Source organism: Gillisella terrae (assembly GCF_004801395.1).
Classification (GTDB): domain Bacteria; phylum Pseudomonadota; class Alphaproteobacteria; order Rhizobiales; family Rhizobiaceae; genus Allorhizobium; species Allorhizobium terrae.
Window position 1 is genome coordinate 1 of sequence record NZ_SSOA01000014.1, and the last position, 81,884, is coordinate 81,884.

An 81,884-nucleotide genomic window follows, 5' to 3' on the forward strand; every position below is an offset into this window, starting at 1 on the left:
TGGTGGTCATGGCGGGGTGGCTGCACCCGTTCCCATTCCGAACACGGCCGTGAAACGCCCCTGCGCCAATGGTACTTCGTCTTAAGACGCGGGAGAGTAGGTCGCTGCCAGGTCTGCTAAAGGCAATCGTTGATATCAAATCAATCAATCCTTCTCACACAAACATCGGCCCCGCCGAAAACTCAATGGGTCGCTATCGCGGCCCTTTTGCATTCAAGCATAACGCGGGGTGGAGCAGCCCCGTTCTCTCGCAGAACGCAAAGCGTTCGAGAAAGAACAAAACAAAAAACACCGGGCTTCCGCCCAACGTCAGATAACAATAACGCGGGGTGGAGCAGCCCGGTAGCTCGTCAGGCTCATAACCTGAAGGCCGCAGGTTCAAATCCTGCCCCCGCAACCAAATATCAAAAAAACCCCGTAGCAAACCCTGCGGGGTTTTTCCATTCTTGCGCGACGGTACATACAGGCGGGAAGAGGAGCCAGGCTCCCGCGGTCTTGCTCCCCGCTTGATCGGTCGACGCAAATGGCCGAAAGGGTTCTTTTCAAAGACGTTTGATATAAGTCTCTGTTTTTGGAGATTCCTTGGCTATTGCGGGGTTCTATCGGCGTAGGTTTCCTATTATGGTAAGGTCTTGTGAAAACAAAAATTTCCGGTGAACCATCGTAGCTAGATAGATCATGATGAATTTGAATATGACACTTCCTCAACGTCCGTTGACCATCAAGCGAGGCGTTCTCTCCTTACCCTTCGTGTACTATTTCTCACCTCCCATTATTCTCGCGTTGCTGGTCGCGATTTTTTATATGGAAGGGCCAGGAATTGCGCGCGATCTCCAGATCAAGCAGGCTCCGCTGGAGTTGCAAGACGGCGACATCAATGGACGTTGCAGGACCAAGAAGGCAATTTTTACGTCGTGTGAAGCCAAGCTCACCTACACCTATGACGGTGTGAAGCACGTTGCAGAAACCGATTTCATGTTCGTGGATCTTCATACCGGCGACTATGAAGCCAGCATTGTCATCTCGAAAACAGATCCGCAACTTGCAACGCTTTCGCTCGGCCTTTCGATGTTGTGGAATCGCATCATTAGTTTTCTTGCGTTCGGTTTCTTGCTCGCCGCAGGCTTGGTTGTTTTGTTGCTGACACTATTTCGGATACTTCGTTCGCGTGGCACTATCCGGCAGCCCGGACTGTTGAGCTTGATTCCCGTTTCAATCACGGCTTCCAGCGAGAGCAGGGGCGGATTGTCTCTCACCTATGCAGATATGGTCAGAGAGGATAAAACCAAGCGGATGGCATTCACGCAACTTGAGAAAGGTGCTGAACCCATCGTTATTGGCGAATCAAAAGGACACGCTGTCGCGTTAGCGGTGTGGCATGAACACGCTTCCGTACCCGTGCTGCTGGACAGCCGTATGGAGCGTATCAATTTAGAGCGGGAAGAGCGCGCCGATTTGCTCCGTAGCCTCTCCGATCAAGGTGTGATCGGTGAACATAGTGAAATTGATCCACAGGCGAAATCCCAGCCTTTCCTTCAGAGCGTCAAGGTGTTTGTAGCTGCCGTCTTGCTTCTGCTGGTTGCCTTGTTTGGTTATTGGCTTTGGTATGTCTTTGCGGCTCCGTCGCAGTTCACCTCACCGGCAATGGATATCAACAATATCATGCCAGGGCCTCTTAATCGCTGGGCATGTGGACATCTTCAAGCGCGGTTTGGGGACCAAAATGCACCCTTTGGCTGCGTTGCAGACGATTTTAAAAGTTGGAAGTGATCATTTTTTGGCGCTGCACATTTCGCAGGATGTTCAGCGCTGCCGCTGTTCGCTCCTGCAGGTAACGTGATACAAAGGCATAACCTGTGCGTTATGTGAAAGATGGGAGCCAAGATGAGAGCTGTGTTGTTTGAAGCCTTTGGCCAGGATGCCAAGGTCGTGACCGTCGATGATCCGACACCGCCGTCGCACGGCGTTGTTGTGAAAGTTGAGGCGACTGGCGTATGTCGCAGCGATTGGCACGGCTGGATGGGGCACGACCCTGATATTACCTTGCCGCATGTGCCGGGCCACGAGTTGGCCGGTACCGTTGTTGCCTTGGGCAAGGGTGTGATGCGGTGGAAGGTTGGTGACCGAGTGACCGTGCCTTTCGTGGGCGGCTGCGGTTCCTGTGACGAGTGCCATGCAGGACATCAGCAGGTATGTCATAACCAGTTCCAGCCAGGGTTTACCCATTGGGGATCGTTTGCGGAGTATGTCGCGATCCATCAGGCAGATCTCAATTTGGTGGCTCTGCCGGAGACAATGGATTTTGCCACGGCCGCCAGCCTCGGCTGCCGGTTTGCGACATCCTTTCGCGCTGTTGTTGATCAGGGCAAGGCTGGGGCTGGACAATGGGTTGCCGTGCATGGTTGCGGCGGCGTCGGATTGTCGGCTGTGATGATTGCCAACGCTGTCGGTGCAAATGTTGTGGCGATTGATATCGGTGAAGAAAAACTGGCATTGGCGAAGGAGTTGGGCGCTGTTGCAACCGTCAATGCGTTGTCCGTTGGCGACGTCGCTGAGGCGGTGATGGAGATCACCAAGGGTGGGGCGCATGTTTCGCTCGATGCGCTTGGACATCCAACCACATGCTTCAATTCTGTGCAAAACCTGCGCCGACGCGGCAAGCATGTCCAGGTTGGGCTGATGCTTGCCGATCACGCCAAGCCGCAGGTTCCAATGGCCAAGGTGATTGGCTGGGAGCTGGAACTGCTGGGCAGCCATGGCATGCAGGCCCATCGCTATGGCGCGATGCTGGATATGGTACAAAGTGGCAAACTGGACCCATCGCGATTGGTGGGGCGTCAGATCAGCCTTGACGAGGCACCCGATGCGCTGGCCAATATGGATAAGTTCCAGAGCGTTGGGGCGACTGTGATTACCCGCTTCTGACCGTCAAAACCGGGCCAAAATAAAAGCCGCCTTGCATTGTTTTTTGCAAGGCGGCTTTTTTGTTTGGGAGGGATTTAAGGGCTCGCGTCCGCCGCACCTTCCTGCAACATTCCAAACGCATACTCCGCAAAGGAGCGCCAGCATTCCACACGGAAGTCCTGCTCGGTCATGCGGTAGAGCACGATTTCAATCTTGCCAAACACCGTGCGGGTCACAGCGCCAACCGGGAAGGCTTTCAAGGAGAGATCAAGCGGGCAGGCGGTGTTCAGAGCCAGACGGGCACCTGCGCCGGATACCAGAATGGCGGTGTTGCGGTGGGATACGTCAGTTGCGGAATGGATGGTGCCGGAGGTGGCGCAGGCACCCATCAGGTCGGCCTCGCTTTCGTCAATCACCAGCCATTCATCGGGACCGATCCAGAATGCGAGACGGGCACCGGACTGGGCGGATGTTTTCGGCGCTGTTGGCAAGGCAAGGCCCAAGGCGGTGGAGAGCCCAGCCACCGCATCGGTGCCTGCTCGCAAGGAAATGCGCGAGGCAGGCGTGCCGGGTGTCAGTTTGACATGGGCGGAGCCAGCCGTCTTGCCATCCAAAACCGTTTTGCGGGCGGCATTGATCATATCAGCCATGAATCCGGCCTCCTTCCTTGTCAAAGAACACCATATCCGTCACCTCAACCGCAATGGTCTTATCCGGCATCGGCACATAGAGGGTTTCGCCCATCTTGGCGCGGCCTCCCGCCACCATGGCAATGGCAATGGAACGGCCAAGATTTTCTGACCAATAGGATGATGTCACGTGGCCGAGCATGGTCATCGGCTTTGGCTGGTTGGGGTTAGCAACGATCTGTGCGCCTTCTTCCAGCACTTCGTTCGGGTCTTTGGTCAAAAGGCCGACCAATTGCTTGCGGCCGGAGGCCACGAGATCAGGGCGCTTGAGGCCGCGAATACCGACAAAATCCGTCTTCTTTTTAGAGACGGCCCAGCCGTAATTGGCATCGTCTGGTGTCAGCGTGCCATCGGTGTCTTGGCCGACGATGATATAGCCCTTTTCGGCGCGCAGCACGTGCATGGTTTCGGTGCCATAGAGGCAGGCCCCAAAGCTTTCCGCCCGCTTCCACACCGCTTCAAAAACCGATGCGCCGTAATCGGCAGGTACGTTGATTTCAAAGCCCACTTCTCCGGTAAACGACACGCGGAACAGTCGCGTCGGCACGCCGCAGAACTTACCCTCGGCGACGCTCATATGCGGGAAGGCTTCATTGGAAATATCGATGCCTTCCACAAAGGGTTCGATAATCTCTCTGGCTTTTGGACCCTGCACGGCAATCACCGCCCATTGCTCGGAAGCAGAGGTGAGCCAGACGTTCAGATGCGGGAATTCCGTTTGCAGATAGTCTTCCATGTGGTTCAGCACGCGGGCCGCACCGCCGGTGGTGGTGGTGACGTGGAAGCGATCTTCGGCCAGCCGTCCGACCACACCATCGTCATAGATAAAGCCGTCATCACGGGTCATGATGCCGTAGCGGGCTTTGCCCGGCTTCAGGCTGTCCCACGGGTTGGTATACATCAGATTGAGGAATTTGGCCGCATCCGGGCCAACCACCTCGATCTTGCCGAGCGTAGAGGCATTGAACACGCCCGCAACCTCGCGCACAGTCTTGCACTCGCGGTTGACGGCGGCATGCATATCCTCGCCGGGCTTGGGGTAATACCAAGCGCGCTTCCAATTGCCGACATCTTCAAAATCAGCACCAAGGGCTGTTTCCAGATCATGCATTGGGGTTTTGCGGGTCGGATCAAACAGTTCGCCGCGCGAATGGTTGATCAGCGTGCCAAAGGTTACCGGCGTATAGGGCGCGCGGAAGGTGGTGAGACCAACTTGCGGAATATCCTTGCCCAGCATTTCGGCGGCAATGGCCAGCCCGTGCATGTTGGACAGTTTGCCCTGGTCGGACGCCATGCCATTGGTGGTGAAGCGCTTGATATGCTCGATGGAGTGCATGCCCTCGCGCACCGCCAGGCGAATATCCTTGGCGCAAACGTCGTGCTGGAAGTCGATAAAGGCTTTGACCGTGGTGTCGCGGCCAGCGCCTTGGGCAGCACCAATCATGCCGCCTGTCCAGGCATGGGCATTTTTCCCTTCCGTGGCGGTGGAGGCTGTGCCTTCTGCGCCCGCTTCTTTGGCAAATTTTCTACCGGCGGCATGGGCTTCCGCCAGCAATTCACTCAGATCGTCTGTGCCATTGCAGGCACCCACGCAAAGGCTTTCCTGCACGTAAACATCGGGCAGGAAACGATCCTTGGCGGCATCGAACTTCAGCTTGCCGCGTGATTGCGAGAACAGATGCACCGATGGCGTCCAGCCAGCCGAGACCAGCAGGGCATCAACCTCAATCTTGCGGGTGGAACCGCCGGAATTGCGCTGTACGCTGATGCTCTTGACCCGCAGGCGACCAGATGTATCGGTCACACCATGGCCGGTCAGCACCTCAATGCCCAAGCCCCGCGCTTCTGCCAGAACAGCGTCGCCGGGCTTGTCGCGGCAATCCACGATGGCGGCAATGGTAACGCCCGCTTTTTTCAGATCAATCGCCGCCTCATAGGCCGAATCATGAGCGGTGTAGACCGCCACTTTCGCACCCACTGCCACACCAAAATGGTTCAGATAAGTGCGCGCTGCCGATGCCAGCATGATGCCGGGGCGGTCGTTGTTGGCAAATACCATATGCCGCTCAATGGCACCCGTGGCCAGCACCACCTTCTTTGCACGCACCTGCCAAAGCCGTTCGCGCGGCAAGCCCTTGGCAGGCTTGGCGATATGGTCGGTCACACGTTCAGCAAGGCCGAGGAAATTGTGGTTGTAGTAGCCGAAGGCTGTGGTGCGGGTCAGCACCGTCACATTGTCCATGGCTTTTAATTTCGCCACAGTGGCCTGCGCCCAGTCATAGCCGTTTTGACCGTCAATCACCGCACCCGTGTCATAATGGAAGGCGCCGCCCATTTCCGGCTGTTCATCGCAGATGATCACGGACGCGCCGGTTTCCGCTGCTGCCAGTGCTGCCGTCAGGCCCGCCACGCCGCCACCGACCACCATCACATCGCAATGGGCATAACGGTTGGCGTAATGGTCGGTGTCGTCTTCGGTTGGGGCCACGCCAAGGCCCGCGGCCCGGCGAATGATCGGCTCATAAATCTTGTGCCAAAAGCTCTTCGGCCACATGAAGGTTTTATAGTAGAAACCAGCGGCAAAGAACGGCGAGAGCAGGTCGTTGACCGCGCCAATATCCATCGACAGCGACGGCCAGCGGTTTTGCGTCTGCACGCGCATGCCGTCAAACACTTCCTGCACGGGCGCGCGCACGTTTGGCTGACGCCGCGCGCTATCGCGCGAAATGTCGAGCAGGGCGTTTGGCTCTTCTGGACCAGCGGTGAGAATGCCGCGCGGGCGGTGATATTTGAACGAGCGGCCAACCAGATGAATGCCATTGGCCAACAGCGCCGAAGCGACGCTATCCCCTTCAAGGGCGGTGAGAATGCGGCCATCCACAGTGAAACGGGCGGTTCTGGCGGGGGTCAGACGGCCCTTGCCGGGAATACGATTGGCTCCGCTCATTTCGCAGCTCCCTTGTTGTCGATGAGGGTCTGAACTGTGGCGTCATCCGGTTTGGCTTCACCTGCCTTGTAGGTCAGCAGAAATTTGTCGCTGACCGTATCGCGTACCGCATTGAAAAAGCGTCCGCAGCCATGCAAATGCCGCCAGCGCTCAAAAATGATGCCCTTGGGGTTATCGCGCAGAAAGAAATAGGCCTCAAACTCTTCGTCAGAAATCTCGGCAATATTGGCTGGCCGCACAATATGCGCCTCGCCTGCGCCATGAAATTCCAGCTCGGACCGTTCTTCCTGACAATAGGGACATTTGATCAACAGCATCTCGAAATCCCCTTATATTAGTGTGCAACTGCGGCAGCGGCCGCTTCATCAATCAACCGACCGGTGCGGAACCGATCCAGCGTTAGCCCCTTGGCCAGCGCATGCGGCTCACCCTTGGCAATCAGATGGGCAAACAGGTTGGCAGACCCCGGTGTTGCCTTGAAACCACCCGTGCCCCAGCCGCAATTGACAAACAGATTAGGCACCGGCGTCACGCTCTGGATCGGCGAGCGGTCGGATGTGTTATCGGTAATCCCGCCCCATTGGCGCATCATCTTGACGCGGCGGAAAATCGGGAACAGCTCACAGATTGCATCGAGCGTATGAGTGATGATCTGCAAACCGCCGGTTTGCGAGTAAGAGTTATACTGATCGGTGCCAGCGCCAATCACCAGCTCGCCTTTATCCGATTGGGAAATATAGGCATGCACGGTATTGGACATCACCACGCAGGGGAAGATCGGCTTCAATGGTTCTGACACCAGCGCCTGCAAGGGTGTTGAGTGGATCGGCAGGCGTACATCGGCCATGCCCATCACCATGGAATTGTGGCCCGAGGCCGAAACGCCAATCTTCTTGGCACCAATAAAGCCCTTGGAGGTGTCGACGCCAATAACTTCACCGCCGGGTCCACGACGAATGCCGGTCACTTCACAATTTTGAATGATGTGTACGCCGCGATCAGAGGCGGCGCGGGCATAGCCCCAGGCTACGGCATCGTGACGGGCCGTGCCGCCGCGCCTCTGGAGTGCGGCGCCATTGATGGGGTAGCGGGCAGTTTTGGCAATATCGAGCGGCGGGCAGAAGGCTTTGGCCTGTTCCGGCGTCAACCACTCATTGTCAATGCCATAAAGCGTGTTGGCGTGGACGTGGCGCTTGAATGATTGTTTGTCATGCACATTGTGCGACAGCATCATCACGCCGCGAGCCGAGTACATCACATTGTAATTCAGCTCCTGGCTCAAGCCCTCCCAGAGTTTCAAGGAGTGCTCGTAAATGTCCATGCTCTCTTCATAGAGATAATTGGAGCGAATGATTGTGGTGTTACGGCCGGTGTTGCCACCGCCAATCCAGCCTTTTTCAATCACGGCGATATTGGTGATGCCATGCTCCTTGGCCAGATAATAGGCGGCACCCAGACCATGGCCACCGCCGCCAATAATAATGACATCATAGGATTTGCGCGGCTCGGGTGAGGTCCATTGGGCGCTCCAGCCAGTGTGGGCGCGAAGCGCCTCGCGGGCGACGGCAAAAACCGAATATTTGCGCATTCCATCTTCTCCTATAACCACGTCACTTTGGCGTAGAGGCAAAGCTGTGACAGATCAATATACGCCATGCCCCTTCCTTTGCGACACGCATCTGTTCGTCTTTCGACACGCCAGCATTATTCGTGCACAGCCATGACATTTTTGTCTGATTCTTTTATATAACGCACTGGGTGGTTCACTGGATTGGTCGACCGCGAACCTTTGTGCAAAAAGCGCTTCACGCCTCAATATGATTGAGATTGCGGGCTTAGAGTGCATTTGCAGGGTCTTTTTTAAAAGACTGCGCAACTGGATATAGACTCTGGCCTGTCGATCTGTTATTGGCGCTCGAAATTACTGAATTCTCGGGTTCAGTGAACAGTATTTTTTTGGGTCCGTCAGGCGGCATTCGTCTGGCGGCTGTTGACCATAAAACCAAAGGAACGGGATTCGACGTGCAGGTACTTGTCCGCGATAACAACGTTGATCAGGCGCTTCGCGCCTTGAAGAAGAAGATGCAACGCGAAGGCATCTTCCGTGAAATGAAAATGCGTGACTACTATGAAAAGCCTTCGCAGAAGCGTGCTCGCGAAAAGGCTGAAGCCGTTCGTCGCGTTCGCAAGCTTGCGCGCAAGAAGATGCAGCGCGAAGGCCTGATTGCCGCGCCTGCTCCTCGTGTTGCCAGCCGTTAATCGGCCGCAATTCAGTGGTTTAAATTAAAAAAGCGGCGACGGTCTCTACGTGGCCGCTTTTTCTATGTTGAAGATAGTCTATTGTGCAATGATGCGATGATGTGCTTGGCCGGAATCGGTTTAAGATATAATCATATGGCTCATTTCAATGGTTGACGTTTCTTTGCCGTCATTGTGACAGATACGTCGTTAGTTAAGCGGAACGGAAAGCATGGTGCATATGGCCGGGATATCTTCCAACATCAGCGGTAAGGCGCAAATGTCGCGCTGGAATGGACTGGGAGTAAAGGCACTCGGCATCGCCGTCTTTTTCGCCCTGGCTGGTTGCCAGACCAACCCGACCACGGATGTGATCAATATTGACCGCGCCCAAGGCTCCAAAGAAAACATCAGTTCTCTCACCGCCGTCATTGAGGCCAATCCCAAAGATCCAAGCGGTTATAATGTGCGTGGCTCCGCTTATGGCCGTGCAGGCGATTTCAATCGCGCTTTGGCTGATTTCAGCACGGCTTTGCAGATTAATCCGAATTTCTATCAAGCCTATGCAAATCGTGCTCTTGTGTATCGCAACATGGGCAAGCCTGTTGAAGCGGCGCGTGATTACACGGCTGCTTTGAAAATCAATCCGAATTATGATGTTGCCTATATTGGTCGCGGCAATATTTACCGTCAGGCCGGACGCATTGATGAGGCGTTTCAGGATTTCTCCAAGGCGATTTCTCTCGACACCACTGATGGCCGGGCCTATCACAATCGCGGCCTGATTTATCAGCTGCGCGGCCAGCATGATAAGGCAATCGAAGATTTCTCCAAGGCGATTTCGTTGTCTCCGGGTGCGCCTGAGCCATACAATGGCCGTGGTGTGAGCTATCTCGCTTTGAATGACGACGAGAATGCTTTTGCCGATTTCAATCACGCCATCGAGATGAACCCGAAGCTGGCCGAGTCCTGGGCCAATCAGGCGCTGGTCTATGAGCGTCGTGGCGATAAGGTCAAGGCAGCGAAGTCTTACGCTCACGCGGTTGGGCTTGATCCAAACTATCAGCCCGCGCGCGATGGCTTGGCGCGGACGCGCGGCACCAGCTGATCCCATCAAGAATTCAATAAAAAAGCCGGGTGTTCCCCGGCTTTTTTTATGCCTGAATTTTTGATGTGTTTTTAAAGCGCTTCAGCGCATCAAAAAAATACCCGCGGCGCTGAGGATGATGAAGATGGCAAGGCCACCCAAAAAGCCTGCCGCGCCAAAGAAACCTGCTGCCATGGCAATCATCAGGGCGACGATGATGGCTGAGCCGTATTTTGTCAGGCCAATAAAGCGTTCATAGGTTTTTTCGTGTTCGGCATAGTCCATTTTGGCACCAGTCTCGACTGGTCCTGAATGGTGTTCGCTCATGCTCCTGCTCCCCAAAAGCGGTTTCTCCCAAGACATTCTGCGCGGCTGTGTCCCGGATCTGTCGGTCAAACCGGCCCCGTCAAAAACATTCTGCCGCACCTTGCTAAAGTAACTGAACTCAACGGCGCGTGCAACGCGAAGATTGTTGCAAAGAAGGATAGGTTGCAGATCAGGCGAGAAACTCTTGGACTTTAGACCAATAGCACCTTGGTTTTGCCCAAATTTGCTGAATGGCAAAGCGCCGCGGTTGCGCAAGAACGCTGCTTGTTCTAAGCAAATCGTAGATTTGGGAGAGCGTCAATGAACCTTTTGTTGGGATTAAGCCGATCAGTTGATCGCTTAAGCGAATTTTTTGGCCGCATTGCGGAATATCTGGTCTTGCTGTGCTGCCTGATCAGCGCGGGCAATGCCATTATACGCTATATTTTCAACATAAGCTCGAATGGCTGGCTGGAAATTCAGTGGTATCTGTTCGCCTATGTGGTTTTGGTGGGAGCTTCCCACACGCTGCGCAAGAACGGCCATGTGCGGGTCGATCTGGTGTATGGGGCGGTATCAGAGCGCAAGCGCCTTTGGATTGATACCATGGGATTGACTTTCTTTCTGCTGCCAGTGTGCGCTTACATGACCTTCCTGTGCTGGCCGTTCTTCTGGTTGTCTTTTACCCAAAATGAAATGTCCTCCAATGCGGGTGGTTTGTTGCGCTGGCCGGTCAAGTTGATTCTGGTCGCAGGCTTTGCGCTTCTGGTGTTGCAAGGCCTGTCCGAACTGGTCAAACGCATTGCAGCGTTGAATGGCCAGGCGGTTGTCGACACCCGCTACGAAAAGCCGCTGCAATAAGCCACCGCCTTTAGAGACTGTCAGGGTCAGATTGAACCTGACAGTCTCTAAACTTCTTTGTTTGAGTTTGTCTTATCGGGAAAACCGGATTCCACTTTTCCCTGACAAACTCTAGAGGGGACACCACCATGTTCGATTTCGGTATCATTCCGCCCGCCATGTTCCTTGGCATGGTCCTTTTCATGCTGTTTGGCTTTCCGGTGGCGTTTTCGCTGGGTGCGGTCGGCATCTTTTTTGGTCTGATCGGCATTGCCACTGGCCATTTTCAGGAGGTGTTTCTACAAGCGCTGCCCTATCGCTTTTTCGGCATTGTTTCCAATGATCTGCTGTTGGCCATTCCGTTCTTTACCATGATGGGTGCCATTCTGGAGCGCTGCGGCCTGGCTGAAGACCTGCTGGAGGGCACAGGCAAACTGTTTGGTGCTGTGCCCGGCGGTATTGCCTATGCGGTTATTCTGGTTGGCGCGATCATGGGAGCCATCACGGGCACTGTTGCGGCCTCGGTGATCACCATGGGCATGATTTCGCTGCCGGTCATGCTGCGCTACGGCTATAGCCAAAAACTGGCAACCGGGGTTATCGCCGCCTCTGGCACCATGGCGCAGTTGATCCCGCCCTCACTGGTTCTGGTGATTTTGTCCGACCAGCTCGGCAAATCGGTGGGCGATATGTATATGGGTGCCGTTGGCCCGGCCATGATGCAGATCGGCATTTTTATCCTGTTCATTTTGGGCGTTTCCATCTTCCGCCCATCGCTTGTGCCGCCTTTGCCAAAGGAAGTGCGCGGCGATCTGGACTGGAAGCTGATCCGCAAGGTTCTGGCCGGTATGCTGCCATCCATCGTGCTGATCTTTTTGGTGTTGGGCACGATCTTTCTGGGGCTTGCCACGCCAACAGAAGCGGGCGCATTGGGCGTTGTCGGCGCATTGGTGTTGGCGGCGGCCCATCGGCGCCTGACATGGTCCTTGATGCGGCAAGCCATGGAATCCACCATGTCGATCACCTCTATGGTGGTGATGATTCTGGTGGGCTCCACCTGCTTCAGTCTGGTGTTTCAGGGCATGGATGGCTCGCGCTGGATTGAACATATGCTGACCGGCCTGCCGGGTGGACAAACCGGCTTTTTGCTGTTCGTCAACGTCTTCATTTTCTTCCTCGCCTTCTTCCTCGATTTCTTCGAAATCGCCTTTATCGTCGTGCCGATGCTGGCCCCTGTTGCGCAGCATCTCGGCATTGATCTGATCTGGTTCGGGGTGTTGATCTGCGTGAACATGCAGACCAGCTTCATGCATCCACCGTTCGGCTTTGCGCTGTTTTATTTGCGCAGCGTTGCCCCCAAAAGCGTCAAGACCCGCGAGATTTATCTCGGCTCCATTCCATGGGTCTGCATGCAATTGATCATCGTTGGCGTGGTAATTTTTCTGCCGCAATCGGTAACCATGTGGGTGGAAAAACCCAAAGAGCTTAATCTCGACAAGGTGAAAATCGAGGTTCCTGCGCTTGGCGGCGGCCTTGGCCTTCCGCCGATCGGCGGCGATAGCGGCAGCTCTGGGCCGAATTTCAATCTCGGTGCACCCCCGTCCTTTGGCGGCGCAAACACCGCACCGGCTGCGAAGCCCGCAACCGATCTGAGCCAGCCACCCGTGTTTAAGTGATCATAGCCAAAGGCCCCGGAGTTGATCCGGGGCCTTTTGCGTTTTTCGCAAGCTTTGCGACGATTTAAACACCCTCCGGGCGATCCTTGGGATCAAACTGAACGATGGTCTGCCATGTGGCGGTGAGAGCGGGCTTTTGCTCGTTTTCAATCTCCACCGTCACGTCATAAGTGGTCATGGCCATGGCCGCGCCGCGAAAGCGGACATTGGACAAAGTGAAGCGGCCGCGAATGCGCGCGCCACAGCGCACGGGTGACATCAGGCGCAAGGCTTCAAAGCCATAATTGATCCCCATGGTTTGTTCGCGCACCACCGGTACACAATCGTAATTCATGGCAGAGAGAAGTGATACAGTCAGAAACCCATGGGCAATTGTGCCGCCAAACGGGCTTTCCGCCTGGGCGCGTTCCGGGTCGGTGTGAATAAATTGATGATCGTGGGTGGCATTGGCAAAGGCATCAATCATCGTCTGGTCGATGCTGATCCATTGGGACACACCCACTTCCTGACCCACGAGATCAGGCAATTCGGCAAGAGAAATTTCGCGTGGCATATCGCCCTCTTCATTATCAACGCGACACTCTGTTACAGCGCCGTGCGCCAAATATGGCGCACAAAGGTCGCTGTAACACTTTTAATCTGCTGCATAATTTTCACCTTAAATCGATTCCGATTTAAGGAATTATGCAGTAGAGTCTGTCAGGTTCAGACTGAACCAGACAGACTCTAACATTCTTTGTTTTCGTTTGTCTTATCGGGAAAACCGGATTCCACTTTTCCCTGACAAACTCTAAAAGCTGGGGCGCAATTGTTTATAAACAAGCTTATTTCAAGATCCTGATATTTGGTCTTCAATCAGGAATGTCACGGACCGGGCCGGAATTTCCCCGCTGGCGGCGAGCTTTTTCGCCAAAACATTGCGCCATTGTCCAACAGATGCTTCAGGCATGGTCAGCGAAAATGCCTCACCCCGGTTGATCAGAATGGCGAGACGAACCAAAGTTTGGGTGTTGTGATCAAGTGTGTTGAGGATAAGCCCGATAAACGCGCCATGTTGGGCTTCCCAATCCCATACAGACATGGGCTTACCCGATGCCGATAGCCACTCAACCTCGCGATCTTTGAAAAAGGCGGGATCACCGAGAACGGGAAAACGTTTGCGCAACTTAGAAAGCGATGCGGTGAGATCAACGAGGTCGCGATCAAGCTTCGACCAATCCAGCCAGGTGAGGTCATTGTCCTGGCAATAGGCATTGTTATTGCCGTGCTGGCTGCGTCCGCCTTCATCGCCTGCCGTCAGCATGATCCAGCCTTTTGAAGCAAACAGGGTGGAGAGCAGGGCTTTGAGATCGCGTTTGCGGGCTGCCAGAATGGCCGGGTCGGTCGTCTCACCTTCTGCGCCATTATTCCAGGAATGATTGTCGTTGTGGCCGTCGCGATTGTCTTCGCCATTGGCCTCATTGTGCTTGTGGCTATAGGCAACCAGATCATGCAGGGTAAAGCCATCATGGGCGGCGATAAAATTGACGCTGCGGGTGCTGTCTTGAGAGAAAACATCCGATGAGCCAGCCAATGCAGTGGCGATTTGCCCGCTCATATAATCATCACCCCGCCAAAATCTGCGCATCACGTCGCGGGCGCGGTCGTTCCATTCCAGAAACGGCTTTGGAAAATGGCCAAGCTGATAGCCGCCGGGGCCGATATCCCAAGGTTCGGCGATCATGATACGGTCAGACAAAAGATCGTCACTGAGAAGAGCACTCAGCGTTTCGCCCTGCGCGTCAAAGCCATTGGCAGTGCGACCCAGCACCGGGGCGAGATCAAAGCGAAAGCCATCGACACCCGCGTGGGCAACAAAATGGCGCAGGCTATCGACAATCAATTGCCGGACCTGAGGATGGTCGCAGGCCACCGTATTGCCGCAGCCCGTATCATTGACCAAAACACCGGGTTGATCGGGCAGATGGCGGTAGTAGCTGCGATTATCCAGCCCGCGCATTGAGAGCGTTGCCCCATAGCGGTCGCTCTCGCCCGTGTGGTTGAACACCAAATCGAGAATGACACCAATGCCCTCACGGTGCAGGGCGGTCACGGTGTCACGCAATTCGTCCAGACCGCCGGGGCAAAGGCGAGGGTCGAGCGCCATGAACGCCACGGGGTTATAGCCCCAGCTGTTGCGAAGATTAAGGGCTGCGAGGTGACGCTCATCAATCCATGCGGTGATGGGCAAAAGTTCAACCGCATCAACACTCAGATGTTTGAGATGGGCCAGGATGGCGGGGTGGGCGAGGGCTTTGAGCGTGCCGCGCATGGCTTCTGGCACATCCGGGTGCAGCATGGAAAAGCCACGCACGCTGATTTCATAGATAAAGCCATTGGCGGGCAGGAGGGGCGGTGCAATTTTGACGGCAACCGGGGCCGTTAAAATGGCTTTTGGCACCAGCGATGCCGTATCGAAGCCAAACTCTGACAGGCGCTGATCATGCTGGAAAGGCCGATCCAGAATCATCGCATAGGGATCGACCAGCAGCTTGGAGGGATCAAACCATTGCCCCTGATCGGGATCATAAGGACCATGGGCGCGATAGCCATAGCGCGCGCCCGCCTTAAGACCCGGTACCGTGATGCGAAAAAATCCGTCCTCGCCGCCATGCATGGCAAGACAGCGGGTTTGCTGTTCACCGGCGTCGTCGAACAGGCATAATTCGACCCGCTCGGCATGACGAGAGAAGACCGCAAAGTCTGCTCCCGTCGCTGTCACATATGCGCCGCCGCCGGTCATCGGCCCCGATCAGGTGATAACGCTCGGCGCATCGCGCCCGGTGCGGGCCTTGATGTCTGCCAGTTCTTCGGCAGCCACAATCAGATCGGCCAAAGCTTCCTGGGTTTCCATGCTGTGGTTGGACGAATCCGGCTCATAGCGCTCGATATAGACCCGAAGGGTGGCCCCAGACGTGCCGGTGCCAGACAGGCGGAACACGATGCGTGATCCCCCTTCGAACATAATTCGAATGCCCTGCTTTTTGCTCTCGGAATGATCGATCGGATCATGATAGGCAAAATCATCGGCGGCCTCGACAGTGAGATCGCCAATCTTGGTGCCGGGCAGATCAGCAAGCTTTGCACGCAAAGCCTCGATCAACCCATTGGCGGCATCGGAATCGACTTCTTCATAATCGTGACGGCAATAGTAATTGCGGCCATAGCTGGCCCAATGCTGGCGTACGATTTCCTGCACGCTTTCGCCACGGCTGGCCAGCACGTTAAGCCACAGCAGAACAGCCCAAAGGCCGTCCTTTTCGCGCACATGGCTGGAGCCGGTGCCAGCACTTTCCTCACCACAGATGGTCACTTTGCCAGCATCCATCAGATTGCCAAAAAATTTCCAGCCGGTTGGCGTTTCATACATGCCAATCTTCAGCCGCTCTGCCACCTTGTCGGCAGCCGCACTGGTGGGCATGGAGCGGGCGATACCAGCAATACCGCCGGAATAGCCGGGCGCGAGATTGGCATTGGCTGCCAAAATCGCAAGGCTATCGGACGGGGTAACAAACATGCCCTTGCCGATAATCAGATTGCGGTCGCCGTCGCCGTCCGAGGCTGCGCCAAAGTCAGGCGCATCAGGCCCCATCAATTCGTCATAAAGGTCTTTGGCGTGGACCAGATTAGGGTCCGGGTGATGGCCGCCAAAATCGGGCAGGGGGGTGGCGTTGCGCACTGTGCCTTCCGGTGCACCCAGACGGTTTTCCAGAATTTCCTTGGCATAGGGGCCGGTGACGGCGCTCATGGCATCAAACGACATGCGAAAGCCGAGGCTGAACATGTTGCGAATGCCGGGGAAGTCAAACAATTGCTCCATGAGGGCTGCATAATCCGCAACAGGATCAATCACCTCAACCGTCATGGTGCCCAGTTCAAAGCTGTTGATATTGTCGAGATTGATGTCGGCCACATCCAGCGTTTTATAGGAGGTGATGGTCTTGGAATTGGCGTAGATGGCATCGGTGATGCGCTCCGGTGCCGGGCCGCCATTGCCAATATTGTATTTAATGCCGAAGTCTTCGGTGGGGCCGCCGGGATTGTGGCTGGCAGAGAGAATAATACCACCAAAGGCTTTGTACTTGCGAATAATATTGGAGGCCGCAGGCGTCGATAAAATGCCGCCCTGGCCCACCAGCACCCGGCCAAAGCCATTGGCGGCTGCCATTTTGATGGCTTTTTGAATGACTTCACGGTTATAGAACCGTCCATCGCCGCCGATCACCAGCGTCTTGCCTTTGAAATCTTCCAGCGAATCGAAAATCGATTGGATGAAGTTTTCGGCGTAATGTTCCTGCTGGAAATGCGGAACTTTCTTTCTCAGGCCCGATGTGCCGGGCTTCTGGTCAGAATAGGGTTTGGTTGGAACCGTGATAATCATGCGAGTTTCAGCCTTTTCCGAGGAGGCGATGATAAAGATGGACGTAAGCCTGTGCGCTTGCTTCCCATGATACGTCTGCTTTCATGCCCTGCTTCTGGATCTGATTCCATGTTTTTGTGTCGTTGAACAGACGAATTGTGCGACGCACAGCCTGCTTTAATCCGTCCGCAGTCACCGCTGCGAATTGTATGCCCGTTGCCACCTTGGCGGCAAGCGCTGCCGTGTTGGCGTCAATGATCGTGTCGTTCAAACCACCGGTTCGCGCAACAACAGGCACGCAGCCGTAGCGCAAGCCATAAAGCTGGGTCAAGCCGCAAGGTTCAAAACGCGATGGAATGATAATCGCATCACTGCCCGCCTGCATCAGGTGAGACAGCGGCTCATTATAGCCCAATTGCACGCCCACCCGGCCAGGATGGCGATTTGCCGCCGTTTTCAAGGCCCATTCCAGCCCCGGCTCGCCAGAGCCGAGAACCACAAGCTTGCCGCCTTCTGCCACCAGATCGTCAATGATCTCGGCCAGAACATCCATGCCTTTTTGCCAGGTCAGGCGCGAGATCACACAGAAAATCGGCGAATTATCCTGATCGAGGCCAAAATGTTTTGAAAGCGAGTCCCGGTTGAGGCTGCGTTTTTTCAGCGTTGTCACGCCGTAAGATGCGGCGATGAGCGCGTCTTTGGCTGGATTCCATGCTTCAATATCGATTCCATTGACAATCCCGTGCAGGCTGTCGGCGCGGCTGGCCACCACGCCTTCCAATCCCATACCATAGGCTGGTTCGAGAATTTCCTCGGCATAGGATGGGCTGACGGTGCTGATGGCGTGGGCCGTGACAATGGCCCCCTTCAGGTAAGATACCGTGCCATGATATTCGAGCGCTTCCCAATAGGCATGGCCGGGAAGTTGAAGCTCTGGCAAGATATTGGCAGGAAACTGCCCCTGAAAAGCAATGTTGTGAATGGTCAAAAGGCTGGGGATTTCAGGCTTTTCGCTATAGCGCATAAACACCGGCACAAGGGCCGCCTGCCAGTCATGCACATGTACCAGATCCGGTTGCCAATCATTGAGCGCTCCTTGAGCAATCTCAGCACCAGCCATGGATAACACCGCAAACCGTTTCCAATTGTCGGCATAGTCCTGGCCTGTGGGGTCCAGATAGGGGCCACCGGCTCTTTGGTAAAGACTTGGCGCGTCCAGAACCAGAAGATCCAGCCCTTCATAGGTGGCGGCCAGAAGGGTCGCTGCCTCTCCCAAAAGATCTGGAAAATGCATCAGAGGATTGGCAGGCCCGATTTTGTCCATCACTGCCGGATAGCCGGGCAGCAGGGTGCGGGTATTGATGCCCAGCGCATCAAGCGCCAGCGGCAGTGCACCCGCCACATCGGCAAGACCACCGGTTTTAATGAGCGGATAGACTTCCGAGGTGACGGATAAAACATTCATCTGATTACAGATCCAGCTTGTCGATCATCGCCTGGGTGATGAGGCAGATCCCATTTTCAGAACGGCGGAAGCGTTTGGCATCCATTTCAGGGTCTTCACCGACAATCAGCCCCTCAGGGATGACCACGCCATGGTCGATCACCACATTGGTCAGACGGGCATGACGACCCACAGTGACGCGTGGCAAAATCACCGCTCCTTCGAGCCGCGAGTAGGAATTGGCCCGCACACCGGTAAACAACAGGCTTTTATACAGCGCTGAGCCGGAAATGATGCAATCGCCCGACACCAGCGATGAAATTGCCGAACCGCGACGACCCTCATCATCATGGACGAATTTTGCGGGCGGGTTGATCTCAGCGTAAGTCCAGATCGGCCAGGTCTTGTCGTAAATATCCAGCTCCGGCACGATGTCTGTGAGATCGACATTGGCTTGCCAATAGGCATCAATGGTGCCGACATCGCGCCAATAGGGGTTTCGTTCAAAATCGGAGCGCACGCAGGAACTGGCAAACCGATGCGCCACCGCTTTGCCGTGCTCGACGATATAAGGAATGATGTCCTTGCCAAAATCGCGGCTGGAATTGGGGTCGGCGGCATCGCAGCGCAAGGCATCCATCAGGAATTTGGTGTGGAAGACATAAATGCCCATGGAGGCCAGCGCCATGCTTTCATTGCCCGGAATACCCGGCGGATCGGCGGGCTTTTCGACAAAGGCGACGATATTGTCTTTCTCGTCCACATGCATGACGCCAAAGCCGGTCGCTTCAAGCCGTGGAACCTCCATGCAGCCAACGGTGACATCTGCGCCACTGTCGACATGCTGCTGAAGCATCAGCTCATAGTCCATTTTATAGATGTGGTCGCCAGCCAGAATGACCATATATTCCGGCGCGTAGGATTCGATAATATCAATATTCTGAAACACCGCATCGGCTGTGCCTTCATACCATTGTGTTTCTGATACGCGCTGGCTGGCGGGAAGAATATCGAAGCTCTCGTTGCGCTCGGGCCGCAAGAAATCCCAGCCGCGCTGCAAATGGCGGATCAGGGAGTGGGCTTTATACTGGGTGGCAACCCCAATGCGGCGGATGCCCGAATTGATGGCATTGGACAGGGCAAAATCAATGATACGGGCTTTACCGCCAAAATAGACTGCGGGTTTGGCGCGGCGGTCCGTCAGTTCTTTCAGGCGGCTTCCTCGTCCTCCTGCCAGCACATAGGCCATAGCATCGCGCGCCAAGGGTTGAACTCTCTTCGTTGTCATAAAATGCCCTCCCGCATTAAGATTCCAGCTCCAGCATAATCACGGCCAATGGCGGTAAAGACAGGCTTGCTGCCGCCCAGTCGTGGCCTTGAGGCACCGCCTCCACCCGACCGCCATTCCCCTTGCCGCTGCCGCCGTAGATTTCAGCATCCGTATTCAAAATTTCCCGCCAACGGCCAGCAACCGGCAGCGGAACAGTATAATGCTCATGATAAACGGGGGTCAGGTTTGCGATCACTGCAATGGGCTTGCAATCGGGTGCCTTGCGCAGCCACGCAAACACCGATTGCTCGACATCATCGCTGATCAACCATTCAAAACCTTCTCCTTCGCAGTCTCGGGCATGCAGCGTTGGCTTGTTGCGATAGGTCAGGTTCAGATCGCGCACCAGCCGGCGCATACCTTCATGTAGAGGATATTGCAGCAGGTTCCAGTCCAGCGCGCGCTTTTCGCTCCATTCACTCCATTGGGCAAATTCCTGCCCCATAAACAGCAGTTTCTTGCCGGGATAACCCCACATAAACGCATAATAAGCGCGAAGGTTCGCAAATTTCTGCCAGTCATCACCGGGCATTTTGGCAATCATCGAGCCTTTGCCATGCACCACTTCATCATGGGAAATCGGCAGCACGAAATTTTCGCTGAACGCATAGAGCAGGCCGAAGGTGATTTCCTGATGATGAAATTTGCGATGGACCGGATCACGGGCAAAAAAGCTAAGCGTGTCATGCATGAAACCCATGTTCCATTTGAAGCCGAAGCCCAAACCACCCTCATGCACCGGCTGCGACACTTTTGGCCAGGATGTGCTTTCCTCGGCAATGGTCATCATCTGCGGATGGGCTGCATAAACCTGCTGGTTCATTTTTTGCAAAAAGCGCACCGATTCCAGATTTTCGCGCCCGCCATATTCGTTGGGAATCCACTCGCCGTCTTTTCGCGAATAATCGAGATAAAGCATCGAGGCCACCGCATCGACCCGCAAGCCGTCGAGGTGGAATTTCTCGCCCCAATAGAGCGCATTGTTGGTCAGATAGGACAAAACCTCGGAGCGGCCAAAATTATAGATCGCCGTGTTCCAGTCGGGGTGAAAGCCCTGACGCGGGTCTTCATGCTCATAGAGAGCGGTGCCGTCAAACTGGCGAAGGCCGTGGGCGTCGGTGGGGAAATGGGCGGGAACCCAATCCAGCAACACGCCAATGCCCACCTTGTGGCAGCCGTTGACGAAACGGGCAAAACCTTCCGGCTCGCCAAAGCGTGCGGTGGGAGCATAAAGCCCGGTGGTCTGATAGCCCCATGACGGATCATAAGGGTGCTCGCTGATGGGCAGAAACTCGATATGTGTAAAGCCCATATCAACGCAATAGGGGATCAGCCGTTCGGCCATTTCATCCCAGGTGAGAAACGAGCCATCGTCGCGCAATTGCCATGACCCGGCATGGACCTCATAGATCGACATCGGCTGGCGGCGCTTGTCCACGCTTGCCCAATGCTTGATATGGTCTGCGTCATCCCAGTCCTGCTCAAGTTCGCCGGTGGTGATCGAGGCCGTTTGCGGGCGCAATTCGCTGCGCCTGGCAAAGGGATCGGCTTTGAGGGGTAAAACATCGCCATAAATGCCGAGGATTTCGAATTTATAGGCGCTGCCTGCCCGTATATCGGGCGCAAAAATCTCCCAGATGCCGGTGTCGCGCCGCAGCCGCATCACATGGCGGCGGCCATCCCATTCGTTGAAATCGCCCACCACAGACACCCGCTTGGCATTGGGTGCCCAGACCGCAAAATGAAAGCCATCCGCCCCCTGATGGTGGAGGGGGTGGGCACCCATCTTGTCAAACAGGCGCAGGTGCGAGCCTTCGCGCACAAAATAATCATCCATCGGCCCCAGCACCGGGCCAAAGCTATAGGGGTCGGTGACCGACCATTCCACATCGCCGCGCGTGGCGCGGTAGCGCAATGGCTGAATGGCTTTGACAGCAACGATGCCCGCAAAAAAGCCATCCGGATGGAGGCAGTTCAAATCCCCCAGCATAGTGCCGTCCAGCGCCATGGCCGTGATGGTTTCGGCACCGGGAATGAAACAGCGGGCAACAAAGCCGTCTTTGCTGTTATGCACGCCCAGCACGGCAAAAGGATCGGTGTGCTGGCCCGATAGAATGGCATCAACAACAGCAGGGGCTGGAGCCATAGGCTCCGTTGATTTTTCGGCCTGCTTGCTTGGTTTCTTCATCAGGCTCTCCAGATGTCGGCCGTATATTGCTTGATTGTCCGATCAGAAGAGAACCAGCCCATGCGAGCGGTGTTGTAGATGGTTTTGGCGTTCCATGTGCTGCGGTCCAGCCAGACCTCATCCACGGTGCGTTGCGCGCTGGCATAGGCATCGAAGTCGGCGGCAACCATGAACCAGTCGTGGGAATAAAGCCCATCCACCAGCTCCTGGAAACGACCGCGATCATCCGGCGAAAAGACCCCGGAGGCAATGGCAGATAGCGCCTGCGACAGTTCGCGCGAATGCTCGATAATGGCGCGGGGATTGTGGCCATCGCTGCGCACCTTGCCCACCTCTTCGGCGGTCATGCCAAAGATGAAGATGTTGTCAGCGCCAACATGGTCGCGCATTTCGACATTGGCCCCGTCCAGCGTGCCGATGGTCAACGCGCCGTTGAGGGCAAATTTCATATTGCCGGTGCCAGACGCTTCCATGCCCGCGGTCGAGATCTGCTCGGACAGGTCGGCGGCAGGCACCATGACCTCGGCCAGCGAGACATTGTAATTGGGCACGAACACCACTTTGAGCAAGCCGCGCACCGATGGGTCGTTATTGATCACGCGGGCCACATCATTGGCCAGTTTGATGATCAATTTCGCATTGTGATAGCTCGGCGCTGCCTTGCCTGCGAACAGCTTGACCCGCGGCACCCAGTCGCGCTCGGGATGGGAGCGAATCTGATCGTAAAGCGCCACAGTCTCAATGATGTTGAGAAGCTGACGCTTATATTCATGAATACGCTTGATCTGAATGTCGAACATCGCCGATGGATCAAGCCGAATGCCCATGCGGCTGGCCACCAGATTGGACAATTGCTGTTTGTTGGCCCGTTTGATGCTAGCGAACTTTTCCTGAAACGCGCTGTCGTGGGCAAAGGCATCAAGGGCCGTCAGCTTTTCGGCATCATCCAGAAAGTCATCGCCAATCGCTTCACGGATCAGCGAGGTGAGGCCGGGATTGCACTGCATCAGCCAGCGGCGCGGGGTAATGCCATTGGTCTTGTTGTTGATCCGGTCGGGATAGAGCTTGTGCAGATTGGCAAACACCGTTTCCTTCATCAGCTCGGTGTGCAGCGCAGACACGCCATTGATGGAATGGGAGCCCATGAAGGCCAGATTGCCCATGCGCACACGCCGGTCGCCATTTTCATCAATCAGCGAAATGCTGGAGATTTCCTGATCATTGAAATTTTTCTCCTTGCGCGCTTCTACCAGACATTTGGCATTGATCGCATAGACCAGCTGCATATGGCGGGGCAAAAGCCGCTCAAACAGCGGTACCGGCCAGCTTTCCAGAGCTTCCGGCAGCAACGTATGGTTGGTATAGGAGAATGTACCCTTGGTGATCTCCCAAGCCGTGTCAAAATCCAGACCGTGAATATCGCAAAGCTGGCGCATCAATTCGGCAACCGACACCGCAGGGTGGGTATCGTTGAGCTGAATAGCGACCTTTTGCGGCAGATCGGTCAGTGCATTGCCCTGTTGCAGATGGCGGCGCACAATGTCTTGCAGGGATGCCGAGCAGAAGAAATATTCCTGCCGCAGACGCAATTCCTGCCCGGCCGGCGTGGCATCAGCGGGATAGAGAACGCGGGTCAGGCTTTCAGCCCGATTGCTTTCGCGCAGCGCGCCAATGTGGTCGCCAGCGTTGAACGCGTCGAGCAGGATCGGATCAATCGGCTGGGCCGACCACAGACGCAGCGTGTTGATGCGCGCGCCGCGCCAGCCGACGATGGGGGTATCAAACGCCATGGCAATCACGCGCTCGCTGGGCTTCCACACATGGCGGATGTCGTCCGTGCCGGTGTTAATGGTTTCCACGCCACCGCCAAAGCCGATTTCATAGGCGCTTTCGCGGCGCTCAAACTCCCACGGATTGCCGTGGGCCAGCCATGTTTCGGGCAGTTCGACCTGCCAGCCATCGGCCATCTGCTGGCGGAAAAGACCATGCACATAGCGAATACCATAACCATAGGCCGGAATATTCACCGTTGCCATGCTTTCCATGAAGCAGGCGGCGAGGCGGCCAAGGCCACCATTGCCAAGGGCGGCATCAGGCTCAAGGCCAGCGATGACGGCCATATCAACACCCAGCGAGCCGAGCGCTTCGCGGATTTCGTCCATCAGGCCGAGGTTGCTCATGGCATCGCGCATCAGGCGGCCAATCAGAAATTCCAGCGATAGATAATAGACCCGCTTGGCGTTGGTGGCATAGGTCTCGCGGGTGGATTCCATCCAGCGGTCAATGATGCGGTCACGCACCACTAAAATTGTGGCGGTCAGCCAGTCGTGAGGCTGGGCAACCTTGGCGTCCTTGCCAATACCATAGGTGAGCCGTTCGATAATCTCTGCGGCCAGTGTTTCAGGATTGGAAACACGCGGTGCTGGAAGCGGGAGGTCAGCCTTGGGAAGATTTTTGATCATAACGTTCGCCACATGGTGAGAATGAATGGGCAGGGCGCAAGGACCGGACAGTGTGCAGCGCAAACCACCAGGAAGTGCAGTTTATGCATCCTTGATGAGTTGTGGCAACAGGCTATTTTCGAAAGATGAACTATTACTGTTGGTTGAGAAGATTTTGGCGCAAGGAGATGCGTCTTGAAATCCAGATGGCATCAGTGAGAGGACGGTTTTAATCCGCGGTTGTCTGGCCCAAAACAGGCCTGAATTGGATGGGTGTTAATTTGTCAGGCGTGTTGTGGTTGGCTTCGTGGTTGTTTTGCCAATCGATGTGAAAGCCGCGACCAGGCTGGCGGTGTTGGTCGCTTCAAAATAATGATTGCTATCGGTGGCGCAAAAATTCAGCAGCGATTTACCGTTGGGGGGCGCATTGAAGGCCACGGTGAAAATCTCGATTTTATCTGCTTTGATCTGATTGCACATGTTGCGCACATTCGAATCAATCGTGGCATTCCAGGTGTTGCTGTTTCCGGTCATTTCACCATCGGTCAAAAACACGACATATCGCTTGAAATCGCTGGTCTTATGGGCTTTGGCCTCCGTTTTGTTCGAGGCTTTCAAGGCACTATATGCCGCGGCCAATGCCCCCGTTGCGTCGGTGCCACCGGATGCCTGCAAGGCGTTGACATAGGAAACCACTTTCGCGGTTCCCCATCCCATGGCTTGCTGCGCGTCGGCCGCGCTGTTGTAGGAATCTGCGCCCATACGCACATAGGAGTTGGTTGGATCGTTGGCGTTCAGCTTGGCAGCAAGGCTTTGTACGGCCAATTTCAGCGATTGAATTTTTGTATAATATTGCGTGCAGGCATAGGTGTTTGTAACGGGACCGAACCAGGTCCAGTAGGTATCTGTGCAGGTGGTTGAATAGGTGGTGTCCGTTGCATCATTCATGGAGCCTGAGCGGTCCAGCGCGAGATACATCGACAATGGGTTCCCCTCTGGCCCTGTCGAGCTGGTAACCGTGGATGCCTCGGCCTTGCCATAGGCCGAAATCGTCACGGTTTTCCAGCCAAAGGCCTGGGAAAGCGCGTTGGTTTGCATGGTATAGGAGCTGGTCAAGCCCACGTCATAAATGGTGCCATTGCCCGTGTCTGTGGTCGAAATATTGGTGCTGGCGGTCAGGTTTGCCGCCTCAGTGGTGGCATCGCTCAAGGAATTGGCCAGTTGCGACTGGACATAGCTTTTCGCCATCGCGTCAGCCGCATCCTTGCTCATGTTGTTGGTCATGGCGGTGGCGGTGGCAAGGGCTGCGGCATCCACGGCATTTTGCATGGCGCGCTTGTTTTGTATCATATTGGTCGCATCAAGGCCGAGGCCAACAACCCCGACACTGACCGGCAGCAACAGCGCCGTCATCATGCCGAAATTGCCCGATGTTTCGCGCAAAAGCGAAAAGAGGCGGCTTCGAAATGTCGACATGGCCATGATATCCAACCCCGATCGTCGCGTATCTTTATTTTCGGTTGTCAGAGAAAACCGGCTTTTCCTGATAACTCTCATGGTATCACGATTAACTGTCGTCGGTTGATTTCAACCTAATGAAACTGCTTAAATTTTATCTAATCTCACGATAATACAAATGTCGCGGCAGCCCTGCCGGTTTATGTGCCCGGCAGCGGAATAAGATCCACGGCCTGCACGGTTGAGTGGTTGCCGTAACCTTTCAACACGCCAATGACCGGGGCAACATCCGAATAATCGCGGCCATAGCCGACCACCACATGGTCGCTGCCCGCCGGGATATTGTTGGTCGGGTCAAGCTCGATCCAGCCCATGGCTTTGCCGCACCAGACGCGCACCCATGCATGCATGGCATCCGCGCCTGCCAGCCGCTCTTTTCCTGGCGGTGGAATGGTGCGCAAAAAGCCGCTGACATAGCCTGCCGGAATGCCAAGACTGCGCAAGGCGACAATCATGATATGGGAAAAATCCTGACAGACGCCTTTTTTGAGCGCAAAGGCTTCATTGGGCGAAGTGTCAACCGTGGTTGCCTTGGCATCATATTTGAAGTCTTTGTGAAGGCGGGCGCAGAGCGCTTTGGCAATCTGATGCACGGTCATGCTGGGGTGTAGATGTTCACGGGCATAGGCGGCAATGTCCGAGCTGTCCAGCAGGCGCGGGCTTTTTCCCAGGTAATGGTGCGGCGAGTTTGGCTCCAGTGACCAATACGCGGCAAGTTCGTCGCCAAGGCTTTGCAAAAGCGGTGACAAATCGGCGGTCATCGGCGGCGCTTCCACATGGATGCGCGCCTGCATGCGAATATCCAGCTTTTCATGCGGCGAGCGATAGGCAAAGGTAATGGCGGGATGTTCGAAAAAATCCGTATAGCTGGTGCGTTCTTCTGGCTGCGGATCGATGACAACCGACCCCGCCACCAATCTCTGCCGGTTGGGCAGGGACAGCGGCATGATCCGTAAGATATGGCGACCACCGGCGGCGGCAACATCATAAATATAGCCCATATGCAGGGTTAAATCATAAAGCATCTGCTATCCCAGATAGGTTTGCGCCAAAAGGTCCGACAGCAATTCCAGTTCGCGCTCAAGGCTGTGGTAAACCTCTTGCGTCAGCATGTCCGGCGTCATCACCACAACCCGCGACTGAAGCCGCACGGTCTCGCGGCAAAAATGCGACATTTGCCCGTTGGTCTTGGCGTTCGGCAATTCAACCACTTCACTGAGAATTTCGTTGAGCTGAAAGAGAATGGAGCGCGGGTTGAGCGGGTCCAGCGCCAGAAGGTCGGTCACGGTCAGATGGGCTGTATTCACGTTATAGCGGCGGCGATGGGTCATGACGTTATCGCCAATTTCCAACAGCATATCCAGTGCACCGTCGGGGGCGTCCTCGCTGGTCAGATGGCCCAGCAGGCGGGTCATGTGCAAGGCGCGCTCCAGCATGCGGCCAATGGTGAGGAAGCGCCAGCCAGTGAAGCGATACATGTTTTCATGCACAAGACCGGCAAAGCCTGCCAGTTTGCGCAGCAAAATGGTCATGGCATGGGTGGCATCATCCCCCGGCTTGACATTGAGGCCAAAGCGGCGGGCGGTTTTCGACAGATCATTCAGCGCCAACCAGCCATCGGGCGAAAAGCGGTCGCGGATATTGCTGGCCGAATAGACGGCGCTGTTGATGCTGGCTAAGAGCGTTTCCGGCACGCCCTCCATGGTGTCAATGTCCAGCGCCTTCAGATAGTCGCTCACATAGGCCAAAAGCGGTTGTTCGGCATCGGCGGTTTCGGCAAAGCGCGAGTTCCATGCCCGCAAAATCCGCAATGCGCCTTCGGCCCTTTCAATATAGCGCCCGAGCCAAAACAGATTGTCGGCGGCGCGGCTGGGCAGGCTGCCCGGCAAATTGCGGGTAAATTCCTCTGCATCCGGTAAAAGCGTGGTGCGCTCCACCGGCTTGTCAGAGACAATCCAGACATCGGCAGCGGAACCACCCGATTGCATGGCAATGGCGGCCACATCCTTGCCAGAGCCAATGCGGCCAAAGCCGCCGGGCATGATTTGCCAGCCATTCTTGGTGCGGGCCGCAAACACGCGCAAGCTCATGGGCCGTGGTTGCAGCTTGCCATCTACCATGACCGGCGTGGTGGACAGGGTGACAGCTTCTTGCCCCACCAGTTGCGCGCCATCGCTGGCAAGCCAAGAGGCAATGGATTGCTGTGCGGTGGAGCGCAAGGTCGAGCCCAGCACCGATTGATGATTGTCTTCAAAAAACGGCTGGCGCGAATAGGCCGGGCCAATCACCATTTTCTCGATGTTGCTGGCCACATGATCGCGTTCCGATTTTTGCCCGCACCACCATGTGGCAATCGACGGCATGGCCAGATCTTCACCCAGAAGATGGCGACACAGGGTTGGCAAAAAGGCCATCAACGCCCGGGTTTCCAAAATGCCGGTGCCGAGTGCATTGACAAAGCTGACAGAGCCTTCACGCAGGGCCTGCACCATGCCGGGCGTACCAATATGGCTGTTCTGGTTCAGCTCCAGCGGATCGGCAAAGGCGGCATCGAGGCGCCGCCACAACACGCCAATCGGCTTGAGACCTGCGACCGTGCGCACCATGACCTTGCCATTGACCACGGTGAGGTCTTCGCCCTCCAGCAACATGATGCCGAGATAACGGGCAATATAGGCGTGTTCAAAATAGGTCTCATTGGCCGGGCCGGGCGAGAGCACGGCAATGCGGTCTTCCGGGCTTTGCTTGTGCCCTTGCAAAGCATCGCGGAAGGCACCGAAAAACGATGCCAGCCGATGCACGTGGGTTTCTGCATAAAGATCAGAAAAGGCGCGGGTGGTGGCCACACGGTTTTCCAGCGCAAAACCAGCGCCTGAAGGGGCCTGGGTGCGGTCTGCCAACACCCACCAATTGCCATCCGGGCCACGACCGATTTCAAACGAGCAGAAATGCAGATAATGGCCGCCAGCCGGTTTGACGCCGACCAGCGGGCGTAAAAATTCACTGTTGGCGGCAATCAGCGCAGGGGGGATGAAGCCCTCCTGCACCAGACGGTTTTCGCTGTAGATATCCGCAACCACTTTTTCCAGCAGTTCGGCGCGCTGCACCAGCCCTTTGGTCAGCACCTGCCATTCGTCGTCAGCAATCAGCACCGGAATGTGGGAGAAGGGCCAAGCCCGGTCCGTGTTGCTGGCCGCCGAACCATAGGCGCGATAAAACACCCCGGCATCGCGCAAGTAACGGTCCGCGCGGGCGAAACGCTCGTGCAGCTCATCTGGGCCCATGGCCTGAATGGCGTTGACGAAATTTTGCCACACGGGCCGGATGTTGCCGTGCTTGTCCAGCATTTCGTCAGAAACGCCGGGCAAGGTCCGATAGTCATCGGCCAAAGCTTCAACTGTGGCTGATGCGGCTGATGCGTCCTGATGGCGCTCGTTAACCTCCATCGCGGGTGTCTTGCTCATTTAAATACCTTGAGGTCGCCGCAAGTCCAATGTGTGCGGAAATTCTGGCGAAACCGTCTCTGGCCAAAGGGGATAAGATCCGGTGGTATGCCCCCAAGGCTCGAAACGTGCAAGCCGTCTGGCCTCCGCTTCATTTCCATTCACAGGGAAAGTATCATAATTACGACCACCCGGATGCGCCACATGATAGACACAACCGCCCACAGACCGCCCTGTCCATATATCATATATGTCGAAAGTTAGCGGTGTGTTTACAGGAAGCATAGGATGCAAACCGGATGCCGGTTGCCACGCTTTATAGCGCACACCGCCCACCGCCACGCCATTGACGCCCGATTTGCTCAACGGAATGCGACGACCATTGCATGCCACTGCAAAACGATCCGGGTTTGCGGTTTCAAGCTTGATCTGCAAACGCTCAACGGATGAGTCCACATAACGCACGGTGCCGCCAACGGCACCTTCTTCACCCATCACATGCCAGGGCTCCAGCGCCTGACGAAGCTCCAGTTTTGATTGCGCATATTCGACCTCGCCCACGAAAGGAAAGCGAAACTCCAGCTGGGCTGCAAACCATTCCGGCTTCAAATCGAAACCATGGTCACGTAGATCAGCCAGCACCTCGAGAAAATCCTGCCAGATATAATGTGGCAGCATGAAGCGATCATGCAGCGCGGTTCCCCAGCGCACAAAATTGCCACCCACGGGATTTTTCCAGAACCGGGCAATGATCGCCCGGATCAGCAATTGCTGGGCCAGTGACATGCGCGCATTGGGCGGCATTTCAAAGCCACGAAATTCCACCAGACCAAGGCGACCCGTGGGACCGTCTGGCGAAAACAGCTTGTCGATGCAGATTTCCGAGCGGTGGGTGTTGCCGGTGACATCAGTGAGCAGATTGCGGAAAAGCCGATCCACCAGCCACGGCAATGGAGGCAGCGTGCCATTACCGGGCATGGGAATTTGGGCAATGGCAATTTCCAGCTCGTAAAGACTGTCGTGGCGGGCCTCATCAATGCGCGGTGCCTGACTGGTCGGGCCAATGAACATGCCGGAAAACAGATAGGACAGGGCAGGGTGGCGCTGCCAATGCAGCACCAGACTTTTCAGCAGATCCGGGCGGCGCAAAAACGGGCTGTCATTGGGGTTGGCACCGCCCACCACCACATGGTTGCCGCCGCCGGTGCCGGTGTGGCGACCGTCAATCATGAATTTATCGGCCCCCAAGCGGGTCTGGCGGGCCTCTTCATAGATGATGTTGGTGGTGTTGACACAATCCTGCCAATTGTCGGCCGGATGAATATTGACCTCGATCACGCCCGGATCGGGGGCAACGCGGATGACATTGATGCGCTCATCCTGTGGGGGTGCGTAACCCTCGATATGAACGGGCAGGCCCAGTTCTCTTGCTGCCGTCTCAGCGGCCGCGACCAGTTCCAGATAGTCTTCGATCTTCTCGACAGGCGGCATGAACACGCAGAGCCGACCATCGCGTGGCTCGACACTCATGGCGGTGCGAACGGCCCCGCGAATATCTTCTTTGGAACCGGCAATGGTCTGTTCATTGCGGTCTTGCTGTGTTTCAGGCGCTTTGCGAGACGCCTCAGACAAAGCACGTCCCAGCTTGTCGCTCTCGCCACCATAATCTGGCAAAGGTGCTCGTGGCAGCGATGGGTCTGCCATGTGGATATAGGGATATTGCGACGGCGGCACATAAGGCAGCGTGCCCAGCGGCATGCGAAAGCCAATGGGACTGTCGCCGGGAATGAGGAAAATCTTGCCGCGCCGCGTGCGCCAGCGTTCGCTCACCCAACGCTTGCCGCCTGCGCGCGCATTCCATGCCTGCACGGGCAGGATATAGCCGGTTGGGGTGGTCAGGCCGCGCTCAAACACTTTGGCAATCCGGGCGCGCTCTTCCGGGCTGTCGAGCTTGGAATTGGAGGGATCGACATTTTCCGGCAGGCTGCCTTCCTTGATGATCCATTCTGCCGGGTCTTCATAGGCCGGGATCAGCATATCCGGCTCAATCTCCAGCTCTTTGGCGATGCCAGCCAGCAGCGCTTGCGCCTGCTCAGCGGTCACCTTGGTGTCCTTGCTCTCAGCCGCAATCAGCTCTGGATTATGCCAGATTGGCTTGCCGTCTTTTCGCCAATAGAGCGAAAACGTCCAGCGCGGCAGGCTTTCGCCGGGATACCACTTGCCCTGACCGTAATGCAGAAAGCCACCGGGGGCGAATTTTTCGCGCAACCGGCGGATCAACTGATCGGCTTTATCGCGCTTGGTGGGGCCAACGGCGTCGGTGTTCCATTCCGCTGATTGGAAATCATCAATCGACACAAACGTCGGCTCACCGCCCATGGTCAGGCGCACGTCATGGGCCGCCAATTCCTCGTCCACCTTCAGGCCAAGCGCATTGAGGGCGTCCCAGCTTTCATCAGAGAAAGGCTTGGTGATGCGCGGATGCTCAGAGACCCGTTTTACCTCCATGGCAAAGTCGAATTCGGTGTTGGCTTCACCAAAATAGCCACCGGAAATCGGCGCTGCATTTTTATAATGCGGGGCTGCGGCCAGCGGAATATGGCTTTCACCCGTCATTAACCCGGAGGTGGGGTCAAGGCCAATCCATCCTGCACCGGGGATGTAGGCTTCGGCCCAGGCGTGCAGATCGGTGAAATCGACATCGGTGCCGGAAGGGCCATCCAGCGCCTGCAAATCGGGCTTGAGCTGGATGAGATAGCCCGACACAAAGCGCGCGGCGATGCCCAGACGGCGCAAAACCTGCACCAGAAGCCAGCTGGTATCACGGCAGGAGCCTTTGGCGGAGGTCAGTGTTTCCTCTGGGGTTTGCACGCCGGGTTCCATGCGAATGACATAGCCGATCTGCTGTTGCAGCTTCGCATTGATGCCGACAATCATATCCACCGTGCCTTGGCCCGGTGTTTTGTCGAGGCTGTCCATAAACGCGCTCAAGGCCGGGCTGTCCGGCTCAGGCTTCATATAAATCGCCAGATCGTCGCGAATATCTTCAGGATAGGAAAACGGCCATGTGACGGCTTCTTCTTCGGTGAAGAAGTCAAACGGGTTGTAGACCGTCATATCGGCGATGAGATCAACCTCGATCTTGAACTCGGTCACCAGATCGGGAAACACGAACCGGGCCAGATAATTGCCGTAAGGGTCCTGTTGCAGGTTCACAAAATGGTTTTCAGGCGTGACTTTCAGGGAATGGCTGAGAACCTTGGTGCGCGAATGGGCGGCGGGCTTGAGCCGAATAACCTGCGGCCCCAGTCGCACCGGGTTGTCGTATTTATAATGGGTGAGATGATAAATGCTTGCCTTGATTGCCATGAAACCCCTTGTCCGGTGTGCCGGATCTGTCATTGCCCGTTTTGGGATTGATCTTGTGCAATGCACGCTCAGAAAGCAAGGCGAAGTTGATGAATATCATTCGGTCATCGCAGACATGAAAAAACCGCCGGAGGGCGGCGGCTTCTCCTGTCGTCAGCGTGTTGGCAAAATCAGCTTCTGCCGAATTCGTCCACCAGACGGATAATATCGTCCTCACCAAGGTAAGAACCTGTCTGAACCTCAATCATCTCCAGCATGATCTTGCCCGGATTGCCCAGGCGATGCACGGAGCCTTGCGGAATGTAAATCGACTGATTTTCGTGCAAGACCGTCACCGTATCGTCAATGGTGACTTCGGCAGCCCCTTTGACGCAAATCCAGTGTTCGGCGCGGTGGTGGTGCTTTTGCAAGGACAGTTTCTTGCCGGGATGCACGAACAGACGTTTGACCTGAAAACGATCGCCATTCAGGATCGATGTATAGCCGCCCCATGGACGAAGCGATGTGGGGTGGCTTTCTGTGAGGTTGGTCGTTGCCTTGTCGGCTGCCAGAATTTTCACGAGATTGCCAACTTCCTGGGCGTTATCCAGCCGACCGACAAAGACGGCATCTTCACTGGCAACAACGGCCACGCCATCCATGCCTTGTACGGCCATGTGGCTGTGACGCGAGATCACCAGCGAATTTTTGGTGTTATGAACAGTGACATTGCCTTGCACCACATTGCCGTCAGCATCTGCATCACCGGTTTTCCAAACCGCATCCCAGCTGCCCATGTCAGACCATTCAATAGCGGCCGGCACAACGGCTGCCTTTCTGGTCTTCTCCATCACGGCATAGTCAATCGAAATCGACGGGGCCTCGGCAAAGGCTTGTGCGTCAAGGCGAATGAAATCAATGTCTTTCTTGGATTTTGCAACCGCTTGCGTGGCTGCCGCGATCACGTCTGGCGCGAAAGTCTCAAGTTCCGAGATAATGCTGCTCGCTGAAAACAGGAACATGCCGGAATTCCAGTAGAAATTTCCAGCCTCAAGCAATGTCTTTGCCTTGGCTTCATCCGGCTTTTCAATAAAGCGCTGCACCGTGTGAACGCCCTTTTCCAGTTCCTCGCCCAGCTCGATATAGCCATAACCCGTGGCTGGCTCTGTTGGATGAATGCCAAATGTGACCAGCTTGCCCGTCCTTGCAGCCTTGGCTGCATTGGCAATAGCCTGAACATAGATGTCGTTCACGATGATTGCGTGATCGGAGGGCAAAAGCAAAAGCAGAGCATCGTCACCGAAGCGATCCGCCACGGCACGCGCGGCAACGGCCACCGCAGCGGCTGTGTTGCGGGCCATGGGTTCGAGAATGATGCTTGAAAGCGCGACCTCCTGCTCTCGGGCCTGCTCGGCCACCAAAAACCGAAATTCCTCATTGGTCACAACAATTGGCGCTTCATAGATACTATCATCGCGAACCCGATTTAAGGTCGACTGGAAAAGTGTTTCGTCACCAATCATTTTCAAAAATTGTTTGGCAGCGGTTGCGCGTGACAAAGGCCATAGCCGGGTGCCTTTTCCGCCAGCCATGATCACGGGGACGATTTTATCAGTCATGGTCGATCCTTCTGGTTTCAGGCACATGAAATGGTCTCTCGCTGTCTGCTCTACTGCATAATTCCTTAAATCGGAATCGATTTAAGGAATTATGCAGCAGCTTAAAAGTGCTACAGCGTCCTTTGTGCGCCATATTTGGCGCATGGCGCTGTAACGCAGGGTGAGCATTGGTGCGAGAAATTTCTGCATGACCACCGCGCTATGCGACGATATTTCGGTTTAGCGGTTTCTTACATAATAGTCGGAACTTTTCCCCTCACCATTCGTTTTTATCTCGAACCGCCTGCAATGGTGCAGGCACAACGGAGGCAAGATGATGGGTAGCATGGCTGATAAAATCAAAGGCACCGGAAATGAGATTGCTGGCAAGGCCAAGCAGGCCGCCGGTAAGGCCACAGACAATGATCGTTTGCGCGCTGAAGGTGCTGGCCAGGAAGCTAAAGGCAAGATCCAGAAGAATGTCGGCAAAGCCAAGGACACCGTCAAGGACGCTGTTGATCGGCTTTAGGAAATCCATATTCAATCCGTTTTAACACGGCTCCATTGAAAGTGGATTGTAAGCCTGCGATCTGAATGAAAACAAAAAAGGTCTCGCGATTTCTCGTGAGACCTTTTTTATGAATTCGAATGGTGGGCGTAACAAGGATCGAACTTGTGACCCCTACGATGTCAACGTAGTGCTCTCCCGCTGAGCTATACGCCCATCCGATGACGGCGGATAGACCATAAAACCTTCCGCTCCGTCAAGTGTGCTTTGAAGATCTTTGGCAATATTTTGCCAACCCCTTATGCTGCAAGCAGTTTATTCACTTCGTCCACGAGATCGCGCAGGTGGAACGGCTTGGATAGAACCTTGGCATCCTTGGGGGCCTTGGAATCAGCATTGAGGGCAACGGCGGCAAAGCCGGTGATAAACATGACCTTGAGGTCTGGATCCAGTTCGGTTGCGCGGCGGGCAAGCTCAATGCCGTCCATTTCGGGCATCACGATATCTGTCAGCAGCAACGAAAAGGGTTCTTCGCGCAATCTGTCATAGGCGCTGGCACCGTTATCAAAAGAAGCGACTTTATAGCCAGCCTTTTCCAGAGCTTTTACCAGGAAGCGGCGCATATCGTTATCGTCTTCGGCGAGAAGAATTTTTTGAGTCATTTCTGGACCGTTACTCGACTGATGATGGTGTTCTAGCTCTCCTCAATATTCCCCATCCCGTAAATAACTGGTGAAGGGAAGGAAAGCCTCTCGTGATGTACTCTTAGTATGGACTTCATTGCTGCCAACTGGCAACATGTTTCATAATGATTTGCTGATTTGGTAAAGAAGAGGGTCGATGCAGCCGTTGTCAGCCATGTGCGAGCTGTTTGAGGTGATTGATCCCGTTGAACAGACAATTCCTTTCGTTTACAATTCTCCCCATAGCGGCAGAGCCTATTCGCAAGAATTTTTGGAGCGCTCGAAGCTGGATGCTTTTTCCATTCGCCGCTCTGAAGATTATTTCGTTGATGAGTTGTTTTCCAGTGCTCCTTCCCATGGTGCGCCGCTTCTGGTTGCCAATTTCCCCCGCGCCTATGTTGATGTGAACCGCGAGCCCTATGAGCTTGACCCGCGCATGTTTTCTGGGCCTTTGCCGTCTTACGTCAACAGCCATTCCGTGCGGGTGGCCGGTGGGCTTGGCACTATTCCACGCATTGTGGCCGAAAATATGGAGATCTATCAGGGGCGTCTGGCGGTGGAGGATGGGCTTGCCCGGATTGAAACCATTTATAAACCATATCACGCCTGCCTGCGGCGGATGATTGCCAAAACCCACACCATGTTCGGCTCTGCGGTTTTGATCGATTGCCACTCCATGCCCGGCTCCGTGCGTGTGGGGGCCAATGCTCTGCGTCCGGATTTTATTATCGGTGATCGCTATGGCACCAGCGCTTCCGCCGATCTCACCCATGCCGCCCTGCAAATTCTGGGCGATTATGGCTTTACGGCTGTGCGCAACAAGCCCTATGCCGGGGGCTTCATTACCGAACATTATGGTCGTCCGGCGCGCGGGTTGCATGCATTGCAGATCGAGATCAACCGGGCCATCTATGTGGATGAGCAAACCCTGGAAAAGCGCGCCGATTTTGCCTTGCTGGCCAGTGTGCTTTCGCGCTTCGTTGTGCAAATGGCGGGAATGTGGGGCAGCATCACCAATGATGATGCGCTTGCCGCCGAATAGGCTCTACCTGCATAATGTTATAGCGTCCTTTGTGTGTTTTATAAAACGCACGGCGTTGTAGCTTCGCCTAACAAAAGGCCCGCTCAAAAAAAACCGCGCACGAAGCGCGGCTCAAATCTAGGGAGGAAACACCCAAGGAGGGTATTTACAGTCCGAAGACTGTGAAAACCACTTTATATTGCGTTGCACAAATGTCAAGAGATTTTGATATATTTTTATGCGTGATTAAAAAACAGGCTATTGATTTTTAGATGGGCATGGCGGGCTTGAAAATCACGCACATGCGCGATCTTGCGCATCGGCAAAATTTGCGGGCTTTCGCTCTGCGTCATTCCGCTTTTAATCTGCTGCATCATTTTCGCCTTAAACCGATTCCGATTTGAGGAATTATGCAGTAAGGGATTACGCAGCTAACAGATAAGACCTGCATCTGAATGGGAGGAACCATGCGTCCGGATAAGACTTTTTTTGATCGCCTTGCCGAGGCTGCCAAAGTGGAGACCTTGCCGCGGTTTCGCTCGAGTCTGGATGTGGTCAATAAGGAAGCGGGTGGCTATGATCCGGTGACAGAGGGCGATAAAGCCGCAGAAACCGTGATTCGCAGCTTGATCGAGGCCGAGTTTCCCGACCATGGTATTCTGGGCGAAGAGCATGGCAATGTCGGCCTTGGCCGCGACAGTGTGTGGGTGATTGATCCGATTGATGGCACGCGGGCGTTTATTTCGGGCCTGCCCACCTGGGGCACGTTGATCGGTTTTCAGGAAAAGGGCCGGGCGGTGATGGGCATGATGGATCAACCCTTCACGGGCGAGCGCTATTTTGCTGATGGCGAAAAATCCTGGTATCGTGGCCCCGATGGGGAGCGGCAATTGCGAACGCGAGCCTGTTCTGATCTGTCGGACGCCATTCTCTACACCACATCGCCGGATATTTTCCAGGTTGATGAGCGGGCGCGCTTTGATGCGGTGCGCGCCAACGTGCGGCTGACGCGCTATGGGGTGGATTGCTACGCCTATGCGCTGTTGGCGGCGGGTTTTGTCGATCTGGTGATTGAAACCGGCTTGAAACCCTATGATGTCGGAGCGCTTATTCCCATCATCGAGCAGGCGGGCGGCGTGATCACCACCTGGGATGGTGCGCGTCCCGAAGCTGCGGGCAAGATCATCGCTGCCAGCTCAAAAGCGGTTTATGATCAGGCTATGGCAATTCTTCAGGCGTAATCGGCAGCCGTGTCATCCGGCTCCAGCCCTGTTGCCGTCCATTGCTCCGTTGCGTCACTGCCGGGGATGAAGGCATGGATGGCCGCCAGCGCCTGGAGGCGATAACGGTCATCTTCCTGCAACAGCTCATGGCGCGCGCCGGGCACAGAGAGCAATTGGCCGGCACGAAAATGGCGGGCCAGATGTTCCTGGGCACTGAAGGGCACGATGCCATCCAGCATCGGGGCCAGCAGCAGGGTGGGGATGGTGATCTGGGTCAGATGTGCCGGATCATTCACCCGCTTGATGGCTTTGCTGCATTCATAGAGCCAGCGGGCCGTTGGGCCTCCCAGCGCCAGCTCTGGAATTTGTGCGTTGACGTCCGTGTTGCGATCAAAGCGGATTTTATCAGAGGTCAGCACATTGGTGGCAAAGTTTGGCGGCTTGCTCGACGATGACATGCGGGTATTGCCAAGGCCTGCCCAACACAGCAGTCGTGCTAATGTGAAGATCTTGCCCGCCGACATCGCCTCACCATGCAGACCCACGAAGGGAGCCGAGAGCACCAGCCGGGCAATGCGGCCCGACAGGCGCGGGGCTGCGGAAAGCGCAATCAGCCCGCCGGTGGAATGGGCAATCATGTACAGCGGCACACGGGCATCCGGCAGCACGATTTTTTCCAAAAAAAGCTCCAGATCGCGCTCGTAATCGGAAAAACGGCGCACATGGCCGCGGGTTCTGTCCTTATGGGTTCGGTCGGACAGGCCCTGACCACGAAGATCAAAGGTTGCCACCCAAAGGCCCGAGCGGGTCAAGTCCTCGATTGTCTCGTAGTATTTCTCGATGGATTCGGTGCGTCCATGCACCAGCACCACGGTGCCCTTGGCCGGGCTGATGTCGCTTTTGAAAATGGCATAGCGCAATCTCAATCCGTCGTGAGCGGTAAAATAGCCGCTGATGTGATTGGCGGGTAGGGGGTTGCCCGGCAGATCATGCAGCACTGTGTCCATGGTGACGCCTCGCAAACGACGGATAATGCATTTTTATTAAGCCTGGGTGCGATGCGGGTCAAAGAAAAAAAGCCGGATCGCCAGACGGGTTTTGTCTGGCGATCCGGCCCAAAACACTGAAGACGCAGGGACGAATTCTTCAGTTACCAGAGTTGCCTCTGATATGCTCAAGGTTAGGAGCTGACACCTGAACGAAAACCCAATCATGTGTTCATGAAAAATTCAGCCGCAAGACGCCTGCCGCATTGTTGAAACGGAAATCGCAGAACAAACACTGTCGAGAATTTCAATTTGGGTCTTGAACTGGAAAATAGCCATTCCCATCTTCAGTCTGCGGGTGCCAAACGGGCCTGCAAATCGGGAATAGCCGCCAAATTCGGGGCCTTTCTCGAGTGTTTATCGCAATCGTTGCTCATCAGGAGGACACTTATGCGTCACGTTGATTTTTCCCCCCTCTATCGCTCCACCGTTGGTTTCGACCGCCTGTTCACCATGCTGGACAGCCTCGGCCAACCCGATTCTGCTCAAAGCTATCCGCCCTATAATATCGAGCGCACTGGCGAAACCACCTATCGCATCACCATGGCCGTTGCCGGTTTTGATGAAAGCGAGCTGAGCATTGAAGTGCATGCGCATGTGCTGGCCATCAAAGGCGAAAAGGCGCAAGAAGATCAGTCTGAACAGACCGAGTTTCTCTATCGTGGCATTGCCAAGCGCGGCTTTGAGCGCCGCTTCCAGCTGGCAGACCATGTTGAAGTGCAAAATGCATCGCTGAAAAACGGCTTGCTGCACATTGATCTGTTGCGCAACATTCCCGAAGCCATGAAGCCGCGCCGCATTTCCATTGCCACCGATCCGGTCAATGCCCCCAAGGCTATTGAGGCACAGGTGATCTAATCGTTGAATTTGACAGGTTATGAAAAGGGCGGCCCGTGGGTCGCCCTTGTTGTTTTACAGAACATCCAAAAATCGATCGACTTCTTCTACGGTCGTGGCAAAGCTGGTGACGAGGCGGATCAGGGTTTCATCCTTGCCCACCATGTCCGGCGTTTCACGCGGCGGCAGCCAGTCATAAAATTTTGCGCCCTTGTCTTGAGCGGCTTTTGCGGCCTGTTTGTCAAGAATGGCAAACACTTCATTGCCGCTTGTGTTCCACGCCAGCCGCGCCTTGTTGCTGCCCTTTAAGCCTGCGCGCAGACGGTCCGACATGGCATTGGCATGGCGGGCCATATCCATCCACAGGCCATCCTTGAAATAGGCATCCAACTGGGCCGAGATAAAGCGGGTTTTGGAAAAAAGCTGCGCCGAACGCTTGCGGATATAGGGCATTTCCTCGGCCATCTCAGGCTTGAAAAACACGATCGCTTCCGCGCACCAGCAGCCGTTTTTGGTTGCCCCAAAAGAGAGAATGTCCACGCCCCGTTTCCAGGTCATTTCGGCGGGCGTGGCATCCAGCGCCACCAGCGCATTGGCAAAACGCGCACCATCCATGTGCAAAGGCAGGGATTTGGATTGGGCAATGGCGCTGATGGCTGATATTTCATCCAGACTATAGACGGTGCCTGCCTCTGTAGCTTGCGTCATGGTAATCGCCATGGGGCGGCCGTGATGCACGGAAGGTACATCAAATCTGGAAACGGCCGTGTGCAGCGCGCCCACATCCATTTTGCCATCAGGCCCTTCCACCGGATAAAGGCGGCTGGCGTTGGCGAGATATTCGGGTGCTCCGCCCTCATTGGCGTTTACATGGGCGTCAGAATGGCAGAAAGTAACGCCGCCTGCGCGCGATACGCTGGCCAGCGCCAGCGAATTGGCCGCCGTTCCCGTGGCCACGAAAAACACGGCAACCTCGCGCTCGAAAATGGTGTTGAATTCCGCCTCGATGCGCTGATCGAGATCGCTGGTGCCATAGGCGCTGGCATAGCCTGCCGCCTCGCGGGCAAGGTGCTCCGTAATGGCGGGATGGGCACCGGCCCAATTGTCCGAGGCAAAGAACATCGCTGGCTTCCTGACGTGCATAAGAATGGATTGTTGTTGGTGGCAAGCATTAAGCATTTTTCAGATCGGTTCAATCTGTTCTGTTTGTTGTTCCTCTTGTGAAAAGGGGTGGGCGCGCAAAACTGAAATTTGCATGATGATTGGGCGGCGGTCTGCGACAGAAAAGAACCGTATGAATGCATTCTCCGACGTTTTCTTTCGTGCAGGCTGGTAACTTTTTGGAGCGATCCCTTGCGAAGGTTCGATCTTTCTGGCATATAGATTGCGAAATAGGTCATAATGATTGACCTAATTTCCGGAAATGCGAAGCGGAAAACTCCTTTTTGCACTCTGGCCTGCCGCAAAAAACCAGCAGGAAATGAGCCGCAGGTGCGGCGATTTTCCAGTGTTTTCAGAAAAGCGGATAGGTCAATCTTACGACCTTATCGTCAAGGTAGGTGTGTATGAGGTGCAGGACGGGGCATGACGGCATGCCGGAAACTGTCAAATAGCTGTGTGCCGGATCGTGCAGAATGGGCGCGACGGTTCAACTGGAGGGAAGACGATGACGAAAATGACCCCATCCCAAGGGATTGCAGTGGCTCATGGCGCAAAAGCGAAAGCGGACGCCCGTCGAACTCCCACCCGCTATGGCCTGCCAGCGGCGCAGGGCCTTTATAACCCCGCCAATGAGCATGACGCCTGCGGCGTTGGCTTTATCGCTCATATGAAGGGCAAGAAGTCGCACCAGATCGTCAAGGATGGTCTGTTCATTCTGGAAAACCTCACCCACCGCGGTGCCGTGGGCGCAGACCCGCTGATGGGCGATGGTGCTGGCATTCTGGTGCAGATCCCGGATCGTTTCTTCCGCGAGGAAATGGCAGCTCAGGGCGTTACCCTGCCAAAGGCTGGGGAATATGCGGTTGGCCACTTCTTCTTCCCGCAGGATGAAGAGCAGATTGCCCATTTCAAGAAGGTCATCACCGATGTCTGTCTCACCGAGGGCCAGCATCTGATTGGCTATCGCGATGTGCCGGTCGATAATTCTTCGCTGTCCAAGGCCCCCGATATTGCCGCCACCGAGCCGCGCCATATTCAGGTGTTCATCGGCGCTGGCCGCGATGCCGCAACTCAGGAGGCCTTTGAGCGCCGCCTGTTCTTGCTGCGTAAGGTGATTTCCAACCGGATTTATGACGAGTTTGGTGGCGAAGACACCGGCTTCTATCCGGTGTCGCTGTCGTCTTCGACCATTGTTTATAAGGGCATGTTCCTCGCCTATCAGGTGGGTGCCTATTATAAGGACTTGGCCGATCCACGTTTTGAATCGGCGGTGGCGCTTGTGCATCAGCGCTTTTCCACCAACACCTTCCCATCGTGGAAGCTGGCCCATCCTTACCGCATGGTCGCTCACAACGGCGAAATCAACACGCTGCGCGGCAACGTCAACTGGATGGCGGCGCGTCAGGCATCTGTTTCTTCGCCGCTGTTTGGTGATGACATTTCCAAGCTCTGGCCGATTTCTTACGAAGGCCAGTCTGATACGGCCTGTTTTGATAACGCGCTCGAATTTTTGATGCGCGGTGGCTATTCCATGGCCCATGCGGTGATGATGCTGATCCCCGAAGCTTGGGCTGGCAACCAGCTGATGGGCAAGGAGCGCAAGGCGTTTTACGAATATCACGCAGCGCTGATGGAGCCATGGGATGGCCCGGCCGCTGTTGCCTTCACCGATGGCAAGCAGATTGGTGCGACGCTGGACCGTAACGGTCTGCGCCCAGCCCGTTATATGGTGACAGATGATGATCGCATCATTCTGGCGTCTGAGGCTGGCACCTTGCCGGTGCCGGAAGACAAGATCGTCAAGAAGTGGCGTTTGCAACCCGGCAAGATGCTGCTGATTGACATGGAAAAAGGCACGATCATTTCCGACGAGGATTTGAAGAGCGATCTGGCAACCAAGCATCCTTACCGCACATGGCTGGATCGCACCCAGCTGATCCTCGAAGACCTCAACCCGGTTGAGCCGCGCGCGCTGCGCCGCGACGTGTCCTTGCTCGACCGTCAGCAGGCCTTTGGCTATACCTCGGAAGACACCCGCATCCTGATGTCGCCGATGGCGACCACGGGGCAGGAAGCCATTGGTTCGATGGGCACGGATACGCCGATTTCGGCCATGTCGTCGAAGTCCAAGGTGCTCTACACCTATTTCAAGCAGAATTTCGCGCAAGTCACCAACCCGCCGATTGACCCAATCCGTGAAGAACTGGTGATGAGCCTTGTGTCCTTCATCGGTCCGCGTCCGAACATTTTGGACCATGAGGGTGCAGCCAACGCCAAGCGGCTGGAAGTGCGCCAACCGATCCTGACCAATGGCGATCTGGAAAAAATCCGGTCGATTGGCCATACCGAAGACCGTTTCGACACCAAAACCCTCGACTTCACCTACGACGTGGAGCGCGGTGCCGAAGGCATGCCTGAAATGCTGGATCGCCTGTGCGAGCGGGCCGAAGCCGCCGTGCGTGGTGGCTATAACATCATTGTCCTGTCTGACCGTCAGATTGGCCCGGATCGTATTGCCATTCCGGCGCTGCTGGCAACGGCAGCGGTGCACCATCACCTGATCCGCAAGGGTCTTCGCACCTCGGTGGGTCTGGTGGTTGAATCCGGTGAGCCACGCGAAGTGCATCACTTCTGCTGTCTTGCGGGCTTTGGTGCCGAAGCCATCAATCCCTATCTGGCCTTTGATACACTGTTGGACATGCACAAGCATGGCGAATTCCCCAAGGAAGTCGATGCCAATGAAGTGGTCTATCGCTATATCAAGGCAGTGGGTAAGGGGATTCTCAAGGTCATGTCCAAGATGGGCATTTCCACCTATCAGTCCTATTGCGGCGCGCAGATTTTTGATGCTGTTGGCCTCAATTCCGAGCTGATCGAGAAGTATTTCTTCGGCACGGCCTCCAGCATTGAAGGCATTGGTCTGGCAGAGATTGCGGAAGAAACCGTGGCCCGCCACCATGCCGCTTTCGGTAAGGATCCAATTCTGGCAAACACGCTCGATATTGGTGGCGAATATGCCTACCGTATCCGTGGTGAAAACCACGCCTGGAGCCCGGATTCGATTGCCACGCTGCAACATGCGGTGCGCGGCAACAGCCAGGAACGCTACCGCGAATTTGCCGAGCTGGTGAATGAAAGCTCGCTGCGGATGAACACAATCCGCGGTCTGTTCAAGATCAAGTCTGCGGAGCAGCAGGGCCGTAAGCCCGTGTCGATCGATGAGGTCGAGCCAGCCGCCGAGATCGTCAAGCGTTTCTCCACGGGTGCCATGTCGTTTGGCTCCATCAGCCGTGAAGCACACACCACGCTTGCCATTGCCATGAACCGCATTGGCGGCAAGTCCAACACGGGTGAGGGCGGCGAAGAAAGCGACCGTTATCTGCCGCTGCTGGATGGCTCCTCCAACCCTGAACGCTCTGCCATCAAGCAGATTGCCTCTGGCCGTTTTGGCGTGACCACTGAATATCTGGTCAATGCCGATATGCTGCAAATCAAGGTGGCGCAGGGTGCCAAGCCCGGCGAAGGTGGGCAGCTGCCCGGCCATAAGGTGGATGCCACGGTTGCCAAAACCCGCCATTCCACGCCGGGCGTGGGCCTGATTTCACCTCCGCCGCACCATGACATTTACTCGATCGAAGATCTGGCGCAGCTGATCTACGATTTGAAGAATGTGAACCCTGAGGCTGATGTCTCGGTCAAGCTGGTGTCGGAAGTGGGCGTGGGCACGGTTGCCGCAGGCGTTGCCAAGGCACGCGCCGACCATATCACCGTCTCCGGCTTCGATGGCGGCACGGGTGCATCGCCGCTGACCTCGCTCAAGCACGCTGGTTCGCCTTGGGAAATCGGTTTGGCTGAAACCCAGCAGACGCTGGTGCTCAACGGTTTGCGTTCTCGCGTTGCCTTGCAGGTCGATGGCGGCTTGAAGACGGGCCGGGATGTGATCATTGGCGCTCTTTTGGGCGCTGACGAATTCGGCTTTGCCACTGCACCGCTGATTGCCGCTGGTTGCATCATGATGCGCAAGTGCCATCTCAACACCTGCCCGGTGGGCGTTGCAACCCAAGATCCGGTCTTGCGCAAGCGTTTCAAGGGAACACCTGAGCACGTCATAAACTACTTCTTCTTTGTGGCTGAAGAAGTGCGCGAAATTCTGGCTTCCTTGGGCTTTACCAAGCTCAACGACATCATTGGCGCATCCGACCTTTTGGAAAAGGACGCCATGCTGGCCCATTGGAAGGCCGAGGGTCTGGACTTTACCAAAATCTTCCACAAGGTCGATGCACCGAAGGAAGCCACCTATTGGACCGAGCGCCAGCAGCACCCGATCGACGATATTCTCGACCGCAAGCTGATTGAAAAGTCCATGCCAGCGTTGGAAAGCAAGCAGCCGGTGGTGTTTGACGTCGACATCAAGAACGTCGACCGTTCTGCTGGTGCCATGCTGTCTGGCGAAGTGGCAAAGCGCTACGGCCATAAGGGTCTGAAAGATGATACCATCCACGTGACCCTGAACGGCACGGCGGGTCAGTCTTTCGGTGCTTTCCTTGCACGCGGCATCACCTTTGATCTGGTCGGCGATGGCAATGACTATGTAGGCAAGGGTCTCTCAGGTGGCCGCATCATCGTGCGTCCGCCGGAAAACTCCAACATTGTCGCTGAAAACTCGATCATCGTTGGCAACACGGTTCTCTATGGTGCCATCTCCGGCGAGTGCTACTTCCGTGGCGTCGCAGGTGAGCGTTTCGCTGTGCGCAACTCTGGTGCCATCGCCGTTGTCGAAGGTGCAGGCGATCATGGCTGTGAATATATGACCGGCGGCGTGGTTGTGGTGCTGGGTGAAACCGGACGCAACTTTGCAGCGGGCATGTCGGGCGGTGTGGCCTATGTGCTGGATGAAAAGGGCGATTTTGCCAAGCGCTGCAACATGGCGATGGTGGAACTGGAGCCTGTGCCGGAAGAAGATGACATGCTGGAAAAGCTGCATCACCACGGTGGCGATTTGATGCACAAGGGTCTGGTGGATGTGTCGGAAGACATGACCCGCCACGATGAAGAGCGCCTGTATCAGTTGATTTCCAACCATATGCACTACACGGGCTCCACCCGCGCCAAGCAGATATTGGACAATTGGGCCGATTATCGCCCGAAATTCCGCAAGGTCATGCCGGTCGAATATCGCCGCGCGCTTGAGGAAATGGAGCGCATGCGCATGGGCGTTGCCGCCGAGTAATTTGCCACCACCCTGTCCCGGCACTTCGGGACAGGGTCCACGCACAGGCATGGCTGTGCAGTCGTAGGCTTTCAGTTTATCAGGACGAGAAAATGGGCAAGGTTACAGGCTTTATGGAAATCGACCGGCAGGTGGCAAAGTATCAGCCAGCCTCCGACCGTATTCGGCATTTCCGCGAATTCACCATTCCGATGTCGGAACCAGAAGTGCAAAAGCAGGCAGCGCGCTGCATGGATTGTGGCATTCCTTACTGCCATGGTCCAACCGGCTGTCCGGTCAACAACCAGATCCCCGATTGGAACGATCTGGTCTATAACGGCAAGTGGGAAGAGGCGATCCGCAACCTCCACTCCACCAACAATTTCCCGGAATTTACCGGCCGCGTCTGCCCAGCCCCTTGCGAAGAGGCCTGCACGCTGAACCTTGAAGATGCGCCCGTGTCGATCAAGACGGTCGAACAGGCAATTGCCGACAAGGCCTATGAGCTGGGCTTTATCGTGCCGCAGCCGCCGACTGTGCATACCGGCAAGAAGGTTGCCATCATCGGCTCCGGCCCATCGGGTCTGGCCGCTGCCCAGCAGCTTGGCCGCGCTGGCCATGACGTGCATGTTTATGAGCGCGAAAGCAAGGCCGGTGGCCTGCTACGTTACGGCATTCCAGACTTCAAGATGGAAAAGAACTTCATCGATCGCCGTATTGAGCAGATCAAGGGCGAGGGCGTCACCTTCCATTGCGGCGTCAATGTCGGCGTCGATGTGACGGTCGAAAAGCTGCTCGCTGATCATGATGCCGTGCTCTATTGCGGTGGCTCGGAAACCCCGCGTGAAGCTGGTATTCCCGGTGTTGATCTGCACGGCGCATACGATGCCATGCCTTATCTGGTGCAGCAGAACCGCCGCGTTGGCCGCGAAAATATCGACAGCGTTGGCTGGCCTGCCGAGCCGATTTTGGCCGGTGGCAAGCATGTCGTGGTGGTTGGCGGTGGTGATACAGCGTCTGACTGCGTCGGCACGGCCTTCCGTCAGGGGGCTGTGAAGGTGACCCAGCTCGATATTCGCCCACGTCCACCGCAGACCGAAGACAAGCTGGCGGTTTGGCCTTACTGGGCCACCAAGATGCGCACGTCTTCCTCTCAGGCTGAAGGTGCTATCCGCGAGTTTCAGGTGGCAACGCTTGAATTCGTCGGTGAAGACGGTGTGCTGACGGGCGTCAAGTGCTGCCAGGTCGATGAGCGCCGCAAGCCGATCCCCGGCACCGAATTCATCATCAAGGCTGATCTCGCCTTCATCGCCATTGGCTTCTCCGGTCCCTATACCGACAGCGTTTTGGCCGAGATGAATGGCAAGCTGGAGCTGAACACCGACAAGCGCGGCTCGACCAATGTGGTTGCCAATGACAAGGACTATCGCACCTCGGTGGATAAGCTTTGGGCCGCAGGCGACGTGCGCCGTGGTCAGTCGCTGGTGGTCTGGGCCATCCGCGAAGGCCGCCAGGCGGCGCGCGCCATTGATGAAGCCTTGATGGGCTCAAGCGTGTTGCCACGCTGATTGGTCTATGTATGAGAAAGGGGCCGTTTGGCCCCTTTTTTATGACAGAGACAGATCGGAAGAGCTTGCCATCACGGCACTGGCCAAGCCAATCAACAACAGCAATGCCCCAGAAACACGCAGCACGATATGGTGTAAGTGTGGGCGCAACAGCCGATTGGCCAGAAGGTAGACGCTCATCAGAACCGAAAAATCCAGAATGATCCAGACCACAGTCAGCACGCCGATACTGATATGGGTGTTGGGGGTGATGGTCAGGAACTGCGGAAAAAACGAGGCAAAGAAAATAATATCCTTGGGATTTGAGATGCACATGCCAAAGCCCTTGAGGAAGCCGCCAGACTGACGGGTAAAGCTTACAGCGCCGTGCGCCATATATGGCGCACAAAGGTTCGCTGTAACACTTTTAATCTGCTGCATAATTTTCACCTTAAATCGATTCCGATTTAAGGAATTATGCAGTAGCGTTTCAAGCGATGGTCCTTTGCTGGTGTCGCGCAGCATGTCATAGCCGAGATAGGCAATGTAGAGCGCACCCATCAGCTTGATCGCATCAAACACGCGCTCATCGACCACCAAAAGCCCCGTGACCATCAGCATGGATGCACCAATCAGGAGAAGCGAAGCCAGATTGGTGCCCAAAATTGTCACCAGTGCCCGTTTGGGTCCGCCGCCAAGTCCGGCACCTGTCACTAAAATGGCGACCGGGCCGGGAATGGCGATCATGGTGATGACCGTGATGATATACAGTGATAACAGAGAAAAATTGATGAACATGACTGGCTCGAAATCTGGTTTCCAAGCCGGGTTAAACAGAAAGAGAGCAGGCCGTCACTTGCTATTTTGTGATGGATCGATCACGCGATAATCATCGATACGGCCAGCCGGAGCATTGGGCATAATTCCGGTGCTGACAAGCACATCGCGCGGCGAGGGGGTCTTGTTGGGGCTTGGCTTTTCCTTGCCACCCAGCAAAATGCTGCCGCCATCCAGTGCCGGATCAGAGATTTTCATCGGCGGCAGGCTATCAGGATTGTCTTTTGGCGGCTGCGGCGTGGTCAGTTCGGGCAGACTGGTGGCATCAAGCCGCACAAGGCCGGGGCTTGCCATATCGCCCAGATATTTGCGGGCGGTTTTTTCCAGATAAAAGGCCATCTTGCGTTTGCCAGCAGCGGTCATGCTGATGCCGTCCTGGCCACGAAGGCGCGCCTGTTGGCCGTTGACATCCGATCCGGTCAAAACAAAACTACCGTTTTCATCAACGAAGCCATCCCAGATATCGATGAATTCGCCACCCGCCTGCTCAGTGGCTTTGCGATAAATGGCGTTGAATTTTACCAGATCGGCGGACATGCCGGGGGATTTGACCGGAGGCAGCCCCACCCAGATCAGGGGTATCTTGCGGTTGTTCAGGATTTTGACGATACCGTCGACCCGCTTTTCGTATTCGGTAAACCAGCCATCCGATGGAAAACGTTGGTCATTGCCGCTTGCGGTCATCTGCTGACGGTCATTGGTGCCCAGATCCACAACGACAATGGCGGGTTTGACCTCGTCCAGCATTTTCGGCAATTGCCTGCGCCAGTCGAAATAATCATCGCGCACCAGCCCGGATGACCCGTTGCTGCGAGTTTCTATCTGGGTGCCGGGCGCATCCCGAAAGGCTTCTTCAAGGCCGTCGCCAAGCGCATTTGCAAAGAAGTCACCAATCACCAGAATTTTCTTGGCGTTCTCAATCTTGGCCGGCCCCTCGGGCGGCGTCTGCGCGGCAAGGGCTGGCTTGCGAGCCACGGGCGTGGCGGGCTTTGTCACCGTTTTCTTGCGGGTTCGGGGCGGGAGCGGGGCGCGCGGCTCATAACCTCTTGGGCTGTAGCGCGGTTGCTCTGGTGCGGAGCTTCCAAACAGAAAATCCAGCAGGGTGCGCCTGCGCGGATAATCTTGCGCGCTTGCCGTATCCGCAAGCACGCTGGAAGCCAGCACCACAGCCAGCAGCAGGTGAGCAAGCCGCAACAGATATGGTACGGTGCAATTGCGGCTCATCATCTGGCATTCCCGGTCGTGGTCAAACGATTATCAGTGCTTTCTCAGGATATCGAGCAAGGGCTTGGAGGGTTCGCCATTGGCCTGCATGCCGATACGCTGTTGAATGGCTGAAATGGCAGCCTTAGAGCCGGAGCCGAAATTGCCATCAACCTCGCCATTATAATAGCCAAGCGCCTTCATGCGCGTTTGTAGCTCGAATTTTTCCTTGATGTCCAGCGTACCATTCGGACGCGGCCACTTCTGCTGCATGCCGCCATAACCGGCAATTTCGTCAGCGAGAAGGCCAACAGCCAGCGCATAGGTATCGGCAGCATTGTACTTTTTGATGGTGAAAAAGTTTGAGGTCATCAAAAAGCCGGGACCGTTGCTTCCGGCCAGCAGTTTCAGCTGCGCGCGGTCGCCAGCGCGTGGAAAGCCCTTGCCATTGGGGCGCACAAAGCCGAGCTGTTGCCATTGGCGCAAGGTCATGGTTTTGCCCGCATATTTGCCGCCACCATGGGGCACGACGGCCTCATAGCCCCAGGTTTTGCCGCTTTCCCAACCGTTCTTGGCCAAAAGATTGGCGGAGGTCGCCAGTGCATCGGGAATGGAATTCCAGATGTCCTTGTGGCCATTGCCATCGGCATCAATGGCGTAGAGCAGATAGCTGGTGGGGATAAATTGTGTATGGCCCATGGCACCCGCCCAGGAGCCGGTCATTTCCTTTGGACTGACATCGCCATTTTGCAAAATTTTCAAGGCGGCAATCAATTGCTTGCGGGCAAACCCGGCGCGCTTCGGATCGGCATAGGCCAAGGTTGCCAAAGCCTGTGGCACATAATGCAGGCGCTCGTCCTTTTCGAGCACGGCACCGTAATTGCTCTCCATTGACCAGATGGCCAGCAGAATATGCTTGTCCACACCAAAATGTTTTTCAATGGCGCTCAGTGTGCGGCTGTGCTTTGCCAGCATCTCGCGGCCAATCTTGACGGTGTAAGGGTTAACCCGGCTGTCGAGATAATCCCAGACTTCCGATTTGAACTCCGGCTGATAGCCGGCCTTTTGCAACACCTCTGGATCTGGATCGCTCACCTTGGCAAAGGCAAGATTATAGGTTTTCGCGGTGATGCCGCTGGCCGCAGCCGTGGGGTAAAAATCCCGGATCCATTTGCGAAAACCCGCATCAGCATGAGCCTGAAATGGTGCGCATGCAACCATCATGGCAAGTGCGATTGCAGGAAGGCGGCGGAGGTGAACTCTTGTCATTGGCTTCTCAATCCGTCGGTTTGTGTGGGCCAGAGTGTTTTGGGTGCCAGATCGTCAAATGGCGTTCATCTTCTGGGTCACTGTCGCATTCGGCGAGCTCACGCGCCCGTGCACCAGAATTCTATGCGGCGATTTAGTCAACCGTGGTTCAAGCCCGCGTTTGCACCGCTGCTCCAGAGTATGACCATACTCTCAACAAATTCTTTACCAATTTAGAGAAATCGCAAACGGATTTGCAATTTCTTCGCAAATCTTTAGTAATCGGGGCGTCTGCAATTCTAGCAGTGCTGATAATCCTCCAGGAGGAATGTGTGGGACAACAGAAAAAACTTCGTAAAGCCGTCTTTCCGGTTGCCGGTCTTGGTACGCGCTTCCTGCCGGCCACAAAAGCTGTGCCGAAGGAAATGCTTACCGTTGTGGACAAGCCTGTCATTCAATATGTCGTTGATGAGGCGGCAGAAGCAGGTATTGAGCATTTTGTGTTTATTACCGGCCGTGGCAAAGGCGTGATCGAAGACTATTTCGACATCCAGTTCGAGCTGGAACAGACGCTGAAGGCGCGCAATAAAAATGCCGAGCTGACACTTCTGTCCGGCCTTTTGCCGGTGGCTGGTTCCGCAAGCTTCACCCGCCAGCAGGAGCCTCTGGGCCTTGGCCATGCGGTTTGGTGTTCGCGTGATATTGTTGGGCAAGAGCCGTTTGCACTGTTGTTGCCCGACATGATCATGCGTGGCGATAAAGGCTGCATGAAAGGCATGGTCGAGCTTTACAACAAGACCGGCGGCAACATCGTCGCGGTTGAAGAATGCGCGCCGGATCAAGCCCATAAATACGGTATTGTCGGCGTCGGTGAAGCGCTGGAAGGCGGCTTCAAGATCACCGAAATGGTCGAAAAGCCAGCCAAGGGCACAGCACCGTCCAACTTCTTCATCAATGGCCGCTACATTCTGCAGCCGGAAATCTTCAAGATTCTGGAAACGCAGGAGCGTGGCGCTGGCAATGAAATTCAGCTGACCGACGGCATGCTCAAGCTTGCCAAGCATCAGGATTTCGCGGGCTACCACTTCAAGGGCGATACCTATGACTGTGGTGCCAAGGACGGCTTTATTCTGGCCAACGTTGCCTTCGCCATCGAGCGCGAAGACATCCGCTCTCAGATCGAAGAGCCGTTGAAGGCCATTTTGGCGGCGTTGAAATAAGCCGCGAAGCAATTGCATCTAACAGCCGTCACCTCACGGGGTGGCGGCTTTTTTATCGCTTCAAGGTCAGGCCAACGCCTGCGGTGAGAGAGCGGTCGCTGCTGCCATTGTCGCTTGAGGTGCGCGCCCATGCCAGATCGGCCGTCAGATCGAGATAGCGGTTGATGCGATAGGTCAGACCGGCACCTGCGGTGTAATAGGTGCTGTTGAGCTGGCTGGCGTTGTCATAATTGCGCCAGGTGGTGCCACCCGACAGCCGTGCAATCAGATCATCGCGCAATTCATGGGTGACCGCAGCGGTGAGCGCATAGGCGACATCACCGCTGATTCCGGCCGTGGTCGAAGGCTCAATCGAGGTGCCAAAGCCAAGGGCCACATCGGTGCCGCGCCGGGGCGACCAATTGACGGTGCTGTCCAGCGTCATCGCCCCCATGCCATCCAGGCGGGCATCATCAAAACTTGCATGTTCATAGCCAATGGCCAGTTCGCCGCGCAGTTTCTCGCCCATATCAGTAGAGATACCGGCCTTGGCCCCATAGATATTGCCGGAGCGCTGATAGCCTGCGCTGTCAAATGTCTGGTCATAGCGGGTTTTGCCAGCCGAGACCTCGACAAAGGGGGTGAAAGCTGGAGAGATTTCATAGCCAAGGCGTGACGAGACCGTCACCGTATTGCGGTTTCGATCCGAATTGGAGAGCGTGCTGCCATCACTCAATTGGGCATTGCTATAGGTCCAGCGCTGGAACTGAAGCCCAAGCGAGCCTCTCAGCTTGCCAACGTCGCGCGATAACACGGCACCCGCCGTGAACTGGCCAACACCCGATTGCACAAGCGCATTGCGAATGGCGTTGGGATCGGTGTTGCTCTCGCGACTATAGGCATAGCCTGTGGTGAGCCGTGCCGCCATGTCGTCGGCCAGATCGAGCCGGAGCGCGGCATCCACCTGGCCGGATGGGTCATTCTCCCGATCGCCTGCAATGCGTTGCCGCCAGGTGCCGTTGCCGGTCACGGTCAGCTCATGGCGGGACCAGTCCGAGGTTAAGGTGCCCTTCAGGCCATTGTCCCAAAAGGTGGTGTTTTGGCGGTTGCCACTGCTGTCGCTTTTGCGCTCAACACTGACCCCTTGCGAGACTTCGGGGCGCAAAATCATCGTGCCTAAGCGAATGCCGGTGCCATCGTCATTGGTTTTTTTCAGGCTTCGCCGATCATCCAGAGCCGATTGCCGCAGATTGAGCCGATTGGCATCCAGCGCGTCATTGGTGATACGGCGAAAGCTGTCGCTATCCAGCGTCGTGGTCTCGTCATCGCGGTTGGCGCGGCTGGCGACTGGTGCATTTGTCGTGTCCGCTGCGGCGTCGGTGTTTGCCCCATCCGTCATGGGTGTCGTTGTCGAGGTTGATCCGCGCAAGCCCAGCATATTGGCGGCCTGCTGGGCAATGCCGGGCGACGAAAAGAGCAAGCCACCTAACGCGCACGCACCCAGCAGCGCATAGGAATATGCGCGCTTGGGCCGGTGGGCGGCTGCTTTACGTCTCTTTGACATCACGACTCATTTCTGATGGGCCTTAGTATTACCGAAACGTAAATTGCCATGGTTAATTATTCGTATAGAGAAAGCAGTCGGTTTTCTGCTGCGTGCTTGACAAGGTGAATGGACAGAGATCGAACTTGGCGTTATTGGACAGCCATGAACAAGCTCGATGTCAAACTCGTAGAAGCAACGGCAGTGAACACGGCCTTGCGTGTGATCTCCACCGAACAAAGCGGCCTTGCGGCGCTGGAGCAGGCTTTCGCCGGTCAGGCAGAAAGTGGGCATGATCTGTCGGGTGCGTTTTGCGAAGCCATCAAGGCGATTGGCAAAAGCTCTGGACGGGTGATTTTAACCGGCGTCGGCAAAAGCCACCACATTGGTGGCAAGATTGCTGCCACCTTTGCTTCCACGGGCACGCCCGCCTTCTTCATTCATCCGGCTGAAGCCAATCACGGTGATCTCGGCATGATTGGCCCGGACGATGTGGTGATTGCCCTGTCGTGGAGTGGCGAGAGCAGCGAGCTTCTTGGCATCATTTCATTCACGCGCCGCTTTTCTATCCCGCTGATTGCGATTACCTCTGGCGCGACCTCAACCCTTGCCCGCGAAGCGGATATTGTGCTGCTTTTGCCAAAAGTGCAGGAAGCCTGCCCGCATGGGCTGGCCCCCACCACCTCGACCATGATGCAAATGGCCATGGGGGATGCACTGGCTTTGGCGCTGTTGGAAGCGCGCGGGTTTGGTGCCAATGATTTCAAGGTTTTCCATCCCGGTGGCAAGCTTGGTGCGATGCTGACCCATGTGGGGGACATCATGCATGTGGGCGAGGCGGTGCCGCTGGTGCCAGAGGGCACACCGATGCCCGATGCGGTGGCTGTGCTTTCGCAAAAGCGTTTTGGCTGCGTGGGAATTGTCGATGGCGCGGGGTGCCTGATTGGCATTATCACCGATGGCGATATTGCCCGTCACCTGTCGCGCAATCTGGGTGAGCGGCGCGTGGATGAGGTCATGACCCGCAATCCCAAAACCGTTGCCCATGATACGCTGGCCACCAGCGCCATGGCCATGCTGAACAAGCATAATATTGCAGCCCTGTTTGTGACCGATGCAACGGGCGCGCCCGCAGGCATCATCCACTTCCACGATTTGCTGCGGGTGGGCGTGGCTTAAGCTGCATCCACCGTCAGGTCATTCTTATTGGCACTGACCACTTTGACGCGCGCACCCGCAGGCAGGTCAGGGCCCATGACCGGCCATGACGTGCCATCGAGTTGAATACGGCCTCGCCCTTCGCGAATGGGGTCTTCAAGTGTTGCGGTCCGGCCCACCAGACCTGCGGTGCGCTGGTTCAGCAAGGGCTCGTCACTGCGGGCGGCATCGGTGCTCACCAGCTTGCGCCCAATCAGGATGGCAATCACAGAGAAAATCGCAAAGGCGAGAAACTGCACCTGCCATGGCCAAAAGCCATCGCCCCAAAACATCAGCGAGAGCAGGCCGGTGGCAAGTGCACCGACCCCAAACCACACCAGAAACATGCCGGGTATGATCATTTCCAGCGTTAGCAGGAGAAGCCCCGCAATCCACCAGCTCCAAAGGCCCAGTTCCTCCACCAGCCATTGCAGCATGGCGCTTACTCCTCAGGCTTGAAAGGGTTCACAACAGGTGTGCTGCGTGATGACGATGGGCGGGTAGGGGTGGTATTGGCCTTGGCCGAACCGCCGGTTTTGCCTTGGCCATTATCGCCAAACACATCACGGGCAATGGCTCCAATGCCGCCCAGAGAGCCAATCAGCGAAGAGGCCTCCATTGGCATCAGCACAATTTTCGAGTTCGGGGCCGAGCCAATGGTGGACATGGCCTCGGTGTATTTCTGGGCAACGAAGTAGTTGATGGCCTGCACATCACCCGCGGCAATGGCTTCCGACACCATTTTGGTGGCTTTTGCTTCGGCTTCCGCCAAGCGCTCACGCGCTTCGGCTTCGCGGTAGGCGGCTTCGCGCTGGCCCTCGGCTTGCAGAATGGCCGATTGCTTGGCACCTTCGGCGCGCAAAATCTGAGCGTTTCGAAAGCCTTCGGCTTCCAGCACCTGGGCGCGCTTTTCGCGCTCGGCCTTCATCTGGCGGCCCATGGCAGCAACCAGATCGGTTGGCGGCTGAATATCCTTGATTTCCACGCGTGTGACCTTGATGCCCCAGGGGCGCACGGCTTCATCCACCACCCGCAACAGGCGATCATTGATCACTTCGCGGTTGGAGAGCAGCTCGTCGAGGTCCATGGACCCCATGACCGAGCGGATATTGGTCATAGTCAGGTTGAGAATGGCATTTTGCAGATTGGCCACCTGATAGGCGGCTTCGGCGGCATTCAACACCTGATAAAAGGCCACCGCATCGGCAGAAACGCTGGCATTGTCCTTGGTGATGACTTCCTGCGTTGGAACATCCAGCACCTGTTCCATCACATTCATCTTTGCGCCAACGGTCTCGATGAAAGGGGTGATAATGTTCAGGCCGGGCTCCAGCGTACGGGTGTAGCGGCCAAAACGCTCGATGGTATAGCGATAGCCCTGCGGCACGGTTTTGATGCCCGCCAGCAAGACGAGAATAACGAAGCCCACAAGAGCAACGACGAGAATATCAAAGCCGGTCATATCATCTCCCCAAAACCTTCAAAATACTGGAGTTTATGTAGGTCGTTGCCGTCTGATTTACCAGTGCAGGGGCACCGATGGGCGGGCCAAATGGCGTATTTTGACGGCGAAGAGACGATTACCCGTTCGGGTGGGTTTTCAAACTTGCCATTCTGGACTATGAGAGCCGCGGTTTTCACCACCGGTCGCAGCCTACCCGGATAAAACAAGGACTAAAACCATGAAGACTCTCGTTGTCTGCTCTGGCGGACTCGATTCCGTTTCGCTTGCCTATAAAATCGCAAGCGAGCAACAATTGATTGGCTTGTTGTCGTTTGATTACGGTCAGCGTCATAAGAAAGAACTGGAATTTGCCGCCCGTGCCGCCAAAGCGCTGGGTGTGCCGCATCAAATCATTGATATCAGCACAATAGGCAAAAGCCTCACTGGCTCGGCCCTGACCGATGATCTCGATGTGCCGGATGGCCATTACGCCGAAGACACCATGAAAATCACAGTGGTGCCAAACCGCAACGCCATCATGCTGGCCATTGCCTTTGGTGTGGCTGCGGCCAAAAAGGCCGATGCGGTGGCGGTGGCGGTCCATGGGGGCGATCACTTCATCTATCCCGACTGCCGCCCCGGCTTCATTGATGCGTTTCAGACCATGCAAAACCATGCGCTGGAAGGCTATGCCGATGTGACACTGCTGTCGCCTTTCGTCACCGTGCCAAAGTCAGAGATTGTCGTTGAGGGTGCCAAATACGGCACACCCTTTGCCGATACATGGTCATGCTACAAGGGGGGCGCGCGCCATTGCGGCCGTTGTGGCACCTGTGTGGAGCGGCGCGAGGCTTTTCATCTGGCAGGCGTTGCTGATCCCACCGATTATGAAGACCCGGATTTCTGGCGCTCTGCCACCTCCGGCTTCAAAGCCGAAGGTGTGTGAGCATGTACCGGATCACAACGGAATCGCATGGTTTGGATAGGACAGCGGTGCGGGATCGTGAAACACAAAAGGAACTGGGCGGCAAAATCCGCATTAGCGAAATCTTTGGCCCGACCATTCAGGGTGAGGGCGTGCTGATTGGTCAGCCCACCGTGTTTGTGCGTACGGGCGGTTGTGATTATCGCTGTTCTTGGTGTGATAGTCTGCATGCGGTTGACAGCCAGTTTCGCGATACATGGCAGCCGATGGCGGTTGATGCCATCTGGGCGCAGGTGGAACATCTATCCGGTGGCGTGCCGTTGATGGTGTCGCTTTCGGGCGGCAATCCAGCCATTCAGCCGCTTGATGGTTTGATCGCCCATGGCCATCAGCGCGGCTATCGCTTTGCTCTGGAAACCCAAGGCTCGATTGCGCGCGACTGGTTTGCCGAGCTGGACGTGCTGGTGCTGTCACCCAAGCCGCCCTCCAGCGGCATGGAAACCGATTGGAAAGCCCTTGATGACTGTCTGGAAAAAGCAGGCAACAAGCCGCAAACACTGCTGAAGTTCGTTGTGTTTGATGAGGCCGATTACGCCTATGCCAAAGCGGCCAGTGCGCGTTATCCGCATCTTCCGACCTATTTGCAGCCGGGAAACCATACGCCACCGCCGCCCGAAGATGTTGATGCGGTGATTGATATGGACGGCATCATGAGCCGTGTGCACTGGTTGGTGGATCGGGTGATGCAGGATCGCTGGTTTGCAGCCACCGTGCTGCCGCAGCTGCATGTTTTGCTCTGGGGCAACAAGCGCGGCGTGTAATGCAGCGCCTATCTCCAGACATGGCGTACAAAGGACGTGGTAACACTTTAAATCTGCTGCATAATTTTCTCCTTAAATCTATTCCGATTTAGGGAGAAAATTATGCGGTAGCTATCCTGCATTGAAATATTCACCGCATCTGTCACTTTGGCGTGGGTTGAGGAACCATCTATGCTGAATGTGGAGGATATTTCATCATGCGTTTGCTTTTTTCCCTGCTGGTTGCGGCGGGTTGTGCCGTGAGTATTCCAGCCTTTGCTCTTGATCGACCGGCAGCGCCTCCGGCAGATCGTCCGTTGAATGGGTTTATCACAAGCGTCGAAAAGGATGGGTCGATCACGTTTCGGCTTTTTGCTCCTTCGGCCAAAGCCGTATCGGTTGTTCTTGGCTCGCGTGACCCCATGGCGCTGCAACGCAATGAGGATGGGGTGTGGAGCGTCAAAACCGAACCTCTAAAGCCTAATCTTTATGAATATTATTTCAATGTCGATGGCTTTCGCAGCATTGATACTGGCACCAACGCGCCAAAGCCCCAGCGGCAGGTTAACACCAGTCTTATTCTGGTTCCTGGCAGCATTCTGGATACACGCAATGTGCCCCATGGTGATCTGAGACTGGTGACGTTGCACTCCAAGGTGCTGAAATCTGAGCGGCAAATGTATGTTTACACGCCGCCGGGCTATCTCGACACCTCAAAGCCCCTGCCGGTTTTGTATTTGTACCATGGCTTTGGTGATACGGTTGCATCCTGGGTCACACAGGGACGCGCGCCGCAAATTCTCGACAATCTTCTGGCTGAGAAAAAAATCAAACCGATGATTGTGGTGATCCCGGATACGGAAACCGATGTGCCAGAGGCGATTGCCGAAAATGTTGCGGGTTCAGAGCGCCGCAAGGAATTTTATCCGGTAAATGCCGAGGCCGCTGATCGGGAGTTGATCGAGGATCTCATTCCTTATATGAAGCGCCATTATCGTGTCCGCAGTGATGCCAACAGTCGGGCTGTGGCGGGACTTTCGCAAGGCGGTTATCAGGCTCTGGTTTCTGGCCTTTCCCATTTGGGCACATTCGGCTGGGTCGCCACTTTCAGCGGCGTATCGACAACAACGGTGCCAAACAAAGCGGTTGAGGCTGCCTTGAATGACCCGGCCAAAATCAACAAGGCATTGCGCAATTTTACCGTCACCGTTGGCTCAAAAGATCAGGTGACCGGCAAGGATATCGCAGGCTTGAAGGCTATTCTCGACGAGAAAAAAATCACCCACACGTATCATGAATATCCAGACTTGCAGCATGAAATGGATGTGTGGCGTCCATCTCTGATTGCTTTCCTGCAAACACTCTTCAAGAGTTAGAGTTTGTCAGGGAAAAGTGGACCCCGGCTTTTCCGAAAAGACAAACAAAACAAAGAAGTTTAGACTCTGTCAGGTTCAATCTGAACCTGACAGAGTCTAAAGCACGACACCGCCGTGCGTTTTTTAAATGCACGGCGGTGTCGGCTTTTTTACGTGCCGGTTTTATCCGAAAACCGGTCTACATTTTTCCCTCACAGACTCTAGAATTCTTCCCAGCTGTCATTGGAGGTTGCTGTCATCATCGCCGGTGCCTTTGCCGGGCTGGCGCTGGCAACTTTTTGAGCACTGCTATTGCCTGTGAAGGCTTTGGCAACGGTCTGCATTCTGGCATGGACAGGAGAGGGCACAGGCCGGGCTGTCGGTTTCGCAGCTTGTGGCGAAGCGGTTGGCATCCGGTGCTGTTGATTGACGTCCTTGACCTTGAAATGCTCCAGCAGACGCGCGAGGTTATCGGCCTCCTGCGAAAGCTTGTGGGTGGAGGCAGAGGTCTCTTCCACCATCGCCGCATTTTGTTGGGTCACCTGATCCATCTGGTTGATGGCGGTGTTGACCTCTTGCAGGCCGGTGGATTGCTCCTTGGCCGAGCTGGCAATCGAATGGATATGGTCGTTGATGGCCAAAATCTGTGCTTCAATGGCCGAGAGCGCCTTGCCGGTTTTTTGCACCAGTGCCACGCCGCCGCCCACTTCCTCGCCGGATTTGTTGATCAGCGCCTTGATATCCTTGGCTGCATTGGCAGACCGCTGCGCCAGCTCGCGCACTTCCTGTGCGACGACGGCAAAGCCCTTGCCAGCTTCGCCTGCGCGGGCCGCTTCCACACCGGCGTTGAGCGCCAGGAGATTGGTCTGGAAGGCGATTTCATCGATCACGTTGATGATCTTGGAAATCTCATTGGAGGCCTGTTCAATCCGGCCCATGGCTTCCACGGCATTGCCGACAACAATTGCCGACTGTGCCGCATCTTCCTTGGCGGTCGAGACGATGCGGGTTGCTTCCTGGGTTCGATCGGTCGAATTGCGCACCACGATCGTGATTTGCTCAAGGGCGGCAGACGTCTGCTCAAGCGCTGCGGCCTGCCGCTCGGTGCGCTGGGAGAGATCGTTGGTCGCCTTGCTCAACTGGTCGGAATTGCTATGGATGCCATCTGCCTTGAAGCGGATATTGGCAATCACTTCGCGCAGGCGCTCAAACGTGCTGTTGACGTTGGACTGCAACTCGGCAAAAACGCCGCGGAACTCGCCCTTCATGCTCTGTTCCAGATCGCCTGCCGCAAGGCTGGCAATGACCCGGCCTGTCTCGCTGACGCCCTGATCGACACTGGTGAGCAGCGTGTTGATATTGGCGGCAAACCGATCCAGATTGGCATCGTCATAATGTTTGTCGATGCGCTTGCTGAAATCGCCGCTGGCGGCGGCTTCAACGACGGCTGAAATGCTCGATTGCAGATCGTCGCTCTTGGCGCGCATGGCCGATTCCTGTGCGTTCAGACGCTGAACCTGCATGCCGTTTTCTTTGAAAATACGAACAGCCTTGGCCATGTCGCCAATTTCATCAGCGCGGTCACTATAGGCCACATCGGTATCAAACTCGCCATCGGCAACGCGCTTGATGGTGGCGGTGAGGCCTGTGATCGGTCGGCTCAACTGGTTGACACCAATGTAGATGCCGCAGCTTACGCCGATAATAATCGACAAGATGGTGGCGGAGGTAATCAACGTCATCATGGTCGTGCCAAACGCGCCCAAGGACGAGCGGATGGCATCGAGCTGGGCTTTGTCAGCATTGACAATCTTGTCGATTTCAGCCTGAAATTGCTTGCGATTATTGCGGTTGGCTTCGTTGTTGCCCTGCTCATTGGCCGCTTCAGGGCTAACCTCTTTTCCGAGGCGCACCGTCTCGCTGCGAAACTTGCGGAACTCAGATGCTTTTTCAACCATGCTGTTGAAGCCGGTTTTTTGGTCTTCGGGTATTAATTTGCCCCAGGTTGCCAGAGTCGTATCAATTTCGCTCAGACTTTGCATCACGCCGGTGCCGAACTTTGCGGCATCGTCTTTCGATTTGGAGGCGTAGATGCCGCGTGCATCCATGACCACGGCCGTCACGTAGCGGTTAAGGCGCTCACCTTGAAAGGCCCGTTCCGAGATATTCATTAATTCTGCAGTTTTATTGTTATAACGAAGGGTTACAAATACCCCCATGGCACCGATAATGAGTGCCGCAATTCCTAATATAGCGACTAAGGAATATATTTTGCCGCTGATTTTCACGAAACTACCCTCCAATTTAAACCCCGCCCTTAGGCGGAGGGATCAGAGTGTTTTACGATGGCAATTATTAAAAATTACTTTTTGAGTTTTGGGTAATTTAGGGTTTGATCCGCTCTGTTTTGTCGAAAAATCTATATATTACAATTCCTTGACGATATTTTTTTGAATGTTTTTATTGTCCGTTTTTTGTGCAAATAGCGGTCTCCGCGCTCGATTTACAGCGCCGTGCGCCATGTATGGCGCACGGCGCTGTAACAATTTCAATCTACTGCATAAGGGTTGGCCCAGCGTGGTGTCCATGCCGGGCCTTGATGATGTTTAGCCTTACACCCAGCCCATCAGTTCCCGTCTGACGACATCTTCAAGAACGCGCATGCCATCGGCGCTATCATTCAGGCAAGGAACGTGGGTGAATTTTTCACCACCATTGTGATGGAAAATTTCGCCTGCCTCGCCGGCAATTTCCTCAAGGGTTTCCAGACAATCGGAGACAAAACCGGGATTGATGATGGCGATACGCTTGACGCCGTCCTTGGCCAGTTTCTCTACCGTTTTGTCGGTATAGGGTTGCAGCCATTCTTCTGGGCCAAAGCGTGACTGGAAGGTCACCATCAGCTTGTCCTTGTTCCATCCGAGGCGTTCACGCAAAAGCCGTGCTGTTTTGTAGCATTGGCAATGGTAGGGATCGCCCGCCATGAAATAGGATTTTGGAATGCCATGAAACGATGTGAGCAGCAGTTCCGGCTCCCAATCGAGTGACGCATAATGGGCCTCGATCGAATTGGCCAGCGCGTCGATATAGACCGCGTTGTCGCTATATTGCGGCACGGTGCGAAGCGCCGGTTGCCAGCGCATTTTCAGCAACGCCCTGAAGGCTTCATCATTGACCGTTGCCGTGGTGGCGGCAGCATATTGCGGGTAAAGCGGAAACAGCAGGATTTTTTCGCAACCGGCTTTTTGCAGCTCATTCATTTTTGACTGAATCGACGGCTGGCCGTAGCGCATGGCCCAATCCACAATTACATTGGGCATGTCGGCAAAGGATGCCGCCATTTTCTCTGCCTGGTTGCGGGTGTAGGTACGCAGATAACTTTCATCCAGATCCTTGTTCCAGATGCTTTCATAGGCCTTGCCAACCTTGCCGGGGCGGGTGTTGAGCACAATGCCATAGAGGATCGGATACCAAAACAGCCGCGACCATTCAATCACGCGCTTGTCGGAGAGAAATTCGCGCAAATACCGACGCATGGATTTGTAATCCGTGCCATCCGGTGTGCCGAGATTGACAAGCAGAACGCCCACCTTTCCAAACTTGACAACGGGGTGATCGGCCGGAAGGTGGTTCATCTGTGCGCTCATATCTGGAATGCCTCAGTCAGGAAATATCATTCAATACGTATGTGCCGCGAGAAGAGATCACTGTCTACTCTATAATTTCTTGGCAGCGCGGCCTGCGCATTATGCCGCAGATATAAAGTGCTGCACCGAACCTTTGCGCGCCATAGGAGACGGACAGCACTGTGCACATTCATATCAATAAAAAAGCGGCTGGAGTTGCCCCCAGCCGCAGCTTTAAAACGGTAAGAACCCTTATTTGGCAGGCCCCTTATTTAGCAGGCCCCTTATTTCGCAGGCAATGTCAGCTGTTCGCCAATTTCAATGTGGTTGGGGTGGCGCAATTTGTTGGCGGCGGAAATTTTTGTCCAGGCTTCACCATCGCCATAGACGCGCTCGGCAATCTTCCAAAGGCTATCGCCTTTGACAACGGTATAGGCTGCGGTTTTCGTTTCTGGTGCCGCTGGTGCCGCTGGTGCCGCGGCAGTTGGCGCTGAGGCAGCCGGGGCAGGTGTCGCCGGTGCTGTCGCGGTTGCGGCGGCTGCCGTTTTCGGCTGGGCTGCCGGTGCTACATAATCTTTCGGAGTGACTTCCGTGATGCGATTGCTTGCCACAGGCGTATAGGGGCTATGTTTGCCCAGATAATCTGCGGTTACGGTTTCGAGGCTTGGGCCAAAGTCATAGGCATTCTGGCCCTTGGTTGCGAAAATCTTATAACCGTCGCCGCCGGAGCGCATATAGTTGTTGGTGACCACGCCATAGACTTTTTCGAGATCAAGCGCGGTGTAGCCGTCGCCATCTTTCACCTCAACCGAGGTGATGCGGCTGCCAACCGGCTTGGAGCGATCAAAAGAATATTTCATCCCGGCAACTTGCGCAAAGCGCCCGGCACCATCATCAATCTGGCTCACACCATTTTCCAGCGAGGCCAGCAGATCGCTGCCTTTGAGCTGGAAGGTGGCAACCGAATTCTGGAACGGCAGAACGGTGAGCACGTCGCCCATGGTGACCTTGCCTGCATTGATAGAGGCGCGCACACCGCCACCATTTTGCACGGCAATGGTAATGCCCTGATTTTTGGTATGGTCCAGCATGGCATCGGCAATCAGATCGCCCATCGAGCATTCGCGATTGCGGCAGGCGCTGCTGCCGCCGTCCAGCACGGCTGTGGTTTCGCCCACCACCTTCTGCTTGACTTCTTCCAGTGGCTTGGCCAGCTCCGCAACCTTGGCGGCATAGGCAGCATCGGGCACCACGGAGGAATCCAGCAGTTTCGGCGCGCCTTCTTCCGATTTTACCACACCCTTGTCGTCGAAGACCACCTTCAACTCGCCGAGATATTTGGAATAGGCATAAGCGGTGACAATTGGCACCTCAACGCCCGCCGGGTTCTTCACCAGCGTCGGGTAGGGGCCCGATGCCTTGGGGTCGGTGCTGGACAGATAGGTGTGGCTGTGGGCACCGACAATCACATCAATGCCATCAACAGCTGCGGCAATGCGCTGGTCTTCGGCATAGCCGACATGCGAGAGCAGAACGATTTTGTTGATGCCCTTGGCTTCAATTTCGGGCACAATTTTTTTCAGATATTCAATGGGATCAAGAAAGGAGATCTTGTCGCCCGGCGAGGATGTTTCGCCACTGTCAGCGGCAAGCACGCCAACAATGGCGACTTTTTCCGTGCCAAAATCCTTGACCACATAGGGCTGGTATTTTCCAGCAACAATGCTGTCGGAGGCGGTAATGGTGTTGCCGGAAATCATCGGGAATTTGAGCGCGTTGATGAATTTCAGCAGCTCTTCCGGGCCATCATCAAACTCGTGGTTGCCAATTTCCATGACATCAAAACCGATGCCATTCATGAAATCGGCCACCGGCGCACTTTTATAGGTGGTGTAAAACATCGAGCCCTGAAATTGGTCACCAGCGTCGAGCGTCAGCACATTTTTGCCAGCCAGCTTGGCGCGGGCTTCATCAATCGCCGCTTTCACACGGGCAATGCCACCAAAGCAGGCATTCTTGCCCTGCTCTTCAGGGGTGCAGGTCGAATCATACTTGTTGATGGCTTCAATGCGGGAATGAAAATCATTGATATGCAGGATGTTCAGCTCGAAATCGGCGAAGGCCGCATTTGATGACAGCACCAGCACAGAAGCGCTCAGCAGGCCAAATCTAAATCTCTTCAACATCCAGTCTCTCCGCAAATTTAAGGTTCCCGATTGCTACCCGGCTTTTGTGACGGTTTATTGTAGGGGTAGCGCATGTCCGCATGTTTTCATCACGCGAACGTGACTGCAAGAGAAAATATGCGGGAAGGGAAAATATGCAGGAGAGATTGGTTCAGGTTGGTAACAAACCTATGGTCCGACATTTGGTCACCATCGGGATGGTGCCAAGGGGCTGCATCTGTTGAATAAGCACTTGATATTATGTGTAAAATAAACACGTTGTCATGCTCGGCACAGCGCCGAGCATGACTTTGGGAACAAGATCAGCTTTTGCGGCGCAGGGAGAAATTGGCACCCGAATCTGTGGTGCAATTCAGCTGGTCTGGGGTAACAAGGGCGCAATTCACACGCGATTGCGTCTTGCGCAGCAGCGATGTCATGTTGATTTCAACCAGCGTTGGCGATTGGTTGACATAGGTGCCCGAGGCCAAAAGCGCGTTGCTATCAGAAGAGCGCGTCGAGAATGTCCCGGCCTGGAAGGTGGACACAATGCCGTTCGGGTCAACCCAGGAGCCATCCACGCCCATGGGCTGCGGCGCTGGCGAATAGGATACCTGTCGAGGTGCCGGGCCACCCATCATGCACGATGAAAGCGCAAGGCCGGTGATCAGGAGGGTTGTGATGGTTGTGATCTTCATAACAGTCTCCTTCAGGCGGGATATGGTCGTGCATGCGACCGCGACCGTCCATAAAATATTAACCAGACCATGCAGCTTCAAGGCGTGAAATGCAAGGCAGGAGGCACCTGCCTGCTGTTTTGCTCACAGGCATATTACGGAAACATATGCGAAAAAGCCCACCAATGACTCATTACAGCGCCGTGCGCCATATATGGCGCACAAAGGACGCTGTAACACTTTTAATCTGCTGCATAATTTTCACCTTAAATCGATTCCGATTTAAGGAATTATGCAGTAGTGGGCTTTTGTTCTATCGAGCCAGGTCGATTTAGCGCACCAGAATATTCTTGAACTGCCAAGGATCCTTGGTGTCCAGATCTTCCGGGAACAGGCCGGGGCGGCCATCCAGCGGGGTCCAGTCGGTGTAGTGGCCTTCAACCGGGCCAAGGTAAGGCATCTGCACTTCCAGGCAGCGTTTGTAATCCACCTCGTCGGCTTCCACGATACCGGCTTTGGGGTTTTCAATCGCCCAGACCATGCCGGCCAGAACCGCAGAGGTTACCTGCAAGCCGGTGGCGTTCTGGTACGGTGCAATTTCGCGGGTTTCTTCGAGCGAAAGGCGCGAACCATACCAGTAAGCGTTTTTCTCATGGCCGTAGAGCAGAACGCCCAACTCGTCGACGCCATCCACCAGCTCGTTCTCATCGAGAACGTGTAGAACAGGCTGTGGCTTGCCGCCATTGCCGAACATTTCGTGCAGCGACAGAACGGCATCATTGGCCGGATGGTAGGCATAGTGGCAGGTTGGGCGGAAAGTGACTTCGCCATCCTTCTCAACCGTGAAGTAATCGGCAATCGAGATGGACTCGTTGTGCGTTACCAGGAAGCCGTATTGCGGGCCGGGGGTTGGGCACCAGGTGCGCACGCGGGTGTTGGCACCGGGCTGTTCCAGATAGATGGCCGCCTTGCAGCCCTTCTTGTGCTTCTTGGCGTTCTTCGGCATCCAGTTTTCATGGGTGCCCCAGCCCAGTTCGGCTGGCTGCAAGCCTTCAGAAATAAAGCCTTCCACCGACCATGTGTTCCAGAACACATCCAGCGGCTTGGGGTTCTTGGTGCGTTGGGTGTCGCGCTCGGCAATGTGAATGCCCTTGACGCCCACCTTTTTCATCAGCTTGGCCCAGCCTTCGCGGTCGTTCACCGTTGGCTCTTCAAACTTCAGGCCGATCTCATTGGCAAGGTTGACCAGTGCCTGCTTGACGAACCACGATACCATGCCCGGATTGGCACCGCAGGTCGACACAGCCGTGGTGCCGCCGGGGTTCTTGGCTTTTTCCTGACGCACGGTTTCGCGCAGCGCATAATTGGTGCGCTCGGAATTCTTCATGTTTTTATCGAAGTAGAAGCCGAGCCAAGGCTCAACAACGGTATCGATATAGAGAACATCCAGCTTGCGGCAGAGCTTCATCAGGTCTAGCGAGCCGGTATCGACAGACAGATTGACGCAAAAACCCTGACCTTCACCTTCGGTGAGGAGCGGCTTCAGCAGATCCTTGTAGTTTTCCTTGGTCACATGCGCCTGAATGTGCTTCACGCCATGCTTTGCCAACAGCTCTGCATCGTCATTGCGCGGGTCAATCACCACCATCCGGCTCTTGTCGAATTTGAAATGGCGCTCGATCAGCGGCAGGGTGCCACGGCCGATAGAGCCGAAGCCGATCATGACGATCGGGCCGGTGATTTCGCCATAAACCGGATAGGTCTTGGTGGTCATTCATTCTCTCCTTGGAGGCTGGCTGCGATCAGTGCAGCCCATGTCTTATTCGGTCTAGATCACAAATCCGCGACAGAATAAAGACGCAACGCACGGACCCGCCGACGATACCCGGCTATTTGATGGTGGACTTATGCGAGGGCCGCAACACCCTCGGTCACGGTGGTCATCGCCACTTCTGTAATGTCATAATCAGCAATGCCATGGATGACAAAAGGATCAAGCGCCACAAAGGCTTCAATCTCGGCCCGGTCGCCCTTGGCGATGATCACGCCGCCGGTGCGCGGCACTTTGCGGCCAGAGGCTAAAAACCAGCCGCGCTCATAGCCTTGTTTAACCCAATCCATGTGCGGCTGCATATGGACATCGGCCTGCGCAATGTCGGCTTTATAGGTCAGGGAAAGAATGATCACGCCACGGCCTTTTGTTTTTCTGCCACCAGTTCGGCCCGGATCAGCCCGCGCAGCGAATTGCCGACAAACAGCGGGCGGTTGAGCAGATTGTCAGGCTTCAGCACATCAGCGCGGGCCTTGCGCTCGCGGATCAGGTCAGCGCGGAGGATGCCGGGCAGCAGGCCACTGGTCAGGGGTGGGGTGATGAAGATGCCATCCGGTCCCTGCACGAAAATATTGGTGAAGGTGCCTTCGCACAGTTCGCCGCGCTCGTTCAGCAGCAGCACTTCATCGGCCTCATCTTTGGAAAATTCGGCGCGGGCCGCATCATACAGCTCACGCTTTGAGCTTTTGTGGCGATAAAGCGGATCATCGGATTTCATCCGGTTTTTCTCGGCAATGCGAATGCGCCAGATGGTGTTTTCCTGCACAGGCTCAAAGGGTGAAGCTGTCACTTCGATCTTGCCACGAAAATTCATGGTCAGGCGAACCCGCAATGGTTTTGATCCGCTAACCACTTCTTTCAAGGCAGCTTCCGGCTTGACGGGCAGGCGAAATCCCAGAGCATCGGCCGAGCGGCTCAACCGGCGCATATGTTGCTCCAGCCGCAAAAATCCGGCGTCTGGCTCCCAGCGGAGCGTTTCAATCAGCGAGAAATCCATTGATCACCTACCGCAAACCGTGCCTTGAGCAGACATTCATCATATTCCGCCTTGGCATTCGAATCAAAAACAATACCACCGCCGACATTGAAAACCGCCCGTGACTGTTTGAAAAGTGTTAACGTGCGGATAGCGACAGAAAAACACATGTTTCCTTTTGGGTCACAATAGCCAATCGTGCCGCAATAGATATCCCTTGGTCCTGTTTCCAACTGATGCAGGATTTGCATGGCGCTGAGTTTGGGCGCGCCGGTGATGGAGCCACACGGAAACAGCGCTTCCATAATGTGTTCAAGACCAATGCCTGCCAAAAGCTTGCCGCGCACATGGCTGACCATCTGGTGAACGGTGGGGTAGGTCTCGATGTCAAACAATTTGGGCACGCTGAGGCTGCCTAGCTCAACGATGCGGGAAATGTCATTGCGCAGCAGATCAACAATCATGCGGTTTTCGGCCTGGGTTTTTTCATCCGCCAGCATCGCCGCCTTGATGGCCTCGTCCTCAGCCACGCTTTGGCCACGCGCTGCCGTGCCCTTCATCGGATGGGTTTCGATGAAACCTTGATCATCAACCTTGAAAAACAGTTCCGGCGAGCGAGACACGATAGCGGGTCCACCGAGATCAACAAGCGCCCCATAATTCACTGGTTGCCGCTCGATCAGCGACCAGAACACTTCAACGGGTGTGCCGTGATACTCTGCCTCAATCGGCATGGTCAGGTTTGCCTGATAGCAATCGCCTTCACGCAAATGTTGGTGCAGCCGCTCAAAGCGCAGGCTATAGGCTTCCAAATCCCATCCCGCGCGCGGGTTGGTGATCATTGGCTCATTGCGGGTGATCGGCAAGGCTTGCGCCAACCCATGGTCAGAGCCTGCGGGGGCGGAAAACACGCCGAATTGCAGCAGCGGCGTTTGCCGATTGGCGGGGATATGCGGCCTGAGCTTATCCTCAAACACAAAGCCCGCTTCATAGGCCATTGCACCCGCCAGCCAGAACCCGTTTGAGCGGGCCTGATCCAGCCGTTGCAAGGCGGGGATTACCTCATCGGCACTGTGGGCCGCAATGATCTCCACCGGATCGGTGAAGACCAAGGCGTCCCTGGTCTTGTCGTTTCGAAACAAGATATAAGGTGTTGTCATGTGGGTTGGCCTCAGCCAGCTTTATCAAGCGCCTCCAGCTCATCAATCAGGCCTTCAATCATCGAAAGCCCCTTGGACCAGAAGGCGGGATCGGTGGCATCCAGCCCGAAGGGAGCCAGCAGTTCCGAGTGGTGCTTGGTGCCGCCTGCCTTGAGCAGATCGAAATATTTCTGCTGAAAGCCGGAATCGGCATTCTGATAGACAGCATAGAGCGAATTGACGAGGCAATCGCCAAAGGCATAGGCATAAACATAGAAAGGCGAGTGGATGAAGTGGGGAATATAGGCCCACCATGTCTCATAGCCCTCGGAGATTTTGATGGCCGGGCCAAGGCTCTCGCCCTGTACCGAAAGCCACAGCTCGCCGATTTTCTCCGCCGTCAGCTCGCCGTCCTTGCGGGCGGTGTGCAGCTTGCGTTCAAAATCATAGAACGCAATCTGGCGAACCACGGTGTTGATCATGTCCTCCACCTTTTGCGCCAGCATCGCCTTGCGCTCGCGCGCGTCACTGGTCTTGTCCAGCAGCGCCCGGAAGGTCAGCATCTCGCCAAAAACGGATGCCGTTTCGGCCAAGGTCAGCGGCGTCTGACACATCAACGCGCCTTGATCCCCAGCCAGAACCTGATGCACACCATGGCCCAGTTCATGGGCCAGCGTCATCACATCGCGCGGACGGCCAAGGTAATTGACCAGAACATAAGGATGAGCCGATGGCACAGTGGGGTGAGCAAAGGCACCCGGAGCCTTGCCGGGGCGGGCAGGGGCATCAATCCAGCCGCCATCAAAGAAGCGGCCCGCGATTTCGGCCATGTCCGGTGCAAAATTGCCGTAAGCAGAGAGAACCGTGTCCTTTGCCTCATTCCAAGTTATCAGCCGATCAGAGCTTTCCGGCAACGGCGCATTGCGATCCCAGAAATTCATGGTCTCCATGCCCAGCCACTTTGCCTTCATGGCATAGTAACGATGCGACAGACGCGGATAGGCCTCCTTGACGGCAGCAGCCAGCGCATCGACCACCGGACGCTCCACGCGGTTGGACAGGTGGCGGCTGTCGGCAATATCATCAAAGCCGCGCCAGCGATCAGAAATTTCCTTGTCTTTCGCCAGCGTGTTGGTGACCAACACGAAAATGCGGATATTGTCCTTGAAGGTTTTGGAGAGCGCTTCCGCTGCCTTCTGGCGGGTGGCAGGGTTTGGGTCTTGCAACATGTTCAAGGTCGGCTCCAGCGTCTGACTGGTACCATCAACGTCAAACTTCAGGCTGGCCAAAGTTTCATCAAACAGACGATTGAAAGCGCTGGCACCGGTCTGGGATTTTTCCAAAAACAGCTGTTCAATCTTGTCATCCAGCTGGTGCGGCTTATCCTTGCGCAAGTCCACCAGCCATGGCTTGTAATGGGCGGTGGCCGCATCACGGGCAATGGCGGCATCTATCACCGCGTCGTCCAGACGGTTCAGCTCCAGCGTGAAAAACAGCAAGTGGGCTGCGAGATCGGTGATTTTGGCCTGCACATCGCCAAAAAATTTGCCACTGGCCGGATTGGTCATGTCTTTATAATAATAGAGGCCAGCGTAGGAGCCGATTTTGCCCAGCAAATCCTCAAGCTGTTCAAAATCCTTCAGCGCGCCGCCAAGGCCCTGATCACCATCATTGTGTGCAGCCTTTTCCAGCCGGCCTTTCCATTTTGTCTCAAAGGCAAGACTCATCGCTTCCGCTTTGGCCAGATCGGCCTTGAAAGCCTCGGAGTCTGTGCCGGGATAAAGATCGTCCAGCCGCCATACAGGAAGTGCGCCAAGCTCTGTCTGAGAGGAATCGGAGGCGGAGGTTTCCGATACAGAATGGCAAGACTTGTTAACGGCAGTGAAACGCATGATGAAGTCCTTTTTCCCGGAGCGGTCTTTCTTCACAAGAGATGAAAGCCGCGTCCATTCTTAACAATGCTTGGTTTTGTCATAGCATGGGTGAGGCTTTGAGCAACACCGGCAGCCGCCCCAATCATCATGCCACGTCTCTGGAAATGATTGAAAATGCTTAACCAAGCGCACGCGCCACCCCGTCACTATATAGGATGCTGTGCCGATGTTTGACATATCGGCGCGAATGATTTCGCTTCGCTGTGCCAGAAATGGTCTTTTCTGTGGCTTTTACAATTTTTTTTGGCCAAACTGTATCGAAGCGGGTAATTTGATGGCCTATAGATAAAATCCTAACAAAAGTTCCAACCTGTTTTTCAAGACTCTGTGACATTTTCGGATACAGAGGGCTGATATGCACCTGCCGCGTGTCGCATTCGCAGTAGATGGTTCTGCCCATAGTGAAGATGGCGATAATGTCCGTCGTCTAATTATTTCCGGATCACACATGTGGTCGATGTTTTAAACCGGCGCCAGACGCCACAATGAACCCGGGGAGCTTAAATTGACCGCTCATATTCTCGTTGTCGATGACGATCCAGTTCAACGTCGTCTTTTGAAGGCTGCTGTGGAAAGTCAGGGGCATGTGGCCCACTTGGCTGAAGATGGCGAAGCAGGTCTGGAATATTTCCGCCTTCATCGCTCGGAAATTTCTGTTGTTCTTCTCGATTTGATGATGCCGGGTCTGTCTGGCCTTGATTTTCTGATTGCCGTCGGCGGCCAGGAGGTCGATGTGCCGGTGATTGTACAGACCGGGCAGGGCGGTATTGATACGGTGGTGCAAGCCATGCGGGCGGGAGCCTTTGACTTTGTGGTCAAGCCCGTCACGCCAGAGCGCATCGCCGCCGCCGTTGCCAATGCGCTCAAAGTTGACCAGCGTGATTCCAAAACCCGCCCAGCCCGCCGCTCGCGCTCCGGTGCGGTAAGCTTTAGCGATATTATTTCGGCAAGCCCTGCCATGACGCGGGTTGTGGATCTGTCGCGCCGTGCCGCGCAGTCCACCATTCCGGTGGTGCTGGAAGGTGAATCCGGCGTTGGCAAGGAAATGGTGGCGCGCGCCATTCAGGCGGCATCCGATCGCAGCAGCCGTCCTTTTGTGACCGTCAATTGCGGTGCCATTCCGGCCAATATGGTCGAGAGTGTGCTGTTTGGCCACGAAAAGGGTGCTTTTCCGGGTGCCACAGAGCGCCATATTGGTAAATTCGTCGAGGCCGATGGCGGCACGCTGTTTTTGGATGAGATCGGCGAGTTGCCGCTGGATACGCAGGTCAAGCTGCTGCGGGCCGTGCAGGATGGCGAAATTGAAGTCATGGGCGCTGCCCGTCCGCAAAAGGTCAATGTGCGGCTGATTTCAGCGACAAACAAGGATCTGATTGCCGAAGTGAAGGCCCAGCGCTTCCGCGAAGACCTGTATTATCGCCTCAACGTTTTCCCCATCACCATTCCGGCGCTTCGCCGCCGCAAGGAAGATGTGCCTTTCCTGGCGCGCGCCTTTGTTGAGCGCTTCTCAGCAGAGCAGCGTCTGCCGCGCCCGCTCACGCTCACTGCCGGAGCTTTGGCGCTTTTGACCGCCTTTGACTGGCCGGGCAATATTCGCCAGCTGGAAAACGCCATTTACCGGGCCATCATTCTGGCCGAAGGCGTCGAGCTGACTGAAAATGACTTCCCGCAGATTTTGGCGCAAATTCCCGGTGGTTTGTCGCAGGATCGGTTCTGGTCGGGTGTTTCTGGTCTGTCCGACAGCCTGGCAGAGGCCAGTGCGGCACAACGCCACACCGATCGGCCGGAACTGGCGTTTATTGATCGCCTTCCGGCACCTCGGGCGGATGATCGGGGCGCGGTTGGCGACAATGTTATCATCAGTGTTGATGATAGTGGGGACGTTCGCCGTCTGGCCGAAATTGAAGAAGAGTTGATCCGGTTTGCCTTGAAATTCTACCGTGGACAAATGAGCCAGGTGGCGCGCAAACTTGGCATTGGCCGCTCGACGCTCTATCGTAAACTGAAGGATTACGGCATCGATCCTGATGATCCACAGAAAAATGCAGCCTGATTTTTAAGGCGAAGGGCGTGTTTCCAAGATGAAGCGCGCCCTTTTCTTTTGAGGGATGCGTTGCGCATTCTGATATGCTATAGCACCGCCCGTGACATAAGATGCGTCGTGACATAAGGTGCGTAGAGGCGCTTTTATAAGATAAGCACTTTTGCGAAAATTTTGCTTTAATGACCAATCCTGTTCGGTGCCGATATAAGCAGATTCGCTAATCTGTTAACCTCCGGGTAAGGATGATTGATTACTGCTTGTCAATGGCTTGTTATGGATTGGTTCACCATATATGAATCAATTTCGTTGGTGTGGTTTTTTTGCCATGTAACCACCGCATTTCACAGTCATGTGATAGCGTATTCAATGTAGGTTTCTGACGGGGACGGATTTTGCAGATATCTGGTGTATTTGTATCGCCCAACGGGCAAGGCGGGCGGCTTGGTCGCTTGGCTATGCTATGGGCCAGTATGTCCAGAACTGCGCTGATGGCATGTGTTCTTGTCGTTATGGCCATGTCGGGCCTTTTCGCCAGCGCCCAGACAGCGGCTGCCGAAACCCGCTCCCTGAAGATCTATTTTGTCCACACAGGCGAAAAGCAGGACATCATCTTCAAGCGCAATGGCCGCTATGATCCCAAGGGCTTGCAGGCGCTGAACTATATTCTGCGCGATTGGCGTCGCAATGAAGCCACCAAAATGGATCCCCGCCTGTTCGACCTCGTGTGGTCGGTTTACAAACAATCACGTTCCAGCGGTTATATCTACGTCGTATCCGGTTATCGTTCGCCCGCCACCAATGCCATGCTGCGCTCGCGCTCGCGCGGTGTTGCCAAGGAAAGCCAGCATATGCATGGCACGGCGATGGACTTTTTCATTCCCGGAACACCCTTGAAAACGCTGCGCGATATTGGCCTGAAAATGCAGGCAGGTGGCGTTGGCTATTATCCCAATTCCGGCTCACCGTTCGTGCATATGGATGTCGCTGGAGTTCGCTCCTGGCCGCGCTTGCCGCGTGACGAGCTGGTTCGACTGTTCCCGGATGGGAAAACCCTTCACATTCCTGCCGATGGAAGACCCTTGCCGGGTTATCAGGTGGCAATGGAAGAATATAAGCGACGATTGGGGTCTCAACAGATCCTGATGGCGGACAGCAGTTCGTCTTCGCATCGAAAATCGAAGAATCTCTTTGCCATGCTGTTTGGCGGTGGTGATGAGGATGAGGGCGACGAGGATGTCGCGCCAGCCAGGGCAACGGCCCCACCACCTGTTGCGCGTCAGCAGCAGGAGTTGACCAACCCGTCGCCGGTGGTTGTGGCATCTGCTGCACCTGCGCCATCCATGCCTGATATTTCAGCGCCGGTTCCTCTGAGCAGGCCGACCTCGACGCAGGGTAATGACAGTCTCGCCGTTGCGCTTTATTCCCCAGGTGGGCGGAACGCGGCTGAAGATGCACTGCAAAAGGTTGCCAGCAATCAGCCGACATCCATTCCGTTTGGCAAGGCAAATGCTGGCGACGGATATCAGGATCTCTCGGAGTATAAGATTCCCGTACCTACCATGCTGGATGCGCGCGGCATGAAGGGTGATGGAGAAAATGTGATGACGGCGTCGCTGGCTCCAGGGTCGCTGCCACCTGTCGAGGATGGCGTTATGCGCATCCCTGTACCGGCTGGCCGACCAGCTCTGGCTGATGCCATTGCGGCCACAATGCCGCAACAGGATGTGGCATCTGCCAATGCGCAGCGTGAGCCTGCAACCGTAGAAGAAGCCATGCTGTCGCCCGCTGCGGCCAAGGCTCTGGAAATGAGTGAGGCGGCCTCCGAGAAGGTAGCGACCGTCACGCCGCTTGATCGCCCGGCTGAAGACGCGGCTGCACAGGTTGCGGCTGTGCCGGAACCACGGCCATATATTGTCGCGCCCGCCGCATCGACGCCAAAGCAGGAGCTTGCCTCGCTTGAACCTGTGTCACCGTCGGCAAAGCGCCGGAGTGGCGAGTTTGGTGATGTGTTTGATCAGCCAAAAGCGGCGGCTCAGGCCATTGAAGCCAGCGTGCCGGTGAAGGGTGCGCGTCCGGGGCCAAGCGAAGCGGAAGTGGCCACACGCGGCATGTCGGGTGGCAAGGTTCTGACCCGCGCCATGCTATCGCAATGGGCCATGGCCAAGAACCATATCGAAGCGCCGTCTACGGTCAGCCGAGGTGGACGTGTGGTGATTGATCCGCCAGCAACAGCCCCTAAGGAAGCTCTGCCGGTTGGTTTCTCGGAGAAGGCTCCGCGTATCGATCCTGCCCGCTTCGGTGCTATTCGCTAACGCTTTCATTGTGTGACAGGATTTTCAGAGGTCGTCGGGTTCCCATTGAACCCGACGATTTTTTGTTTGCCTAAAGCCCGTCGCATTGACTGGCTTTCAAGGCGCTGTAAATCGATTCCGATTTAAGGACTTATACCAACAGTCATCGAAAATGACTTTCGGTATTCCTTTTGCAAATATCTCAAGCGTCTGATGCATTTTAGATATTTGCAATATCGTCAAGGCGAGGATGCTCTCGCATCTTCGAGCCTCGGTATTATGCGGTAGAGAAGCCATTCCGTGAAAGATGGGCGTAAAAAAACCCGCGTTGAGCGCGGGTTTTTGAGAGCCTACTGGACAATTCCTTAAATCGGAATCGATTTAAGGAGAGAATTATGCAGCAGATTAAAAGTGTTACCGCGTCCTTTGCGCGCCATATATGGCGACAGGCGCTGTAATGGCGATGTTTTGCAAAAAAAACCTCTTTGAAAACCTCAGCCTTCTGGGGGGCTATCAATCATGCCAAGCGCGTGGAGATAGGTGTCGAGGATCAGGTCTTCTTCCATGCGTTCCTGATCGTCCTTCTTGCGTAGCGCAATGACTTTCTTCAGGATCTTGGTGTCAAAGCCTGTGCCCTTTGCCTCGCCGTAGACATCCTTGATGTCGTCGGCGATTGTTTTCTTTTCTTCTTCGAGCCGTTCAATACGCTCAACAAAAGCGCGAAGTTGGTCACGGGCGACGCCATGCGCATCAGACATCGGGATCTCCTAGCTGGGAATTTCATGTGGTGGTGACGTGCCGCGAACGCGGCGTCACGTCAAGCTTTTTTGGGGCGAAAGCGCTATTCTTCTTTTTGGAAGCGCTCAAAGTCATCGTATTCGCGCTGGCTTGTTTCCTTCTGATAGCGTTTTTTCCACATCTCATAAGGCATGCCGTAGATGTAGCGGCGGGCTTCTTCGCGCGTCATCTCCAACTCCCGTTGATCTGCGGCATCCTGATACCAATTGGACAGGCAGTTACGACAAAAGCCTGCGAGGTTCATCAAATCGATGTTTTGCACATCGCTGCGCTGCCGCAAATGGGCAACAAGCTGGCGGAATGCTGCGGCCTCAATTTCTATCTGCTGTTGAGTGGTCAACTCGGTCATGGCAAACGATCTCCTTTTAGCTGGCGTAAGCGCCCGTGCGTGATGGAAATTGCTGGTAGCGGTGCAAATCAGGATCGGCGTTCATTGTGGCAAATATCGGTTCAAGTCGGTCAGCCCACGCTGTCACTCCTGCGCTATCACCAATCAAATCCTGCCGCACCTCCAGCAGGGCATGCGGAATGCCGGCACGCATGCAATGATGATACATTGTATCATTCCTCAGTGCGCCATCGTAGGGCTCATTATCGCCCACCAGAATATCGCCCGGTGCTCGCAGCAAATCAATCAAGGGCGTTACGGCGCGATGGTCCGTATCCCACAGCACGGCCGCATGCCAGGGGCGCGGCACGCCTTTCCAGGCGTGGGTATAGGAATGAAGCGACAGCACAAGCGGGGCCATGCCACTGGCCTTGGCAACGTTGCCGATCATCTTGTCAACGGCCCGATGATAGGGGCGATGATATGTCTCAATTCGATACGTCCATTCCTCTTTGCTGATCGGGTGGTTGCCGGGAATGATTGCCCCGTCCGAGATTTTCATGATCAGCGTGGGGTCATCCTCGCCGCGATTGGGGTCAATCAGCAGCCGCGAAAAACAAGACATAACGGCGGGAACGCCAAGGCGCGCCGCAAGCTGGCGGGTCAAGGCCTCCACGCCAATATCATAGGCGATGTGGCGCTCAAACGCGCTTTGCGGCAGGCCCAAAGAGCCGTAAGCCGCTGGCAGGCGGTTCATTGCGTGATCAGCCAGAAGCACCAGCCCCTTTTTTTCATCGCCGGGAATGTCTTCGAAGATTTTAAAATCGCTCATGATATCCACGTTTGTGTGATTCTGGAGTGCTCCAGCGCCGTGCGTTTTATCAACCGCACAAAGGACGCTGTAACATATTAAATCTGCTCCATAATTTTCTCCTTAACCCGATTTGATTTAAGGAATTATGCCGCAGGTAAGTTTACTTCGCACAGCTTGCGGGTTAAACTGCTATTTCTCTGAAATTCATAGCGTTTTTGCGTCTATTTTCAAAATCAGTTCAATCATGTGGAAAACGACAATCGAAGCCACCATTCAGCCAAACTGTGGGTGAATGTTTGTGACAAAAATATAATCGATTAGAGTTGCGTTGACTTTCTTGGTCCATCGTCGCAAGAAAGCACCACAGAAAAATGGAGTTCCGTCGGAAGCCGTGCCTCATTCCAACACACACTCTTCCGTTACAGGCCCCGGGCGTTTTGCACGCCTCTGCCTGTTCCTGAGCATTCTTGCCGCCCCTTTCGCAATTGCGGCCCCGGCCCACGCGGATTTCCGCGTGTGCAATGGCAGTCAGAACCTCGTTGGGGTGGCCATTGGCTATCGCAGCACGGATGGCTGGGTCAGTGAAGGCTGGTGGCAGGTGCCTGCTTCCACATGCGCAACCCTGATCGAGGGTGAGCTTAAATCCCGCTATTACTACCTCTATGCAGAAGATGCCGCGCGCGGTGGACGCTGGGCGGGCAATGTCAACATGTGCGTTGCTGAAAACGAGTTCAAGATTGTTGGTGTGCAGGACTGCTTCAAGCGCGGTTATCAGCAAATGGGTTTCAAAGAATATGACACGGGCCGACAGGGGAGCTGGATGGTCCAATTGTCAGATACGCCAGGCACGCAGGAAGGCCAGAAGTGATGAGACGTAACCGTAAAGTAAAGATCCTTGCAACACTCGGACCCGCTTCGCAAGACGAGGCAATGATCCGCAAGTTGCACGAGGCTGGGGCGGATCTTTTTCGTATCAACATGAGCCATGCCAGCCATGAACTGATGCGAGAGCTTGTCAAGCGCATTCGCAATGTCGAGGCAGCCTGCGGTCGCCCGATTGGTATTCTGGCTGACCTTCAGGGGCCAAAGCTGCGCGTCGGTAAATTTGCCAACACGACAGTGGAACTGGCCGCGGGCCAGACCTTTACCCTCGACAACAATGAAGCGCTGGGCGACAATACCCGCGTCTACCTTCCTCATCCGGAAATTCTTGAGGCCGTCAAGCCGGGCGATCGTTTGCTGATTGATGACGGCAAGCTGCATTTGCGCGCTGAAAAATGCGACGGCAAAAGCATTGTCTGCACGGTTATTGCCGGTACCAAAATTTCGGACCGCAAGGGCGTCAGCCTGCCAGACACCATTCTGGCCTCCGGCGTCTTGACCGACAAGGACCGCGCCGATCTGGATGCCGTTCTTGCCACCAATGAAGTCGACTGGGTGGCGCTATCCTTCATTCAGCGCCCACAGGATCTGACCGAAGTGCGCAAGATTGCGGGTCATCGCGTCGGCCTGATGTCCAAGATCGAAAAGCCCCAGGCCATCGACTGCATTGATGAAATCATCGAGTTGTCGGATGCCTTGATGGTTGCCCGTGGTGACCTGGGTGTTGAAATGCCGCTGGAAGCCGTGCCCGGCATTCAGAAGCAGCTCATTCGTGCCTGCCGCCGCGCTGGTAAGCCGGTGGTTGTGGCAACCCAGATGCTGGAATCGATGATTACATCGCCAGTGCCAACCCGCGCCGAAGTGTCTGACGTGGCCACCGCCGTATTTGAAGGCGCAGACGCAATCATGTTGTCGGCAGAATCGGCCTCGGGTCAGTATCCGGTGGAAGCCGTATCGACCATGGCGTCGATTGCTCGCACCATTGAGCGCGAGCCGCATTATCCGGGCATTATTTATGCGCAGCGTCCGCAGCCGGAAGCCACAGGCGCAGATGCGATTTCGCTGGCGGCCCGCCAGATTGCCGAAACGCTGAAGCTGAAGGCGATTGTCTGCTATACGGCTTCGGGCACCACCGGTATGCGCGCCTCGCGTGAGCGTCCGGAAGTGCCAATTCTGGCCTTGTCTCCTGTTGTTCAGACCGCGCGTCGTCTGTCTGTGGTATGGGGCTTGCATTGCGTGGTGGCTGAAGAGCCAACCGATCTCGACGATATGGTCAACCGCGCTTGCAAAATCGTTGTCTCTGAAGAGTTCGGTGAGCCTGGCGATCGGGTGATTATCTCTGCCGGTGTGCCGCTTGGTACGCCCGGTGCCACCAACATGTTGCGCATTGCCTATATTTCGGCAGATGGCCAGTCTGGCGTCTAATACAGCGAAAATTTGAATGCTTAAGCCCGTCCGGTTTCTCACCGGGCGGGTTTTTTTACTGCATAATTCCTTAAATCGGAACGATTTAAGGTGAAAATTATGCAGCAGATTTAAAGTGTTACAGCGTCCTTTGTGCGCCATATATGGCGCACGGTGCTGTTAGTTGTCGGGGACCGCAATGGGGGCGTGAAATGCGCGCGCCAAAGCCTGAAGATCGCGCGGCTTGCCGGCGATTTTCTCAAGCGCGGCAATGGCAATCTCTGTTGCAACATAGTCTGGCTTATGGCCAACATTTCGCAGCCAAACCAGTTCTGCACCTTGAATATCGCGGGCAAGACCTGTGGAATGGATATTGGCCAAGACAATATCATCGCTGTCGCCAGTCATGACCACGGTGGGTGCTGTTATTTCACTGTAGCGCGCTGCCATGTGGCTGACATAGGCGTGCAGATTGCTCACATCGATGGCGTTGTAGCGGAAGGCAGAGGGCCGCAGCACAAGGGCAGGGGCAGCACGTGTCATGTAATCCACGGGCGCAGGATTGGGCGCAAAAACTGAATTGATGGCTGCTTTCATCCGGAACTGTCCGGCGATGGGGGCAAGGGTATGGGCGAAAATCGGTCCAATGATCGGTGTGGCCGTAAGTGTATAATGCCAATCGACGCCGCTGGGCCACGGATGGGTGGCGGGTGCCAGTAGCAGCAGGCCGCTGGTTTTTTCGGGATGCAGCACGGCAAAGCTTGCGGCAACGGCCCCGCCGAAGGAGTGGCCGACAATGATGGCGCTTTTCATGCCAAGGGCGTCCATAGCGCGCGCAATCGTATTGGCCTGACCATCTGGCGTGTCATTTTCCGGCCCGCCTCTGTCCGAATAGCCATGGCCGGGGCGATCCACAAACAACAACTCTGCCCGGCCCCGCAAGCGTGGCAGGAAGGGTGTTGATTGATCCAGCAGATTGCCGCTGGCACCGTGAATGAACACAATAGGTGGCAGGTCTGCCGCGTCACCGGGTGGGACATGCAAGACGTGAAGCGATAGATCGCCCAGCGCTATGTGTTGCCCAATCGGCGGATGGGCTTTTGCAAAGCCTGCGGTGGCGATTTTGCTGAAGACAAAACAGGCCAGAAGCAGCGACAGGATGACAGATAGCGTCAACACAAACCAATACACTCTCAACACTCCTCGCCGTCAATTGCGGTTTCAGGAATTATCCGGGCGCAGCGTGCCAACACTTGCTCCAGCATAGCGTTATACGTTTTTGATGCTGTCGCGGATTGGTGTTTTCGGGAATTAAAGCTCTGGTCCGAAAAGTAGGTGCCGGTTTTCGGAAAATCCAACGCAAAACAACAATCGACAGCATTGCGCCGATTCCGATCAGAGTGCACGACGCAAAGGTTTTGCCTGTGGCTTACCCCCCTCTGTCCTGCCGGACATCTCCCCCTCATGGGCAGGCCTATCGCATATGGTGAATGAGCTCGAGTAGGTATTTCTCGTTCCATGCGGCCTTTTTGAGTTTTCGTCGCATGGGAACCCTTTCTGGATGCATGGTGGCAATGTTGAGTGCGAGCCGTC

At 55.4% G+C, this 81,884-nt stretch carries 60 protein-coding genes, 2 tRNA genes and 1 rRNA gene; 23 read left to right on the forward strand and 40 right to left on the reverse strand.

Annotated elements, in window-relative coordinates; all coding sequences use genetic code 11:
* From rrf to E6C51_RS18345, 4 genes are all read left to right on the forward strand, one after another.
* Positions 1 to 113, forward strand: a 5S ribosomal RNA gene (gene rrf / locus E6C51_RS18330); the annotation flags it as partial.
* A 210-nt stretch (positions 114 to 323) separates the two neighbouring features.
* Positions 324 to 400, forward strand: a tRNA-Met gene (locus tag E6C51_RS18335).
* Positions 401 to 678: 278 nt separating this feature from the next.
* On the forward strand, positions 679 to 1,770 hold the full coding sequence (locus E6C51_RS18340) for a hypothetical protein (RefSeq protein WP_330999786.1): 1,092 nt from the start codon (positions 679 to 681) through the stop codon (positions 1,768 to 1,770).
* 114 nt (positions 1,771 to 1,884) lie between these two features.
* Positions 1,885 to 2,925: a zinc-dependent alcohol dehydrogenase family protein gene (locus E6C51_RS18345; protein ID WP_190237067.1), complete on the forward strand. Its 1,041-nt coding sequence runs from the start codon at positions 1,885 to 1,887 to the stop codon at positions 2,923 to 2,925.
* Positions 2,926 to 2,999: 74 nt separating this feature from the next.
* Here E6C51_RS18345 and E6C51_RS18350 read toward each other — a convergent pair whose 3' ends face one another.
* The 4 genes from E6C51_RS18350 to E6C51_RS18365 are packed head-to-tail and all read right to left on the reverse strand — an operon-like array spanning position 3,000 to position 8,128.
* Complete coding sequence (locus tag E6C51_RS18350; protein WP_190237068.1) at positions 3,000 to 3,554, reverse strand: sarcosine oxidase subunit gamma; 555 nt, start codon at positions 3,552 to 3,554, stop codon at positions 3,000 to 3,002.
* Positions 3,547 to 6,540, reverse strand: coding sequence for a sarcosine oxidase subunit alpha (locus tag E6C51_RS18355; protein WP_190237069.1), 2,994 nt, complete (start codon positions 6,538 to 6,540; stop codon positions 3,547 to 3,549). Before E6C51_RS18355 ends, E6C51_RS18350 begins: the two co-directional genes overlap by 8 nt.
* The gene (locus tag E6C51_RS18360) at positions 6,537 to 6,857 is read right to left on the reverse strand and encodes a sarcosine oxidase subunit delta (protein ID WP_146937208.1); all 321 of its coding nucleotides are present in this window, start codon (positions 6,855 to 6,857) and stop codon (positions 6,537 to 6,539) included. Before E6C51_RS18360 ends, E6C51_RS18355 begins: the two co-directional genes overlap by 4 nt.
* A 17-nt stretch (positions 6,858 to 6,874) precedes the next feature.
* The gene (locus tag E6C51_RS18365) at positions 6,875 to 8,128 is read right to left on the reverse strand and encodes a sarcosine oxidase subunit beta family protein (protein WP_190237070.1); all 1,254 of its coding nucleotides are present in this window, start codon (positions 8,126 to 8,128) and stop codon (positions 6,875 to 6,877) included.
* Positions 8,129 to 8,562: 434 nt separating this feature from the next.
* Between E6C51_RS18365 and rpsU the strand changes: the two genes are divergently transcribed.
* Entirely contained in the window at positions 8,563 to 8,799 is a 237-nt protein-coding gene (rpsU, locus tag E6C51_RS18370) for a 30S ribosomal protein S21 (protein ID WP_075640281.1), read from the forward strand.
* Positions 8,800 to 9,058: 259 nt separating this feature from the next.
* Complete coding sequence (locus tag E6C51_RS18375; protein WP_146937307.1) at positions 9,059 to 9,886, forward strand: tetratricopeptide repeat protein; 828 nt, start codon at positions 9,059 to 9,061, stop codon at positions 9,884 to 9,886.
* An 81-nt stretch (positions 9,887 to 9,967) separates the two neighbouring features.
* On the opposite strand, the gene E6C51_RS18380 is transcribed toward E6C51_RS18375, so the two are convergent.
* Complete coding sequence (locus tag E6C51_RS18380) at positions 9,968 to 10,192, reverse strand: aa3-type cytochrome c oxidase subunit IV (protein WP_190237071.1); 225 nt, start codon at positions 10,190 to 10,192, stop codon at positions 9,968 to 9,970.
* Between the two features lie 300 nt (positions 10,193 to 10,492).
* Between E6C51_RS18380 and E6C51_RS18385 the strand changes: the two genes are divergently transcribed.
* The gene (locus E6C51_RS18385) at positions 10,493 to 11,032 is read left to right on the forward strand and encodes a TRAP transporter small permease subunit (protein ID WP_190237072.1); all 540 of its coding nucleotides are present in this window, start codon (positions 10,493 to 10,495) and stop codon (positions 11,030 to 11,032) included.
* Between the two features lie 128 nt (positions 11,033 to 11,160).
* Positions 11,161 to 12,687 (forward strand): TRAP transporter large permease, encoded by a 1,527-nt coding sequence (locus E6C51_RS18390; protein WP_146937215.1) that lies wholly within the window; start codon positions 11,161 to 11,163, stop codon positions 12,685 to 12,687.
* Between the two features lie 64 nt (positions 12,688 to 12,751).
* On the opposite strand, the gene E6C51_RS18395 is transcribed toward E6C51_RS18390, so the two are convergent.
* The 12 genes from E6C51_RS18395 to E6C51_RS18450 form a co-directional block, all read right to left on the reverse strand.
* On the reverse strand, positions 12,752 to 13,240 hold the full coding sequence (locus tag E6C51_RS18395; protein ID WP_190237073.1) for a MaoC family dehydratase: 489 nt from the start codon (positions 13,238 to 13,240) through the stop codon (positions 12,752 to 12,754).
* A 276-nt stretch (positions 13,241 to 13,516) separates the two neighbouring features.
* Entirely contained in the window at positions 13,517 to 15,469 is a 1,953-nt protein-coding gene (gene glgX / locus E6C51_RS18400; RefSeq protein ID WP_190237074.1) for a glycogen debranching protein GlgX, read from the reverse strand.
* Between the two features lie 9 nt (positions 15,470 to 15,478).
* Positions 15,479 to 17,107, reverse strand: coding sequence for an alpha-D-glucose phosphate-specific phosphoglucomutase (locus E6C51_RS18405; RefSeq protein ID WP_190237075.1), 1,629 nt, complete (start codon positions 17,105 to 17,107; stop codon positions 15,479 to 15,481).
* A 7-nt stretch (positions 17,108 to 17,114) separates the two neighbouring features.
* Positions 17,115 to 18,551 (reverse strand): glycogen synthase GlgA, encoded by a 1,437-nt coding sequence (glgA, locus tag E6C51_RS18410; protein WP_190237076.1) that lies wholly within the window; start codon positions 18,549 to 18,551, stop codon positions 17,115 to 17,117.
* Between the two features lie 4 nt (positions 18,552 to 18,555).
* Positions 18,556 to 19,818, reverse strand: coding sequence for a glucose-1-phosphate adenylyltransferase (gene glgC / locus E6C51_RS18415; RefSeq protein ID WP_190237077.1), 1,263 nt, complete (start codon positions 19,816 to 19,818; stop codon positions 18,556 to 18,558).
* A 16-nt stretch (positions 19,819 to 19,834) separates the two neighbouring features.
* Positions 19,835 to 22,048, reverse strand: a complete 2,214-nt coding sequence (gene glgB, locus E6C51_RS18420; protein WP_190237078.1) for a 1,4-alpha-glucan branching protein GlgB — start codon at positions 22,046 to 22,048, stop codon at positions 19,835 to 19,837.
* On the reverse strand, positions 22,048 to 24,510 hold the full coding sequence (locus E6C51_RS18425) for a glycogen/starch/alpha-glucan phosphorylase (protein ID WP_190237079.1): 2,463 nt from the start codon (positions 24,508 to 24,510) through the stop codon (positions 22,048 to 22,050). Before E6C51_RS18425 ends, glgB begins: the two co-directional genes overlap by 1 nt.
* Positions 24,511 to 24,765: 255 nt before the next feature.
* Entirely contained in the window at positions 24,766 to 25,965 is a 1,200-nt protein-coding gene (locus E6C51_RS18430; protein ID WP_190237080.1) for a VWA domain-containing protein, read from the reverse strand.
* A gap of 182 nt (positions 25,966 to 26,147) precedes the next feature.
* Complete coding sequence (locus E6C51_RS18435; protein WP_190237081.1) at positions 26,148 to 27,032, reverse strand: transglutaminase family protein; 885 nt, start codon at positions 27,030 to 27,032, stop codon at positions 26,148 to 26,150.
* A gap of 3 nt (positions 27,033 to 27,035) precedes the next feature.
* Positions 27,036 to 29,471 (reverse strand): circularly permuted type 2 ATP-grasp protein, encoded by a 2,436-nt coding sequence (locus E6C51_RS18440; protein WP_190237082.1) that lies wholly within the window; start codon positions 29,469 to 29,471, stop codon positions 27,036 to 27,038.
* Positions 29,472 to 32,819: a transglutaminase family protein gene (locus E6C51_RS18445; protein WP_190237083.1), complete on the reverse strand. Its 3,348-nt coding sequence runs from the start codon at positions 32,817 to 32,819 to the stop codon at positions 29,472 to 29,474.
* Between the two features lie 170 nt (positions 32,820 to 32,989).
* On the reverse strand, positions 32,990 to 34,417 hold the full coding sequence (locus E6C51_RS18450) for a mannose-1-phosphate guanylyltransferase/mannose-6-phosphate isomerase (protein ID WP_190237084.1): 1,428 nt from the start codon (positions 34,415 to 34,417) through the stop codon (positions 32,990 to 32,992).
* A 316-nt stretch (positions 34,418 to 34,733) separates the two neighbouring features.
* On the opposite strand from E6C51_RS18450, the gene E6C51_RS18455 reads away from it, so the two are divergent.
* Entirely contained in the window at positions 34,734 to 34,925 is a 192-nt protein-coding gene (locus tag E6C51_RS18455; protein WP_146937309.1) for a CsbD family protein, read from the forward strand.
* Positions 34,926 to 35,045: 120 nt separating this feature from the next.
* Here the strand turns inward: E6C51_RS18455 and E6C51_RS18460 are convergent.
* Positions 35,046 to 35,120, reverse strand: a tRNA-Val gene (locus E6C51_RS18460).
* Between the two features lie 83 nt (positions 35,121 to 35,203).
* Positions 35,204 to 35,566: a response regulator CpdR1 gene (gene cpdR1 / locus E6C51_RS18465; protein ID WP_075639552.1), complete on the reverse strand. Its 363-nt coding sequence runs from the start codon at positions 35,564 to 35,566 to the stop codon at positions 35,204 to 35,206.
* Between the two features lie 178 nt (positions 35,567 to 35,744).
* Between cpdR1 and E6C51_RS18470 the strand changes: the two genes are divergently transcribed.
* Entirely contained in the window at positions 35,745 to 36,629 is an 885-nt protein-coding gene (locus E6C51_RS18470) for an N-formylglutamate amidohydrolase (protein WP_230987447.1), read from the forward strand.
* A gap of 446 nt (positions 36,630 to 37,075) precedes the next feature.
* On the forward strand, positions 37,076 to 37,849 hold the full coding sequence (gene hisN, locus E6C51_RS18475) for a histidinol-phosphatase (protein WP_190237085.1): 774 nt from the start codon (positions 37,076 to 37,078) through the stop codon (positions 37,847 to 37,849).
* On the opposite strand, the gene E6C51_RS18480 is transcribed toward hisN, so the two are convergent.
* On the reverse strand, positions 37,840 to 38,838 hold the full coding sequence (locus tag E6C51_RS18480; protein WP_190237086.1) for an alpha/beta fold hydrolase: 999 nt from the start codon (positions 38,836 to 38,838) through the stop codon (positions 37,840 to 37,842). The two genes, hisN and E6C51_RS18480, sit on opposite strands and share 10 nt — an antisense overlap.
* Positions 38,839 to 39,267: 429 nt before the next feature.
* Between E6C51_RS18480 and E6C51_RS18485 the strand changes: the two genes are divergently transcribed.
* Positions 39,268 to 39,735 carry an Hsp20 family protein gene (locus E6C51_RS18485; RefSeq protein ID WP_146937246.1) on the forward strand — a complete coding sequence of 156 codons (468 nt, stop codon included), beginning with the start codon at positions 39,268 to 39,270 and terminating at the stop codon, positions 39,733 to 39,735.
* Positions 39,736 to 39,789: 54 nt separating this feature from the next.
* Here E6C51_RS18485 and E6C51_RS18490 read toward each other — a convergent pair whose 3' ends face one another.
* The gene (locus E6C51_RS18490) at positions 39,790 to 40,836 is read right to left on the reverse strand and encodes a threonine aldolase family protein (protein ID WP_190237087.1); all 1,047 of its coding nucleotides are present in this window, start codon (positions 40,834 to 40,836) and stop codon (positions 39,790 to 39,792) included.
* A 544-nt stretch (positions 40,837 to 41,380) separates the two neighbouring features.
* On the opposite strand from E6C51_RS18490, the gene gltB reads away from it, so the two are divergent.
* Entirely contained in the window at positions 41,381 to 46,105 is a 4,725-nt protein-coding gene (gene gltB / locus E6C51_RS18495) for a glutamate synthase large subunit (protein ID WP_190237088.1), read from the forward strand.
* Between the two features lie 92 nt (positions 46,106 to 46,197).
* The gene (locus E6C51_RS18500; protein WP_190237089.1) at positions 46,198 to 47,652 is read left to right on the forward strand and encodes a glutamate synthase subunit beta; all 1,455 of its coding nucleotides are present in this window, start codon (positions 46,198 to 46,200) and stop codon (positions 47,650 to 47,652) included.
* A gap of 39 nt (positions 47,653 to 47,691) precedes the next feature.
* Here E6C51_RS18500 and E6C51_RS18505 read toward each other — a convergent pair whose 3' ends face one another.
* From E6C51_RS18505 to E6C51_RS18515, 3 genes are read right to left on the reverse strand one after another with little or no spacing between them, the layout of a single operon-like run.
* The gene (locus E6C51_RS18505) at positions 47,692 to 48,429 is read right to left on the reverse strand and encodes a LysE family translocator (RefSeq protein WP_190237090.1); all 738 of its coding nucleotides are present in this window, start codon (positions 48,427 to 48,429) and stop codon (positions 47,692 to 47,694) included.
* 54 nt (positions 48,430 to 48,483) lie between these two features.
* Positions 48,484 to 49,695, reverse strand: coding sequence for an SGNH/GDSL hydrolase family protein (locus E6C51_RS18510; protein WP_146937256.1), 1,212 nt, complete (start codon positions 49,693 to 49,695; stop codon positions 48,484 to 48,486).
* 30 nt (positions 49,696 to 49,725) lie between these two features.
* On the reverse strand, positions 49,726 to 50,940 hold the full coding sequence (locus tag E6C51_RS18515; protein ID WP_146937258.1) for a lytic murein transglycosylase: 1,215 nt from the start codon (positions 50,938 to 50,940) through the stop codon (positions 49,726 to 49,728).
* A gap of 311 nt (positions 50,941 to 51,251) precedes the next feature.
* On the opposite strand from E6C51_RS18515, the gene galU reads away from it, so the two are divergent.
* A complete protein-coding gene (gene galU, locus E6C51_RS18520) occupies positions 51,252 to 52,139 on the forward strand; it encodes a UTP--glucose-1-phosphate uridylyltransferase GalU (protein WP_146937260.1) in 888 nt (295 codons plus the stop codon).
* Positions 52,140 to 52,191: 52 nt separating this feature from the next.
* Here galU and E6C51_RS18525 read toward each other — a convergent pair whose 3' ends face one another.
* Positions 52,192 to 53,682 carry an outer membrane beta-barrel protein gene (locus E6C51_RS18525; RefSeq protein ID WP_190237091.1) on the reverse strand — a complete coding sequence of 497 codons (1,491 nt, stop codon included), beginning with the start codon at positions 53,680 to 53,682 and terminating at the stop codon, positions 52,192 to 52,194.
* Between the two features lie 144 nt (positions 53,683 to 53,826).
* Here E6C51_RS18525 and E6C51_RS18530 point away from each other — a divergent pair, with 144 nt between their 5' ends.
* Positions 53,827 to 54,840: a KpsF/GutQ family sugar-phosphate isomerase gene (locus E6C51_RS18530; RefSeq protein WP_190237092.1), complete on the forward strand. Its 1,014-nt coding sequence runs from the start codon at positions 53,827 to 53,829 to the stop codon at positions 54,838 to 54,840.
* Here E6C51_RS18530 and E6C51_RS18535 read toward each other — a convergent pair.
* Both E6C51_RS18535 and E6C51_RS18540 read right to left on the reverse strand, forming a co-directional pair.
* The gene (locus E6C51_RS18535; RefSeq protein WP_190237093.1) at positions 54,837 to 55,295 is read right to left on the reverse strand and encodes an NfeD family protein; all 459 of its coding nucleotides are present in this window, start codon (positions 55,293 to 55,295) and stop codon (positions 54,837 to 54,839) included. The two genes, E6C51_RS18530 and E6C51_RS18535, sit on opposite strands and share 4 nt — an antisense overlap.
* Before the next feature lie 5 nt (positions 55,296 to 55,300).
* A complete protein-coding gene (locus tag E6C51_RS18540; RefSeq protein WP_190237094.1) occupies positions 55,301 to 56,320 on the reverse strand; it encodes an SPFH domain-containing protein in 1,020 nt (339 codons plus the stop codon).
* A gap of 220 nt (positions 56,321 to 56,540) precedes the next feature.
* Between E6C51_RS18540 and queC the strand changes: the two genes are divergently transcribed.
* The 3 genes from queC to E6C51_RS18555 all read left to right on the forward strand — a co-directional run bounded on the left by queC (position 56,541) and on the right by E6C51_RS18555 (position 59,403).
* Positions 56,541 to 57,248: a 7-cyano-7-deazaguanine synthase QueC gene (queC, locus tag E6C51_RS18545; protein ID WP_190237095.1), complete on the forward strand. Its 708-nt coding sequence runs from the start codon at positions 56,541 to 56,543 to the stop codon at positions 57,246 to 57,248.
* 2 nt (positions 57,249 to 57,250) lie between these two features.
* Complete coding sequence (queE, locus tag E6C51_RS18550) at positions 57,251 to 58,048, forward strand: 7-carboxy-7-deazaguanine synthase QueE (RefSeq protein ID WP_190237096.1); 798 nt, start codon at positions 57,251 to 57,253, stop codon at positions 58,046 to 58,048.
* A 197-nt stretch (positions 58,049 to 58,245) separates the two neighbouring features.
* The gene (locus E6C51_RS18555; protein WP_190237097.1) at positions 58,246 to 59,403 is read left to right on the forward strand and encodes an esterase; all 1,158 of its coding nucleotides are present in this window, start codon (positions 58,246 to 58,248) and stop codon (positions 59,401 to 59,403) included.
* Between the two features lie 200 nt (positions 59,404 to 59,603).
* Here the strand turns inward: E6C51_RS18555 and E6C51_RS18560 are convergent, their stop codons facing one another.
* The 9 genes from E6C51_RS18560 to E6C51_RS18600 all read right to left on the reverse strand — a co-directional run bounded on the left by E6C51_RS18560 (position 59,604) and on the right by E6C51_RS18600 (position 71,688).
* Positions 59,604 to 61,670, reverse strand: coding sequence for a HAMP domain-containing methyl-accepting chemotaxis protein (locus tag E6C51_RS18560; RefSeq protein ID WP_190237098.1), 2,067 nt, complete (start codon positions 61,668 to 61,670; stop codon positions 59,604 to 59,606).
* A gap of 324 nt (positions 61,671 to 61,994) precedes the next feature.
* Positions 61,995 to 63,017, reverse strand: coding sequence for a ferrochelatase (gene hemH, locus E6C51_RS18565; protein ID WP_407920832.1), 1,023 nt, complete (start codon positions 63,015 to 63,017; stop codon positions 61,995 to 61,997).
* A 275-nt stretch (positions 63,018 to 63,292) separates the two neighbouring features.
* Complete coding sequence (locus E6C51_RS18570; protein WP_190237100.1) at positions 63,293 to 65,194, reverse strand: 5'-nucleotidase C-terminal domain-containing protein; 1,902 nt, start codon at positions 65,192 to 65,194, stop codon at positions 63,293 to 63,295.
* A gap of 302 nt (positions 65,195 to 65,496) precedes the next feature.
* Entirely contained in the window at positions 65,497 to 65,871 is a 375-nt protein-coding gene (gene omp10 / locus E6C51_RS18575) for an outer membrane lipoprotein Omp10 (RefSeq protein ID WP_146937281.1), read from the reverse strand.
* 310 nt (positions 65,872 to 66,181) lie between these two features.
* The gene (locus E6C51_RS18580) at positions 66,182 to 67,624 is read right to left on the reverse strand and encodes a homospermidine synthase (protein WP_190237101.1); all 1,443 of its coding nucleotides are present in this window, start codon (positions 67,622 to 67,624) and stop codon (positions 66,182 to 66,184) included.
* Between the two features lie 131 nt (positions 67,625 to 67,755).
* On the reverse strand, positions 67,756 to 68,037 hold the full coding sequence (locus tag E6C51_RS18585) for a YciI family protein (protein ID WP_190237102.1): 282 nt from the start codon (positions 68,035 to 68,037) through the stop codon (positions 67,756 to 67,758).
* Entirely contained in the window at positions 68,034 to 68,678 is a 645-nt protein-coding gene (locus E6C51_RS18590) for an aminotransferase class IV family protein (RefSeq protein ID WP_190237103.1), read from the reverse strand. Before E6C51_RS18590 ends, E6C51_RS18585 begins: the two co-directional genes overlap by 4 nt.
* Positions 68,663 to 69,817 (reverse strand): aminodeoxychorismate synthase component I, encoded by a 1,155-nt coding sequence (locus tag E6C51_RS18595; protein ID WP_190237104.1) that lies wholly within the window; start codon positions 69,815 to 69,817, stop codon positions 68,663 to 68,665. The genes E6C51_RS18590 and E6C51_RS18595 overlap by 16 nt, the downstream gene beginning before the upstream one ends.
* 11 nt (positions 69,818 to 69,828) lie before the next feature.
* The gene (locus tag E6C51_RS18600) at positions 69,829 to 71,688 is read right to left on the reverse strand and encodes a M3 family oligoendopeptidase (RefSeq protein ID WP_190237105.1); all 1,860 of its coding nucleotides are present in this window, start codon (positions 71,686 to 71,688) and stop codon (positions 69,829 to 69,831) included.
* A 547-nt stretch (positions 71,689 to 72,235) separates the two neighbouring features.
* Between E6C51_RS18600 and E6C51_RS18605 the strand changes: the two genes are divergently transcribed.
* On the forward strand, positions 72,236 to 73,783 hold the full coding sequence (locus E6C51_RS18605; protein WP_146937293.1) for a sigma-54-dependent transcriptional regulator: 1,548 nt from the start codon (positions 72,236 to 72,238) through the stop codon (positions 73,781 to 73,783).
* Between the two features lie 479 nt (positions 73,784 to 74,262).
* Positions 74,263 to 76,086 (forward strand): DUF882 domain-containing protein, encoded by a 1,824-nt coding sequence (locus tag E6C51_RS18610; protein ID WP_146937295.1) that lies wholly within the window; start codon positions 74,263 to 74,265, stop codon positions 76,084 to 76,086.
* Between the two features lie 473 nt (positions 76,087 to 76,559).
* Here E6C51_RS18610 and E6C51_RS18615 read toward each other — a convergent pair whose 3' ends face one another.
* The 3 genes from E6C51_RS18615 to E6C51_RS18625 all read right to left on the reverse strand — a co-directional run bounded on the left by E6C51_RS18615 (position 76,560) and on the right by E6C51_RS18625 (position 78,023).
* Complete coding sequence (locus E6C51_RS18615; RefSeq protein ID WP_146937297.1) at positions 76,560 to 76,823, reverse strand: DUF2312 domain-containing protein; 264 nt, start codon at positions 76,821 to 76,823, stop codon at positions 76,560 to 76,562.
* Positions 76,824 to 76,906: 83 nt separating this feature from the next.
* On the reverse strand, positions 76,907 to 77,212 hold the full coding sequence (locus E6C51_RS18620) for a DUF1244 domain-containing protein (RefSeq protein WP_146937299.1): 306 nt from the start codon (positions 77,210 to 77,212) through the stop codon (positions 76,907 to 76,909).
* A 16-nt stretch (positions 77,213 to 77,228) separates the two neighbouring features.
* Positions 77,229 to 78,023, reverse strand: coding sequence for an N-formylglutamate amidohydrolase (locus tag E6C51_RS18625; protein WP_190237106.1), 795 nt, complete (start codon positions 78,021 to 78,023; stop codon positions 77,229 to 77,231).
* 433 nt (positions 78,024 to 78,456) lie between these two features.
* Here E6C51_RS18625 and E6C51_RS18630 point away from each other — a divergent pair, with 433 nt between their 5' ends.
* A complete protein-coding gene (locus E6C51_RS18630) occupies positions 78,457 to 78,873 on the forward strand; it encodes a DUF1036 domain-containing protein (RefSeq protein ID WP_230987452.1) in 417 nt (138 codons plus the stop codon).
* The gene (gene pyk / locus E6C51_RS18635; protein WP_146937303.1) at positions 78,873 to 80,312 is read left to right on the forward strand and encodes a pyruvate kinase; all 1,440 of its coding nucleotides are present in this window, start codon (positions 78,873 to 78,875) and stop codon (positions 80,310 to 80,312) included. The genes E6C51_RS18630 and pyk overlap by 1 nt, the downstream gene beginning before the upstream one ends.
* 159 nt (positions 80,313 to 80,471) lie before the next feature.
* Here pyk and E6C51_RS18640 read toward each other — a convergent pair whose 3' ends face one another.
* A complete protein-coding gene (locus E6C51_RS18640; protein ID WP_230987450.1) occupies positions 80,472 to 81,482 on the reverse strand; it encodes an alpha/beta fold hydrolase in 1,011 nt (336 codons plus the stop codon).
* Between the last annotated feature and the right edge of the window lie 402 nt (positions 81,483 to 81,884).

Coding starts and splice junctions, on each gene's coding strand:
- E6C51_RS18600 (WP_190237105.1), bottom strand. CDS start 71,688: ATGCGTTTCACTGCCGTTAACAAGTCTTGCCATTCTGTATCGGAAACC.
- E6C51_RS18365 (WP_190237070.1), bottom strand. CDS start 8,128: ATGCGCAAATATTCGGTTTTTGCCGTCGCCCGCGAGGCGCTTCGCGCC.
- E6C51_RS18555 (WP_190237097.1), top strand. CDS start 58,246: ATGCGTTTGCTTTTTTCCCTGCTGGTTGCGGCGGGTTGTGCCGTGAGT.
- E6C51_RS18515 (WP_146937258.1), bottom strand. CDS start 50,940: ATGACAAGAGTTCACCTCCGCCGCCTTCCTGCAATCGCACTTGCCATG.
- E6C51_RS18570 (WP_190237100.1), bottom strand. CDS start 65,194: ATGTTGAAGAGATTTAGATTTGGCCTGCTGAGCGCTTCTGTGCTGGTG.
- E6C51_RS18485 (WP_146937246.1), top strand. CDS start 39,268: ATGCGTCACGTTGATTTTTCCCCCCTCTATCGCTCCACCGTTGGTTTC.
- E6C51_RS18375 (WP_146937307.1), top strand. CDS start 9,059: ATGTCGCGCTGGAATGGACTGGGAGTAAAGGCACTCGGCATCGCCGTC.
- queC (WP_190237095.1), top strand. CDS start 56,541: ATGAAGACTCTCGTTGTCTGCTCTGGCGGACTCGATTCCGTTTCGCTT.
- glgX (WP_190237074.1), bottom strand. CDS start 15,469: ATGACCGGCGGCGGCGCATATGTGACAGCGACGGGAGCAGACTTTGCG.
- glgA (WP_190237076.1), bottom strand. CDS start 18,551: ATGAATGTTTTATCCGTCACCTCGGAAGTCTATCCGCTCATTAAAACC.
- E6C51_RS18525 (WP_190237091.1), bottom strand. CDS start 53,682: ATGTCAAAGAGACGTAAAGCAGCCGCCCACCGGCCCAAGCGCGCATAT.
- E6C51_RS18595 (WP_190237104.1), bottom strand. CDS start 69,817: ATGACAACACCTTATATCTTGTTTCGAAACGACAAGACCAGGGACGCC.
- E6C51_RS18380 (WP_190237071.1), bottom strand. CDS start 10,192: ATGAGCGAACACCATTCAGGACCAGTCGAGACTGGTGCCAAAATGGAC.
- glgB (WP_190237078.1), bottom strand. CDS start 22,048: ATGAAGAAACCAAGCAAGCAGGCCGAAAAATCAACGGAGCCTATGGCT.
- glgC (WP_190237077.1), bottom strand. CDS start 19,818: ATGACAACGAAGAGAGTTCAACCCTTGGCGCGCGATGCTATGGCCTAT.
- E6C51_RS18440 (WP_190237082.1), bottom strand. CDS start 29,471: ATGAGCAAGACACCCGCGATGGAGGTTAACGAGCGCCATCAGGACGCA.
- pyk (WP_146937303.1), top strand. CDS start 78,873: ATGAGACGTAACCGTAAAGTAAAGATCCTTGCAACACTCGGACCCGCT.
- E6C51_RS18625 (WP_190237106.1), bottom strand. CDS start 78,023: ATGAGCGATTTTAAAATCTTCGAAGACATTCCCGGCGATGAAAAAAAG.
- E6C51_RS18490 (WP_190237087.1), bottom strand. CDS start 40,836: ATGTTCTTTGCCTCGGACAATTGGGCCGGTGCCCATCCCGCCATTACG.
- E6C51_RS18480 (WP_190237086.1), bottom strand. CDS start 38,838: ATGGACACAGTGCTGCATGATCTGCCGGGCAACCCCCTACCCGCCAAT.
- E6C51_RS18435 (WP_190237081.1), bottom strand. CDS start 27,032: ATGCTTTATGATTTAACCCTGCATATGGGCTATATTTATGATGTTGCC.
- E6C51_RS18395 (WP_190237073.1), bottom strand. CDS start 13,240: ATGCCACGCGAAATTTCTCTTGCCGAATTGCCTGATCTCGTGGGTCAG.
- E6C51_RS18360 (WP_146937208.1), bottom strand. CDS start 6,857: ATGCTGTTGATCAAATGTCCCTATTGTCAGGAAGAACGGTCCGAGCTG.
- E6C51_RS18530 (WP_190237092.1), top strand. CDS start 53,827: ATGAACAAGCTCGATGTCAAACTCGTAGAAGCAACGGCAGTGAACACG.
- E6C51_RS18450 (WP_190237084.1), bottom strand. CDS start 34,417: ATGACTGATAAAATCGTCCCCGTGATCATGGCTGGCGGAAAAGGCACC.
- E6C51_RS18405 (WP_190237075.1), bottom strand. CDS start 17,107: ATGATTATCACGGTTCCAACCAAACCCTATTCTGACCAGAAGCCCGGC.
- E6C51_RS18445 (WP_190237083.1), bottom strand. CDS start 32,819: ATGGCAATCAAGGCAAGCATTTATCATCTCACCCATTATAAATACGAC.
- gltB (WP_190237088.1), top strand. CDS start 41,381: ATGACGAAAATGACCCCATCCCAAGGGATTGCAGTGGCTCATGGCGCA.
- queE (WP_190237096.1), top strand. CDS start 57,251: ATGTACCGGATCACAACGGAATCGCATGGTTTGGATAGGACAGCGGTG.
- E6C51_RS18345 (WP_190237067.1), top strand. CDS start 1,885: ATGAGAGCTGTGTTGTTTGAAGCCTTTGGCCAGGATGCCAAGGTCGTG.
- cpdR1 (WP_075639552.1), bottom strand. CDS start 35,566: ATGACTCAAAAAATTCTTCTCGCCGAAGACGATAACGATATGCGCCGC.
- E6C51_RS18590 (WP_190237103.1), bottom strand. CDS start 68,678: ATGGATTTCTCGCTGATTGAAACGCTCCGCTGGGAGCCAGACGCCGGA.
- E6C51_RS18505 (WP_190237090.1), bottom strand. CDS start 48,429: ATGTTCATCAATTTTTCTCTGTTATCACTGTATATCATCACGGTCATC.
- E6C51_RS18350 (WP_190237068.1), bottom strand. CDS start 3,554: ATGGCTGATATGATCAATGCCGCCCGCAAAACGGTTTTGGATGGCAAG.
- E6C51_RS18455 (WP_146937309.1), top strand. CDS start 34,734: ATGGGTAGCATGGCTGATAAAATCAAAGGCACCGGAAATGAGATTGCT.
- E6C51_RS18385 (WP_190237072.1), top strand. CDS start 10,493: ATGAACCTTTTGTTGGGATTAAGCCGATCAGTTGATCGCTTAAGCGAA.
- E6C51_RS18510 (WP_146937256.1), bottom strand. CDS start 49,695: ATGATGAGCCGCAATTGCACCGTACCATATCTGTTGCGGCTTGCTCAC.
- E6C51_RS18355 (WP_190237069.1), bottom strand. CDS start 6,540: ATGAGCGGAGCCAATCGTATTCCCGGCAAGGGCCGTCTGACCCCCGCC.
- hemH (WP_407920832.1), bottom strand. CDS start 63,017: ATGAACCACCTTCCGGCCGATCACCCCGTTGTCAAGTTTGGAAAGGTG.
- E6C51_RS18535 (WP_190237093.1), bottom strand. CDS start 55,295: ATGCTGCAATGGCTGGTGGAGGAACTGGGCCTTTGGAGCTGGTGGATT.
- E6C51_RS18340 (WP_330999786.1), top strand. CDS start 679: ATGATGAATTTGAATATGACACTTCCTCAACGTCCGTTGACCATCAAG.
- E6C51_RS18620 (WP_146937299.1), bottom strand. CDS start 77,212: ATGACCGAGTTGACCACTCAACAGCAGATAGAAATTGAGGCCGCAGCA.
- E6C51_RS18430 (WP_190237080.1), bottom strand. CDS start 25,965: ATGTCGACATTTCGAAGCCGCCTCTTTTCGCTTTTGCGCGAAACATCG.
- E6C51_RS18540 (WP_190237094.1), bottom strand. CDS start 56,320: ATGACCGGCTTTGATATTCTCGTCGTTGCTCTTGTGGGCTTCGTTATT.
- E6C51_RS18610 (WP_146937295.1), top strand. CDS start 74,263: ATGGCATGTGTTCTTGTCGTTATGGCCATGTCGGGCCTTTTCGCCAGC.
- E6C51_RS18500 (WP_190237089.1), top strand. CDS start 46,198: ATGGGCAAGGTTACAGGCTTTATGGAAATCGACCGGCAGGTGGCAAAG.
- hisN (WP_190237085.1), top strand. CDS start 37,076: ATGCGTCCGGATAAGACTTTTTTTGATCGCCTTGCCGAGGCTGCCAAA.
- E6C51_RS18425 (WP_190237079.1), bottom strand. CDS start 24,510: ATGATCAAAAATCTTCCCAAGGCTGACCTCCCGCTTCCAGCACCGCGT.
- E6C51_RS18390 (WP_146937215.1), top strand. CDS start 11,161: ATGTTCGATTTCGGTATCATTCCGCCCGCCATGTTCCTTGGCATGGTC.
- E6C51_RS18580 (WP_190237101.1), bottom strand. CDS start 67,624: ATGACCACCAAGACCTATCCGGTTTATGGCGAAATCACCGGCCCGATC.
- E6C51_RS18470 (WP_230987447.1), top strand. CDS start 35,745: ATGCAGCCGTTGTCAGCCATGTGCGAGCTGTTTGAGGTGATTGATCCC.
- E6C51_RS18615 (WP_146937297.1), bottom strand. CDS start 76,823: ATGTCTGATGCGCATGGCGTCGCCCGTGACCAACTTCGCGCTTTTGTT.
- omp10 (WP_146937281.1), bottom strand. CDS start 65,871: ATGAAGATCACAACCATCACAACCCTCCTGATCACCGGCCTTGCGCTT.